Consider the following 115,343-nt stretch of genomic DNA (forward strand, 5'->3'; position numbering starts at 1 on the left):
AGGCCCGAGTCGTTGTACGAGGGCACGAACGCGATGTTCCGGTACCAGCCGCCGCTCTTGCCGGCGTGCACGCAGTGGCCCGCCGTCCACACCATGTTCGACTTGCCCGGGTTGGCCGGGTCCTGCACGACCGTCGCCGAGCAGACCATCGTGCCCTCGGGGGAGTCGAAGAAGACCTTGCCCGCCACCGGGACGGCGGAGTGGTACGGCGCCGATACGGCCTGCGCCTCCACCGGCTCCGGGGTCGGATCGGTCACGCCCTGGTCACCGGAGATGTCGTTCTCGTCGACACCCTTGTCCGGCTCCTCGGCGTCGCGCATCCGGTCCGGGTCCCACAGGTCCTCGATGATCGGGTTGATGAACTCGTCGGCCTCGCGCAGCCAGTCGTCCTTGTCCCAGTTCTTCCAGGCGCCGTTGCGCCACTTGTCGATGTCGATCCCGTGTTCCTTGAGACGCTCCTTGATGTCGTCCGGGATCTTGAGCTTGTTGTCGCCGGCCACCGAGGACGCCGAGGGGTCGCCCCCCGCCGTGTCGTCGCCCGACTCACAGGCGGTGGCGGTCAGGGCGAGCGCCGACACGAGGGCCACGGCGGCCAGGACGGGGGAGGTCCGGCGGCGAGCGCTTCCGCCTCCTCGGCGAGCGGTGGTCGACGGCCGTATGGATCGCATGTGCTGACTCCCCCTGATGTGGACGAACGTGGCGCTGCACGCCAAGAGCCGCGCGGAGCACGGCTTCCTGGAACGGCACCCCACACTATGCCGTCGCTGTGGGGGACTTCCGACGGAACGGCAACGGTTCGGATACAAGCCGCCTGACCTGGGCGGGCCTTCGAGTTGACGCCTTTTCAGGGGTGGGTGGGGCGCGCGGGTGCCCTTGCGCGCCCTGCGAGTTCATTCGCGCCATTTCGGGGCCGGGATCCGATGGGCGTCTGCGCCGGGTCGCCCGGGGCGGCGGGCCGGTGGTCCACGAGGCTCGGACGGCCACGGCCGCTTACCCGGCGGGAGTTTCGCGGCCACCGTCCCGACAGTGATCTTGAGTCAACCCGTAACCCCGTCGCCGATGCGCGGTTGGTAGCGATGGGCGGGCGATTCGAACGTCCATTGGGGGAGTCGACCCGTAGGGCATCGGGGGCGGATCGCCGCCTGGGTGGTCGAGGTGGGCCGGAAGGCCGGAACTCCGGCGAGCGGGCTCGAACTCGGCCGATCCACGGGGAGATCCGGGCCGGGGCCGGGGCCGGGGCCGGGACAGAGCCATGGGCGTCAGACCCGTGGCGGGTGGGGAGCGCGAGCGATGTCTCGCCTCCGGACAGCGGGAGGACGGAGAACCGTGACCGTGACCGAGGAGACTCCGCGCAGCCGCACGGCGCGCGAGTCGGCGGCGCGCACCTATGCGCAGGCCCTGCCGATCGTGCCCGTACGCGCGCGAGGGCTGACCATCGAGGGCGCCGACGGCCGCCGCTACCTCGACTGCCTCTCGGGCGCCGGCACGCTCGCCCTCGGACACAACCACCCGGTCGTCCTGGAAGCCATCCGCAAGGTCCTCGACTCGGGCGCCCCCCTTCATGTCCCCGATCTGGGCACCCCCGTCGAGGACGGCTTCGTCGCCGAACTCCTCCACACCCTCCCTCCCGGCCTGGCCGACCACGCACGCGTACGCTTCTGCGGCCCCTCCCGCGCGAGCGCCCTGGACGAGGCCCGCCGAGTGGTCCGCGCCGCGACGGGCCGCACGGAAGTCCCCGCCCTCGCCCCCACGGCAGCCGCGTTCGGCCCGCGCCTGCGCGAAGCCACCCGGCCCGACGGCACGCCGACTCCCGATCCGGGGTCCTTCCCGCCGCACGAGGCCGAACTCACCGCCCCCTGGCCCGAGTCTGCCCGCCCGGCCGGGGTGATCGTCGAGGCCGTCCGCGGTGACGACGAGGTCGGCCCCACTCCGGACGCGTGGACGCGCGCGGTCGGTCGACTCGCTTCCGCCCAGGCCGTCCCACTGATCGCCGACGAGACCGAGACCGGAGTCGGCCGCACCGGGGTGTTCTGGGCCGTCGAACACAGCGGCGTCACACCCGACCTGATGATCCTGTCCAAGGCCATCGGCGGCAGCCTGCCCCTGTCTCTGGTCGTCCACCACACGGACCTCGAACCGGGCGCCCCGGCCCCGACCGTCCGCGGCAACCAACTCGCCATGGCCGCCGGTACGGCCACCCTCGCGTACGTCCGCGAGCATCAGCTCGCCGAGCGGGCCGCTGTCCTGGGCCACCGGATGCTGACCCACCTCGGCGACCTCGCCCGACGCTTCCCCTGCATCGCCGGAGTGCGAGGAAGGGGCCTGATGACGGGCGTCGAGTTCCTGCCGGCCGGGGCAGGGGCATGGCCGGGGGCAGTGGCGGAGCATGCGCCGGGGCCGGCGACAGGACTGGGGGTGAGCGCGGCGGCCCTGCCGCCAGGGCCGGCGACAAGGCCGGGGCCGGGCCCGGATCCCCGGCGCGCTGCCGCCGCCGAACTGGCCGTCGCCGTCCAACGCGAGTGCCTCAGCCGAGGCCTGATCGTCGGCCTCACCGGCACCCACTCGAACGTCGTACGTCTGCTCCCGCCCCTGACCATCAGCGACGAACAGGCCGCGGCCGTGCTCGACCGACTCTCCGACGCGGTGGAGACGGTCGCCTGTCACCCCGTGACCGACCACCACCGAGGCACATCCTTCTGAGGAACCCCTTGAACACCATCTCCAACCCCAACGGCATTTCCTCCCGCCGCCCTTCGACGCCCCCACCCCCGGCCGGCCCTGCCGGCGACCACCTCACGCTCCCCCGCCAGTACGCCCCCGCTCCCGGACCCGCCGAGCCCCTCGACCACCCGGACCCGTACCTCGCCGCCCAGGCCGCGGCCACGGAGGGGCTCCTGCGGTGCTGGGTCCGTGAGACCGGGCTCGCCGCCCCGGAGGACGGTGTCCTGCGCGTTCCGCTCCCCGCGACGGGCACCACCCTGCTGGTCCCCGTGCACTACTGGTCCCAGACCGGCTGGCACCGCTTCGGCCCACCGTCCCTGGCCGAAGCACCCGCCCACGCCCCCACGGTCGACGCCGTCACGCTCGCCGCCCTGCTCGGTAGGGAGACGAACGGCGACGGGGCCGAGTCGGCCGCCGTCGGGTCCGGACGCGCCGGCTCTGCCGATGACCCGCCACCTGCCCCGTCGGTGTCGGCCGAATCGGCAACTGCCCCGTCGGTGTCGGCCGAATCGGGACCTGCCCCGTCGGTGTCGCCTGACTCGGCACCTGTCACGTCCGAGCCGGTCGCACCCGGACCTGTCGGGCCAGCCGCTGCGGCGTCGGCCTCGGCCGAGGCAGCTGACCTGGTTGCACGCGTCGCCGACTCGCTCCGTCGCACAGCCACGTTCATCAGCGACAGACGGGCACACCCCGCCGACGGACCGGACCGCTTCCTCTCCGCCGAGCAGGCCCTCGTGCTCGGCCACCCGCTGCACCCGACCCCCAAGAGCCGCGAGGGCCTCACGGAATCCGAAAGCCGGCTCTGCTCACCCGAGTTGCGCGGCTCCTTCCCTCTGCACTGGATCGCCGTCTCCCCTTCCGCCCTCGCCACGGACTCGGCCTGGACCGAGCGCGGCCGGTCCGTCGCGGCGACGCAGCTCACCGCCCGCCTCGCCGGCCCGGGACTGGACCTGCCCGACGGCTGTGCCGCGCTGCCGCTGCACCCCTGGCAGATGCGGGAGATCCGCAACCGCCCGGACATCGCGCCTCTGTTCGCCGCCGGACTGCTCGAAGACCTCGGCGTCCACGGCGCCCCATGGCATCCCACCTCCTCCTTACGAACCGTGCACCGCACCGGCGCACCAGCCATGCTCAAGCTGTCGCTGGGCCTGCGGATCACCAACTCCCGCCGTGAGAACCTCCGCAAGGAACTCCACCGAGGAGTCGAGGTCCACCGCCTGCTGCGCAGCGGCGTGGCCGGCCGCTGGCACGCCGCCCACCCCGGCTTCGACATCGTCCGGGACCCGGCCTGGCTCGCCGTGGACGGGCCGGACGGCAACCCCGTACCGGGACTCGACGTGGTGATCCGGCACAACCCCTTCCCGCCGTCGGAGGACGTCACCTGTATCGCAGGGCTCGTCGCTCCCCGCCCATGCGCTGTGCCGGACCCGCAGGGCGGTTCCCCGGGCCCCGGCGGCACGGTGATGCGGTCCCGGCTCGCCGAGTTGATCACCACGCTGGCCGGTCGCACCGGCCGCGCTCGGGGAGCGGTCGCCGCCGAGTGGTTCCTGCGCTACCTCGAACAGGTCGTGCGCCCCGTGCTGTGGCTGGACGCCGAGGTCGGCATCGCCCTGGAAGCCCACCAGCAGAACACGCTGCTCCTGCTCGACACCGACGGCTGGCCCGCAGGGGGCCGCTACCGCGACAACCAGGGCTACTACTTCCGCGAGTCCCGGCGCACCGGGCTCGACGCGCTGCTCCCCGGGATCGGCGAGCTCAGCGACACGTTCGTCTCCGACGAGGTCACCGACGAGCGGTTCGCCTACTACCTCGCGATCAACAACGTGCTCGGACTCGTCGGCGCGTTCGGCTCGCAGCGCCTCGCGGACGAGCGGCTGCTGCTCGCCGCGTTCCGCCGCTTCCTGGAGGCCGTGGCCGCCGGTCCCGCGCGGCTGCGTACCTCCCTGCCCGGCCGTCTGCTCGCCTCACCTGTCCTGCGCTGCAAGGCCAACCTGCTCACCCGGCTGCACGGCCTCGACGAACTGGTGGGCCCGGTGGACACCCAGTCGGTCTACGTCACCATCGCCAACCCTCTTTGTCCGTGACCGTCCCTCTGTCTTCGCAGCACCGTCCCCCGTCGCTGCTGAGGAACATGCCTCGTCCCGCCTCCTGAGAGGAGCGTCGTCGTGCCTCCCACCGACTCCGGCGTCGAACCCGGCCCCACCTCCGTCACCCGGCGCCCCGAGAGGTCCGGCCCGGCCCTGGGAACGGACGTCGAGGACACGCTCGACCTACGGCTGCCCGACGACTTCCTCGCGGGTGTGCCTCTGGGTGCCGGGGCGGCGGGCGTCCCTCCCGAGGCCGGGAGGGCGGGCGCGGCGGGGGAGACGGGCGTCGGTTCGGGGCGAGGCACCGCCGCGGAGACGCCGGCCAGGGACGACCTGCTGAACCGCGTCCACACATGGGGCTCGATCGTGACCGCGTCGGGCGTGTTCCAACTGGTCCCCGTACGCCTGGAACGGGACCTGCCGCTCATCGCCCGGTGGATGAACGACCCGGCCGTCGTGGCGTTCTGGGAACTGGCCGGTCCACCGCATGTGACCGCACGGCACCTGACAGAGCAGCTCGCGGGCGACGGACGCAGCGTCCCCTGTCTCGGCGTGCTGAACGGCAGCCCGATGAGCTACTGGGAGATCTACCGGGCCGACCTCGATCCGCTGGCCCGCCGCTATCCGGCCCGCCCGCACGACACCGGTGTCCACCTCCTCATCGGCGGCGTCGCCGATCGCGGGCGGGGACTCGGCGGCATGCTTCTCCGAGCCGTCGCCGACCTCGCGCTCGACCGCCGTTCCGCTTGTGCGCGCGTCATCGCGGAACCCGACCTTCGCAATACGCCCTCCATCGCCGCCTTCCTCACCGCGGGCTTCCGGTTCTCCGCCGAGGTCGAGCTTCCGGGGAAGCGGGCCGCCCTGATGGTTCGGGACCGGTCACTGCGTCATGTGCTGTAGCCCTGTGAGACAGCGGCGTCACTTCTGGTACACCACTCGACGTGATCCGGTTCCCGGTCGGAGGATTTCCGCCCGGTTCGCTCTGGCGGGCACGATGCCCGCCGGGTCGCCCTCACCCGCATCCGCCCCCTCACCCCACAAGAGACCCACAGCCTTGATCCCACCCCTCGCATCACCCGCGATCACCCGTTTGTCAGTGCCGAGCCGTAGGGTGGTCGGGCTATGACGAAGCCCTCTCTCCCCGAACTCCTGCATGCCGCCGTCGCCGCTGTCGGTGGTACGGAGCGCCCCGGCCAGGTGACCATGGCCGAAGCCGTCGCGGAGGCGATCGACGACGGCTCTCATCTGCTCGTCCAGGCCGGCACCGGCACCGGAAAGTCGCTGGGCTACCTCGTGCCCGCCCTCGCGCACGGGGAGCGGGTCGTCGTCGCGACGGCCACACTGGCGCTCCAGCGCCAGCTCGTGGAGAGGGACCTGCCCCGCACGGTGGACGCCCTGCATCCGCTGCTGCGCCGCCGCCCGGAATTCGCCATGCTCAAGGGCCGCTCGAACTACCTGTGCCTGCACCGCCTGCACGAGGGCATGCCGCAGGACGAGGAAGAGGGCCTCTTCGACCAGTTCGAGGCCGCGGCGCCCACCAGCAAGCTGGGCCAGGACCTGCTGCGGCTGCGCGACTGGTCGGACGAGACCGAGTCCGGTGACCGCGACGACCTGACCCCGGGTGTGTCCGACCGTGCCTGGGCCCAGGTGTCGGTGTCCTCGCGCGAATGCCTGGGCGCCACGAAGTGCGCTTACGGCGCCGAGTGCTTCGCGGAGATGGCGCGTGAGCGGGCCAAGCTGGCGGACGTCGTCGTCACCAACCACGCCCTGCTCGCGATCGACGCCATCGAGGGCGCCCCGGTGCTGCCCCAGCACGAGGTGCTGATCGTCGACGAGGCGCACGAACTGGTCTCCCGGGTCACCGGGGTCGCCACCGGCGAGCTCACCCCCGGCCAGGTCAACCGGGCAGTGCGCCGCGCCGCGAAGCTTGTCAACGAGAAGGCCGCCGACCAGCTCCAGACGGCCTCGGAGGGTTTCGAGCGGCTGATGGAGCTGGCCCTGCCCGGTCGCCTGGAGGAGATCCCCGAGGATCTGGCCTACGCGCTCATGGCACTGCGCGACGCCTGCCGTACGGTCATCTCCGCGATCGGCGCCACCCGCGACAAGTCCGTCCAGGACGAGGACGCGGTCCGCAAGCAGGCGCTGGCCTCCGTGGAGGCGGTGCACGACGTCGCCGAGCGGATCACGAACGGCTCGGAGTGGGACGTCGTCTGGTACGAGCGGCACGACCGCTTCGGCGCCTCCCTGCGGGTGGCCCCGATGTCCGTCTCGGGCCTGCTGCGGGAGAAGCTCTTCAGCGAGCGCTCGGTGACCCTCGCGTCCGCCACGCTGAAGCTGGGCGGCGACTTCAACGGCGTAGGGGCGTCCCTGGGGCTCGCCCCGGAGGGCACGACGGGTGACGACGCACCGCCGTGGAAGGGCGTCGACGTCGGCTCGCCCTTCGACTACCCCAGGCAGGGCATCCTGTACGTCGCCAAGCATCTGTCGCGCCCCGCGCGGGACGGCGAGCGCGGCGACATGCTGGACGAGTTGACGGAGCTGATCCAGGCGGCTGGCGGCCGCACGCTGGGTCTCTTCTCCTCCATGCGGGCCGCCCAACTGGCAGCCGAGGAGCTGCGCTCGCGCATCCCGGAGTACCCGATCCTGCTCCAGGGCGAGGAGACCCTGGGCGAGCTGATCAAGAACTTCTCGGCGGACCCGAGGACATGCCTGTTCGGCACGCTGTCCCTCTGGCAGGGCGTCGACGTCCCCGGTTCGAGCTGTCAGCTCGTCGTCATGGACAAGATTCCCTTCCCGCGTCCCGACGACCCGCTCATGAGCGCCCGCCAGAAGGCCGTGGAGGATGCCGGGGGGAACGGCTTCATGGCCGTCGCCGCGACGCACGCGGCGCTCCTCATGGCGCAGGGCGCGGGTCGCCTCGTACGCGCGATGGGGGACCGCGGTGTGGTCGCCGTACTGGATCAGCGGCTGGCCACGGCGCGCTACGGCAGCTATCTGAAGGCTTCGCTGCCCGACTTCTGGTACACGACCGACCGCAATCAGGTGCGGAAGTCGCTGGCGGCCATCGACGCGGCGGCGAAGCAGACGGAAGCCGGGTGACCCGGGGGGTTCGGCCTTTCCCTGTGGAGGGAGGCCGAACCCCGATCCGAACGCGCTGACCCCAAACCAGATCAGAAACCGGTTACCGGCCCCCGGACAGCACAGGGCCCGGACGGCACAGGGCTCAGACAGCACAGGGCCCCGGAACCGGCGCAGAGGTTCCGGGGCCCGGTCAGGGAGGCGGGTTGCCGTGGGGCCCGCCGGCCGGTGGGCTCAGACGCGACGCAGGACGGCAACCACCTTGCCGAGGATGGTCGCGTCGTCGCCGGGGATGGGCTCGTACGCGGAGTTGTGCGGGAGGAGCCAGACATGGCCGTCCTCGCGCTTGAAGCGCTTCACCGTGGCCTCGCCGTCGAGCATGGCGGCGACGATGTCGCCGTTCTCGGCGACGGGCTGGCGGCGGACCGTGACCCAGTCGCCGTCGCAGATCGCGGCCTCGATCATCGAGTCGCCGACGACCTTCAGGACGAACAGCTCGCCGTCACCGACCAACTGCCGCGGCAGGGGGAAGACGTCTTCGACGGACTCCTCGGCGAGGATCGGGCCACCGGCGGCGATCCGGCCGACGAGCGGGACGTACGACGCGGCCGGCTTGCCGGCGGTGTCGGTGGGCTGCACGGACGCCGCCTGGTCGGAGCCGCGTACCTCGTACGCGCGGGGGCGATGCGGGTCGCGGCGCAGGAAGCCCTTGCGCTCCAGGGCCATCAGCTGGTGCGCGACGGAGGACGTGCTGGACAGGCCGACCGCCTGGCCGATCTCCCGCATCGACGGCGGGTAGCCGCGGCGCTGCACGGAGTCCCTGATGACCTCGATCACCCGGCGCTGCCGGTCGGTGAGTCCGGAGCTGTCGGCCCGGATGCCTGGAGGTCGGCCCGGCAGGGAGCGCTTGTGCCCTTCGGGATTCACGGCTTCGTTCATCGCATGCACCGGCTCGACTCGGCCCTGGGAGCGGTCCTGGGCGGTCATGGTGGCACTGTCTGTGGTGGTGGTCACGTCGGCCCCTCTCGATTGTCTCCCTGCCCGGACAACGGTAGTAGCTTTCGAAAGGTTGCGCCAAACACACGTTCGAGTGAAAAAACGCGTTTCGCCTGACGTGATCATGTGTCCGGGTGTATCGGCTGACGCGCCACCTGGCGGGCAAAAGGGCCCATGGTTGTACTCTTCACCGCCGGGGCTCGCCCTCGTGGGGGCGCACCCCAGTCTGCCATCCGCCGCCCCGTCCATCGGGCACCGGCCCTCGCCTGCGCGGGAGTCTCACAGCTCCTCCCTGCGGCGCCCACGGTATCCCTGAAACCGCCCCGAGCGGTGCGACGACGGGCCGCGCCGTGTCCCGGCCGTTGCGTGATCCGGGCTCGGTCCTGCCGCGCTCCGGGCTCGGCGCCGGTCCGGGGCCGCGACACGCGGCTCGGGCTGCATGTATGCGCCGTTCCCTACATCTAGTGGTTGGATTGCAACAGCAGCCCACAAGTTGTGGTCCCCCGGGTCTCCAGGTCCTCCGGCATCGCCTATGCTTGTGGCTGCTTCGAGGGGCCCAAGGGGCTCCTGGGGCTATTGAGTCTGCTGTGAGGAGGGTTGGGAGTTCATGCACTGCCCCTTCTGCAGGCACCCCGACAGCCGGGTCGTCGACAGTCGTACGACCGACGACGGCACGTCGATCCGCAGGCGCCGCCAGTGTCCTGACTGCTCCCGTCGCTTCACGACCGTGGAGACGTGCTCGCTCATGGTGGTGAAGCGGTCCGGTGTCACGGAACCCTTCAGTCGTACGAAGGTCATCAACGGTGTGCGCAAGGCATGCCAGGGACGGCCTGTCACCGAGGACGCGCTCGCCCAGCTCGGCCAGCGGGTCGAGGAGGCGGTGCGGGCCACCGGAAGCGCCGAGCTGACCACCCACGACGTGGGACTGGCCATACTCGGTCCGCTCCAGGAACTCGATCTCGTCGCCTACCTGCGATTCGCGTCGGTCTACCGCGCGTTCGACTCGCTGGAGGACTTCGAGGCGGCCATCGCGGAGTTGAGGCAGGCGACCCGCCCGGGCGCGGACGACGAGGACCGCGGGAAAGCCGGCGCGGGGAGCCAGGAAGACGAGCGCGGGAGCGGGGAGACCGTCCAGGTCCCCGAGCCCGCGGGCGCCGCCGACTGACCGGCGGGCCGGACCGGACGGACAGTCCGGACCGGCCCGGTTGAGGCGGCAAGGGCCGGCCGGGTGACGGCGGCCAGGAGAAGACCTGTTGCGGGCGGTACGCGGGTGCCCGCAGCACCAGACAGAACACCGTGCCACGGGAACATACGGGGCACTTCAGGGCGTTTACGCCCGTACAGGGAGGCGGCATGACAGAGACGGCGAGTGGTCCGGCACGAGGTTCCCGAGCGAAGGGCACCAAGGCCACCAAGGGACTGCGTATCGAGCGCATCCACACCACCCCCGGCGTGCACCCGTACGACGAGGTCCAGTGGGAACGCCGTGACGTCGTCATGACCAACTGGCGCGACGGCTCGGTCAACTTCGAGCAGCGTGGCGTCGAGTTCCCCGACTTCTGGTCGGTGAACGCGGTCAACATCGTCACCAGCAAGTACTTCCGTGGTGCCGTCGGCACCCCGCAGCGCGAGACCGGCCTCAGGCAGCTGATCGACCGCATCGTGAAGACGTATCGCAAGGCCGGTGAGGACTACAGCTACTTCGCCTCGCCCGCAGACGCCGAAATCTTCGAGCACGAGCTGGCCTACGCCCTCCTGCACCAGATCTTCAGCTTCAACAGCCCCGTCTGGTTCAACGTCGGCACGCCCCAGCCGCAGCAGGTCTCCGCCTGCTTCATCCTGTCCGTCGACGACTCCATGGAGTCGATCCTCGACTGGTACAAGGAAGAGGGCATGATCTTCAAGGGCGGCTCCGGCGCCGGCCTGAACCTCTCCCGCATCCGTTCCTCCAAGGAACTGCTGTCCTCCGGCGGCAACGCTTCCGGCCCCGTCTCCTTCATGCGCGGCGCCGACGCCTCCGCGGGAACGATCAAGTCCGGTGGCGCCACCCGCCGCGCGGCCAAGATGGTCATCCTCGACGTCGACCACCCCGACATCGAGGACTTCATCGAGACCAAGGTCAAGGAAGAGGAGAAGATCCGCGCCCTGCGCGACGCGGGCTTCGACATGGACCTGGGCGGCGACGACATCACGTCCGTCCAGTACCAGAACGCCAACAACTCGGTCCGGGTGAACGACGAGTTCATGAAGGCGGTCGAGCAGGGCGGCAAGTTCGGCCTCCGCGCGCGGATGACCGGCGAGGTCATCGAGGAGGTCGACGCCAAGGCCCTGTTCCGCAAGATGGCCGAGGCCGCCTGGGCCTGCGCCGACCCGGGCATCCAGTACGACGACACGATCAACCACTGGCACACCTGCCCGGAGTCCGGCCGTATCAACGGCTCGAACCCCTGCAGCGAGTACATGCACCTGGACAACACGTCCTGCAACCTCGCCTCGCTGAACCTGATGAAGTTCCTGAAGGACGACGCCAAGGGCCACCAGTCCTTCGACGTCGAGCGCTTCGCCAAGGTCGTCGAACTCGTCATCACGGCGATGGACATCTCCATCTGCTTCGCGGACTTCCCGACGCAGAAGATCGGCGAGAACACGCGCGCGTTCCGTCAGCTCGGCATCGGCTACGCCAACCTCGGCGCCCTGCTGATGGCGACCGGCCACGCGTACGACTCGGACGGCGGCCGCGCCCTCGCCGGAGCCATCACCTCCCTGATGACCGGCACCTCGTACAAGCGCTCCGCCGAACTCGCCGCGGTCGTCGGCGCCTACGACGGCTACGCCCGCAACGCCCAGCCGCACCTGCGCGTCATGAAGCAGCATGCCGACGCCAACACCGCTGCCGTGCGCGTGGACGACCTGGACACGCCGATCTGGGCGGCCGCCACGGAGGCCTGGCAGGACGTTCAGCGCCTCGGCGAGAAGAACGGCTTCCGTAACTCCCAGGCGTCCGTCATCGCCCCGACCGGCACCATCGGTCTGGCGATGTCCTGCGACACCACCGGTCTTGAGCCCGACCTCGCGCTGGTCAAGTTCAAGAAGCTGGTCGGCGGCGGCTCGATGCAGATCGTCAACGGCACCGTGCCGCAGGCCCTGCGCCGCCTGGGCTACCAGGAGGAGCAGATCGAGGCGATCGTCGCCCACATCGCCGAGCACGGCAATGTCGTCGACGCCCCGAGCCTCAAGCACGAGCACTACGAGGTCTTCGACTGCGCCATGGGCGAGCGCTCCATCTCCGCGATGGGCCACGTCCGGATGATGGCCGCGATCCAGCCGTGGATCTCCGGCGCCCTGTCCAAGACGGTCAACATGCCGGAGTCGGCGACCGTCGAGGAGGTCGAGGAGATCTACTTCGAGGCCTGGAAGATGGGCGTCAAGGCGCTCGCCATCTACCGCGACAACTGCAAGGTCGGCCAGCCGCTGTCGGCCAAGAAGAAGGGCGACGACAAGAAGCCCGAGGCCAAGGCCGAGGCGGCCGTCGTCCCCACCAAGGTCGAGAAGGTCGTCGAGTACCGCCCGGTCCGCAAGCGCCTGCCGAAGGGCCGGCCCGGCATCACCACGTCCTTCACCGTCGGTGGCGCCGAGGGCTACATGACCGCCAACTCCTACCCGGACGACGGTCTCGGCGAGGTCTTCCTGAAGATGTCCAAGCAGGGCTCGACCCTCGCGGGCATGATGGACGCCTTCTCCATCGCCGTCTCGGTGGGCCTGCAGTACGGCGTACCGCTGGAGACGTACGTCTCGAAGTTCACCAACATGCGCTTCGAGCCGGCCGGCATGACGGACGACCCGGACGTGCGGATGGCCCAGTCGATCGTCGACTACATCTTCCGCCGCCTGGCGCTCGACTTCCTGCCCTTCGAGACCCGCTCCGCCCTCGGCATCCACTCCGCCGAGGAGCGCCAGCGTCATCTTGAGACGGGCTCCTACGAGCCGCTGGACGACGAGGACGTCGACGTGGAAGGCCTGGCCCAGTCGGCGCCGCGCGCCCAGGAGCTCAAGGCCGTCGCCGCTCCCAAGGTCGAGATCGAGGCGGTCGAGCCCGCCCCGAAGCAGGCGCACACCAGCGCCGAACTGGTGGAGATGCAGCTGGGCATCCAGGCCGACGCCCCGCTCTGCTTCTCCTGCGGCACCAAGATGCAGCGGGCCGGCTCCTGCTACATCTGCGAGGGCTGCGGCTCGACGAGCGGTTGCAGCTGATCCGCTGAGCAGTGAGTGAGAGGGGCGCCGGTCGTGTACCGGCGCCCCTCTTCGCTTTCGTCCTGTGCCGACGCGCGCGTGCACTTCCTGTGCTCACGCGCGCGTGCCGCCACCAACTGCTCCCGCGCGTGTGCCGGTGCCAGCTCCCTCCGCGCGTGTGCCGGTGCCGTGCCCGTGCTCTTGCCGCCCGCCCCAGGCGACGGGAGCGTCCCAGTAGGCTCCGCGCATGCATCTCTCACCTCGATACGACGGTGACATCCGCGCCCTGACGGGCGCGCCCCGCGCGGACGCACTCGACGCGCTCGTCGAGGACCTTCGCGCGGCGGACCCCGCTGTCCGGGACGACGGAGCCTATGTCACGGCCGCGCGCTGGATACCCATGCTGGAGCGGGCCGAGCGACATCGTCTCGGCGACCGGATAACCGTGCACTTCACCGACCCGGCCGTCCAGGCGCGGACGTTCGCCCCGCTGGTCCTGGCCCGGATCGTCGAAGCGGGGGACTGGCGTGAGGCATGGTGGAGCCCCTTCGCCGAGTGGTACCCGGCCGAGCGGGACCTGCGCGGTCATGACGCCGAGCTGGGCTGGCTGCACGCGGCCGCGCACGGAGCCGATCTGCTCGCGGCGCTGGCCCGGCACCCCGGTCAGGAGCCCTCACGGCTCACGGACCTCGCGGTCGCCCGCCTGCTGGCGCCCACCGCGCACCTCTTCGACGCTCAGGAGGACGACCGCCTGGCCTACGCGCTCGCGCAGATCCTCAGCCGGCCGGACCTCGGCGCGGAGAAGGCCACCGCGTGGCTCGTGCCGATCGAGAAGGCTTTCCGCACGGGCGAACCGGGGCCGGTCCCGGCCTGGGCCTCGAACACCATGCGCACCCTGCGGATGCTCTACCTGCTGGCCGACCGGGGTCTGCGAACCCGCAACACCGACGAACCGGCACACGGGGTCACCCACCGCGAGGCCGTCCTGGAGGGCCTCGCGGCGACGCTCGCCGTTGTGGCGCCGTACACCGGATGACGCCGGCCCGTGCGGGGTGACACCGGCCCCGAACCCCCAGTTGAGGCGTCAGCGGTGACTTGGGCCGCGGTGTCGGCGGCGATCAGGCCCGGGGTGTCAGCGGCGATCAGGCCCGGAGTGTCAGCGGCGATCCGGGCTGGGAGGCCCTCCAGTACGGCCTCGCGGTGACCGGGGCTTCAGGGACGCCCGATCGCGCCCATGGACGGGATGAAGGCCGCCGGGTCGTCCTCGAAGCCGCGCAGGCCCGGCTGGAAGTCCCAGTTGCCGGCCTCGTCGCGGATGAACTCGGCGACGGTCACGGCGGTCGCGCCCAGGACCGTCCCGAAGTCGTCCAGGGCGAGGTCGGTGTACCCCTCACGGATCCGCAGGCCCGGGTTGGCGACGGTAGCGAAGGTCCGTCCGGCGGAGCGCTGTTGGAGGATGACGCCGACGACCACGCGCGCGTAGCGCGGATCGAGCCGGTCGAGCTCCAGGATCATGACCTCGTCCCAGCCGAGGCCCTTGCCGTCCTTGCTGTCCCGGTTGAGATGGATCGTGCCGTCGGGGGAGCGGCTGTCGAAGTGGACCACGTAGGCGGGATCGCCGTACGGCGCGTCGCGCGGATAGGTGCCGGCCACCAGGTCCAGGTCCGTGGGCGGCTGTCCCGCTGGGCTCGGATCCCACTTCAGGGCCACCTCGGCCTTGTGGATGCCCTTGACGAGGTCGTTCACCGGACTCCCCTTCCCCGTTTCGTCTGCGGACCCAACTTCCGTGCGCTGGAAGCCGGTTGCCATCCTGTCACGCCCGCGCCGACCGTTGCCGAGGAGGTCTGCGGACGAGCGCGACCCTCGCCACGCTCCGTGGCCTTACGATGGCGCGGTGCTGGTCAAGTGGATTCGCTGCACCGTGGTGGACCGCCGCGGTTTCGAGCGGGGGCAGCGGAAGTGGGCGGGGCTTCCCGGCGAACCGGGTTTTCGCGGGCAGGGCGGCGGCTGGAGCCGGGGACGGCCGTCGGTGGCCCATGTCTTCGCCTTCTGGGAGAGCCGCGCCTTCTACGACTCGTTCATGGCGCGCTCCCACGACCGGCTCGCCGCGACCCAGGCCGGCACCTTCAAGGACGCCCAGGTCAGGCTGTTCGAGTACCGCTTCGACGTGAAGACCGGCTTCGAGCCGCGCTTCACCGACGCGGATCTGATCAGGGTCGCCCTCTGCCGTGTCCATGAGGAGCGCGTGGACAACTTCACCCTCATGCAGGAGAAGGTCTGGAACCCGGCGATGGCCGGTTCGCCGGGCATGATCCGCGGGCTGTTCGGCGAGGCGCCGGGCAATGAGTTCATGGTCCTTTCGATGTGGAGGTCGGCCGCCGAGCACGGAAAGTACCGGACCGAGCGGGTGGAACGGCTTGCGCTGCGTGCCCAGACCGAGGCCGACGTCGCCGCCCTCACGGGAGACATCGTGGAACTGGAGCCATCCTGGACGGTGTGACGGCTTCCCACGCCCCACGCGCGTGATCGCTTCGCGCACTGCGCGCGGAGCGATGGCTCCCCGCTCGTCGCGGCTCCGCAGCCACCACGCGCTCACGGAGGCCACGTGTGCACAGTGTGTCCATCGGTGTGCGAATGGTGTGATCTACGCCGTATGGAGCCCGTACACGTGCTCGGTCCGGCCTCGCTCGATCTAGGGTTTTGGCATGGCACGACCACGGCGCATCATCCTTGTCCGGCACGGCGAGTCAACCGGCAACGTCGATGACACCGTGTACGAGCGCGAGCCCGACCACGCGCTCGCCCTGACCGAACGCGGCTGGCAGCAGGCCGAGGAGAGGGGCAAGGACCTGCGCGAACTGTTCGGCCGCGAACGGGTGAGCGTGTACGTCTCCCCCTACCGCCGCACGCACGAGACCCTCCGGGCCTTCCACCTGGACCCCGAACGCATACGCGTGCGCGAGGAGCCCCGGCTGCGCGAGCAGGACTGGGGGAACTGGCAGGACCGCGACGACGTACGGCTGCAGAAGGCGTACCGGGACGCCTACGGCCACTTCTTCTACCGCTTCGCCCAGGGCGAGAGCGGAGCCGACGTCTACGACCGGGTGGGCGGCTTCCTGGAGAGCCTGTACCGCAGTTTCGAGGCCCCCGATCATCCGCCCAACGTTCTGCTGGTGACCCATGGCCTGGCCATGCGGCTGTTCTGCATGCGCTGGTTCCACTGGTCGGTCGCGGATTTCGAGTCGTTGTCCAATCCCGGGAACGGAGAGATGCGGATGCTCGTTCTCGGAGACGACGACAAGTACACGCTCGACCGGCCATTCGAACGTTGGCGGGATCCTGAGCCGTACGGGATCACCGGATAGGGTGGCAGGGCGATGATCGCTGATTCCTCTTCCCAAGGGTGCCTGGAGCGCGCCCTGGCCAGCCTGCGCGGACTGACGGTGGGTGACGCGCTGGGCTCGCAGTTCTTCGTGCCGGTGAACTATCCGCTGCTCAAGCGCCGCGAGCTGCCGGACGGTCCGTGGCAGTGGACGGACGACACGGAGATGGCCTGTTCCGTGGTGGCCGTGCTCGCCTCCCACCACCGCATCGACCAGGACGCCCTGGCACTGTCCTTCGCCGAGCACCACGACTTCGACCGGGGGTACGGCCCCGCCGTCAACCGGCTTCTGCGGCTGGTCCGCGAGGGCGGGGACTGGCGCGAACTGGCCGCCGCGCTCTTCAAGGGCCAGGGATCATGGGGCAACGGCGCCGCGATGCGCATCGCGCCGCTGGGTGCCTGGTACGCGGGCGACCCCGAGCAGGCAACCCATCAGGCGGAGATCTCCGCCTACCCCACGCACCAGCACCGCGAGGCCGTCGTCGGCGCCATGGCCGTGGCCGCCGCGGCAGCGTTGGTCGGTGCCCCCACCGGGCCGCCCGGCCCCGAGTCGCTTCTCGACGACGTGATCGCCCTCGTGCCCAAGAGCGCCGTGGGCGCAGGTCTGCGCCGCGCCCGGGACATGCTCGACTACGGCGACGCGGGCACGGTCGCCGCGGTGCTCGGCTGTGGACGGCGTACGTCGGCTCACGACACCGTGCCCTTCGCCCTCTGGTCCGCCGCCCGCAGCCTCGGCGACTACGAGAAGGCCTTCTGGACCACGGCCCAGGTCGGCGGCGACGTGGACACCACCTGCGCGATCGTCGGTGGCGTGCTCGCCGCCGGGAAGGCCGGCGCACCGCCCGCCGCCTGGGTGGACCGGACCGAGGCGGTACCGGACTGGGTTCCGTCCGGCGCCTAGCGCCCCGGCAGGCGGCGTTTGCCCGACGGGGCGCACGTTGCCTGTTGGGGCACCAGCGCGACCGGACGGTCGAGCTCGGGCCGGGCCTGCCTGGTCGAGCCCTGGCCGGGCCTGCCTGCTCACGGCTCGCTTCCGCGACTCGCAAACTCTCCGTGTTCGCCGGGAACTCTCCGTGATTGCGGGGCGTTGTCGGGGTGAGCGCTGCACGAGATAGTGCACGCGGTACCGGACGACGGTGACGGCGGTGGGGGTGATCGGGTCATGGAAACGCTCTGGGTGCTGACCGCGATCGTGTGCTGCGCGGCGGCTGGGGCGGTTGTTCTCCGTAACGAGGAGACGACTGTGCCGCCCGCAGTGGTGCGGGCGGCACAGCGCGCGATACGGCCCGGCGGCCCCGGGCGTCCCCCCGCGACGCCCGGCGATGTGCTGCCGGGACCGGACCGGTGCGCTTCCGCGTCAGCCGCCCATCGGCCCGGCGTTGCCCGCCAGGGCCTCCAGGTCGCTCTTGCGGACCCTGATCACCAACACGGCGGTGGCCAGGGCGAGTACGGCCATCGCGGCGGCCGGGACGAACGAGGCCGAGATGCCGTGCGAGAGCACCTCGTGTCCCCAGGGCGCCGGCAACTGCTGCGTCTGCGCGAACTGCGCCTTCTGCTCAGCCGTGCCGTGGGCCATGAAGTCGGACACCTGCTTCTCCGCCTCGTCCTTGCTGGCCGTGCCGAAGACGGTGGTCAGGATGGACAGACCGAGCGAACCACCGACCTGCTGCGTGGCGTTGAGCAGCCCGGACGCGGCACCGGCCTCGTGCTGGGCGACCCCGGAGACCGCGGTCACCGTCACCGTCACGAAGATGAGCCCCATGCCGAAGCCGAACACCAGCATCGGTCCGAGCACCCCGCCCGCGTACGAGCTGTCCGGGGTGACGAGGCTCTGCCAGGCGAGGCCGATCGTCACAAGAGCGGATCCCGTGATCATGAACGGCTTGGGGCCCAGGTTGGGCAGGAACCGCTGCGACAGCCCCGCGCCGACCGCGATCGCGACCGTGACGGGCAGGAAGGCCAGACCCGCCTTGATCGGGCTGTAGCCGAGCACGTTCTGCACGAACAGCACGATGTAGAAGAACATGCCGAACATCGCCGCGGCCAGGCCCAGCATGATCACGTATGTGCCGGAGCGGTTGCGGTCGCCGAACATCTTCAGCGGGGTGATCGGCTCCTTGGCCCTCGTCTCGATGAACACGAACGCGAGCAGCAGCACCACGGCGGCGGCGAAGGAGCCGAGCGCCAGACCGTCCCGCCAGCCGTCCTCGGCGGCGCGGATGAAGCCGTAGACCAGCGATGCCATGCCCACGGTCGAGGCCAGCGCGCCCGCGATGTCGAAGCGGCCGGGGTGCCGTTCGGACTCGCTGATGTACACCGGTGTGAGCGCGGCGATCAGTACGCCGATCGGCACGTTGACGAAGAGGACCCAGCGCCAGTCGAGCCACTCGGTGAGCATGCCGCCGGCGAGGAGACCGACAGCGCCACCGCCCGCGGAGACCGCGGCGAAGACACCGAACGCGCGGTTGCGTTCCGGGCCTTCGGGAAACGTGGTGGTGACCAGCGCCAGCGCGGTGGGCGAGGCGATAGCGCCACCCACACCCTGCAGGGCGCGTGCCGCCAGCAGCTGCCAGGGTTCCTGGGCGAGTCCGCCCAGCAGCGAGGCGAAGGTGAACAGCAGGATGCCGGCCAGGAAGACCCGGCGGCGGCCGAGGACGTCACCGGCGCGGGCGCCCAGGAGCAGCAGTCCGCCGAAGGTGAGCGTGTAGGCGCTGACGACCCATGTGAGATCGGTCGTGCTGAAGCTGAGAGCGCCTTGAATGTGCGGGAGTGCGATGTTCACAATCGTCGCGTCGAGGACCACCATGAGCTGGCAGGCCGCGATGACGGTGAGCGCGATGCCGGGATGCCCCGCCCGGCGTGCCTCACCTGGTTTCTGGTGCTGGGTCAACTGAGAGGTCGTCACCATGGGTCCCTCACAAGTGCCTTAGTGAACGATGGCGTTCACTGTCGCGTCCACGGTAGTGAGCTACTCGTAGTGAACGCAAGCGTTCACTGGCGCTGCCTCGGCGCGTCGTTTCCCCCGTCGCCGCCAGGTGACGCGTCCCCGTTGTCCCGGACCGCCTCCGGGATTCCCCGCTTCTGTTCGCTGGAGAGACTCGATGGTTACCTCGCGCTGGACGGCCGCCCCCGCTCGGTCGGCCTCGATCCGTCGGCGCGGCGTGGTGCTCGAACGCGCGATCCTCGACGCCGCCCTGGAGCAGCTCAGTACGGTCGGCTGGAACGGCCTGACGATGGAGGGCGTCGCGGCCGGCGCCCAGACCGGGAAAGCCGCCGTCTACCGGCGCTGGCCATCCAAGGAGGACCTCGTCGTCGACGCTCTCCAGGCCGGACTGCCCCGGCTGGAAGGAGCGCCGGACCTGGGCGGTGTGCGTGAGGACCTGCTGGCCCTGTGTCGACAGGCACGGGATGCGATGTTCTCCCGACCCGGTCACGCCTTGCGCGCGGTCATTCACGAATGCGACCCCACTCAGGCCGAGCGCTTCCAAGGAGTGATCTTCGACTCGGTCGTGGAGCCGACGATCAGGATGCTTCGGGAGGTCATCACCCGCGGAATCGAGAGAGGCGAGGTGCGGGGTGACGCGGCCAACGGCTATGTCTTCGACGTCATTCCGGCGATGATGATGTACCGCTCGAAGATGTGCGCGAGCGAATGGAAGGACATGGATCTCGAGGAACTCATCGACCGGCTGATGATGCCGCTGCTGCGGCCGGTCACTCTCTGACGGGCGCCTCAGGCCGCTCGGAGCCTCATGGGGAACCGGGGTGTCGCGGAGGCTTCCGGGCGTCGTAGGCTAAGGGCGTCATGGCGTACGAACCACCTACTCACACCGTCGAGCGCTCCCTCCGAGCCACGACCGGAGCGAAGATCGTCGCCGGTGTCGACGAGGTGGGGCGCGGTGCATGGGCCGGGCCCGTCACCGTCTGCGCGGCGGTCACCGGTCTTCGCCGGCCCCCCGAAGGCCTCACCGACTCCAAACTCCTCACCGTCAAGCGGCGGACCGTGCTCGCCGGGGAACTCCAGAAGTGGGTGACGTCCTACGCGCTGGGGCACGCCTCTCACGAGGAGATCGACCGGATGGGGATGACGGCCGCCCTGCGGCTGGCCGCGGGGCGCGCTCTGGACGCCCTGCCGGTGCGCCCCGACGCGGTCATCCTCGACGGCAAGCACGACTACCTCGGCGCCCCGTGGCAGGTCCGTACGGTGATCAAGGGCGACCGTTCCTGCGTCGCTGTCGCCGCGGCCTCGGTGATCGCCAAGGTCCAGCGCGACAAAATGATGGCCGAACTGGGCATCGAACATGCACACTTCGGTTTTGCGGACAACGCCGGGTATCCGTCGCCCGTGCACAAGGCCGCGCTGGAGGAATGGGGACCCACTCCCTTCCACCGACTGTCGTGGGCGTATCTTGATGCGCTGCCCCAGTGGCGGCACCTCAAGAAGGCCCGCAGCTGGGCGGACGGAAGTGTTCCGGAAATCGAGGGTCAGCTCGGCTTCGATTTCTGACGGTTCTGCTCGCACGTATGTGCCACCCGCCGACGCGAGCCGCACCAACGTTTGATAAATATCAGCTCATGCCTCTCATCCCCGAGGAGCCTCAGATTCACGAGAGTGCCCAGGGTCCCCGCGCCACCCCGGCCAGCGGCCGCACCGCGCCGACCCCCCGCCCCGTACCCGGCCCCCGCCCCGTGGCGCCGCCGCGCCCCGGTCGTCCGGGACCGCTTCGGCCTACGCCGCCGGCCCAGCGCGCCCCGCGCGACACGGCCGCCGGCAAGCCCGGTCCTTCGGGCCCCGCAACCCCCGCCGCTTCCGGCACGGCTTCGGCCTCGCCGCAGATCCAGGTGATCCCGGCCTCCGCCGAAGGCGCGCTCGACGCCGCCGAGGAAGCCGTGGACATGCTGCTGGACTCGGGCCGAGCCCCGGGTGACGTCCTGGTGATCACCACCGGCGAACAGCACCCCTGGGCCGCGCACGAGCTCTCCTTCGGAGAGACCGCCTACTGGGCCCAGCACGACGCCGGCGACGACGTCTTCTACGCCGACCCCGCGCACGCGGGCCGTGCGGCGACCAGGGCCGTCGTCGTGGTCGCGATCAACGGCGGCTCCGACGCCGTGGCCGCCCAGGTGCTGCCGCTGGCCCTCACCCGGGCCGGTGCTCTGCTGATCGTCTGCGGCGACCCGCAGCAGACGAACTCGGTTCTGGGCGCGGGAGTCTGACCCTGCCCTGAGACGTCCGGGGCGAGACGGGGCGACGAGCCGCCGTCTCGACCGACACCTCACAGAGGCCGAGGCACGGACGACCGGAGGCGCGCTGAGGCGTGCCTCCGTTTGACCTGCGCCCGCGTACGCCGCAGCGCGCCGAGAGGCGCGGAGCCTCGGGAGCGGGGTGGCTGGACCAGGGTGGCTGGGGGGAGGCCGGGTTCACCGGCCCGCCCGGTGCCGACGCGGCCGGGCCGCAGGGTGAGGTGTCGCCGCGCTCTCAGGCAGTGCCCGCCTGATCCGTGTACCGACGGTCCCGTCGCCATGCGTGAGGAAGCCGACGGGACCGCTCAGTGGGCCGCTACCCGTGAGGACCCGTCGGAACCGCAAGCTGCCATACGTGAGGACCCGTCGGAACCGCATGTCGTTCACACATGAGGCCTCCGGCGGACCAGCAAGCCGCCGCGCGTGAAGCGTCGGCGGAACCCTTCAGAGGGCCGCCACCCGGCGCAAGCCGTCGGATGCCGCGCCGCCAGTACGTGGCAGCGCCGGGAGACCCTGGACGGCGTCGAAGGGTTCGGGAGCCGAGTTTACGCTGGGACGTCGGCCGGCCCGGCCCTCGCCGAGCACCTGCCAGCCGTCGTGCGTGAGCGTGATGTACGCCCCGCAGCGTAGCCCGTGCAGCGTGCAGGCGTCGCGCAGACCCCACATCCAGGCGCCGTCCTCCTCCGTCCAGCGGGCGTCGCCGTCCCGGCAGTAGAGCAGGATCGCGGTGCGCGCCGGCGTACGCCGCCGCAGGTCGTGCGGGATGACCCGGCGGAGCTGGGCGAGCAGGGAGTTGCGGAACATCCAGCCGTCGGCGGGTGTCGACCGGCGCGTGAACGAGGCGCTGGCCCGCAGCCGTTCGTCCTGATCCAGCACGGCCACGATCGCCGTCGAGAGCCCGGGCCGATGCCGCGCGTGCAGCCCGCTGACGACCTCACGGGGATTGCGCAGCAGAGGGATACCGGCCGCGGCCCACTCCGCCGGCTCCAACACACGGGCGGCGGAAGCGGTGGACAGGTTGGCGGACGTCGACGTCGATGCGGTGGGAGACGGAGCGAATCCGAAGGTCACGATCCTCCCTTCGGCTACGCGCCCACACTGCGGGCGGGGTGGAATTCAGGGGAGCGCGCACCGCAGTGAAGCCCTTCCGGACCACGGGCCGGGCCGTGCGGGGAGCGGACTCCAATTCTTCCTGTCGAACTGGGATGCGGCAACGAGCAATTGGGGCCACCGCCCCATATCGAGCGTTGCGTGGCTTATATCACTACCCCATGAGGCGCCGGATGATGCCGAGAAGACTGTGACGTGCCGGGAGCCTCACGGGAAACGGCTGGTGTCGGACGGTGGACCGGCCGGCCCGTTCAGCCCTGGACGGCCAGGACCAGGGGCAGTACCCCGGCAGCGCCCGCCGTGCGGAGCATGCGCGCAGCCACCGCGAGGGTCCAGCCCGTCTCGGTGAAGTCGTCCACCAGGAGGACCGGTCCCTGTGCTTGGGAGAGGGCCAACTGCAGGTCGGGCGGTACGACCAGAGCCCCGTCGAGGGCCTTGAGGCGTTGCGCGCTGTTGCTGCGGGAGATGTGCGACGCGTCGTGCGCGTACTCCACGGCGCCCAGCAGGGGCAGTCGGCCGACCTCGGCGATCCGCGACCCGAGGGAGCCGATCAACTGGGGGCGGGTGCGGGAGGCGATGGTGACGACACCCACGGGACGTGGTGGCGCGTCCGCGTCGCCGGAGGCCCAGCCGCCCGGACCCCTGGCCCAGTCCGCGAGGACACCCACGACCGCGCGTGCCACGTCGTCCGGAACCGGACCGTCCCCGGCCTGCGGCGCGAGCATCGGACGCAGCCGGTTGCCCCAGCCGATGTCCGACATCCGCCCCAGGGCGCGCCCCGGGGCGGCCTGCTCGCCGATCGGGATGCGCCCCTTGAGATTCACGCCGATCGCCGGAAGCCCCGTCGGCCACATGCGCCGGGGCTCGACATCGACTCCGGCCCGCCCGAGGTCGACCCTCGCGGCGTCCACCGAGGCGTCGGAGGTGTCCGAGGTGAAGCGTGCTCCCGCGCAGTTGTCGCAGCGTCCGCAGCGGCGGGCGGCCTCGTCGTCCAGCTGGCGCTGGAGGAACTCCATCCGGCAGCCCGTCGTCGAGGCGTACTCCCGCATGGCCTGCTGCTCGGCGGCACGCTGCCGCGCGACCCACTCGTAGCGCTCGCCCTCGTACGTCCACGGCTGGCCGGTCGCGACCCAGCCGCCCTTGACCCGCCGGACCGCCCCGTCCACGTCGAGGACCTTGAGCATGGACTCCAGCCGGGATCGCCGCAGTTCCACCAGCGGTTCGAGGGCGGGCAGCGACATCGGGCCGTCCGTACGGGAGAGGACGTCGAGGGTGCGGCGCACCAGGTCCTCCGAAGGGAAGGCCAGGGAGGCGAAGTACTGCCAGATCGCCTCGTCCTCCTTGCCGGGCAGCAGCAGGACTTCGGCGTGTTCGACGCCGCGTCCGGCTCGGCCGACCTGTTGGTAGTAGGCGATGGGGGAGGACGGCGAGCCGAGGTGCACGACGAAACCGAGGTCGGGCTTGTCGAAGCCCATGCCGAGCGCGGAGGTGGCGACCAGCGCCTTGACCTTGTTGTTCAGCAGGTCGTCCTCGGCCTGCTGGCGGTCGGCGTTCTCCGTCTTGCCGGTGTACGAGGCGACGGTGTGTCCGCGTTGCCGCAGGAAGGCCGTGACCTCCTCGGCGGCGGCCACGGTGAGTGTGTAGATGATGCCCGAGCCCGGAAGATCGTCCAGATGATCGGCGAGCCAGGCGATGCGGTGCGCCGCGTCGGGGAGGGCGAGCACGTTGAGGCTCAGGCTCTCCCGGTCCAGCGGGCCCCGGAGCACGAGCGCGTCCGATGTCCCGCCCGTGCCCAGTTGTTCCGCCACGTCGGCCGTCACGCGCGCGTTGGCGGTGGCGGTGGTCGCGAGGACGGGCACGCCCGGTGGCAGGTCACCGAGCATGGTCCGCAGCCTGCGGTAGTCCGGACGGAAGTCGTGCCCCCAGTCGGAGATGCAGTGGGCCTCGTCCACGACGAGCAGGCCGGTGGCCGCGGCCAGCCTGGGCAGCACCTGGTCGCGGAAGTCGGGGTTGTTCAGCCGCTCGGGGCTGACCAGCAGGACGTCGACCTCGCCGGCCGCGATCTCGGTCTGGATCGCGTCCCAGTCCTCGGTGTTCGAGGAGTTGATCGTCCGGGCGTGGATGCCGGCCCGCGCGGCGGCCTCGACCTGGTTGCGCATGAGCGCGAGCAGCGGAGAGACGATCACGGTGGGCCCGCTGCCCCGCGAGCGCAGCAGCGACGTGGCGACGAAGTACACCGCGGACTTGCCCCAGCCCGTGCGCTGGACGACCAGGGCTCTGCGCTTGTCGGCGACCAGCGCCTCGATGGCCCGCCACTGGTCCTCGCGCAGCCGTGCCGTGCCGGTGATGTCTCCGACGAGGCGTGCGAGGACCGTGTCGGCCTCCGCCCGCAGATCCGCGTTGCTCACGTGCTCCATGGGTCCATACAACAGGACGCCACTGACATCGCGAGGTCGCATGGCGTGGGCGAACGGGCGGCCGAGGGCCTGTGGCATGTCCCCGACCGGAGTTATCCACAGGGGTAAGCGGAAGATTGGGATCCGCGAGATCGTCTGCGCATGACGAATCACAGCGAAACGCCCGAACCCTTCGGAAACGACGACATCACAGGGCGGGACCGACACATGCGGCCGGACTGCGGCGAGGTGCGAGATGAGCGCACACCGCCCGCGGATCGTGCGCATCCCCTCACCACGGGCGAGCTCGGCCCGGACCAGGTCACCCTGCGCAGCCCGGCCGAGCTGGCCGACGCGCTGCCGTATCTCCTCGGCTACCGGCCCGAGGACAGCATCGTGATGGTCGCCCTGCACGACACGGACGGCCGAGGCAGGTTCGGCGGCCGGGCCCGGCTCGGTATTCCCGCGAACAAGGAGGACTGGCTCCCGGCGGCCAAGCAACTCGCTCGCGGCCTCATCACAGGCAGTCTGCGGCGGGGTGCCCCGCCCGAGCAGATCGTCGTCTACCTCTGCCAGGAGCCCGAGAAGGGTGAGACGGGCCGACAGGTCATGGACCGACTGGAGCCCCTCGCCCACGACTTGCGCGTCGAGTGCGGCAACTACGACGTGCCGGTGATCGAGGCACTGTGCATCTCCGACGGCCGCTGCTGGTCGTACTGCTGCGACCGGGACGCCTGCTGTCCGCCCGAGGGCCGGCCGATGGGCCTGCCCGGCACATCGGTCCTGGCGGCGGCAGCCACCTACGCCGGCCTCCAGGTCCGCGGCACGCTGCGCGAACTGCGGGCCCGGCTCCAGCCCTGGGAGACCTCGGCCGCACTGCAACAGGAAATCGCCCTGGACACCGCGGGAATGGCCCTCGTGCCCAGGATTCTCGACGAGGCGAGCCGTACGGCCGTCGCCGAGGAGACGCTGGATCTGGCCCGTCGGGCGATGAGCCGTCTCGCGGAGGCTCCGCCGGTACCGGGTGCCTTCGCCGCGGACCTGCGCGACGACGAACTCCTCGGCCACGACGAGGCGGCCGCCCTGATCCTCGGCCTCCAGGACAGGGGGACCCGCGACCGTGCCGCCGAGTGGATGGAGGGCGACGAGGCCGGCCCCGCCCTGCGCCTCTGGCGGGCCCTGGCCCGGCGTTGCGTGGGACCCTACGGGGAACATGCCGCCGCCCCGCTGACCCTGGCGGGCTGGGTCGCCTGGTCGACCGGTGACGAGCTGGAATCCCGGGAAGCCCTGGCCATGGCCCTGGGAGCCGACCCCGACTACCTCTTCGCACGCCTCCTGCACCAGGCCTGCAACGAGGGCCTCGACCCGGAGTCCCTGCGCCGCTGCCTGCGCTCGGAGCGCGGGGAACGCGAGCGAGGGGGAGGGGAGAGCGCCGACTCCAGCCCGGTCGACGCGGCACCTGACGCCGACTCGGCGGCCTCCGAGGAAGGCCCCACGGAAGGCCGCCCCTGCGCGCCGTCGTCCCGGCCTTCGAGCCCGGCCACGCGACGCCTCCGCCGAGGACTGGCCCAATCCGCCGCCGTCGACCTGAGGTCCGACAGCACCCGGCATGCCTCATCGCCCGCTGCCCGCCGTTCGGGACCCGGAACCGCACGGCCGGACAGCTCCCGTCCCCCACGTGAGGGTTCCCGTGCCTCGCGAGACGGCTCCCGCACGCCGCGAGACGGCTCCCGTCCCCCGCGTGCGTCGGCGAAGGACGCTGCCCGACACAAGGGTTGCGACTCCTCCACGGCCGCGCGGCCCACGCGTGATCGTGCGGAGGGCGACGCGTGAGCCGCCGCGCCGTCGGAGTGGGCGGCCGGTGCCGGGCCGTCGTGGGGTGGGTGATGTGGGCGGCCGCGACCGTCCATACCCGTCGACGCCGCCATTCGGCTCGGTCACGGCGTCCAAGGCGTGACCCGAGGAACCCCGGTCCCGTTCAGCTGAGTGGCGGTTCTCCCTCCCGGCCCGGCCGTACCGCCACCCCGCTCACACCCGCCCGCACCCGTCGACCGCCGCCCGACCCGCCCGAGGCGACCCCACCGCAGAAAAGCCGCCGCATGCACCAGCCGCCCCCGCCCTCCGCCGGCGACGCCCGCACGACCCCCAGCGTGCCCGGCCCTTCGAGGAGGGCGGGATCCGCGGTGCCGCCGCCGCTGTTGGGCGGCACGAGCCGACGATCACCCGGACTCCGCGCCGACCCGGACCGCCCGCCCGGGGCGGCGATCCGAAAACCGCAGCAGCCCACCTACACGTTTCCTCCACCCCGCAACCCGGCCGAACTGCCGCCCGCCCACGCGGTCATGATCTGTGTCGCTCTCCCATGCCTCGCCATCTCCACCGATCAGGGGCAGCTCACCGGCCAGGGACTGGAGGGGGTCTACCACGCGGGCCGACGCGTACTGTCCCGGTGCCAGGTCCGGGTCGCCGGGCGTGAACCGCTCGCGATGCAGGCGCGGATGACCGGGGCCGACCGTGCCCGGTTCGTGGGCACGGTGCGCACGTCGCCGCACGCGGGTCCGGACCCGGACGTCGTGGTCGAGCGTGTCCGTCACGCCGACGGCAGAGAGCAGATCACTCTGCGCAGCTCGGCCCTCCGCCCCCTGCGGCTGCCCGTCGAGGTCGCACTCGGCGCGGATCTCGCCCCGCTCGGGGCCATCGCCGCAGGCGGCGCCGGACCCGAACTGCCCGCCAGCGTCCACGCCTGCGGCCTTCGGTGGTCCGGCCCCTGCGGTGGTTCCTCGGTCACCGCCGACCCGCCGCCCGCCGACGCCCTGGCCTCTGCGGGGCTGCTGCGCTGGGAGCTGGAGATCCCGCCGGGCGGCAGTACCACTGTGGAGCTGCGCGTCCGCCCGGACGCGGCGGGCTCCGGTGCCGCCCGACCGGTAGGGCGTACGGCGGCCAGCCCGCTCTCCGTCGCCGAGGTGAGTGGCGACGACGCCAGAGTCACGGCGCTGCTGAGAACCAGCATCGAAGATCTTCAGGCTCTCCTGATCCGGGACCCCGCACAGCCCACCGACACCCATCTGGCGGCCGGCGCTCCCTGGCGCTGCGGCCTCGCCCCGGCCGAGGCGCTGGCGGCCGCCCGGATGGCACTCCCCCTCGGCACCCGACTGGCGACCGGAACCCTGCGCAGCCTCGCGAAGACGCAACTCAAGGACTCCGGGCCGCAGTCGGGCCTGATCCCTGGGCCGCGCCGGGATGCGGGCGGGCTTCTGCCACCGGCCTGTACCGGCACCGAGGCGACGCTGCTGTTCCCCGCCCTCCTGGCCGAGGCCCGCCTGTGGGGCATGCCGGAACAGGAGACGGAAGAACTGCTGCCCGCGGCCGAGAGATGCCTGGGCTGGTTGCTCAGAGCGGTCGGCGACGGCATCTATCTGCCCGATCCGCAGCCCTGGGGCCCCGCACGTGCCGAGACACAGGCCCACGCTCACCGGGCGGCATGCCTCGGAGCCGACCTGCTCGACGCCTGCGGCAGACCGGGCGGGGCCGGACTGCGGGAATGGGCGCGGACGCTACGGACGGCGTTCCGGGACGAGTTCTGGCTCGACGACCGAAGCGGAGGCCGCCCGGCCGCTGCCCACACCCCCGGCGGGCGGCTGCTCCCGCATCTGGGCGTCGGCGCCGCGCACCTCCTCGACACCGGTCTCCTCGGCGGCGGCCGGCACGCAGACGGACTGCTCGGCAAAGTGCAGACCGAACAGCTGGCACGGCTGATGGGCAGCCCGCTGTGGGACTCGGGCTGGGGCCTGCGGAGCCTCGGTATGAAAGAGTCTGGGTACAACCCCTTCGGCCATCGCACGGGAGCGGTGCGTGTCCACGAGACGGCGGTGGCCGTGGCCGGACTCGCCGTCGCGGGTTACGAGAAGGAGGCGGCCGCGCTGCTGCGGGGGCTGCTGGCCGCCGCCGAGGCCTTCGGTCACCGGCTGCCGGAGATGTACGCGGGGGAGCAGCGCACCGATGCGAGCGCCCCGCTTCCCCACCCGGCGTCCTGTCGTCCCGCCGCCACGGCCGCGGCGGCGGGGGTACTGCTGCTGACCACACTCGCCGGCATCCGCCCGGACGTCCCGGCCAGGACGATCACGCTGCGCCCTCTCCGGAGCGCACCCCTCGGCGAGATCGGCCTGACCGGCCTACGGGTCGCGGCCGCCCCCTTCTCCGTACAGGTGAGCAGACTCGGCCTCGCGATGGTCGAGGAGGCGGCGGACGGCCTGCAACTGGAGGTGTGACAGCCGCCCCGCCGGTCGGCCCAAATCCCCGGCCGGACAGGCCTCGGGCCAGGCCTCCGGGAAGGCCCGACAGGGTGTGTGACCTCGGACAACAAGCCCCGACGCCGCGTACGGACGCCGGAACGATCACACGCGGCCTGGCCCACACACCGCCCGGGCCACCCCGGCACCCGCATACCGGCCAACGAGACGATCAGCCCCCGGTGCGGCCGAGCAAGGGAGTGTTTATCGTCAGGAAGACGACTATGATCACGGCATGCCCTACGACCCGTCAGCCTTTCCGCCCTTCGCCGTCACCGTGGATCTGGTCGTGCTGACCGTGCGCCGCCATGCCCTGTGCGCGCTGGCGGTGCGCAGGGGAGAGTCGCCGTTCCAGGGACGCTGGGCGCTTCCCGGAGGCTTCGTACGGGCCGACGAGGACCTGTCGCAGGCCGCGGCCCGCGAGCTGATGGAGGAGACGGGGCTGCACGCCCACGACCCGTCCGTGCCGGTGCAGGACAACGGCGCCCACCTGGAACAGCTCGCCACGTACGGCGACCCCAAGCGTGATCCGCGGATGCGCGTCGTCAGCGTCGCGCATCTCGCGCTCGCCCCGGACCTGCCCGCGCCGCGCGCCGGAGGGGACGCCAGCAACGCCCGCTGGGCCCCGGTCGAGGAACTGCTGGAACAGGGTGGCTACGGGAGGGACGGGGAGCCGCTGGCGCCGCTCGCCTTCGACCACGCGCAGATCCTGGCCGACGGGGTCGAGCGAGCACGGTCCAAGATCGAGTACTCGTCGCTGGCGACGGCGTTCTGCACGCCGGAGTTCACCGTCGGTGAGCTGCGCCGTGTGTATGAGGCGGTGTGGGGCGTCGCACTCGACCCGCGCAACTTCCACCGGAAGGTGACGGGCACGCCGGGCTTCCTGGTGCCCACGGGCGGCACGACCACGCGCCAGGGCGGCCGTCCCGCACAGCTCTTCCGGGCCGGCGGTGCCACACTGCTCAACCCGCCGATGCTGCGCCCCGAGGTGTGAGACGGGCGTAGGCGGAGCGCGGGCGGGCGCAAGGCCGAGAGGCGAACAGGGGGACGGGCCCAAGAGTCGTGCTCGGGCGTCTCGCCTCCTCCAGGAGGCCGTTCGGTGCCCGAAAAAAGGTACATAGCGCGCTATCTTGCTGCGGGTGATCCAGGCCCTCGGATTGACCAGCAACTCCCGCAAGGACCTTCCGCCCGCCGTCGACGACGTCTCGTTCGACGCCCGCGCGGGACATCTCACCGCGCTGCTCGGAGCGCCCGGCTCGGGCAGGACGACCGTGCTCAGGCTGATGCTCGAACTCCAACAGGGCCGCGGGATCACCTACTTCAGAGGCAGACCCCTGCATCGCATCGCCCACCCCTCGCGCGAGGTCGGCGTGCTGCTCGGCGATGTGCCCGGCCATCCGGCCCGCAGCGTCCGGGGACATCTGCGCATGCTGTGCGCCGCCGCGGGCGTACCGGTGCGGAGAGCTGACGAGGTCCTCGAAGTCGTGGGCCTCGTCAGCCTGCGGGACGAACGGCTCGGCACCCTCTCTCGTGCCATGGACCGCCGACTGGGCCTCGGCTGCGCGCTGCTGTCCGACCCGCACACGCTGGTGCTCGACGACCCGGCCGACGGGCTCTCCTCGCGGGAGAACCGTTGGCTGTACGGGGTTCTGCGGGCGCACGCCACCCAGGGCGGCACTGTGCTCTTCACGGTCGGCGACCCCAAGGAGGCGGCCCGCACGGCCGACCGGATCGTCACGCTCGAAAAGGGCAGGGTCGTCGCCGACCAGGACGCAGAGGACTTCGCCCGCACACGACTGCGCCCGCGCGTCGCCGTCCGGACTCCCCACGCCGCACGCCTCGCGACCCTGCTGGCCAAGGAGGCCCGCACCAAGCGGCGCTCCGTGGAGGTCGTGCGCGAGGACGGCAACCGCCTTTATGTGTACGGCAGCACCTGTGCCGACATCGGAGAGACGGCGTTCCGGCACGGCGTCCTCGTCCACCAACTCGCGGATGAGACGGGAGACATGGGCGCGAGCGCCGCCCAGCGCTTTGTGGACGCCGAGTCGGCTGCGGCCACCGGGCCGCTCGGCGCTCCTTCACCTATTGGATCGCACGCCTCGGGCACCACCCCCGCAGCCGAGCCCACGACCGGCGCTCCGGCGAATCAACCGACGGACACTGCCGCGCCGGACGCCCAGGAGACCGCGGCCACTCCCGAGCTGTCGGCTCCCGCCCGAGCCGAGTCGCCGCCCGGCCACTACACCCCTTCTGTCACACAGAACTCACCGACCACCCCGACTTCTGAAGACACACCAGTCGCTTCTGCCGCACGCGCCACCTCCCCGACTCCAGGTAGCGGCACCGAGGACGCGCGTTCCCTCCCCGAAGCCGCCAAACGCACACCGAACGCGCTGCCCTCGCTGCCGCCTCCCATCTCGGTCCGCTCCGCCCCCAGCCCGCTGCGCCCGCTCCGCTACGAGGTGCGCAGGGCGGCCGGAATCGGTACGGGCTTTCTCACCGGGGCCGCCGTGCTGGTCGTGTCCGCGCTCACCGCTGTGGTCCTGGCACGGATCGGACACACCCCGCAGGCGAGACTGCTGGCCGCCTGGCCCCGGGAACTGCCCCTGCCGCCCGCGGCGCTCGGCGCGGGACTGCTCGGGGCGCTCGCCTTCGGGGACGAGTTCCGCCACCCCGCCCTGGCCGCAGACCGGGGCACGGTGCCCCGTCGGCTGGGCCTGCTCGTCGCCAAGCTCCTCGTCGCCGCGGCCACCGCCCTGGCCCTGGCCGTCCTCACCGTGGGATGCGACGCCGAGGTGCTGTATCTCGTATACGGTCGGGAGCTCTCCCGAGTTCCCGCGGACTCGCTTTCCCTCGGCGCGAGTTGGATCGGCCTCGTGGTGGGCTGCGCCTGGGCGGGCGTACTGGCGGCGGGGACCTTCCGGTCCACGACGGCGGGGCTCGCGGCCGTCGTCGCGGTGCCGGTGGTGGTCGTACCCCTCGTACAGAAGGCCTGGGAGGGACCGTCCGTGCGAAACGCGGCGGGATTTCCGATGCGGCTGCGCGAGGTGCTGCTGTCGCAGTGGCCCTTCGGCGGAGAGCGCTATCTGACCGGTGCGGTGCGGGTGCTCGCCCAACCCGTCGGCGGCGCGCTGGCGTTGTCACTCAGCGCGCTGTTCTGCGCTTATCTGCTCACGGCCCTGCGCGGCAGGGTCCGATGACCGGTGTCCGGGCGGTTCCGGACCCGGGCTGCGCACAACTCCCCCGAGAAAGCCCATTTCTTTCCGATAAGGCGTCAATTGCGACGCGGTGAGCGATCACCCTTTCGTGTGCTTTTCACCAAAGCCCTCAAGGGAGTTGGAGACAGCGCCGACAAAGGATGCGTGAGTACCCTTGCGCACACGATGATGACCCCCGCCCGCACCGCCGACGCCGGTCTCTCCGGTCCGGGCGAACTCGACCGCTACCCCTACGCGGAGGCCCGCGCCGCCGACCGCGTCGGGCCCCCTGCCTGGGAGGGCGCGGACCCCGAGCTGGGCCGAGTGGGCCGGCGCGCCGCGGGCAGCCGCGGACGCGGACTCCACGGCCAACTCGTCCAGCAGCTGGGCCAGATGATCGTCTCCGGTGACCTGGGAGCCGACCGTCCGCTGGTGCCCGAGGAGATCGGCCAGCGCTTCGAGGTGTCCCGCACCGTCGTCCGCGAGTCGCTCCGCGTCCTGGAGGCCAAGGGCCTGGTCAGCGCCCGCCCGAACGTGGGCACGCGCGTGCGTCCCGTCAGCGACTGGAACCTGCTCGACCCGGACATCATCGAATGGCGCGCCTTCGGACCGCAGCGCGACGACCAGCGGCGCGAGCTCGCCGAGCTGCGCTGGACGATCGAGCCGCTCACCGCGCGCCTCGCGGCGGGACACGGTCGGGAGGAGGTCCAGCAGCGGCTGGCCGACATGGTCGAGATCATGGGGCACGCCATGGCGCAGGGCGACGCCCTGACCTTCTCGCGCGCGGACGCCGAGTTCCACTCGCTGCTCATCCAGGTCGGCGGCAACCGCATGCTGGAGCACCTGTCCGGCATCGTGACGGCCGCCCTCCAGGTCTCCGGCGGCCCGGTCACGGGCTGTGACCGCCCCAACGAGACCTCGCTGGCGCACCACGGCCGGATCGTCGACGCCCTCGCCGCGGGGGACGGCGCGGCGGCCGAGGTGGCCATGCGCCAGCTGCTCACTGTCCACCCTGAGGTGGAGCGAGTCGTGCCCGCCCCGCGCGAGCACTGATCGCGCGCCACGGGCGGTCCCGACCGGGGGTGCCTTCCCCTCCTGTGGCATCGCCGGCCGGCGGACCGCTCCCCGACGGACCCCGCAGGACTCCCTTCCTGCGGGGTCCGACGGCGCCGACGCGCGGCCCGCTCGCCCGGACGAGCCCGCATCGCGCACCCGCCTGGATTCCTTTATCCGTGCTTGACCGCTTTTGATCGCTTACGGGGTGTGACTCGGGCCACGCGGATTGGGCGTAACACTCGCGGAAACAGCGCGATGACCTAATAGGTGACAGCCGCGGAGGGAATACGGACGCCATAGAAGGCGCTGTGCATCTTCCCGGCCCCCGCCCGCACCGTCGGCCCATCCCCAAGCCGGTGGTCGGCTCCTGTCCGTCGTGGACGGGGCCGGAAGCCGTTTTCCAACGTTCCGAGAGGTTGTTCGTGTCGGCCAGCACATCCCGTACGCTCCCGCCTGAGATCGCCGAGTCCGTCTCTGTCATGGCGCTCATTGAGCGGGGAAAGGCTGAGGGGCAGATCGCCGGCGATGACGTGCGTCGGGCCTTCGAAGCTGACCAGATTCCGGCCACTCAGTGGAAGAACGTACTGCGCAGCCTCAACCAGATCCTCGAGGAAGAGGGTGTGACGCTGATGGTCAGTGCCGCAGAGCCCAAGCGCACCCGTAAGAGCGTCGCAGCGAAGAGCCCGGCCAAGCGCACCGCCACCAAGACGGTCGCGGCGAAGACGGTGACCACGCGCAAGGCCACCGCCACCACGGCCGCCGCACCGGCCGCGACCGCCGCCGACTCCGACGTCGACCCCGCCGAGGAAGCCGCCCCCGCCAAGAAGGCGGCTGCGAAGAAGACGACCGCCAAGAAGGCGGCCGCGAAGAAGACCGTCGCCAAGAAGGCCGTGGCCAAGAAGACCGCGGGCAAGAAGGACGACGCCGAGCTGGTCGAGGAAGAGGTCCTCGAGGACGCCAAGCCCGGCGACGAGCCGGAGGGCACCGAGAGCGCCGGTTTCGTGCTGTCCGACGAGGACGAGGACGACGCACCCGCGCAGCAGGTCGCGGCCGCGGGTGCCACCGCCGACCCGGTCAAGGACTACCTCAAGCAGATCGGCAAGGTCCCCCTGCTCAACGCCGAGCAGGAGGTCGAACTCGCCAAGCGCATCGAGGCGGGCCTCTTCGCCGAGGACAAGCTGTCCAACGCCGACAAGCTGGCCCCCAAGCTCAAGCGCGAGCTGGAGATCATCGCCGAGGACGGCCGCCGCGCCAAGAACCACCTTCTGGAGGCCAACCTCCGTCTGGTGGTCTCCCTGGCCAAGCGCTACACCGGCCGCGGCATGCTCTTCCTGGACCTCATCCAGGAGGGCAACCTCGGTCTGATCCGCGCGGTCGAGAAGTTCGACTACACCAAGGGCTACAAGTTCTCCACGTACGCCACCTGGTGGATCCGCCAGGCGATCACCCGCGCGATGGCCGACCAGGCCCGCACCATCCGTATCCCGGTGCACATGGTCGAGGTCATCAACAAGCTCGCGCGTGTGCAGCGCCAGATGCTCCAGGACCTGGGCCGCGAGCCCACCCCGGAGGAGCTGGCCAAGGAACTCGACATGACCCCGGAGAAGGTCATCGAGGTCCAGAAGTACGGCCGCGAGCCCATCTCGCTGCACACCCCGCTCGGTGAGGACGGCGACAGCGAGTTCGGTGACCTCATCGAGGACTCCGAGGCCGTCGTCCCGGCCGACGCGGTCAGCTTCACGCTCCTCCAGGAGCAGCTGCACTCGGTCCTCGACACCCTGTCCGAGCGCGAGGCGGGCGTCGTGTCCATGCGCTTCGGTCTCACCGACGGTCAGCCGAAGACCCTCGACGAGATCGGCAAGGTCTACGGCGTCACGCGTGAGCGCATCCGCCAGATCGAGTCCAAGACGATGTCGAAGCTGCGCCACCCGTCCCGTTCGCAGGTGCTGCGCGACTACCTCGACTGAGTCTCCGTACGGCCATGAGGGCCCGGCTTCCCGAAAGGGGACGCTGTTGGTTAATTCGGTCCCTGCTACTTCGCCCCGTCGAGCGTGAGCTCGGCGGGGCGAAGTGCTGCGAAGTGGCTGGTGCGGGTGCGGGCCCGTGGTGTGCCGGTGAGGTGGGCGTCGATGCGGGCGAGGTTGAGGGCCGCGCCGGTGAGCTGGTGCTGGAGGCTGGTCTTGGCCAGTCCCCGGTAGCGGGATCTGCGCAGGCCGCAGCGTCCGACGGCTTGGGAAATGGTGCCTTCGACGCCGGCCCGGATCTTGTAGCGGTCCTTCCAGGCATCGGTCTGCTGCCTGGTACGGGCGGCCTGGACGGCTTCGTGCTCGGCGCGGTGGCGCAGGGTGATCTCACGGCGTTCGGCCTTCGGCGAGCTGACGCAGTCGCGCAGGCTGGGGCAGGTGCGGCAGTCGGCCGGGCTGAAGCGGACCCGGATCACCGGCAGACCCTGCTGCGAGTGCCGGTGATGCCACTGGGTGCTGATCACGCCGTTCGGGCAGGTCACCCGCTCGTGCTCCCAGTCGATGGTGAAGGCGTCCTGCCCGAAGGGGCCGCCGTTCTGGGCGGTGGTGTTGCCGACCACCGGGCCCTGGAGATCGACGTCGTGCTCGGTGCGGGCGGCCACGACCTGGGCGGCTGTGGGATATCCGGCATCGACCCAGTGCTCGCCGGGCAGGCAGTCACGTGCGGCCAGACCGGCGTGGACGACAGCGGCCATCCGGTCGTCGGGAACGGTGGCGAGGGTGGTGGCCACGTTCGTGATCAGGTTCGGGGCGTCGGGCTCGCAGGTTTCGGTCAGGTGGACCTTGTAGCCGTCCCGGAAGGTGTCGCGTTTGACGCTGCCGCGTGCCTCGATGTCATAGGGGGTGACCAGGCGCATCGCGCCCGGCGGCCGGTCTTTTGGGTCCCGCCGCCTCACCTCGCCGTCGATCAGGTGGAAGTACTGCACCCACGCCCGCCGCAGGGTCTCCACTTCGTCCAGCGTGCGCAGGGCCGGTGGGGCGTCGGGGGCGAAGACCGCCGCAAGCAGCCGCATGCCGTCCCTGCCGATCCGCAGGCCCACCTCATCCCGTCTGGTGCGGGCCTGAGGGAACCGGGAGTCCTCGGCCTTCGTCGCGTAGTGCCTGAACCAGTCCGGCTCCGCAATACCGGCCAGCCAGTCAGGGGCCTGCTCGGCCAGCGCGTTCAAAGCCGAGCGCAGCGTTTCCGCGACCATCTCCAGCCAGCACAGCTGACGGGCCGCGGACAGCACGTGCGTGGAGTCGGTGCGGGCCCGGCCGGCCGTCTTGAGCAGGCCCTTCTCCCGGGCCGCGGCCAGGATGCCGTCCAGCACCCGCCGTCCGGCGTCCGCCTCGACCAGCCGGTCCCGAAACTCCGACAGGACCGAGAAGTCGAAGCCGGGATCGGCCAGTTCCAGAGCGAGGGCGTACTTGAAGTCGATCCTCGCGCGGACCGCCTCCGCGGCCTGCCGGTCGGTCAGCCCCTCGACGAACTGCAACACCAGAACCAGCGCCAGTCGGCCCGGTGACCAGGCCGGCTTCCCCCGCGCCGGAAACAAGTCAGCGAACTGATCATCGGTGAACAGCGGCCCCAGCTCGTCCCGAACCCGGATCGCCAGGCTCCCCTTCGGGAACGCGGCCCGAGCGACCCGCACCGTCTCCGCCGGGATCTCCCCAGACCCCTTCGGCTGCATCGACATCCGCACCCACCCCATACGACAACGTCGGCCTTCACGACCACAACCGGGTCTTGAAGGCCGACGTCACGCAGGGCCCGAATTAACCAACAGCGTCTCCCGAAAGGGAGCCGGGCCCTCGTCGTATGCGCGGGTGCGACGCACCTACCCCTGGAACACTCTGAGTGTCTGATCACCAACTCAGAGTGAGGAGCGCGCATGAGTCGTCCCTTTGTCCGGGCCCTGGCCAGGCCGCTGGTCCTGGCGGCCGCAGCCACCGCCATACCGCTGATGTCCACCGCCCCGGCAGTCGCCGACAGTGTGGTGGGCGGATTCCCCGTCGACATCTCCGAAAGTCCCTGGACGGTCGCGCTGTCCAGCCGTGACCGGTTCGGGGGTACGCGCGCGGGACAGTTCTGCGGCGGAGTGGCGGTCGGGCGGTCCACCGTGCTCACCGCCGCCCACTGTCTGGGCGAGGAGGTCCTCGGCGGCCCGCCGGGCCGGGCGCGCGACCTCAAGGTGATCACGGGCCGCACCGATCTGCGGTCGAGGGACGGGCGTGAGATCCAGGTGAGCGAGGTCTGGGTGAACCCGGACTACGACAGTGTCAGCAATGCCGGGGACTTCGCGGTGGTCTCTCTCGCCGAGCCCGTGGCGCCGGAAGCGGTCGTCCCGATGGCCGCCGCGGACGACCCCGCGTACCAACCGGGCACGCCGGCCACGGTCTACGGGTGGGGCGATGTCACGGGGGCCGGGGACTACGCCTACGGCCTGCGTGGGGCGCGCGTACACGTGCTGCCCGACGAGATGTGCGCCGAGGCCTATCCGGGCAGCGCAGAGGGGACCTATCACGCGGACAGCATGCTGTGCGCCGGTGAGGAGTCGGGGGGCCCGGACGCCTGCCAGGGGGACAGCGGTGGTCCGCTGGTCGCCGAGGGGCGGTTGATCGGGCTGGTGTCATGGGGCAGCGGCTGTGGCCTGGCCGGCGATCCGGGGGTCTACACGCGGGTGTCCGACGCCCTGCGGGTGCTGGGCTGGACCGCTGGCGTGAGCGCCACAGAAGGCCGCAGGAGCGCCTGAGGGGGCGTGCCGCGGTAAATGTGCGAGAGTCCGGGCCCGAGCCGCGTCGAGCGGCTCAGGAGCCCTGCCGTAGGGCCTGTGGGCCCTGTCGGACGGCCTGTGAGCCGACTGCCCGCCCACCGATCCGTCCACGAGCGCGGGCGGTGGCCCCTGAGGACCAGGGGCCACCGCCCGTCCACCGGTCGTCGCCGGTGCTGGCTCGTCGTAGACGCGGAAGGTCAGCGCTCTTCTTCTGAGGCGGATTCGGGAGCGGCGGTCAGCCGTTCCGTCTCGTCCTGTATCTCAGCGGCGATCTTCTTGAGTTCCGGCTCGAACTTGCGACCGTGGTGGGCGCAGAAGAGCAGTTCTCCGCCGCTCAGCAGGACGACGCGCAGGTAAGCCTGGGCGCCGCAGCGGTCGCAGCGATCAGCGGCCGTCAGCGGGCTCGCGGGGGTCAGAACAGTAGTCACGTCGCCTCTTCTCTAGCTCGACGAGCTGTCGTACCAGGGTCAACATCCAACCAGCCCGAATTCGTTCCCGCTCGGGGCTTTCTCTCGAAAAAAATCTTCCGAGTGGCTGTCTGCTGCCGGTTGGCGGCGAATGTGCCGTATCGCGTGTCTATGTGTCGTACGGGTTCGCGCTGTGTCGGTCTCGATCCTCCCGGCTGGGTTGCCGGTTGTTCATGAGGACGTGCCCGGAGCCTAAATGGTTCATGCGCCGAAGGGAACGTGATATCTGCTTCACTCCATCGAGGGATCGAACACCCATGCGACGCTGGACTAGTCTGTGTTCCGGACGAGGGTGGCGTTACAACGGCTCTACCAGGCCTCGGTACCCTCTGAGCGGCGACCGAAGCCGCGCCCTTACCCAGAAGGGCCCCAACTGAAATTCAGCGAGGAGCGAACCGCGTGACCGCCGAAACGTCCGTGCCGTCCACAGCGCTGCTGGCAGGAGCAGACCGGGACGGTTCCAACTACACCGCGCGGCACCTCCTCGTCCTCGAGGGCCTCGAGGCCGTGCGCAAACGTCCGGGTATGTACATCGGATCCACCGACAGTCGCGGTCTCATGCACTGTCTGTGGGAGATCATCGACAACTCCGTGGACGAGGCCCTCGGTGGCTACTGCGACCACATCGAGGTGATCCTTCACGACGACGGCTCGGTGGAGGTGCGCGACAACGGCCGAGGCATCCCGGTCGACGTCGAGCCCAAGACCGGTCTGTCCGGAGTCGAGGTCGTCATGACCAAACTTCATGCGGGCGGCAAGTTCGGCGGTGGTTCCTACGCCGCCTCCGGCGGTCTGCACGGCGTCGGCGCCTCGGTCGTCAACGCCCTGTCCGCCCGGCTGGACGTCGAGGTCGACCGCGATGGTCACACCCACGCCATCAGCTTCCGGCGCGGTGTCCCCGGCGCCTTCGCGGCGGTCGGCCCGGACGCCAGGTTCGAGGCCAAGGGGGGCCTGCGCAAGACCAAGAAGCTGCCGAGGACGCGCACCGGCACGCGCGTGCGCTACTGGGCCGACCGCCAGATCTTCCTCAAGGACGCCAAGCTCGCCCTGGAGACCCTCCACCAGCGCGCCCGGCAGACCGCCTTCCTGGTGCCCGGCCTGACCATCGTCGTCCGCGACGAGTTCGGCCTCGGCGAGGGCGGCAGCAAGGGCGAGGAGTCCTTCCGCTACGACGGCGGTATCAGCGAGTTCTGCGAGTACCTGGCCAGCGACAGGGCCCTGTGCGACATCCTCCGCTTCACCGGACAGGGCAGCTTCAAGGAGACCGTGCCGGTCCTCGACGAGCACGGCCAGATGACCCCCACCCAGGTCACTCGTGAGCTGGTCGTCGACGTCGCCATGCGATGGGGCACGGGGTACGACACGAACGTCAAGTCGTTCGTCAACATCATCGCCACCCCCAAGGGCGGCACGCACGTGGCCGGCTTCGAGTCGGCTGTGACCGGCACGCTCAACGAGGTCCTGCGCACCAAGAAGCTGCTGCGCGTGGCCGAGGACGACGTCGTCAAGGACGACGCCCTGGAGGGCCTGACCGCGGTCGTCACGGTCCGTCTCGCCGAGCCGCAGTTCGAGGGGCAGACCAAGGAGGTGCTCGGCACCTCGGCGGCCCGCCGCATCGTGAACGGTGTGGTGACGAAGGAGCTCAAGGCGTTCCTGACCGCCACCAAGCGGGATGCCGCGCAGCAGTCCCGCGTGGTCCTGGAGAAGGTCGTCGCCGCGGCCCGTACGCGTATCGCGGCCCGTCAGCACAAGGACGCCCAGCGCCGCAAGACGGCCCTGGAGTCCTCGTCGCTGCCCGCGAAGCTGGCCGACTGCCGCAGTGACGACGTCGACCGCAGCGAGCTGTTCATCGTCGAGGGAGACTCCGCGCTCGGCACCGCCAAGCTCGCCCGGAACTCCGAGTTCCAGGCACTGCTGCCGATCCGAGGCAAGATCCTCAACGTGCAGAAGTCGTCTGTCACGGACATGCTGAAGAACGTCGAGTGCGGCGCGATCATCCAGGTCATAGGGGCCGGCTCGGGCCGTACCTTCGACATCGACGCGGCCCGCTACGGCAAGATCATCATGATGACCGACGCCGATGTGGACGGCTCCCACATCCGCTGCCTGCTCCTGACGCTCTTCCAGCGCTACATGCGGCCCATGGTCGAGGCCGGCCGGGTCTTCGCCGCGGTGCCGCCGCTGCACCGGATCGAGCTTGTCCAGCCCAAGAGGGGTCAGGACAAGTACGTCTACACGTACTCGGACCGCGAACTGCGCGACACCCTCATGGAGCTGCAGAGCAAGGGCATCCGCTACAAGGACTCGATCCAGCGCTACAAGGGTCTGGGCGAGATGGACGCGGACCAGCTGGCCGAGACCACCATGGACCCGCGTCACCGCACCCTGCGCCGGATCAACCTGTCCGACCTGGACGCGGCCGAGCAGGTCTTCGACCTCCTCATGGGCAACGACGTGGCGCCCCGCAAGGAATTCATCTCCAGCTCCGCGGCGACGCTGGACCGGTCCCGTATCGACGCATGACCGCACCCTGCCTCGGGGGACTTCACCTGAAGGGGTGAACAGCCCGAGGAAGAAGAGTCGGGGATCTTCCCGTTCTGTCCATCCTTGGGCATGCACTCAAGCAATGGTCGCCCCCGCGCGCTCGGGGGCGGTCCGGGAAGACCGGCGGACAGCCGTGAAACCGCGACAGGTCCGTCCGCCGACGCGCCGGAGCCCGTGGGCTACGACGATCCCTGGTACGACGCGCTCGCCGCCGGCTGGGGAGAGTCGGCCTGGCCCGTCGGCGCCGTGCCCTCCGCACGCGCGGAGGGCGGCGGTGGCGCCCTCGCCGCCGCCGACGTCTACCTGGAGGTCCAGCGCAGCGCTGCCTTCCAGGAAGTGCGCAGCCGCTACCGCCGGTTCGTGGTGCCGGCCGTCACCGCCTTCCTCGCCTGGTACCTGGGCTACGTCGTCGCGGCCACGACCGCGCCCGACCTGATGGCGCGTCCGGTCGCGGGGGCCGTGAACGTGGCGATGCTCGCCGGACTCGGACAGTTCCTCACGACCTTCGCCCTCACCTGGGCCTACGCCCGCCACGCCCGGCTGTGCCGGGACCGCGCGGCCCTCGAACTGCGCTGGGACACCCAGGAACTGACGCGCGGCGCACGAGGCGGTGCGCGGTGACGGACGATCACCAGACTCTGGCCCTGCTGCTGTTCAGCGGGTTCGTCGCCGTCACTTTGGCGATCACCACCTGGGTGAGCCGCAACCGGCATGGATCCGCGGAGGAGTTCTACGCCGGCGGTCGGCTGTTCTCGCCGATGGAGAATGGTTTTGCCATCGCGGGTGACTACATGTCGGCCGCCTCCTTCCTCGGTATCTCCGGCCTGATCGCGCTGTTCGGCTACGACGGGCTGCTGTACTCGGTCGGCTTCCTGGTCGCCTGGCTCGTGGTCCTGTTCCTGGTCGCCGAACTGGTGCGCAACTGCGGGCGCTTCACGCTCGCCGATGTGGTGGCCGCCCGCATGCGCGAGCGCCCCGTGCGGATCGCGGCGGGAACTTCCTCGGTCGTGGTGTCCGTTCTCTATCTGGTGGCGCAGATGGTGGGTGCGGGCAGCCTGGTCGCGCTGCTGCTGGGCGGCACGGGCAAGGCGGCGCAGTCCTGGACTGTCGTCGTGGTCGGCGCGCTCATGGTCGTCTATGTCTCGATGGGAGGGATGCGAGCCACCACCTGGATCCAGATCGTCAAGGCGGTCCTGCTCATGGGCGGAGCGATCGCCCTGACCGTGCTCGTACTGCTGAGGTTCCACGGGGACTTCGACCAGCTGCTGCGCAGCGCGGCCGAACGCAGCGGGCACGGCGACAAGTTCCTCGCGCCCGGACTGAAGTACGGCGGGGACTGGACCGCCCGCTTCGACTTCATCAGCCTCGGCCTGGCTCTCGTGCTGGGCACGGCCGGGCTGCCGCATATCCTGTCCCGGTTCTACACCGTGCCCACCGCGCGGGCCGCCCGCCGGTCGGTGGTCTGGTCGATCGGGCTCATCGGCGGCTTCTACCTGATGACGATCGTGCTCGGCTTCGGCGCGGCCGCCATCGTGGGACCGGACGCCGTACGCGGCTCCAACGCGGCGGGGAACACGGCCGTACCCCTGCTCGCCCTCGACCTGGGCGGCGGCGCGGACTCCACGGGCGGCACGGTTCTCTTCGCGATCGTCGCCGCCATCGCCTTCGCCACCATCCTGGCGGTGGTCGCCGGGATCACCCTCGCCTCGTCGGCCTCCGTCGCCCACGACCTGTACGCGTCCCTGCGGCGCAGGCACGCCCAGCCGCGCAGCGAGGTGGCCGTGGCCAGGGTCGCCGCGGTCGGCGTCGGCGTGATCGCGATCGGGCTGGGTCTCCTGGCCCGGGACCTGAACGTCGCGTTCCTCGTCGGCCTGGCGTTCGCGGTCGCCGCGTCCGCGAACCTGCCCGTCCTGCTGTACTCGCTCTTCTGGCGCGGCTTCACCACGCGCGGAGCGGTGTGGGCGGTCTACGGCGGGCTGATCCCGGCCGTGGTGCTGGTACTGCTGTCACCCGTGGTGTCCGGCAGCCCGGACGCGCTCTTCCCGGATGTCGACTTCCAGTTCTTCCCGCTGCAGAACCCGGGTCTGTTCTCCATCCCGCTGGGCTTCCTCGCGGGCTGGATCGGCACGGTGACCTCCGCCGAGGAGGCGGACGAGGCGAAGCACGCCGAGACGGAGGTGCGGTCGCTCACGGGGGCGGGTGCGGTGTAGCGGCGGCTCGGGGCGGTGGGGCCGGCCCGGTGCGACTCGGGGCGGCCGGGGCGGCTCCGCGCGGTGCGGCCGCCCGGTCCGGGGCGTCAGGGCGGTCGCGTCAGGTGCGGGTCGCCCACTCGTAGCGGTGCTCGGGGCGGCCGGCGTCGCCGTACTTGAGGGTCAGTGTGGCGCGGCCGGTTCGCTCCAGGAGCTTCAGATAGCGCTGGGCGGTCTGGCGGCTCACCCCCGTGCGCTCGGCGATCTCCTGCGCCGACAGCGGGCCGTCGGCGTGCATGAGGGCCTGACGCACCAGTTCGGCGGTGGTGGGGGAGTGGCCCTTGGGCAGATCCGGCTCGGTCGCGGCGGACAGGGCGCCGAAGATCCGGTCGACCTCGGCCTCCTCGGCCTCGTCGCCGTCCAGGGTGCGTCGCAGCTGCGCGTACGCCTCCAGCTTGCTGCGCAGCCCGGCGAACGCGAACGGCTTCACCAGGTACTGCAACGCCCCCTGCCGCATGGCCTCCTGCACCGTCGAGACGTCCCGGGCCGCCGTGACCATGATCACGTCCGTACGGCGGCCACGGCGGCGCATCTCCCGGACGACGTCGAGCCCCGTCTCGTCAGGCAGGTAGTGGTCCATGAGGACGAGATCGAGGTGAGGCAGCTCCGCGAGCAGGCGCAGAGCCTCGGCTGCGCTGTGCGCCTCGCCCGCGACACGGAAGCCGGGCACCTTCTCGACGTAGGCGGCGTTCACCCGCGCCACCCTGACGTCGTCGTCCACGACCAGGACCTCGATCATCGGGACTCCTCCTCGCGGACCGTCGGCTCGGCGGGCGCCGCAGTCAGGGCCGGTTCCAGGGCGGACGCGTCCAGCGCCTCGGGCAGGACGACGGTTAACTGCGCGCCCCCGCCCGGTGCTTCGGCCACCGACGCGCTGCCGCCCTGGCGCTCGGCGAGCCTGCGGACCAGGGACAGTCCGATACCGCGTTCACGATGGGCGGGACGCTCCTTGGTCGACCACCCCTCGGTGAAGATCAGTTCGCGTTGCTCGGGCGGGATGCCGGGCCCGGTGTCCCGTACCTGGAGCACGATGGCGCGTCCCTCCGTGTGCAGTTCGACCTCCACGCGCGCGTGCGGCCTTCCGCCGGCGGCGTCGAGGGCGTTGTCCACCAGGTTGCCGACGACGGTGACCAGGCCCCGGGGGTCGACCAGCCGGTCCGGGAGCCGGGTGCTGTCGGACACCCACAGGGCCACCCCGCGCTCGGCCGCGACGGTCGCCTTCCCGACCAGTACGGCCGCCAGCAGCGGATCGCGGATCTTCTCGGTGATCTGCTCGGAGGTGGCCCGGTGGTCGCCGACGACCTCGCCGACGAACTCCGCGGCGTCGTCGTACATCTCCAGCTGTCGGCGTACATCTCCAGCTCCAGCAGCCCCAGCAGGGTGTGCATGCGGTTGGCGTGCTCGTGGTCCTGGGCGCGCAGCGCGTCGATCAGACCCCGGGTGGAGTCCAGCTCCCGGCCGAGCTGCTCCAGCTCGGTGCGGTCGCGCAGGGTGGCGACGGCGCCGCCGTCGTCGGTCGGCATCCGATTGGCGACCAGCACACGCGGGCCGCGGACCATCAGCAGATCGGTCCCGGCGACCCGGCCCGCCAGCACGTCGGCCGTACGTCCCTCGCCGAGCGCCTCGTCCGGCGAACGGCCCACCGCCTCCTCGCCGATGCCCAGCAGGGCTGTGCCTCGTCGTTCAGCAGGCGGACCCGGCCCTAGCGGTCCAGGGCGACGACGCCCTCGCGGATGTCGTGCAGCATCGCCTCGCGCTCGGCCAGCAGGGCGGAGATGTCCGAGAAGGCGAGGTCCCGTGTCTGCCGCTGCACCCGGCGGGCGATGAGCCACGCGGCCAGTGCCCCGACCGCCAGGGCACCTCCGGCGTACGCGAACAGCCCGGGCATCGCGTGGATGAGCCGGGCCCGCACGCTGTCGTAGGCGATACCGACCGACACCGCGCCGACGATCTCGCCCTCGCCGTCCCGCAACGGCACCTTGCCGCGGGCGGAGCGGCCCAGAGTGCCCTAGTCGATCTCCATCACCTCGTTGCCCGCCAGCGCCTGGCTGGGGTCGGTCGAGACCGTGCCGCCGATCGCCCCGGGTTCGGTGTGCGACCAGCGCACGCCGCGCCGGTCCATCACCACGATGTACTCGGCCCCGGTGGCCTCCCGGATGCGCTCCGCCTCCCGCTGCACGGGCCCGTCGGGCGCCGCGGGCGTGCGGACGAGGTCCTCGGCCAGCTGCGGCTGGGCGGCGGTCGTCTGCGCGATGGCCAGCGCGCGGCGCATCGCCTGGTCGTCCAGTTGCTCACCGAGCGGAGCGAGGAAGAGACCGGTCGCGAGCACCGCGACTCCCGCGGCGATCGCCACCTGTATGAGCAGCACCTGCGAGAACACCCGGCGCGGCAGGCCGAGCCGCACGCGGCGAGCGGGGGGAGTGGAGGGCATACCGACGACGGTACGTGGACGCACCCGGACTGCCGCAATGGTGTGGGCTTGATCTCTTGATCGGCCGAGGAGCGGATCAATATGGTGCAGATGGGTCAACCAGATGCACGAGTCGGCCGATCATGTTGATCGACCGGCGAAGGTTGATCAACATGGATGGGATGGCCAGGACGCCGCTCCAGTGTGGAGCGGGTCGTCAACTCGCCATCGCCGTCGCGACCAGTTCCCGTACGGCCACCACGTCCATCCGCGCGGGCGCTCCGAGGATCGACGTGCCGCAGCTCTCCGGGCGCGGCGGCTGGGACGCTCCCTGGGCCACTGTCACACGCCAGTGCCGCCCGTCGACGTGCCCGACGGTGACCTCCCAGCGGGGAGCCGCGCCGTCCGTCCGTACGACGGTGAGCGCCTCGGCGACGTACTCGCCGACCGTCTCGCGCACGGCCAGCTCGGCCGCCTGACCGGGACGCTCCCAGGCGGAGGCGCCGCGGCACCCGTCCAGGACCACCCGGCCCTCACGGACGCCGTGCAGGACCTCCCTGAGGGTGTGCGCCTCGGCGCGGCCGTACGCGTAGCCGTAGGGCAGGACGAGCACGGTGGGGGAGAAGCGATGACCACCCAGATGGGTGACCTCCCAGACTCCGCCGACTCCCGAGGTCGTGAGCTCGGCGGCGAGCGGGCGGCCGAGGAGGGCGCAGCAGCGGTCCCGCTTGCCGTTGGTGCACACGAGCGCGAGCGGGCCGTCCTTGTGCCGCCGGCCGTCCAGGACCGTGTCGAAGGAGCTGTGGTCGCCCCTGCCCAGCGCGGTGAAGTCCAGGTCCAGGAGCCGGCCGGGGTCGACGGTGGTGGCCTCGCGCAGCCACACGTTGCCCGGCACCGTGTGCGAGACGTACACCCGGCGCACCGAGGGGGAGTGGCTGTCGGCGTGACGGCCGGAGCGGCGGATGAGCGCGATGCGCACGCCCGTGCCCTTCGCGGCGGCCTCCAGGGCGCGCCCGAGGGCGGGGTCGAGGTGGCTGGAAGTGAGCGCTCGGGCACCCCACGGGCCGGGCTGTTCCAGCAGCAGCCAGGTCTTCGCGGGGGCCGCGGTCCCGGAAACGGGCTCGTCGAGGTCCCGCGAGACGCTTGCACACGTACTCACAGAGGTGAGCCTAACCTGAGTTGCCTCGGCGTGACTTCCTGCCGCGGTCGTGTTCCGTCCGAGGCGGCGGCTGAGTCGTCCGTTACGGGAGGGGCAGTGATGATTCGCGTCCGCTGTTCCGGACGTGGCTGAGGCGTTCCACCGGCCCGCGGCTCCGGAAGTGCTCCGTGCCGGATCAGGTTCGAGTTTCCGGAAGTCTCGCGGGGTCGCCTCGCCCGGGCTGCTCCGGCTGCCCGGGCAGCGGCTGCGGCGGCTTGGGACCGACGTAAAGACCGCTCGGCCGCATCCGCAGCGGGCTCTCGCCGTACTCCTCCATGGCATGCGCGATCCAGCCGGCGGTGCGCGCCACGGCGAAGATCGTCTCGCCCGCCGTCGACGGCATCCCGGAGGACGCCGTGAGCACGGCGAGGGCGAGGTCCACGTTGGCGTGCAGCGGGGCGTGGCGGGCGGTCGTCTCCACGACGTGGCGGGCGGCGGCGAGGGCGGGAGCGGCACTCGGGAGCTCCTCCAGGAGGCCGAACAGCACCCGCGCGCGCGGGTCCTCGCCGGAGTAGAGCCGGTGACCGAGTCCGGGGACGCGGCGTCCCGCCCGCAGTTCGTCGGCGACCACGGGCGCCGCGTCGCCCTGGTCGAGCACCTCCAGCAGCATGCGGTGGGCGAGCCCGCTGGCCGCCCCGTGCAGCGGACCCTCGATCACGCCCAGCCCCGCCGAGACCGCCGCGTAGGCGTGCGCCCGCGCCGAGGCGGCCACCCGCACCGCGAGCGTCGAGGCGGCCAGGTCGTGGTCGGCGAGGAGGCCGAGGGCCGTGTCCAGGATGCGCAGCGACGTCTCGTCGGGCTGTCTGCCGGACAGCCGGGTCCACAAACGGTGGGCGAGCGGACCGTCGTCCCCACGGGCGCCCAGTACGGGAGGCAGGGCGTCGACGATCGTCGGGATCAGTGTGCGGGCGGTGCCGAGCACGGCCTCCTCGGAAAGGTCGAAACGCAGCGGGTCCGCGGTGGCCGCGGCGATGGCGGCGACGCGCAGACGGTCGGTGGGCCCGGCGTGTTCGGGCAGCGCGTCGACGGCCCGGCGGGCCACGGCCACGGAGGCCTCGGGAGCGGTGAAGGTGACTCCGGCGCGCATCCGGCCGGTCCACAGCCACTCCGCGATCTCCTCGTAGGAGTGGCGTGCTGCGAGCTCGGCCGCGTCGACGCCCCGGAAGTAGTACCGGTCCTCCTCGATGAGCGTGATGCGGGTGCGTACGGACAGTTCGCCGCCGGCGGTCTGATTCGCAGTGCTCTCCCGCCTGTTGCGCCGGGCGAGCGACTCGACCTCCTCGGCGGCGAACGTGCTGCCCCGGCCGCTGGGCGAGCGTCGGCTGCTGAGCTGGCCGCGGCTGACGTAGGCGTACACGGTCTCGGGCTTCACGCCGAGCACCTCGGCGGCCTCCTTGGTGCTCAGGCGTCGCTCCGAGGGGCCGGCACCGGCTTGCTGATCGCGCATGACGGTCACCGTATCCACATCTGTGACATGTTGATTGCGTATTGATTCAATCAATATTGACAGACATTGAGTCAACCGTGGACAGTCGAATCAAGTCCAGGGAGGAAACATGTCCGTCAACCGATCCGCATCAACTCTTGTCGACGTACCGCGAGGGCTCTCGGGCGTAGTCGTCACCGACACCGAGATCGGCGACGTACGGGGACGCGAGGGCTTCTACCACTACCGCCAGTACTCGGCCGTCGAGCTCGCGCAGACCCGCGGTTTCGAGGACGTCTGGCATCTCCTGGTCCACGGCGAACTCCCCGATGCCGGGCGGAGCGCCGCCTTCGCCGCCGAGACGGCCGCGCTGCGGCGCCTGCCCGACGAGGTGGCCGCGGCGCTGCCCGCGATCGCGGTGGGCGGTGGCCGCTCCGGCCCGCTCGCGGGTCTGCGCACGGCGCTGTCGCTGCTGGGGGCGGCCAAGGGCTTCCGACCGGTGTACGACATTGACGCCACTCAGCGACGTATGGACGTCGTGACGGCGACCGCTGCCGTGCCGACACTGTTGACAACACTGCACCGCCTGGGCCTCGGACTTGATCCGGTCCAGCCTCGTGAGGATCTGTCGTATGCGGCCAACTACCTGTACATGTTGACCGGTTCGGAGCCCGACCCGCGGCATGCCCGTGCCGTCGAGCAATACTTGATCTCAACCATTGACCACGGATTCAATGCGTCAACCTTCACGGCGCGTGTGGTCGCCTCGACCGGCGCGGACGTCGCCGCCTGCCTTGTCGGCGCCGTCGGCGCGCTGTCCGGCCCCCTGCACGGCGGTGCCCCCAGCCGCGCGCTCGACACCCTGGACGCCATTGGCACCTCGGACCGCATCGACCCCTGGGTGCGCGAACGCGTCCTCGCGGGCGACCGGATCATGGGCTTCGGGCACGCGGTGTACCGCACCGAGGACCCCCGGTCGAGGATGCTGCGAGAGATCGCGCAGGGGTTCGGCGGTGAGCGGGTCGAGTTCGCCGTGCAGGTCGAGCGCGGTGTGGAGGCGGTGCTCGCCGAGCTGAAGCCGGGCCGTGAACTGCACACCAACGTCGAGTTCTACGCGGGCCTGGTCATGGAACTGTGCGGGCTGCCGCGGGACATGTTCACGCCGACCTTCGCGGCGGCGCGGGTGGTGGGCTGGAGCGCGAACATCCTGGAGCAGGCCGAGGACTCGAAGATCATCCGGCCGGTGGCGCGGTACGTGGGTCCGGTGCCGCCGGTGCCGGTTCCCGGCCGGGCCGCTTGAGGTCGAGCCGGGTGGCGCCTGAGACCGACCTGGGCCGCTTGAGAGCGGGCGGGTCGCCCGAGAACGGGCAAGGCCCCGGCGTCGCACGGGGGACGATGCCGGGGCCCGGTGGCGGGCGGGTGCTGCTCAGGCGTCGGGGATGTCGCGCTCTGATCGGCAGGGAGGCGGAGAGAGGAGGCGCATGAGGGATGCGAGGGTCGCACACGTCTCGCACTCCCCGGCGCCTTGCCAGACGTCTGCCCCGCAAATGCTGCTAACAATCGTTCACATCACCGGGTTTCCTGCGGCTCGTATCCTGGGGCGGCTGTCAATCCTCAAAGCGCGCACGGTTGCGAGCCGGTGTGCGCGTGGGCGTGAGAGAGGTCGCACATTGGGTCCGAGTCCGCGGCAGATCCCCGTCGTCGTGCTCGCCGGATTCCTGGGTTCCGGCAAGACCACGCTGCTCAACCACCTCCTGCACCACAGCGGAGGCAGCCGTATCGGCGCGATCGTCAACGACTTCGGCGCGATCGAGATCGACGCCCTGGCCGTGGCCGGCGCGCTGGGCGACTCGACCGTGTCCCTCGGCAACGGCTGTCTGTGCTGCGCCGTGGACGCGAGTGAACTCGACGTCTACCTGAAGCGGCTCGCCCACCCCGCGGCCGGTATCGACGTCATCGTCATCGAGGCCAGCGGACTCGCCGAGCCGGAGGAACTCGTGCGGATGGTGCTGGCGAGTGAGTTGCCCGACATCGTCTACGGCGGGCTCGTCGAGGTCGTGGACGCCGTCGAGTTCGACGACACGCGCGCGCGGCACCCCGAGATCGACCGCCATCTCGCGCTCGCCGACCTGGTGGTGGTCAACAAGACCGACCGGGCGGCGGACCCCGCGCGCGTCCTCGGTCTCGTCCGCTCCCTCACTGACCGCGCAGCCGTCGTCCCCGCAGCGTACGGCCGTATCGACCCGGAGTTCCTCTTCGACTGCCGACCCAGCGAGGAGCGCATCGGGCAGCTGTCCTTCGACGATCTGTACGAGCGGCCCGTACGGGACGACAACACGGTCGACGACGCCGAGGGCGGCCACTCGGCGGACCACCACGCGTCCGACGACGACTTGCCCGACGACGACTTGCCCGACGACCACGTGTCCGACAACCACCCGGCCGTCGGCCACGCGTCCGACAAGCATGCGACCGACGATCACCCGGTCGTCGGCCACGTCGGCCACGTCGGCCACGTCGGCCACGCGGGCCACCTCCACACCGCCTACGACAGCGTGTCCTTCGTCTCCGAACTCCCTCTCGACCCCCGCCGTTTGATGGGCTTCCTCGACAGCCGCCCGGAAGGGCTGTACCGGATCAAGGGGTACGTCGACTTCGGGCCGCACGACCCGCGCAACCGGTACGCCGTGCACGCCGTGGGGAGGTTCCTGCGTTTCCGACCGGAGCCCTGGGCGGCTGCCGCGGCGGCCGACGCCCGCCTGACCCAGCTCGTCCTCATCGGCTCCGGCATCGACGCGCCCGCCCTCGCCAAGGAACTCGACGCGTGCAGGAGCGACGCCCCGCACGCCGACGAGCACGGCATGTGGGGCGTCCTGCGCTACGTCCGCGCCCCGGAGGAGGACCTCGGCGAGGACCCCGCTGAGGAACCGGCCGAGGAACCGGCCGAGGAACCGGGCGGCAAACCCGGCCTCTGACCGACCGGCCTCCGCAGAGTCGGCGGCACAGGATCCACCCTCTAGAAGACCGGCCCCGCCACCACAGACACCGTCTTCGCCAGCGAGACCCCCGACCCGTCACGGCGCGGATCAGGCTCGGGCAGCTCGGCCGGCGTGCCGTTCTTCTGGGCGGCCCGCGCCGGAACGGGGCCCGCCCAGGCCAGGGACAGACAGTCCTCGCCCTTCAGGAACCGCTGGCAGCGCACGCCACCGGTGGCCCGCCCCTTGCGCGGATACTGGTCGAACGGGGTCAGCTTGGCCGTCGTCTGCACGGAGTCGTCCAGCGTGCCGCGTGAGCCCGCGATCGTGAACACCACCGCGTCGACCGCCGGGTCCACCGCCGTGAACGAGATGACCTTCGCGCCCTCGGTGAGCTTGACGCCCGCCATGCCACCGGCCGGACGGCCCTGCGGACGCACCTGCGAGGCCTGATAGCGCAGCAGTTGGGCGTCGTCCGTGATGAAGACCAGGTCCTCCTCGCCGGTGCGCAGCTCCACCCCGCCGACGATCCGGTCGCCGTCCTTGAGGGTGATGACCTCCAGCTCGTCCTTGTTCGACGGGTAGTCGGGCACCACGCGCTTGACCACGCCCTGTTCGGTGCCGAGCGCCAGACCGGGGGAGGACTCGTCGAGCGTGGTCAGACAGACGATCGTCTCGTCGTCCTCCAGCGAGACGAACTCCGCGAGCGGCGCCCCGCCCGACAGGTTCGGCGCGGTCGCCGTGTCCGGCAGCTGGGGCAGGTCGACCACGTTCAGCCGCAGCAGCCGGCCGGTCGAGGTGACCACACCCACCTCGCCCCGCGCGGTGGTCGGCACCGCGGAGACGATCACGTCGTGCTTGGCGCGCCGCCCGTCGGTGTCCTCTGGAAGGGGCTCACCCGTCGCCGTACGCGCCAGCAGGCCCGTCGAGGACAGCAGCACCCGGCAGGGGTCGTCGGCGACCTGGAGGGACACCGTGGGGGCCGGGGCGCCCGCGGACTCCAGCAGGACCGTACGGCGGTCGGTGCCGAACTTCTTGGCGACCGCGGCCAGCTCGTTCGAGACCAGCCTGCGCAGCTCCGTGTCCGACTCCAGGATCCGGGTCAGCTCCTCGATCTCGACGTTCAGCCGGTCCTTCTCCGCCTCCAGCTCGATCCGGTCGTACTTGGTCAGGCGGCGCAGCGGCGTGTCGAGGATGTACTGCGTCTGGACCGCGCTGAGCGAGAAGTGCTCCATCAGGCGCTCCTTGGCCTGCGCGGAGTTCTCGCTGGAGCGGATCAGGCGGATCACCTCGTCGATGTCCACCAGCGCGGTGAGCAGGCCCTCGACCAGGTGCAGCCGGTCGCGGCGCTTGCCGCGGCGGTACTCGCTGCGGCGCCGCACGACCTCGAAGCGGTGGTCGAGGTAGACCTCCAGCAACTCCTTGAGGCCGAGGGTGAGCGGCTGGCCGTCGACGAGCGCGACGTTGTTGATGCCGAAGGACTCCTCCATCGGCGTCAGCTTGTAGAGCTGCTCCAGGACCGCCTCGGGCACGAAGCCGTTCTTGATCTCGATGACCAGGCGCAGGCCGTGCTCGCGGTCGGTGAGGTCCTTGACGTCGGCGATGCCCTGGAGCTTCTTCGAGCCGACCAGGTCCTTGATCTTGGCGATGACCTTCTCCGGGCCGACCGTGAACGGCAGCTCGGTGACGACCAGGCCCTTGCGGCGCGCGGTGACCGTGTCCACGGAGACCGTCGCGCGGATCTTGAAGGTGCCGCGGCCGGTCTCGTAGGCGTCGCGGATGCCGGCCAGGCCCACGACCCGGCCGCCGGTGGGCAGGTCGGGGCCCGGCACGTGCCGCATCAGGGTGTCGAGGTCGGCGTTCGGGTACTTGATCAGGTGGCGGGCGGCCGCGATGACCTCGCGCAGGTTGTGCGGCGGCATGTTCGTCGCCATGCCGACCGCGATGCCCGAGGCGCCGTTGACCAGCAGGTTCGGGAAGGCGGCCGGCAGAGCCACCGGCTCCTGCTCCTGGCCGTCGTAGTTCGGTGCGAAGTCGACCGTGTCCTCGTCGATCGACTCGGTCATCAGGCTGGTGGCCTCGGCCATCCGGCACTCGGTGTACCGCATGGCGGCGGGTGGGTCGTCGTTGCCCAGGGAGCCGAAGTTGCCGTGACCGTCGACCAGCGGGACACGCATCGAGAACGGCTGCGCCATGCGCACCAGGGCGTCGTAGATCGACGCGTCACCGTGCGGGTGCAGCTTGCCCATGACCTCGCCGACGACACGGGCGCACTTCACGTAGCCGCGCTCGGGGCGCAGCCCCATCTCGTTCATCTGGTAGACGATGCGGCGGTGCACCGGCTTGAGGCCGTCGCGGGCGTCCGGCAGGGCGCGGGAGTAGATGACCGAGTACGCGTACTCGAGGAAGGAGCCCTGCATCTCGTCGACGACGTCGATGTCGAGGATCTTCTCCTCGTACGAGTCGTCGGGCGGCGGGGTCTTCGTGCTGCGGCGGGCCATCGCTGCCGGCTCCTTGATCTGAAGCGTGAACGGGATCTGACGCGGACCATTGTGGACCTGGGTACTGACAACACCGGACCAGGACCCGGCATCGCCAGTGGCACATGTGCCCGCAGGCTACGGGATCTCGCTCTCGGCGTACGGCGGCCGGGAACTTCACCAGCGGTCCGCACGCTTGCATACAGTGGCAGGACCGGCAGGAGAACAGCGGTTTTCAGTGACCGCGACAGCCATCGAAGGGACGTACATGCCCATGGGTCACACGGCCACAGACCAGGCAGGCTCCGGGGGCCTGACAGCGACCGAGCACCGCCTGGCCAATGGCCTGCGCGTGGTGCTGTCCGAGGACCACCTGACCCCGGTCGCGGCGGTGTGCCTCTGGTACGACGTCGGCTCCCGCCACGAGGTCAAGGGACGCACCGGGCTGGCTCACCTTTTCGAGCACCTGATGTTCCAGGGCTCGGGACAGGTCAAGGGCAACGGCCACTTCGAACTGGTGCAGGGCGCGGGCGGCTCGCTCAACGGCACCACCAGTTTCGAGCGCACCAACTATTTCGAGACCATGCCCACCCACCAGCTGGAACTCGCTCTCTGGCTGGAGGCCGACCGCATGGGCTCGCTGCTGGCGGCCCTGGACGACGAGTCCATGGAGAACCAGCGCGACGTCGTCAAGAACGAGCGCCGCCAGCGCTACGACAACGTGCCCTACGGCACCGCGTTCGAGAAGCTGACCGCCCTCGCCTACCCCGAGGGCCACCCGTACCACCACACGCCCATCGGTTCGATGGCCGACCTGGACGCGGCGACCCTGGAGGACGCGCGCGCGTTCTTCCGCACGTACTACGCGCCCAACAACGCGGTCCTGTCCGTGGTCGGCGACATCGATCCCGAGCAGACGCTCGCCTGGATCGAGAAGTACTTCGGCACCATCGCGGCCCACGACGGCAAGCCCGCCCCGCGCGACGGCACACTGCCCGACGTGATCGGCGAGCAGTTGCGCGAGGTCGTCGAGGAGGAGGTCCCCGCGCGGGCCCTGATGGCCGCCTACCGGCTGCCGCACGACGGCACGCGCGCGTGCGACGCCGTCGACCTGGCGCTCACCGTCCTCGGCGGCGGCGAGTCCTCACGCCTGTACAACCGGCTGGTACGCCGTGACCGTACGGCCGTCGCGGCCGGCTTCGGTCTGCTGCGCCTGGCCGGGGCGCCCTCGCTGGGCTGGCTGGACGTCAAGACCTCCGGGGACGTCGAGGTGCCGGTCATCGAGGCCGCCATCGACGAGGAGCTCGCCCGGTTCGCCAAGGAGGGGCCGACCGCCGAGGAGATGGAGCGCGCCCAGGCGCAGTTGGAGCGCGAGTGGCTGGACCGGCTCGGCACGGTCGCCGGCCGCGCCGACGAACTGTGCCGCTTCGCGGTGCTGTTCGGCGACCCGCAGCTCGCCCTGACCGCCGTGGAGCGCGTGCTGGAGGTGACGGCAGAGGAGGTCCGCGAGGTCGCCGCGGCACGGCTGCGGCCCGACAACCGCGCGGTGCTCGTCTACGAGCCGCTGTCCGCGGAGTCCGCGCAGCACACCGAGGACGAGGACTTCCCCGAGGACCCGGAGGCCGAGGCCACCGTCGAGGCCGGTGCCGACAAGAACGAGGAGACGGCCAAGTGAGCGAGCTCGCCACCATGGACTTCCACCCCCAGCCCCAGGCGGGCGAGGCCCGGCCCTGGGCGTTCCCGGCGCCCGCGCGCGGAACCCTCGACAACGGCCTGACGGTGCTGCGCTGCCACCGCCCCGGCCAGCAGGTGGTGGCCGTCGAGGTGCTCCTGGACGCGCCGCTCGACGCCGAGCCGGCCGCTCAGGAGGGCGTGGCGACGATCATGGCCCGCGCCTTCTCCGAGGGCACCGACAAGCACTCCGCCGAGGACTTCGCGGCCGAGCTGGAGCGCTGCGGCGCCACCCTCGACTCGCACGCCGACCACCCGGGCGTCCGCCTCAGCCTGGAGGTCCCCGTCTCCCGGCTGGCCAAGGCGCTCGGCCTGCTCGCCGACGCGCTGCGGGCGCCCGCCTTCGCCGACAGCGAGATCGAGCGGCTGGTGCGCAACCGCCTCGACGAGATCCCGCACGAGCTGGCCAACCCGGGCCGGCGCGCGGCCAAGGAGCTCTCCAAGGAGCTGTTCCCGACGGCCTCGCGCATGTCCCGCCCGCGCCAGGGCACCGAGGAGACGGTCACCGCGATCGACTCCGCGGCCGTGCGCGCCTTCTACGAGCGGCACGTGCGCCCCGCCACCGCCACCGCGGTGGTCGTCGGCGACCTGGAAGGCATCGACCTGGACGCCCTGCTCGGCGACACCCTGGGCGCCTGGACGGGCTCCAAGGCCGCGCCCCGGCCGGTCCCCGCGGTGACCGCCGACGACACCGGCCGGGTCGTCATCGTGGACCGGCCCGGTGCCGTGCAGACCCAGCTGCTCATCGGCCGCGCCGGGTCCGACCGGCACGACCGTGTGTGGCCCGCGCAGGTGCTCGGCACGTACTGCCTGGGCGGCACCCTCACCTCCCGCCTGGACCGCGTCCTGCGCGAGGAGAAGGGCTACACCTACGGCGTGCGGTCGTTCGGCCAGGTGCTGCGCTCCGCGCCCGACGGCTCGGGCGTGTCGCTACTGGCCATCAGTGGTTCCGTCGACACCCCGAACACCGGCCCCGCCCTGGCGGATCTGTGGACGGTGCTGCGCACGCTGGCGGCGGAGGGCCTGACCGACGCCGAGCGGGACGTCGCCGTACAGAACCTGGTCGGTGTGGCGCCGCTGAAGTACGAGACCGCCGCCGCCGTCGCGGGCACGCTGGCCGACCAGGTCGAGCAGCACCTGGCCGACGACTTCCAGGCGACGCTGTATCAGCAGCTCGCCGTCACCGGCACGGTGGAGGCCACGGCGGCCGTCGTGAACGCCTTCCCGGTGGACCGGCTGGTGACGGTCCTCGTCGGTGACGCGGCGCAGATCAAGGAGCCGGTCGAGGCCCTCGGGATCGGTGAAGTCACCGTCGTGACGGCCGAGTAGGGACGTGCGGGCACGCGCGCGTGGCGGTGAGATTCACGTCAAGCGCGCGTGGGGCCCTGGTGACCGGAGCGTCACCAGGGCCCGTTTTTGTCTGAATTGGTGAGGGATTGCGGGAGAGGGAGCCCTTCTGCCCTGTGGCGTGCGCTACAAAACCTCTGATCGGTTTGAGGATTGAAAGACCGGCCCCTTAGCGTCATGCGGGCTGTTCGTCAGGCAGTGCGCCGCATCCGCGGCACCGGACAGTCATCGCCGAGTCCCCCCACGGCGCGAGCCAGGGGAGCCGGGGACCCATCGCAGTCCCTGGGGTGAATCGGACGCCCGCGCTCAGGCGAGGGGGTCCGTAGGAGACCTTCCTGCTCCGAACCCGTCAGCTAACCCGGTAGGCGAGAGGGAAGGAAAGGACCAGCCACTACATGGCGTTCACCCGCGCCACCGGGAAGCATCGTCGTCCCAGCCGGATGCAGCGCGGCACCGTCCGCGCGGCGGGCGTCGCGGCGCTCACCACCACCGGCGTCATCGGCACCCTGGCCGCACCGGCTCTCGCGGCCGAGCCCGAGGCCGAGCAGACGGGCCTGCTGCCGGTCGTCACCATCGGCGACAGCGTCGCCGACCAGATCGACGCCCAGGCCGCCGCGCAGAAGCAGGCCGCCGAGGAGGCGCTCGCCGAGCAGCGAGCCGAGGCCGCCGCCAAGAAGCGCGCCGAGGCACGGGCCGAGGCGGCCCGTGAGGCCGAGGAGCGTGCCGCCCGCGAGGCCGAGCGCAAGCGACTGAACACCTTCGTGTCGCCGATCGCCGGCTCCTACGTCTCCACCGGCTACCGCACGGGCGGCGCCGTGTGGTCCTCCGGCAGTCACACCGGTGTCGACTTCCACGCCGCCAGCGGCACGGTCGTCCAGGCCGTCGGCATGGGCACCGTCGTCGAGGCGGGCTGGGGCGGCGCGTACGGCAACCAGGTGGTGATCCGGATGCACGACGGCACCTACACCCAGTACGGCCACCTGTCCTCCATCGCCGTCTCGGTGGGCCAGACGGTCGTCCCGGGCCAGCAGCTGGGCCTGTCCGGCGCAACCGGCAACGTCACCGGCCCGCACCTGCACTTCGAGGCGCGCACGACCTCGGAGTACGGCTCGGACATCGACCCGATCTCCTACCTGCGCTCGCACGGCGTGAACCTCTGATCCCCGCACCGGCACGTACGTCGCGACCCGTGTACGTCATGACCTGCGGACGCCGCGACCTGCGTACGTAGTGATCCGCATATGTAGTGATCCGCGCTAGTCGTCACTCGCGCATCTCGTCCCGAAAGCCCCGGCCGTCACGGCCGGGGCTTTCGGCGTTCCTGCCGCCCGGAGTCCCGATCCCGTCGAGGGAGCCTCGCTCCCGTCGTCAGCGTGTTCGCCGCCCGTCGCCGGAGCGTTCGATTCGGCTGTCCGGGACGGTCGTATGTCCAAAAAGTATTCATGGATTCCGGCCTGCCTTCGGAAATGCGGCGTGATTGCAATAGAGTCGCTGAACACACGTCAATCGTCGACGTTTCATGGGGATTAATGCGGAGGTCGGTCATGCGTGTTCCGGCGCACTCGGTGTGCACGGCGATCCGGGACGACATCATCGCGGGTGTCTACGAACGCGGCAGCCGGCTCACCGAGGACGTCCTGGCGCGGCGCTACGGCGTCTCGCGCGTCCCCGTCCGGGAGGCCCTGCGCACGCTGGAGGCGGAGGGGTTCGTGGTGACCCGGCGGCACGCGGGCGCCTGCGTCGCCGAACCCACCGAGCAGGAGGCGGCGGACCTCCTGGAGATGCGCATGCTGCTGGAGCCGCTCGGCGCCTCCCGGGCCGCCCAGCGGCGCACCGAGGCCCATCTGAAGGTGCTGCGCGGTCTCGTGCGACTGGGCCAGGAGCGAGCCAGGCGCGGCAGCAGCGACGATCTGCGGTCCCTGGGGAGCTGGTTCCACGAGACGCTCGCCCAGGCCTCCGGCAGCCCCGCCCTGATCTCCGTGCTGACCCAGCTGCGGCACAAGATCGCCTGGATGTACTCCGTGGAGCCGCCGGCCGGTCCGGTGGAGTCCTGGGCCGAGCACGGCGCGATCGTGGACGCCGTGGCGCGCGGCGACAGCGAACGCGCGCGGGCGATCACCGCGCTGCACGCCGAACGGGCGAGCGCGGCGCACCGGCTGCGTATTCCCGGATCGGCGGACCGCGGCGACCGGGTGAGGACTTCGCAACATTCCGTAAACATGTCGGGCCTGCGGCATTAACAAGCGCACCGTATACAAAGAGGAGATATTCGTGGTGGAGGTGTCTTTCCGCTGCCCTTCTTCGCGTGCGCCGATAATTCCGGCTGTGCGCTCAAAGGCATGCCCGGGGAATTCCCTCGCCTCTCTTCGATGAATTCTGGTGCCGTTCCGGGAAACGGTGAAGCCGCGTCGCCCGGACGGGTGACGCGGCTTCGGGGTGAGCTGCTCGGGCCGCTCAGACGGTCTCGGGAAGCTCCTCAAGACCCTCGGAGACCAGCTTCGCCAGACGGTCGAGAGCGGCGGCCGCGCCCTCGGCGTCGGAGGCGAGCACGATCTCCTCGCCACCCTGGGCGCCCAGGCCGAGGACGGCCAGCATGGAGGCCGCGTTGACGGGGTTGCCGTCGGCCTTGGCGATCGTCACCGGGACGCCTGCGGCCGTGGCGGCTCGGACGAAGATGGAGGCGGGGCGGGCGTGGAGACCCTCGGCCCAGCCGACGTTGACGCGGCGCTCAGCCATGTGATGCTGCCCTTCACTTTCTCAGGGTTGTCTAGACCAGTGTTCCACACTGTGCGGGGTGCCCGGAACGGTCCTCCGTCCCGTGGCCCTGGGGACGGGGAACGGCCCTCCGTCCCATACCGCCGCGGTCGCCGGACCGCGGCCTCGGCCCGGCGTGTTTCCTCCACAGACTGCCCCGCGCCGTTGTCGTACGCGAGCCGTACGCTGGGGCCCATGCAGAGCGCGCCGGACCGGCAGGAGTACCCCGACCACTGGGAGGCCGACGTGGTGCTGCGCGACGGCGGCACCGCGCGCGTGCGCCCCATCACCGTCGACGACGCCGAGCGACTGGTCAGCTTCTACGAGCAGGTCTCCGACGAGTCGAAGTACTACCGCTTCTTCGCGCCCTACCCACGTCTTTCCGCCAAGGACGTCCATCGCTTCACCCACCACGACTTCGTGGACCGGGTGGGCCTCGCGGCCACCGTCGGCGGCGAGTTCATCGCGACCGTGCGCTACGACCGCATCGGCGCCGACGGCCGACCCGCCTCGGCCCCCGCCGACGAGGCCGAGGTGGCGTTCCTGGTGCAGGACGCCCACCAGGGCCGCGGTGTCGCCTCCGCCCTGCTGGAGCATGTCGCGGCCGTCGCCCGCGAGCGCGGCATCCGCCGGTTCGCCGCCGAGGTGCTGCCCGCCAACAACAAGATGATCAAGGTGTTCACCGACGCCGGGTACACCCAGAAGCGCAGCTTCGAGGACGGTGTCGTACGCCTGGAGTTCGACCTCGAACCCACCGACCGCTCGCTCGCCGTGCAGCGCGCGCGGGAGCAGCGCGCCGAGGCGCGGTCCGTGCGGCGGCTGCTCGCCCCGGGTTCCGTCGCCGTCGTCGGCGTCGGCCGCACCCCCGGCGGCGTGGGCCGCGGCATCCTCGGCAACATCCGGGAAGCGGGCTTCACCGGACACCTGTACGCCGTCAACCGGGCCTTCCCCGAGGACCTGAATGAACTCGACGGGGTGCCGGCCCACCGCTCGGTGCGGGACATCCCCGGGCCGGTGGACCTCGCGGTCGTCGCCGTGCCCGTCGGACGCGTGCCCGACGTCGTCACCGAGTGCGGCGAACACGGGGTGCAGGGACTCGTGGTGATCTCCGCCGGGTACGCCGAGAGCGGGCCCGACGGCCGCGCGCGTCAGCGTGAACTCGTCCGCCACGCGCGCGCGTACGGCATGCGGATCATCGGGCCCAACGCCTTCGGGATCATCAACACCTCGCCCGAGGTCAGCCTGAACGCCTCCCTCGCGCCCGAACCGCCCCGGCCCGGCCGCATCGGGCTGTTCACCCAGTCCGGGGCCATCGGCGTCGCGCTGCTGTCCCGGCTGCACCGGCGCGGCGGCGGCGTCACCGGCGTCACCGGTGTGTCCACCTTCGTCTCGGCCGGCAACCGCGCGGACGTCTCCGGCAACGACGTCGTGCAGTACTGGTACGACGACCCGGACACCGACGTCGCCCTGATGTATCTGGAGTCCATCGGCAACCCGCGCAAGTTCACCCGCCTCGCGCGGCGGACGGCGGCGATGAAGCCACTGGTCGTCGTGCAGGGCGCCCGGCACGGCGGCGCCGCCCCGCAGGGCCACGCGGTACGGGCGACGCGGCTGCCGCACGACACGGTGTCCGCGCTGCTGCGGCAGGCCGGGGTGATCCGGGTCGACACGATCACCGAGCTGGTCGACGCGGGGCTGCTGCTCGCGCGCCAGCCGCTGCCGGGCGGCCCCCGGGTGGCGATCCTCGGGAACTCCGAGTCCCTCGGGCTGCTGACCTACGACGCGTGCCTGTCCCAGGACCTGCGGCCGCTGCCGCCGCTGGACCTGACGACCGGGGCGTCTGCGGAGGACTTCCGGCGCGCGCTGTCCCGGGCGCTGGCCGACGAGACGTGCGACGCGGTCGTCGTGACGGCCATCCCGGCGATCGGGGAGGGCTCGCCCGACGACGCGGAGCTGGCGGAGGCCCTGCGGTCGGCGGCGGCACAGACGCCGGGCAAGCCGGTGCTCGTCGTGCACGTCGAGCTCGGTGGACTCGCCGCCGCGCTGTCGGCCGCGACGAGCACCGCGCCCCAGGCCGGTGACAGGGCGGGCGGCGCCCACCCGTTCCGCCCCGCGGACCGCGAGCCCCACGCCACGGCCGGGCGGCCCGCCGAGACACCGGGCACCGCCCCCGCCGGCCCACCCGCACCCGGCGCGGCCCCCCGCCTCATTCCCGCCTACCCCGCCGCCGAACGAGCCGTGCGCGCCCTCGCCGAAGCCGTGAAGTACGCCCAGTGGCGGCGGGAGGCCACCGACCCGGGCAAGGTCCCCGAGTACGAGGACATCGACGAGAAGGGCGCCGCCGCGCTGATCGGCGGGCTGCTCGCCCGGGGCCAGGGGCTCACCCTCGGCACCGACGAGACCGGTGATCTGCTCGGGACGTACGGGATACGGGTGCTGCGCGCCCTGCCGGCACCCACCCCCGAGGTTGCCGCGCAGTCCGCGCGGGTCCTCGGATACCCCGTCGCCCTCAAGGCCACCGCACCGCATCTGCGGCACCGCGCGGACCTGGGCGGTGTCCGGCTCGACCTGGCCGACGAGGAGCAACTGAGGCGGGCATACACCGAATTGACCGAGCTGTTCGGTTCCCCCGAGGAGCTGCGGCCGGTCGTGCAGCCGATGGCCCCGCGCGGGGTCGACACCGTCGTACGGGCCGTGATCGACCCGGCGGCGGGTGCCGTGCTGTCGTTCGGGCTGGCCGGAGCCGCGTCCCAGCTGCTCGGGGACACCGCGCACCGGCTGATCCCGGTCACCGACCGGGAGGCGACCTCGCTGGTCAGGTCGATCCGGACGGCGCCGCTGCTGTTCGGCTGGCGCGGTTCGACCCCGGTCGACACCCCGGCCCTGGAGGAACTGCTGCTGCGCGTGTCCCGGCTGGTCGACGACCACCCCGAGGTGGTCGCCGTCACCCTGGAACCGGTCGTCGTCTCCCCGCATGGCCTGAGCGTGCTGGGCGCCTCCGTCCGCCTGGCCCCGCCGCCTGCGCGCGACGACCTCGGTCCGCGCACCCTGCCCGTGTACTGACGACCTCCGCCCGCGCACCCTGCCCGTGTACTGACGACCTCCGCCCGCGCGTCCTGCCCGAGTGCCGACGATCTCGGTCCGCGCACCCGGCCCGCGTACCGAGCACCCCCGGCCCGTCCCTGGGTATACCGAGGAGTGCGTGACCGGTCCCTCGCAGTCAGTGCGCCACCGTAGGATGGACATCATGGCCAAGACCAGTACGACGACCCAGGGGCTGCGTGCGGCGATCGAGCGCAGCGGCTACTACCCGGCCCTCGTGGCCGAGGCGGTGGAGGCCGCCGTGGGCGGCGAGCCCATCCGGTCGTACCTGGTCCACCAGGAGACCACGTTCGACCAGAACGAGGTCCGTCGGCATGTGACCGTGCTGGTCCTCACCGGCAACCGGTTCATCGTCAGCCACACCGACGAGCAGGCCGCCGACACCACCTCCCCGACGCCGTACGCCACCACCTCCACGGAGTCGGTGAAGCTCGACCGGATCTCCTCGGTCGTGGTGAGCCGGGTCGTGGCCAACCCCGAGCAGTACGCGCCGGGCACCCTGCCCCGTGAGGTCGTGCTGACCATCGGCTGGGGCGCGGTCTCCCGCATCGACCTGGAGCCCGCCGCCTGCGGCGACCCCAACTGCGACGCCGACCACGGCTACACCGGCAGCTCCACGGCCGACGACCTCAGCCTGCGGGTGAGCGAGGCCGGGGACGGGCCGGAGACGGTGCGCCAGGCGCTCGCCTTCGCCCAGGCCGTCTCCGAGGCCACCGCGGACACCGCCCGCTGATGGTGCACGCCGCCTCCTGGGACCACCCGGAACCTCTCGCCGTCGAGTCCGCGCCCGTACCCGAGTACGGCAGCGGCTCGCTCGCCGACCTGCTGCCCACGATCGCCGCGGGCATGGGCGTGCCCGGCACGACGGCGACGATCACCGAGCTCGCCGCGTCCGACCGCGCCTGCGTGTTCCTGATCGACGGCCTCGGCTGGGAGCAGTTGCGGGCGCACCCGGACGAGGCCCCGTTCATGGCCTCGCTGCTCGCCAGTTCGCGCGGCGGTACCGGCCGCCCGATCACCGCGGGCTACCCGGCGACCACCGCGACCTCCCTCGCCTCCGTCGGCACCGGCCTGCCGCCGGGCGCCCACGGCCTGCCCGGCTACACGGTGCGCAACCCCGACACCGGCGAGCTGATGAACCAGCTGCGCTGGCAACCGTGGACCCCGCCGGGCCCCTGGCAGCCGTACCCCACGGTCTTCCAGCTCGCCCACGACGCCGGCGTGCACGCCGCGCAGGTGTCCTCCCCGGCCTTCCAGAACACGCCGCTCACCAAGGTCGCGCTCAGCGGTGGCACCTTCCACGGGCGGCTCACGGGCGAGGAACGCATGGACTTCGCGGCCGAGCAGCTGGCCGCCGCCGACCGCGCCCTGGTCTACACGTACTACGCCGAACTGGACGGCGCCGGGCACCGCTACGGCGTCGCCTCCGACACCTGGCGCGGCCAGCTGATGTACGTCGACCGGCTCGTGCAGCGGCTGGCCGAGCGGCTCCCGCCGCGCACCGCGCTCTACGTCACGGCCGACCACGGCATGATCGACGTACCGTTCGACGAGCAGCACCGCATCGACTTCGACGAGGACTGGGAGCTCCAGGCCGGCGTCACCCTGCTCGGCGGCGAGGGCCGCGCGCGGCACGTCTACGCGCTGCCGGGCGCCGAGAACGACGTCCTGGCCTGCTGGCGCGAGGTGCTCGGCGAACAGTTCTGGGTGGCCTCGCGGGACGAGGCGATCGCGGCGGGCTGGTTCGGCCCGCACATCGACGAACGGGTGTACGCCCGGATCGGCGATGTGGTCGCCGCCGCCCGGGACGACGTCCTGATCATCGCCTCCGAGCGGGAGCCCAAGGAGTCGGCGATGGTCGGCAACCACGGCTCGATGACCCCGGTCGAGCAGCTCGTCCCGCTGCTCGAAGTACGCTCCTGACCCCTGGTCCCGTTTGTTCCCCCCGCCGAAAGGTGCTCACTTTCCCATGCCCGAGCTGGTGTTCTTCTCCGGAACGATGGACTGCGGGAAGTCGACGCTGGCTCTGCAGATAGAGCACAACCGGTCCGCCCGCGGCCTCCAGGGCGTGATCCTCACCCGCAACGACCGCGCGGGCGAGGGCAAGCTCTCCTCGCGCCTCGGCCTTGTGACGGACGCGGTCGAGGTCGAGGACGGCACCGACCTGTACGCCTACCTCGTCGACCTGCTCTCGCAGGGCGGCCGCGCGGACTATGTGATCGCCGACGAGGCGCAGTTCCTCGCGGAGGAGCAGATCGACCAGCTCGCGCGCGTCGTCGACGACCTGGGCCTGGACGTCTACGCCTTCGGTATCACCACCGACTTCCGCTCCAAGCTCTTCCCCGGTTCCCAGCGGCTCGTCGAACTCGCCGACCGCGTCGAGGTCCTCCAGGTCGAGGCCCTGTGCTGGTGCGGCGCCCGCGCCACGCACAACGCCCGTACCGTCGGCGGCGAGATGGTCGTCGAGGGCGCCCAGGTGGTCGTCGGCGACGTCACCCAGTCCGCCGACGAGATCGTCGGCTACGAGGTCCTCTGCCGCCACCACCACCGCCGCCGCATGACCGCCGCCTCGGCCCGGGCCGCGGCCCTCTCCCCGGACGTCCTGCCGGTGCAGCCGGCCTGACGGCACCGGCTGCACCCGTTCGTCTCCCGCCGCGGACCGAAGCCCGTACGTCTCCCGCCACGGGCCGAAGTCCGTACGTCCCCGCCCGCGCGGACGGAGTCCGTACGTCCCCGCCGCGGACCGAAGGTCAGGTGTGGCTTCGGATCAGGGCGAAGCGGGCGCCCTCCGGGTCGGTGACGGTGGCTGTGCGGCCCCAGGGGCCGTCGTGGGCCGGGGTGAGGACGTGGCCGCCGAGGGCGGTGAGGCGGGGGAGGGTCTCGTCGACGTCGGCGACCTCGAAGTACGTCAACCAGTGTGAGCCCCGGTCCCTCGGAAGGGCGTTGCCGACGCCGTGGATGTTGACGACGGGGCGGCCATGCAGAAGGAGGGTGATGTCGTCCGAGCCGGTGGAGTCGGCCGGGCGGCGTTCGAAGCCGAAGACGGTCTCGTAGAACTTCAGGACGGTGGCGGACTCGAAGGTGAGCAGTTCGTTCCAGGCGGTCGCGCCGGGTACGCCGGTGACGGCGATGCCGAGGTGCGCGGCGGCCTGCCAGATGCCGAACACCGCGCCCGAGGGGTCCGAGCCGATCGCGAGGCGCCCGGCCTCGTCGGCGTCCAGCGGTCCCACCCCGATCGTGCCGCCGCACGACCGGACGGCCTCGGCGGTCTGGTCCACGTCGTCCGAGGCCAGATAGGGCGTCCAGGCGATCGGCAGTTGCCGGTCCGGGGGCAGCTGACCGATGCCGGCCACCTCCCGGCCGTCCAGCACGGCCCGTACGTACGGCCCGAGTTGCTGCGGGCCCGGCCGGAACTCCCAGCCGAACAGCGCTCCGTAGAACTCCTGGGTCGAGGTCAGCCCGTGCGCCATCAGGCTCACCCAGCAGGGCGTGCCGGGCGCGCGCCGGGCGTGTGCTGCGCCGTTCTGGCCGGCCGAACCCCGTGCATCGGTCATCGTCACTCTCTCCTCGGCCCCTTCGCGGTGGCCGTGTCGCCTTCGCTCTGCGGATTCCGGTGCCGATGCTCGCACCACCCGTGGTCCGGTGCGCTCCGGGCGCGCCGCCGTGCCGCGGCCGGTGAGCCGCTCCACGCCGGAGGATGCCCGGCGCGCGGCTTCCCGGCCGTTTCCGTGTGATTGCCGACGGGTGGAGATCGGCTGTACAGCATGTGCCCGACTCCGTACGTCCGGTGACCGGGCAGGTCCGGCAGAGTAGCCGGACCCGGACGTTGCGGCCACCCCGTGCGCAAGGATGGGGGCCATGAACGCCATCATCTCCACATCCGAACTCGCGAGCGAACTGACCGGCGAGAACCCGCCCGTGGTACTCGACGTCCGCTGGCAGCTCAGCGTCGCCAAGGCGGCGGGCGAACCGCCGTTCGACGGCCGTGCGGAGTACGCCGCCGGGCACATCCCCGGCGCGGTCTTCGTCGACCTGGACAGGGAGTTGGCCTCCGAGCCGGGCAAGAACGGCCGGCACCCGCTGCCGGATGTGACCGAATTCGGCGCCGCGATGCGCCGCGCCGGTGTCTCCGCCGCGCGACCGGTGGTCGTGTACGACGGTGGGCAGGGCTGGGCGGCGGCGCGGGCCTGGTGGCTGCTGGGGTGGACCGGTCACCCGGACGTGCGGGTCCTGGACGGCGGGTTGCCGGCCTGGGACGGCTCGCTGTCGACCGCGCTGCCGACGCCCGACGAGGGCGATTTCCAGCCGAACCCGGGCGCCCTCGGGCTGCTCGACGCCGACGCGGCCGCGGAACTGGCCCGTTCCGGTGTGCTGTTCGACGCTCGCGCGGGTGAGCGCTACCGGGGTGAGGTCGAGCCGATCGACCCCGTCGGCGGCCACATCCCCGGCGCAGTGTCCGCCCCCACCAACGACAACGTGGCCGAGGACGGCCGCTTCCTGCCCTCGGAGGCCCTGCGGGAGCGCTTCACGGGCCTCGGCGCCGTGGACGGCACCCAGGTCGGCGTCTACTGCGGTTCCGGCGTCTCCGGGGCCCACGAGGTCCTCGCGCTCGCGGTCGCGGGCATCCCGGCGGCGCTGTACGTCGGTTCGTGGTCGGAGTGGTCCTCCGACCCGTCCCGGCCGGTGGCGGTGGGCCCGGCCCCGCAGTGACGCGGGCGGCGGCCGCGGCGGGAGCTTCGACGCGAGCGGGACGCGTCCGCCGCGCCGACGAGTGACGCGCCCTCGCTGTCGCGGCCGCCGAGGCAAACGCCTTCGGCCGAACGGCCGTTGGGCGCGGCTCTCCCGAATCGGCGCCGTCGTTGCGGCAGTCCGGCCGGGCCTGTCGCGGGCCCGCGCCGGCGCCGGGCCGCGGTCGGCAGTTCGACGGCAGGGTTCACTCCCGGCGGCCGCGCGCGGCGGGCAGCAGCGGCCGGCAGAGCGGCAGCACACGGCACCCGACGCCCGCGCACGGCATCGACCCGTGTCGACACGGGCCCGGGTCCTGTCACTCGGCGGAGCGCTACTCCTGCTTCTTGCGGCGCGTGCCGAAGACGATCTCGTCCCAGCTGGGGACGGCCGCGCGACGGCCGGGCCGGACGCCGTCGGCCTCGGCCTGGCGGTCGGTGGCGCCGACGAGACGGTCGCGATGGCTGCCGACGGAGCGCGGCATGAGGACGTCCGCGTAGGCCGAACCGGCCGAGGCGGCGGGAGCCGGGGGCTCCTCCGCCACCGGCTCGTCGACGGGCTCCTCCGCAGGCTCCGCGGCGGGCCGCTCCGGCACCACCAGGTCGCCCCGGAAGCTCGGCACCGCCTCCAGCAGGCTGGTCAGCGAGTCCCGCTCGCTCGTGGTCTCCTCCACGGGCTCCGGCGCGGGCGGACTCGGCCGCTCGCGGTCGGCGGTACGGTCCAGCGGGCGGTCGCGCGGCAGCCGGGCGATCCGCGGTACGAACGGAAAGCTGGGCTCCGGCGCACCGAGGTCGTCGGACTCGCCGATCAGCGAGCGCGCCTCGGAGTCGACGGCCTGGACGAGCCGCCGGGGCGGGTCGTACGTCCAGCTCGCGGAGTGCGGCTCCCCGGCGACGCGGTAGACCAGCAGGACCTCCCACGTGCCGTCGTCGCGGCGCCAGGAGTCCCACTGCACGGTGTCCTTCTCGGCGCCGCGCAGCAGCAGTCGCTCCTGGACGGCCTCGCCCAGCAGCGGGCCGGAGTTCTCGCCGGGGCGTCGTACGGGTGTCTTACGGGCACGCTCGGCCATGAAGGCGCGTTCGGCCAGCACGGGACCCTCGAAACGCCGTACGCGATCGACGGGGATGCCGGCCATCTGGGCGACCTCTTCCGCGGTCGCGCCGGCGCGTATCCGCGCCTGGATGTCGCGCGGGCGGAGATGACTCTCCACCTCGATCTCGATCTGGCCGAGGCGGGGACGGTCGCCGCGCACGGCGGCGCGCAGCCGCTCGTCGATCGGAAGGGTGTACTCCGTTGAGTCGGCAGCCTTGAGCACCAGCCGTGTGCCGTCATTGGAGACGGCCACGACACGCAGTTCGGGCATGGGGACCTCCCGGGTGGTGCCTGCCGACGTCACGTGCGTCGCTGCTTCCGCTAGTCGAGTGTGACCTGCCCGGGTGCAGCCTGCCACAACCTTGCCGAGTTGCCCGGCGTGTCGGGCAAGAGCCCTGGACCGCCGTTATGGCACGGTTACCTATTCGCAACGCTAAGTGACCAACTCCGTCACCCTGTGCAACAAGCCCCCTCCCGGCGGTCCTTGAGGTCGTGGACGCCCTGGCGGGAGGCTGGACCCAGGGCTCGCAACAGTACTCCATTCGAGCCATGTGCGGTGATGTGCACGCCGCTCAACTTCCCCCGGAACGCGACTGCGGGGCGCCTTGAGCCGGTTTCCCGATCTTGAGCGTGGCGTACTTCACGCAATCGACAGAAACGGAACGAACTGTTTCGTCCGCGCCTCCCCCTCTCGTACGGTCTGTCGACCGAATGCCGGAAAGCGCGCGGAATTCCGGAATGCGTGAAAGGCCTGACAAGAACGGCGAGTTGTGAGGGGCTTCCGGCATTTCTTCCAGCGTGCGGGGAAGAGGATCCGTGACACTCCCGGCGAGTGTGCGGCACGGGGAGAGTCAAGCGCCGGGCGGTCCGGGTGAGTTCGGCGTCGGCCGCCCGACGCGCCCGCCCCGCCGCCTCCGTCACGCTCCCAGAATCCGCCGCAAGTAGTCGTTCTGGAACAGTCGTTGCGGATCCAGCCGGTCCCGCAGGGCCGTGAACTCCCCGAAGCGCGGGTAGACACCCGCGAAGTACTCCGCGTCGCGTGTGTGCACCTTGCCCCAGTGCGGCCGCCCCTCGTGGGCGGTGAAGATGCGCTCGGCGGCGGTGAAGTACGCCTGGTAGGGCGTGCCCCGGAACATGTGGACGGCGATGTACGCGCTGTCCCGGCCCGACGCGGTGGACAGGGCGATGTCGTCGGCGGGGGCGGTGCGCACCTCGACGGGGAAGCTGATGCGCAGTCGGGAGCGGTCCACCATGCCCTTGAGTTCGCGCAGGGTGTCGACCAGCGCCTCGCGCGGGACGGCGTACTCCATCTCCACGAACCGCACGCGGCGGGGCGAGGTGAAGACCTTGTAGGGGATGTCGGTGTAGCCGCGGGCGGACAGCGCGGTGCTGGCGATCCTGGCGATGGAGGGGATCGCGCCGGGTGCCGCCCGGCCCGCCCACTGGGCGGCCTGGAAGACGCCGTTGGACAGGAACTCGTCCTCGAACCACCCCGCCAGCCGGCTCACCGGCTGTTCCGGGCCCGCGCTGCGGTTGTTGCGCTTGGTGTTGGTGTTCCCGGTGTGCGGGAACCAGTAGAACTCGAAGTGCTCGTTCTCGGCCCACAGCCGGTCGAACTCGGAGAGCACGCGGTCCAGCGGCATCGGCTCCTCGCGCGCGGTGAGCAGGAAGACCGGCTCCACGGCGAAGGTGATCGCGGTGACGATGCCGAGGGCACCCAGGCCGATCCGGGCGGCGGCGAAGACGTCCGGGTTCTCCTTCTCGGAACAGGTGAGCACCGAGCCGTCGGCCAGGACCAGCTCCAGGCCCCTGATCTGCGCGGCGATGGAGGCCGACTCCCGGCCGGTGCCGTGGGTGCCGGTGCTCGTGGCGCCGGAGACGGTCTGCTCCATGATGTCGCCCATGTTGGTGAGCGACAGTCCCTCGCGCGCGAGAGCCATGTTGAGTCTCTTGAGCGGGGTGCCCGCCTCGACCGTGACCGTCATGGAGTCCCGGTCGAGGGTGCGGATGCCCGTCAACAGTTGAGGGCGGATCAACACACCGTCGGTGGCCGCGACGGACGTGAAGGAGTGGCCGCTGCCTATGGGCTTGACGGTCAGCCCGTCCTGCGCCGCCGAGCGCACCACGGCGGCGAGTTCCTCCACGGAGGCGGGCGTGGCCTCCCGCGCGGGACGGGCGCTGACGTTGCCACCCCAGTTACGCCACGTGCCGTTCTTCCCGATCGTTGTGCTGCTCAACGGTGCCTCCCCGACCCGGAGCCGGCCTGCCGAGCCGGCGGTAGCCAAGGAAACCCACCGCGACCGCGACGGCCCCGGCGGCCGCCGGAACCACGTACCCGTCACGCGCGCCCGAGGCGTCGATCACCCAGCCCGCGGCCGAGGAGCCCAGCGCGATCCCGACCGCGAGCCCGGTGCTCACCCAGGTCATGCCCTCGGTCAGCCGTGCGCGAGGTACGTGCTGCTCGATGAGGGACATGGTGGTGATCATCGTGGGAGCGATGGCCAGACCGGCAACGAACAGCGCCACGGCCAGAAACGGCAAGTTCCCGACCAGTAGGAGGGGGATCATACTCACGGCCATCGCACATACGCCCAGCAGCCAGCGACGTTCGGGCGCCCCCTTGAAGTGCAGCAGCCCGAACACCACCCCCGCGGCACAGGAGCCCGCCGCGTACAGCGCGAGCACGACGCTCGCCGCGGCCTTGTGGCCCTGCTCCTCGGCGAAGGCCACGGTGACCACGTCGACCGCGCCGAAGATCGTGCCGGTGGCCACGAAGGTGCCGACCAGTACCTGGAGCCCGGGGGCGCGCAGGGCGGTGCCGCCGCCGTGGTGCTCCCGCGGGTGCGGCGCGGGCTCGGTGGCGCGCTGCGCGGTCAGCCAGAAGACGCCGGCCGCCAGGAAGCACCCGGCGAGCAGCGGTCCGGCCTCGGGGAACCAGACGGTGGACAGGCCGATGGAGATGATCGGCCCGAAGATGAAGCAGACCTCGTCCACCACGGACTCGAAGGAGTACGCGGTGTGCAGTTGCGGAGTGCCCCGGTACAGGGCGGCCCAGCGGGCCCGGATCATCGCGCCGACACTCGGCACGCAGCCGATGCCCACGCAGGACACGAACAGCACCCAGTCCGGCCACCCGTAGTGCGCGGCCGGCAGCAGCACCGCCGCCGCGGCGAGTGACACCAGCGTCGCCGGACGCAGCACCCGGCGCTGCCCGTACAGGTCGACCAGACGGGAGACCTGGGGCCCGTTCACCGCCGCGGACAGCGCGATGGTCGCCGACAGCGCGCCGGCCAGGCCGTAGCGGCCGGTCAGCTGCGACACCATGGTCACCACGCCGATGCCCATCATCGACAGCGGCATGCGACCGAGGAAGCCCGCCGTGGAGAAGGCCTTGGTGCCGGGAGCGGCGAACAGGGCGAGATAGGGGCTTGGCACAGGGCACTCCGAGGGAACGGGACGCCGCGTCCGGGACACGGACGGGGCGCGGGGCGGCGGCTCAGTAAGGCGCGAAGTAAATCCACACAGCTTACGAGTTAGGTAACCCTAACGCACCCCCTCGGCAGGGTGGCCGTTTCCCGGCTGTCAGTGGCTGATGGCAGGATCGAGGCATGCCAGACGCGCTCGATGCCAGCCCCTACGACGCCCTGCTCCTGCTCTCCTTCGGCGGCCCCGAGGGCCCGGACGACGTGGTCCCGTTCCTGCGGAACGTGACGCGGGGACGGGGCATCCCCGAGGAACGCCTCAAGGAAGTCGGGCAGCACTACTTCCTCTTCGGCGGGGTCAGCCCCATCAACGACCAGAACCGCGCCCTGCTGGACGCCCTACGCAAGGACTTCGCCGGGCACGGCCTGGACCTGCCGGTGTACTGGGGCAACCGCAACTGGGCGCCGTATCTGACCGACACCCTGCGCGAGATGGCCGCCGACGGGCGGCGCCGCGTCCTCGTCCTGGCCACCAGTGCCTACGCCTCGTACTCCGGCTGCCGCCAGTACCGGGAGAACCTCGCCGACGCGCTGGCGACGCTCCGGGACGAGGGCGTGCAGGTGCCCCGGATCGACAAGCTGCGGCACTACTTCAACCACCCCGGCTTCGTCGAGCCGATGACCGAGGGCGTCCTCGCGTCCCTGGCCGACCTGCCCGAAGACGTGCGCGCGGGCGCCCACATCGCGTTCACCACCCACTCGATCCCCGACTCCGCGGCGGACAGCTCCGGCCCCGTCGAGGACCACGGCGACGGCGGCGCGTACGTGGCGCAGCACCTGGACGTGGCCCGGCTGATCGCGGACGCGGTCCGCGAGCGCACCGGCGCCGAGCACCCCTGGAAGCTGGTGTACCAGTCCCGCTCCGGCGCCCCGCACATCCCCTGGCTGGAGCCGGACATCTGCGACCACCTCCAGGAGCGGCACGCGGCCGGGGTGCCGGCCGTCGTCATGGCCCCCATCGGCTTCGTCTCCGACCACATGGAGGTCCTGTACGACCTCGACACCGAGGCCACCGCCAAGGCCGCCGAGCTCGGCCTGCCCGTGCGCCGCTCGGCCACCGTCGGCGCCGACCCGCGCTTCGCGGCCGCAGTCCGCGAGCTGGTCCTGGAGCGCGCCGCAGTCGAGCGCGGCCAGGAGGTCGCGCCCTGCGCGCTGGGCACGCTGGGCGCGAGCCACCACCTCTGTCCCGTCGGCTGCTGCCCGGCCCGGGCCGCCCGCCCGGCCGCCGCGGGCGCCGACAGCCCCTTCGCCTGAGGAGCGACGTGACCGACCCCCTGCATACGGAACTGCTCCGGCTCGCCCAGGAGGCCGCCCGCCGCGCGGGAGCCCTGCTGCGCGACGGCCGTCCCGCCGACCTCGCGGTGGCCGCCACCAAGTCGAGCCCCATCGACGTCGTCACCGAGATGGACATCGCGGCGGAGAAGCTGATCACCGGCTACCTCTCCGAGCACCGCCCGCAGGACGGCTTCCTCGGCGAGGAGGGCGCCTCCAGCGACGGCAGTTCGGGCGTCCGCTGGGTGATCGACCCCCTCGACGGCACGGTCAACTACCTCTACGGCCTGCCCACCTGGGCCGTGTCCATCGCCGCCGAGCAGGACGGCGAGACCGTGGTCGGCGTGGTCGCGATCCCGATGCGCGGCGAGACCCACAGCGCGGTGCTCGGGCGCGGCGCCTGGGCCACCGGGGCCTGGGAGGGCGAGCGCGCTCTCGCCTGCCGCCCGGCCCCGCCGCTGGACCAGGCCCTCGTGTCCACCGGCTTCAACTACGTCTCCGAGGTCCGCGCCCACCAGGCCGAGGTCGCCCACCGGCTGATCCCGCTGCTGCGCGACATCCGGCGCGGGGGTTCGGCCGCGGTCGACCTGTGCGACGTGGCCGCCGGCCGCCTCGACGGCTACTACGAGCGCGGCCTGAACGCCTGGGACTACGCCGCCGGTGACCTGATCGCGCGGGAGGCGGGCGCGCTGACCGGTGGACGCCCCTCGGAGCGCCCCTCGCGCGCTCTCACGGTCGCCGGCACCCCGGGCGTCTTCGAGCCCCTCCAGCGCCTTCTGGAGGAGTTCGGCGCCTGGCACGACTGAGGACGTCCCGCCGAGGCTCCGGAGGGACGACAGGCCCCCAGGGCGGGCCTGAGGGCCCCTGGACGGACGTCCGGCCCCCGGCACAGCCGCGGGGTCCCCAAAGAAAGGGCGTCCGGCCCCGACACGGCAGCAGGCCCCCGGTGCTGGATTCACCGGGGGCCTGCTGCCGTACGGATGAGCCCGTCAGACGCGGTACGCGCCGACTTCCACACCGTGTTCGGCCGCGAGACGGCGCAGGTCGTCGAGCTCGCCCTGCTCCACCTCGACGAGGAAGTCGTCGCCGTCGTTCCGGGCCCGCGTCAGGTCGGACTCGGTCGCCTTTATGCGCTGCAGAAGTCCTGCGGTGAATGCGTCCATGCTGCGCCCCCTCGTCCTGGGTCGTGGGTCGATGGCACGGGGGTGTGCCGGATGGGAAGGGGCGATCACCTCTCCCGTGGCTGCCCGGACGTACCGTGCCGGGCGGCTACGGTGCCAGGACCTCCACGCCCGCTCTGCGGCAAGCGGAACACGACGTACCGCATGGTGCTGCGGTACAAGCAGAGTGTGATCGCGGGGTGTAAACCGTCCTCCCCTGGCTCCCTTCCGCGGAAACCTCAACAGCCCGAGAAAATCTGGCATTCCCGGCCCGGCCGACCGCCGTCCCAGCCCCCGCCATCTCCCGCTCACCTCGCCTTACCCCCGACTTATGGCCGAAAAGGGCAGGATGGACGCCAACACACCCACCCAGCCCCTGCCCGCGCGCGCTCCGCTACGCGGGTGGACACAGGAAGGACAGCGACGTGCGCGTACTCGTCGTCGAGGACGAGCAGCTGCTCGCCGATGCGGTGGCCACCGGACTGCGCCGGGAGGCCATGGCCGTCGACGTCGTGTACGACGGCGCGGCGGCCCTGGAGCGCATCGGCGTCAACGACTACGACGTGGTCGTCCTCGACCGCGACCTGCCCCTGGTCCACGGCGACGACGTCTGCCGCAAGATCGTCGAGCTCGGGATGCCCACGCGCGTGCTGATGCTCACCGCGTCCGGCGACGTCAGCGACCGCGTCGAGGGCCTGGAGATCGGCGCCGACGACTACCTCCCCAAGCCCTTCGCCTTCAGCGAGCTGATCGCGCGCGTGCGCGCCCTCGGGCGGCGCACCAGCGTGCCGCTGCCGCCCGTCCTGGAGCGGGCAGGCATCAAGCTCGACCCCAACCGCCGCGAGGTCTTCCGCGACGGCAAGGAGGTCCAGCTCGCGCCGAAGGAGTTCGCCGTCCTGGAGGTGCTCATGCGCAGCGAGGGCGCGGTGGTCTCCGCCGAGCAACTGCTGGAGAAGGCGTGGGACGAGAACACCGATCCGTTCACCAACGTGGTCCGGGTGACCGTGATGACGCTGCGCCGCAAGCTGGGCGAGCCGCCCGTCATCGTCACCGTTCCCGGTTCCGGCTACCGGATCTGATCCCCCGTGGCCGCGACCCCCGCGCCGCCTCAGGCGCCCCCGAAACCCACCTGGGACCCCCGACGGCAGGAAGCCCCCTTCCCCTGGCTTCGCCCGACCATCCGGATACGGCTCACGCTGCTGTACGGCGGGATGTTCCTGATCGCCGGGATCATGCTCCTGTCGATCATCTACCTTCTGGCGGCCCAGGCCCTGAACTCGGGCAACGAGCCGCTGTTCAAGATCGTCGGCGGCAAGGCCATCGAGGTCACCAGTGACAGCTGTCCCGCGATCAACACCGACAACCTCCCGCTGAGCGCCTTCAACGAGGCGATCAGCGAGTGCACCGACCACCAGCGCCGGGTCGCCCTGGACAACCTGCTCAGCCGCTCGCTGCTGGCCCTCCTCGGGCTCGCCGTGATCGCCTTCGCGTTCGGTTACGCGATGGCGGGCCGGGTGCTGTCGCCGCTGGGCCGGATCACCCGCACCGCCCGCCAGGTGGCCGGTTCGGACCTGTCCCGCCGTATCGAGCTGGACGGCCCGGACGACGAGCTGAAGGAACTGGCCGACACCTTCGACGACATGCTGGAGCGCCTCCAGCGGGCCTTCACGGCGCAGCAGCGCTTCGTCGGCAACGCCTCGCACGAACTGCGCACCCCGCTGGCGATCAACCGCACGCTGCTGGAGGTGCATCTGTCGGACCCGAACGCGCCGGTGGAGCTCCAGCAGCTCGGCAAGACGCTGCTGGCCACCAACGAGCGCAGCGAGCTGCTCGTGGAGGGTCTGCTGCTGCTCGCCCGCAGCGACAACCAGATCGTGGAGCGCAAGCCGGTCGACCTCGCCGAGGTCGCCTCGCAGGCCGTCGACCAGGTGCACGCCGAGGCGGACGCCAAGGGCGTGGAGATCCGCGGCACACGCGAGCCCGCGGTGGTCCAGGGCAACGGCGTGCTGCTGGAGCGGATCGCCCTGAACCTCGTCCAGAACGCGGTGCGCTACAACATCGCCGAGGGAGGATGGGTCGAGGTCACCACCGAGGCGCAGCACGGCCAGGCGGTGCTGGTGGTGTCGAACACGGGGCCGGTCGTCCCGGCGTACGAGGTCGACAACCTCTTCGAGCCGTTCCGCCGGCTGCGTACCGAGCGCACCGGCAGCGACAAGGGGGTCGGGCTGGGTCTGTCCATCGTGAGGTCCGTGGCACGGGCGCACGGCGGGCACATCGCGGCCCAGCCGAGGGAAGGAGGAGGGCTCGTGATGCGAGTCACCTTCCCTGTCTGAGATCATGTCGCCGACACACGCGAGGATGTTCGCTTTGCGCGGAATTTTCCGGGCACTCGGCGAGGTTTCAGGTGTGTGATCGATCACAAGGGCGAATTTCCGGCCATCTACTCTCCGTGATCATGTGAGCCGTCGGAAAGTCGGGAAAATCCGTGTTTTCCAGGGTCTTGATCACGGGAAGTACACGGGGAGGCGCCTTTGAAGTGCAGAGATGGGGCCGTGTACGGTCCCGATCGCCACCCAAACCGATCACTCGTGAGGAGTCCGGTTGGGTGTCGATTGAGTAACAGACCTTGATGTGAGGCAAAATCTCCGCCTCAGGTCGGGCACAAGTCCGGCCTCTCACGCGTTACGTGCGCTGGAGACACCGCAGACACCCGGAGGGGGAGAGCGACATGGCAACCGACTACGACACCCCACGCAAGACCGACGACGACGTCGACTCGGACAGCCTGGAAGAGCTGAAGGCTCGGCGGAACGACAAGTCCGCGTCGTCCGTCGACGTAGACGAGTTCGAGGCCGCCGAGGGCCTGGAACTGCCCGGCGCAGACCTCTCCAATGAGGAGTTGGCTGTCCGGGTGCTTCCGAAGCAGCAGGACGAGTTCACCTGCATGAGCTGCTTCCTGGTCCACCACCGCAGCCAGCTGGCCCGCGAGAAGAACGGCCAGCCGATCTGCCGCGACTGCGACTGAGGAAGGGTCGGGCGTGACTGGCTCGACCCCGCCTCGGAAGCGCCGCTTCTCCCTCGGGAGGACGGACCTGGGGCCGCACGACGGCCCGTACGGCGCGCATGACGACGAGCGGGGCTCATCCATGACGGGACCGGTTCCCGAGGAACCGGATCCCACGGGCACGGCTGCCCCGGAACCACCTCCCACGGGAACGGTTCTTCCGGTGCAGTTCACCCCGGGATCGGCCTCGCTCGGACCGGCCGGAGACCCCGGCCGTCCGTCGGCTCCCGCGCCCGTGGCCCGTCGGCGGGCCGCGGTGATCCGCGACCGGGCCATGGACCTGGCCAGGGAAGGCGCCCGCAGGGGCGGCGACCGGGCCCGGGCCGGGCTCGGCTACATCGCCGACCGGATCATCGACATCGCGCCCAGAATTCCTGTGCGCGACCTGGCCGCGCTGCGTCGGCAGTTCCCGGGCCTCGGGCCCGAGCAGATCGCCGACAAGCTCGTGGCGGGCGCGGCGACCGCGTCAGCGACGGTCGGCGCGGGAGTCGGCGCGGCGGCCATGCTGCCCGTGCCGCCCGCGATGCCGGCGGAGCTGGCCGCGGAGATCACCGGCGTCGCGGCGATCGAGCTCAAGCTCATCGCCGAACTCCACGAGGTGTACGGCGTACGGCCGTCCGGCACGCTCATGGAGCGCAGCACCGCGTATCTGCGCTCGTGGTCGGGCGAGCGGGGCATCGACGTCATGAAGCCGACGTCGATCAACTCCGCCCTCGGCGGCCAGATGAAGCGCGAGCTGCGCCAGCAGATCATGAAGCGCGTGGTGCGCGACCTGCCGAACCTGATGCCGTTCATGGTGGGTGCCGCCGTGGGAGCGGTCATGAACCGCCGTGACACCAAGAAACTCGCCGCCCGGATCCGGGCGGACCTGCGCAGGATCCAGGTGCCCTGGGACGCCCTGCCCGAGCTGCCGCCCCTGGAGCAGCCACAGCGGCCGCTGGAGGTCGGCGACATCACCAAGGAGCTCGGCGGCCACTAGGGGGCCGCGAGGCCCCCGGCGGGCCCTTCAGGGGCGTTACGCGGCCGTCGTGCGCGCGGCCCGGATGGCCTCCGCGAGCCGCTCCGGCTCCCGCGTGGACAGGTACAGGTACGGCGTCGGGTCGGCCGGGTCGGTGACCTCGACCTTGAGGGCCGTGGGGATGTAGGCGCGCAGCAGCAGGAAGGCACGGGTGTCGGCCTTGTACGTGCGCCAAGCGCGCGCCTCCTCGGCGTCCAGGATCTCCGCCTCGCCCAGCGCCGTCACCGGGATCTTCGCCTCGCCCGCGATCAGCGAGCCGTTCACGACGCGGATGCGCACGGAGCCGTAGGAACTGGCCACGACCGCCGAGGCGGCGGTGCCGCCGGCCAGACCGCCCAGCATCAGCAGGGTGCCGAACGGCAGCAGGATCAGGGCCATCGAGACGCCGGCCAGGAAGCACACCAGCCACCACGAGCGGGGGGCCGTCAGGCGTTCTTCGTAGGGGGTGGTGGAGAGCTGCATGGGGCCAAGCTTGGCACGGTGTCCTGGTATCACCGACGCGCGGGTAAGGTCTGCGCCTGTGAGTGGTACTTCCGCAAGTCTTCAGCCGCCGGCCGACGCCGTGAAGCCGGTCCGGCACCCCGACGCCCCCGCTCCGGGGGAGCTCCTCGGCGCCCACTACGACCTGTGTTTCGGCTGCGGCGGCGGACAGTCGCACGGCCTGCACCTGGAGGCGCGGGCCGGTGACGGCGTCAGCATCACGGCCGAGTTCACCGTGCAGCCCGCCCATCAGGGCGCTCCGGGGCTCGCGCACGGCGGTGTCCTCGCCACGGCGCTGGACGAGACGCTGGGCTCGCTGAACTGGCTGCTGCGCACGATCGCGGTGACCGGGCGGCTGGAGACGGACTTCCGGCGGCCGGTGCCGGTGGGCACCACACTGCATCTGGAGGCCGAGGTCACCGCGGTGGCCGGGCGGAAGATCTACTCCACGGCCACCGGCCGGATCGGCGGCCCCGACGGGCCCGTCGCGGTCCGTGCCGACGCCCTGTTCATCGAGGTGAAGGTCGACCACTTCATCGACAACGGGCGCCCGGAGGAGATCAAGTTGGCCATGAGCGACCCGGACCAGGTCCGGCGGGCCCGCGCCTTCGAGGTGAACCCGTGAGCCGTGAGCCGTTGGACGTGCTCATCCGGCGCGTCGATCCGGACGTACCGCTTCCGGTGTATGAGCACCCCGGCGACGCGGGGGCGGATCTGCGGACCACCGAGGCGTACGAGCTGAAGCCCGGGGAGCGGGCGGTGCTTCCCACCGGGGTGGCGGTCGCGCTCCCGGAGGGGTACGCGGCCTTCGTGCACCCGCGCTCGGGGCTGGCCGCCCGCTGCGGTGTCGCCCTCGTGAATGCCCCGGGGACGGTTGATGCCGGGTACCGTGGGGAGATCAAGGTGATCGTGGTGAATCTCGACCCGCGCGAGTCCGTGCGGTTCGAGCGCTTCGACCGGATTGCCCAACTGGTTGTCCAGCAGGTCGACAGGGTCCGCTTCCGTCAGGTGGCGGAGCTTCCCGACTCGGCGCGGGCCGAGGGGGGCTTCGGGTCCACCGGTGGCCATGCCGCCGTGGGCGGCGGGAGCGGCGCAACCACGACAAGAGGTCAGGCCGCCGACGGCGGCACGACGGGTGGGAATCGATACGCTTCGGTCGTATCCGACCGGGAAGGACAGTGACGTGTTCGGACGTCGCAAGAAGAAGGATGCCGCCGAGGGCGCGGCCGGCGAGGCCGAGCAGGTCGTCGACAGCGTCGACAGTGAGGCGGACGAGGACGCGGGCGGCGCCGGTCGCCGACGCGTGAGGCTCGAACCGGAGCCGCGCCCCGACGGGCCGTGGGACAGCAGCGAGGTGCGCGAGCCCGGCGAGGGCCGCGTGGATCTGGGCGGGATCTTCGTCCCCGGGGTCGACGGCATGGAGTTGCGCGTCGAGGTCGCGGGTGACGCCATCGTCGCGGCCACGGTCGTGCTGCGCGACAGCGCGGTACAGCTGCAGGCCTTCGCGGCGCCCAAGCGCGAGGGCATCTGGGGCGAGGTGCGCGAGGAGATCGCCACCGGCATCACCCAGCAGGGCGGCATCGTCGACGAGGTCGAGGGTCCCCTCGGCTGGGAGCTGCGGGCGCAGGTGCCGGTGCAGCTGCCGGACGGCACGGGCGGCTTCCAGGTCGTGCGGTTCGTGGGCGTGGACGGCCCGCGCTGGTTCCTGCGCGGTGTGATCTCCGGCCAGGGCGCGGTCCAGCCGCAGGCCGCCGGGCTCCTGGAGCAGATCTTCCGCGACACGGTCGTGGTCCGCGGCGAGGGCCCGATGGCGCCCCGCGACCCGATCGTCCTGAAGCTGCCGAACGACGCGCAGATGGTGCCCGAGGGCGTCCAGCAGGAGGAGGGCTCGCGCTTCTCCGGTGGCATGGGCCAGCTCCAGCGCGGCCCGGAGATCACCGAGGTCCGCTGAGTCACGAGGTCCCGAAGGGCCGCACCCCCGACCAGGGGTGCGGCCCTTCGGCGTGTGCGGACCCTTGACGCGCGATTGGTCTGGACCTACGGTCACCGGTCAACGTTTGATGCATGAGAGCGGCCATCGTTCGCATATGAGAACGGAGCTGTCGTGCGTCGTACCCCCCTCCTCGCCCTCGCCACCGCCCTCCTGCTCAGCGGTGCCCTCGCGCAGCAGCCCGCGACGGCGACCCCCACCACCTTCGCCCACCCCGGAGTCACCGTCTCCCGGGGCCAGCTGGACTTCGCCCGCGGCCAGGTACTGGCCGGCGCCCAGCCCTGGAAGGGCGCCTACGACCAGATGATGGCGAGCAGGTACGCCGACCCGAACCGCACCCCGAAAGCCCGCGCGAATGCGGCTCGTACTCCAACCCCGACTACGGCTGCACGGACGAGCGCGAGGACGCGATCGCCGCGTACACCAACGCCCTCGCCTGGTACATCACCAAGGACGCCCGCCACGCCCGGAAGGCCATCCAGCTCGCCATGACCAACACCGAGGCCCTCACCCGGCGCAACCGCCCGGCCGGCAGCAACAACCTCTTCGTGGCCTGGGAGACCCTCACCCACGGGGACAACCCGAACTGAACCGTTGATCGGCCGGGCGCCGCCCGCGATACTGGCGCCCGGCCCACGGGGGAGGCGGAACATGAGCCAGGTGGTCACCGAGACCATGGTGCGCGTCCAGGACGTCCACAAGACGTACGGAACCGGCGCCGCCGCCGTACACGCCCTGCGGGGCGTCTCCTTCGAGCTGTGCCCCGGCGAACTCGTCGCCCTCAAGGGCCGCTCCGGATCAGGCAAGACCACCCTGCTGAACATCGTCGGCGGGCTCGACGCACCCGACCGGGGCAGCCTCACCGTCGACGGGCGCGAACTGTCCGGCCTCGGCGAGCAGGGCCTGCTCGAACTGCGCCGGGACCGCATCGGCTTCGTCTTCCAGTCCTTCGGGCTCATCCCCATCCTCACCGCCGCCGAGAACGTCGGCGTCCCCCTGCGGCTGCGCCGGGCCGAGGTCCGCGAGCGCGAGGAACGGGTTGAGCTGCTCCTCGCCCTCGTCGGCCTCGCCGACCACGCCGACCAGCGGCCCGGCGAGCTGTCCGGCGGCCAGCAGCAGCGCGTGGCCATCGCCCGCGCCCTCGCCAACAGCCCCGCCCTGCTGATCGCCGACGAACCCACCGCACAGCTCGACGCGGAGACCGGGCACGCCGTGATGGAGCTGCTGCGGGCCGTCGTGCTGAGCGAGAACGTCGCCGCCCTCGTCGCCACCCACGACACGACCCTGCTGGACCTGGCCGACCGGGTGCTGGAGCTCGGCGACGGGGAACTCCGCGAGAGCTGAGCCCGAGGGGCTGCGGGCCGCCGCCCGCACCCGGCGCCCGCCCCGGCCGGTGATGTCCGGCGCGCGCCGTCCGCACCGTCAGGGTTGCGTCAAAGACGCCCCGCACCCCGCCGCACGTCCCTTTTGCCGAGATCTCCGGCCGTACTGTCGACACTGCGTGAACAGCGGTGAAGAGAAGACAATGAGGGCCATGGGACGCGGGCGGCTTCGGATCTATCTCGGTGCGGCACCGGGCGTCGGCAAGACGTACGCCATGCTCTCCGAGGCGCATCGGCGCATCGAGCGTGGCACCGACTGCGTGGTCGGCTACGTCGAGCACCACGCGCGGCCGCGCACCGAGGTGATGCTGCACGGCCTGGAGCAGATCCCGCGCAGGGAGCTGGCGTACCGGGGCGGCGACTTCACGGAGATGGACGTGGACGCCGTCCTGGCCCGCCGCCCCCAGGTCGCCCTGGTGGACGAGCTGGCGCACACGAACGTGCCGGGCTCGCGCAACACCAAGCGCTGGCAGGACGTGGCGGAGCTGCTCGCCGCGGGCATCGATGTGGTCTCCACCGTCAACATCCAGCACCTGGAGTCGCTCGGCGATGTCGTGGAGTCCATCACGGGCGTACGGCAGCAGGAGACGGTTCCCGACGAGGTGGTCCGGCGTGCCGACCAGATCGAGCTGGTCGACATGTCGCCGCAGGCGCTGCGGCGCCGTATGGCGCACGGCAACATCTACCGGCCGGACAAGGTCGACGCGGCGCTGTCGAACTACTTCCGCCCCGGCAATCTGACCGCGCTGCGCGAGCTGGCGCTGCTGTGGGTGGCGGACCGGGTGGACGAGTACCTCACCGAGTACCGCAGCGAGCACAAGGTCTCCCGGATCTGGGGCTCGCGCGAGCGGATCGTGGCCGGTCTGACGGGCGGCCCGGAGGGGCGGACACTGATCCGGCGCGCGGCACGACTCGCGGAGAAGGGCGCGGGCGGTGAGGTGCTCGCGGTCTACATCTCACGCAGCGACGGTCTGACCGCGGCCTCGCCCAAGGAGCTGGCCGTCCAGCGGACCCTGGTGGAGGACCTGGGCGGCACCTTCCACCACGTGGTCGGCGACGACATACCCGCCGCCCTGCTGGACTTCGCGCGCGGCGTCAACGCCACCCAGATCGTCCTCGGCTCCTCACGCCGCAAGAGCTGGCAGTACGTCTTCGGACCCGGCGTCGGCGCCACCGTCGCCCGGGAGTCGGGGCCCGACCTCGACGTGCACATCGTCACGCACGGGCAGGTCGCCAAGGGACGGGGACTTCCGGTGGCCAGGGGCGCCCGGCTCGGGCGGGCACGGATCATCTGGGGCTGGCTCGTCGGGCTGCTCGGCCCGGTCGTGGCGGCGGTGCTGCTGAACACCGTCGACCTCGGCCTCGCCAACGACATGCTGCTGTTCCTCTCCATCGTCGTGGCGGCGGCCCTGCTCGGCGGACTGTTCCCGGCGCTGGCCTCGGCGGCCTTCGGCTCACTGCTGCTGAACTACTTCTACACACCGCCGCTGCACCGGTTCACCATCGCCGACCCGAAGAACATCGTCGCCATCGCGATCTTCATAGGGGTCGGGCTGTCGGTGGCCTCCGTGGTCGACCTGGCGGCGCGCAGGACCCATCAGGCGGCCCGGCTGCGGGCCGAGTCGGAGATCCTGTCCTTCCTCGCGGGCAACGTGCTGCGCGGCGAGACCTCGCTGGAGGAGCTGCTGGAGCGGGTCCGGGAGACCTTCGGCATGGACTCCGCGGCATTGCTGGAGCGGGACAGCGACGTCGAGCCGTGGTCCGTCGTCGGCCGGGCCGGCCACGGGCCGGTCATGGAGCGCCCCGAGGACGCCGACGTCGACGTCCCGGTCGGCGACCACCTCGCCCTCGCCCTGACCGGCCGGGTGCTGCCCGCCGAGGACCGCCGCGTGTTGGCCGCGTTCGCCGCGCAGGCCGCCGTGGTGCTGGACCGCAGGCGCCTGAAGGAGGAGGCCGACCAGGCCCGCGCCCTCGCCGAGGGCAACCGCATCCGCACCGCGCTCCTCGCCGCCGTCAGCCACGACCTGCGCACCCCCCTCGCGAGCATCAAGGCCTCTGTGTCGTCGCTGCGCTCGGACGACGTGGAGTGGTCCGAGGAGGACCGGGCCGAGCTGCTCGCGGGGATCGAGGAGGGCGCCGACCGGCTCGACCACCTCGTGGGCAACCTCCTCGACATGAGCCGCCTCCAGACCGGCACCGTCACGCCCATCGTCCGCGAGATCGACCTCGACGAGGTCGTGCCGATGGCCCTCGGCGGCGTCCCGGAGGGCAGCGTCGAGCTGGACGTCCCCGAGACCCTGCCCATGGTCGCCGTGGACGCGGGACTGCTGGAGCGGGCCGTGGCCAACCTCGTCGAGAACGCCGTCAAGTACAGCCCGCACGGCACGCCGGTGCTGGTGTCGGCCAGTGCCCTCGCCGACCGCGTCGAGGTGCGGATCGTGGACCGCGGACCCGGCGTTCCCGACGAGGCCAAGGAGCGCATCTTCGCGCCCTTCCAGCGCTACGGCGACGCCCCGCGCGGCGCCGGTGTCGGGCTCGGTCTCGCCGTCGCCCGCGGCTTCGCCGAGGCCATGGCCGGCACCCTGAGCGCCGAGGACACCCCGGGCGGCGGCCTGACCATGGTGCTCACCGTCCCGGCCGCGACACCTGCGAGCGGGGCACGGCCCTCCCCCGTACGACCCGAAAGGCGGGCTTCATGACCCGGGTGCTGGTGATCGACGACGAGCCGCAGATCGTGCGCGCCCTCGTGATCAACCTCAAGGCGCGCAAGTACGAGGTCGACGCCGCCCACGACGGCGCCGGCGCGCTGCGGCTGGCCGCCGACCGCCACCCGGACGTCGTCGTCCTCGACCTGGGCCTGCCCGACATGGACGGCGTCGAGGTCATCCGCGGGCTGCGCGGCTGGACCCGCGTGCCGATCATCGTGCTGTCCGCCCGCCATACCTCCGACGAGAAGGTCGAGGCGCTGGACGCGGGCGCCGACGACTACGTCACCAAGCCGTTCGGCATGGACGAGCTGCTTGCCCGGCTGCGCGCCGCGGTGCGCCGGGCCGAGCCGACCGGGGTCGGCGCGGAGGACGTCCTCGTGGAGACCGCGTCCTTCACCGTCGACCTGGCAGCGAAGAAGGTCACCCGCGACGGCAAGGACGTCCGGCTCACCCCCACGGAGTGGCATCTGCTGGAGGTGCTGGTGCGCAACGCCGGCCGCCTGGTCGGGCAGAAACAGCTCCTCCAGGAGGTGTGGGGGCCCTCGTACGGCACGGAGACGAACTATCTGCGCGTGTACATGGCCCAGCTCCGCCGGAAGCTGGAGGCGGACCCGTCGCATCCGAAGCACTTCATCACCGAGCCGGGGATGGGGTACCGGTTCGAGATGTGAGGGTTTCCAGAAGTGGGGTTCTCGAGAAGTGACGGGGTTGGTGAGGGATCTCCCGCCGGGCAGGGCTACTGGCCTGTCGGTCACCCCCGGTACCCTTCAGACATGAGTGCTGTTCCTCGATCCGACAAGCCGGTGGGCCGGTTCCGGCGCATGCTCGACCGGCTCTCCTCGTCGCAGGAGGACCTGGAGTCCGAGGAGCTGCGAGAGGACGCCGAGACCGCGGGCTGCACCCGCATCGGCGACTGTCACGACCGCGAGGTCGTCACCGTTACTGGTACCTTGCGCACGGTCACCCTCCGTCCGCGCGCGGGCGTGCCCGCCCTGGAGGCCGAGCTGTTCGACGGCTCCGCCGCCCTGGACGTGGTGTGGCTGGGCCGGCGTTCCATCAACGGGATCGAACCGGGACGCAGACTGATCGCGTCCGGCCGGATCTCGATGAGCCGGGGCCGCCGGGTGCTGTTCAACCCGAAGTACGAACTGAGACCCCTCGGTAGGGAGTAGCCGGTGACGTCGCTCGACAAGCCGACCCAGGACACTCAAGCGGACGATGCCCGGGCGGTGACGGAAGCCGCGCTGTTCGAGGCGTTCGGCGGGGTCCGGGGCATGGTCGAGACGGTGGTGCCCGGCCTTCTCTTCGTCACCATCTACACGATCAACAAGGACCTCCACATGTCCGCGATCGCCGCACTCGCGGTGTCGCTGGTCCTCGTGGTGGTCCGCCTGGTGATGAAGGACACCGTCAAGCACGCCTTCAGCGGTGTCTTCGGCGTGGCCTTCGGTGTCGTCTTCGCGATGATGACCGGCAACGCCAAGGACTTCTATCTGCCCGGCATGCTCTACACGCTGGGTCTCGCCCTGGCCTACATCATCACGACCCTGTGCGGTGTGCCGCTGATCGGCCTGATCCTCGGCCCGGTCTTCAAGGAGAACCTCTCCTGGCGCACCCGCAACCCCGGCCGCAAGAAGGCTTACGCCAAGGCCAGCTACGCCTGGGGCCTGATCCTGCTCGCCAAGTGCGCGATCCTCTTCCCGCTGTACTGGTGGGCCGACACCACCCAGCTCGGCTGGGTCCTGGTCGCGCTGAAGATCCCGCCGTTCCTGCTCGCCGTATGGCTGACCTGGGTCTTCCTGGCGAAGGCGCCGGCGCCGATCGATGTGTTCGCCGAGATGGAGGCGGCCGAGGAGGCGGAGAAGGAGCGCGAGGCCGCGGCCCGCGCGGGCGAGTAGACACCGCCCCTCCCGTACCACGAAAGGGCGCCCCGGCCATGCGGCCGGGGCGCCCTTCATCGTCGTAGGGGGACGTCAGTCGGTGTCGTCGCGCCGCACCGACAGCAGGTCCTCCAGCTGCTCCTCGCGCGCCTGCGCGGCCACGAACAGCAGCTCGTCACCCGCCTCCAGAGAGTCGTCCTTGGACGGGGTCAGCACCCGCGTGCCACGGATGATGGTGACCAGGGAGGTGTCCTCGGGCCACTCCACGGCACCGACCTGGGTGCCGGCCAGGGCCGACTCCTCCGGCAGCGTCAGCTCCACGAGGTTGGCGTCGCCGTGGCTGAAGCGCAGCAGCCGGACCAGGTCGCCGACGCTCACCGCCTCCTCCACCAGGGCCGACATCAGGCGCGGGGTGGAGACGGCCACGTCCACACCCCAGGACTCGTTGAACAGCCACTCGTTCTTGGGGTTGTTGACACGGGCGACGACGCGCGGGACGCCGTACTCCGTCTTGGCCAGCAGGGAGACGACCAGATTCACCTTGTCGTCGCCCGTCGCGGCGATCACGACGTTGCAGCGCTGGAGCGCGGCCTCGTCCAGGGACGTGATCTCGCAGGCGTCGGCGAGCAGCCACTCGGCCTGCGGGACGCGCTCGACCGAGATGGCGGTGGGCGCCTTGTCGATCAGCAGGACCTCGTGGCCGTTCTCCAGCAGCTCACCGGCGATCGACCGGCCGACCGCGCCGGCACCGGCAATGGCGACCCTCATCAGTGACCGCCCTCCTTCGGACCCTCGGCGAACGACGCCTCGACCTTCTCGACCTCGTCGGCACGCATCATCACGTGGACCAGGTCCCCCTCCTGGAGCACCGTCTGCGACGTGGGCAGCATCGCCTCGCCGAGCCGGGTCAGAAACGCCACGCGCACGCCCGTCTCCTCCTGGAGGCGGCTGATCTTGTGACCGACCCAGGCGGCCGACGCGTGCACCTCGGCGAGCTGGACGCCGCCGGTGGGGTCGCGCCACAGGGGCTCGGACCCGGAGGGCAGCAGCCGGCGCAGCATCTGGTCCGCGGTCCACCGGACGGTGGCCACGGTCGGGATGCCCAGACGCTGGTAGACCTCGGCGCGGCGGGGGTCGTAGATCCGGGCCGCGACGTTCTCGATGCCGAACATCTCGCGGGCGACGCGCGCGGCGATGATGTTGGAGTTGTCACCGCTGGAGACGGCGGCGAAGGCGCCGGCCTCCTCGATGCCCGCCTCGCGCAGGGTGTCCTGGTCGAAGCCGACGCCGGTGACCCGGCGACCGCCGAAAGAGGAGCCGAGGCGACGGAAGGCCGTGGGGTCCTGGTCGATCACCGCGACCGTGTGCCCCTGTTGCTCCAGGGTCTGCGCGAGAGCGGAACCCACTCTGCCGCAGCCCATGATGACGATGTGCACGACCGTCCTTCCGGTGTCACGAGTTGTTGACTTGGCTTGAACAGGGTCTCAGACCGCCGCCCAAGCTACACACGCACGGTGCTCGGGCGGCACCCCCGTGCACGGGGGTGCCGCCCGAGCTCAGCGACGGCTGATGCTGCGCAGGCTCGCGAGGGTCAGGACGGCGAGGGCGACGAGCGCGGCGGTCGCGCCGATCAGTTCTGCGGCGGAGGACATGGGGGCTCCTGGGCTGCGGGGAGGGGCGGGTTTGTCATATAGGCATAGGGGTGGGCGCGGCGGGGGAACGCCCTGCGGGACGGGGGGCGGATTTCACCCGTGAGGCAGAGGGCGGGGGCGGCCCCGGGCGGAGGGGTGGTCCGACGGCGGCGTCGCCCGGACGGACGGGCGCTTCGGCCGAGGCGTCGCCCGGACGGAGGGGCTTTCGGCGCGGTGTTGCCCGGGGTGTTGCCTGGGGTTGGGCGGGCGGTTCGGGACGGGTGATGAACAGGCGCCGCGGCCGGTTCGGGACGGGTGATGAAACGGGCGCCGCGGGCCGTTCGGGTGGGCCGGTGGGCGGGCGGCTGTTCGAACCCTTACGATGTTCTGTTGTGTCCAAACTGACCGACGTGCCCAAGCGAATTCTGATCGGGCGCGCACTGCGCAGTGACCGGCTCGGAGAAACGCTCCTGCCGAAGCGCATCGCCCTTCCCGTCTTCGCATCCGACCCGCTGTCCTCCGTGGCGTACGCACCAGGAGAGGTACTGCTGGTCCTGTCCATCGCGGGTGTGTCGGCCTACCACTACAGCCCGTGGATCGCCCTCGCGGTCGTCGTGCTGATGTTCACGGTGGTCGCCTCCTACCGGCAGAACGTCCACGCCTACCCCAGCGGCGGCGGCGACTACGAGGTCGCCACCACCAACCTCGGCCCCAAGGCCGGCCTCACCGTCGCCAGCGCCCTGCTCGTCGACTACGTCCTCACCGTCGCCGTCTCCATCTCCTCCGGCATCGAGAACCTCGGCTCCGCCGTCCCGTTCGTCGTCGAGCACAAGGTGTTCTGCGCGATCGCCGTGATCGTGCTCCTGACCCTGATGAACCTGCGCGGGGTGAAGGAGTCCGGCTCGTTCTTCGCGATCCCGACCTACGTGTTCGTCGCCGGTGTCTTCATCATGATCGCCTGGGGCGCGTTCCGCGGCCTGGTGCTGGACGACACCCTCCGGGCGCCGACCGCCGACTACGAGATCAAGCCCGAGCACCAGGGCCTGGCCGGCTTCGCCCTCGTCTTCCTGCTGCTGCGCGCCTTCTCCTCCGGCTGTGCCGCGCTCACCGGCGTGGAGGCCATCTCCAACGGCGTCCCCGCCTTCCGCAAGCCCAAGTCGAAGAACGCCGCGAGCACGCTGGCCGCGATGGGGCTGCTGGCCGTCACCATGTTCTGCGGCATCATCGGCCTCGCCATGGCCTCCAACGTCCGTATGGCCGAGAACCCGGCCGTGGACCTGATCCACAACGGTGTCGCGGTCGGCGCCGACTACGTCCAGAACCCGGTGATCACCCAGGTCGCCGAGGCCGTCTTCGGCAAGGGCAGCTTCTTCTTCATCGTGCTCGCGGCCGCCACCGCCCTGGTGCTGTTCCTGGCGGCCAACACCGCCTACAACGGTTTCCCGGTGCTCGGCTCGATCCTCGCCCAGGACCGCTATCTGCCCCGCCAGCTGCACACCCGCGGCGACCGGCTCGCCTTCTCCAACGGCATCGTGCTGCTCGCCGGCGCGGCCGTGCTGCTGGTGTGGATCTACGGCGCGGACTCCACGCGACTGATCCAGCTCTACATCGTCGGCGTGTTCGTCTCCTTCACGCTCAGCCAGATCGGCATGGTCCGGCACTGGAACCGACACCTGGCCACCGAGCAGGACCTCGCCAAGCGCCGCCACATGATCCGCTCCCGCGCGATCAACACCTTCGGCGCCTTCTTCACCGGCCTGGTGCTGATCGTCGTCCTGCTCACCAAATTCAGCCACGGCGCCTGGGTCGCCCTGCTCGGCATGGTGATCTTCTACGTCACGATGACGGCGATCCGCCGTCACTACGACCACGTCTCCCGGGAGCTCGCGGCCCCCGAGGGCCCGAGCGACGACAGCGTCCGGCCCTCCCGCGTCCACTCCGTGGTCCTGATCTCCAAGATCCACCGCCCCGCCCTGCGCGCCCTCGCCTACGCCAAGCTGATGCGCTCCGACACCCTGGAGGCGCTCACCGTCAACGTCGACTCCAACGAGACCAAGGCGTTGCGCGAGGAGTGGGAGCGGCGCGGCATCGACGTACCGCTGAAGGTCCTCGACTCGCCGTACCGCGAGATCACCCGGCCGGTCATCGAGTACGTCAAGAGCCTGCGCCGGGAGTCGCCGCGGGACGCCGTGTCCGTGATCATCCCGGAGTACGTCGTCGGCCACTGGTACGAGCACCTGCTGCACAACCAGAGCGCCCTGCGTCTGAAGGGCCGGCTGCTCTTCACACCCGGCATCATGGTCACCTCCGTCCCCTACCAGCTCGAGTCCTCCGAGGCGGCCAAGCAGCGCGCCCGCAAGCGGTCGGAGTGGAGCGCGCCGGGCTCGGTGCGCAGGGGTCCCGCGCAGGAGCGGCCCAAGGAGCCGACCGGCAAGGAATGAGGGGTTCCGGGGCGGCTCGGACGCCGCTCCGGACGACGTAAACTGGTGGGCTGTTGTCCCGGGTCAGCGGGCTGCCGCCGTCCCGCCGTACCTTTCCCGATCTGGAGTCACCCGCCATGCAGGCAGAACCGAAGAAGTCGCTGGTGGGCGAGGCGTACGAAGTCGAGGTGGGACCCGTCGCGCACGGCGGGCACTGCATCGCCCGTACGTCCGAGGGACAGGTGCTGTTCGTACGGCACGCGCTGCCCGGCGAGCGGGTCGTCGCCCGGGTGACCGAGGGCGAGGAGGGCGACCGCTTCCTGCGCGCGGACGCGGTCGAGGTGCTGTCGGCGTCCAAGGACCGGGTCGAGGCGCCCTGCCCCTACGCCGGTCCCGGCCGCTGCGGAGGCTGCGACTGGCAGCACGCCAAGCCGGGCGCTCAGCGCCGCTTCAAGGGCGAGGTGATCGCCGAGCAGCTCCAGCGGCTCGCGGGCCTCACCCCGGAGGAGGTCGGCTGGGACGGCACGGTGATGCCGGCCGAGGGCGACAAGCTGCCCGCCGGGCAGGTGCCGCAGTGGCGCACGCGGGTGCAGTACGCCGTGGACGCCGATGGCAACGCGGGTCTGCGCCGCCACCGTTCGCACGAGGTCGAGCCCATCGACCACTGCATGATCGCCGCCGAGGGAGTCAGCGAGCTGGGCGTGGAGCAGCGCGACTGGATCGGCATGGAGACGGTGGAGGCCATCGCGGCCACGGGCTCCCAGGACCGCCAGGTGATCCTCACGCCACGGCCGGGCGGCCGTCTGCCCCTGGTCGAGCTGGACAAGCCGGTCTCCGTGATGCGGGTCGACGAGAAGGACGGCGGCATCCACCGCGTCCACGGGCGCCCCTTCGTCCGCGAGCGCGCGGACGGCCGCACCCACCGGGTCGGCAGCGGCGGCTTCTGGCAGGTCCACCCGAAGGCCGCCGACACCCTGGTGACGGCGGTCATGCAGGGCCTGCTGCCGCGCAAGGGCGACATGTGCCTCGACCTGTACTGCGGCGTGGGCCTCTTCGCCGGCGCCCTCGCCGACCGCGTCGGCGAGAAGGGCGCGGTCCTCGGCATCGAGTCCGGCAAGCGCGCGGTGGAGGACGCCCGCCACAACCTGGCCGACTTCCCGCGCGTCCGCGTCGAGCAGGGCAAGGTCGACGCGATCCTGCCCCGCACCGGGATCACCGACGTCGACCTCATCGTCCTGGACCCGCCCCGCGCGGGAGCCGGCCGCAAGACGGTCGCCCAGCTCGCGGAACTCGGCGCCCGCCGCATCGCGTACGTGGCATGCGACCCGGCCGCGCTGGCGCGTGACATCGCGTATTTCCGGGAGGGCGGGTACCGGGTGCGGATGCTTCGGGCGTTCGATCTGTTTCCGATGACGCATCACGTGGAGTGTGTCGCCATCCTCGAACCGGCCGTAAAGGGCTCCTGACCTGCGGTTTTGCCCGTGCGCATTATGTGCGGTGTGGAGCCCGGTTGCCGGCCAACTCCCAGACTCGTCGGCGGACTTCGGAACGTGCGACGCGGACGGCGGTCAGCGCCTTCTCGCCCGAGGCGGCAAGGGTGTCGATCAGAGGGGAGACCGTTGGGTCGGAGGCGACTGGCCCGAACACGGCCGGCTCGGACCGCAGCAGTGCACGGTCGGCGAGGCAGTCCCCGCCGAGTGCGACCGCCAGTGCGAGGTCCGCGAGTATCTTGCCGGGGTCGTGGACGGCCCGCGGCTTCCGCCACGGGGTCAGGACACGAGGCCGTCGACCGCGTCCTGTCTGACCGGCGCATCCTCGTCGCGTACTCCATGGGCACCGGCAAGACCGTGCTCACCATCGCAGCACTCGAAGAACTCTTCGGCCAGGGAGACATCCGCCGGTGCGTGATCATGGTGCCCTCCAGCGATCGTTCAGGCCGGCGGGGCGACAGACGTCTCTGCTGGTCAAACACAGAAAGCAGGTGCGGCATGAACAGGTTCCACAACGGTGCGGCGGCCAACGAGATGACGGGAGTTCGGTGGGTGAAGGCGAGCGCGAGCGATGCATTGAACGACTGCGTCGAACTTGCCCGGCTCGGTGAAGATGAGATCGCGATGCGCAATTCCCGGTTCCCCAGCGGACAGGCTCTCATGTTCACACGTTCGGAGATCGCGGCGTTCCTCGACGGAGCGACCAGGGGAGAGTTCAACGCGATGCCTGTCTGAAAAGGACCGGCCAACACTTGCCCCAACCTCAGTCGCGTACGACACCGTTAGCGCCCACCAGAAAGACGATTTTGGCCGACCAGCCGACTGTGACAGCGCTGCCCCAGCCGGGAGGGATCCTGGCGTGGCCTCAGACGACGTCGATCGGGGAACCCCGCCTGAGAGGCGGCCGAGTTACTCTGGTTTCCAGGATTTCCGCATTCGCTGCGTCGACACAATACGTCACTCACAGCGACGGGACACACGAGACGACCCGAGTGAAGACCTGTTCCTTAATGATACCGATTATCAATTCATTCCCGCCCCTCGCTCCCCCCTGGAGCGCCCGTGACCGCAATGCATGCCCGAGCAATCGCTCTCTTCGCCTGCCTTGCCCTCTCGGCACTGGCCCTGACTTCCTGTGACCCGAGCCCCACCGGCACGCCCAAGAAGCCATCGGTAGCCACATCCGCTGCGGACGTAGGCGGCATGGACGCACTGATCGCCGCCGCTAAACAGGAGGGCAAGCTCAATCTGATGGGGCTCCCACGCGACTGGGCCGGCTACGGAGCTCTGGTCGATCGCTTCGAGAAGAAATACGGGATCAATGTGAGGGTCGAGAACCCGTGGTGGGCTACAGTCTCGGACCAGATTAACGGTGTGAAGAGCCGGAAAGGGCAGGCCAACGCCCTCGACGTGATCGGAGCCGATGACGCGTCCATGCGGGCGGCAGCTCGTCAGCAGCTACTAGCTCCGTACAGGGTCGCCGCGTACAACGTGATCCCGAATAACCAGAAGGACCCGAATGCCCGCTGGTCTAACAGCTATGGCGGCTACATCTCCATCGGCTGCGACGCCACCCGCGTCGAGGAGTGTCCCCAGACTTTCGCCGATCTGCTGAAGCCTCGGTACAAAGGTAAAGTCTCGGTCACCGACCCCACCAGATGGGTTCCCGGGTTCGCCACTGTTTACGCAGCGGCCCTCGCGAACAACGGCTCGTTCGACGACATCAACCCCGGTCTTGACTTCTTCGCCAAGCTCAAGAAAGTGGGTAACGTTAATTCTATCCCGCAATCCGTAGCCACGATCGAAAACGGTCAGACACCCATCTCAATCGGCTTCGATTTCGCAAATCTGACCTACACCGACGAGCTGCGCAGTAAGGGCGTGAAATGGCAGGTCTCCATCCCCTTCGACGGCAGCTTCGCCCAGTACTATGCGCAGGGAATCAATAAGGACGCCCCGCACCCAGCGGCCGCGCGCCTGTGGCTGGAGTGGCTCCTCAGTCCCGAGGGCCAGAACCTCCGGCTCGACGGTTACGCTCGCCCGGTGCTGATGGACGTTATGGAGAAGAACGGCACCCTCGATAAGGTCGCCGCATCAAAGCTGCCGACTGTTGAGGGCACGCCCGAGTTTCCCACAGACGCGCAGATCAAAAAGGCCAAAGCAGCGATCATTCAAGACTGGGTGAAGACCCAGAGCTGATGCGTTCTCAGCCAGCGAGATGAGCTGATCGCCTGCGTACGCAGGGCAATGCGTTCTCGCTGTGAATCGGAGCATGGCGGTTACGTGCACGGTGCAGACCTTCAAGACGGCGGACCTCGCGGCGGCCGTGTCCGGCCCCGGAGGTGCGTGCCTGCAGCGGAATCTGCTTCCAGGGCAGGCGCCGCAGCTGCTTGCGCAGCTTCCGTCATGTTCGACGTCACCCATGGCCAGAAGGACCCCCGACGCCGGGAACATCATCCGCGGTTGACGTCCCCCGCTGGCGACTCGTGGGAGGGGGCCGGGCAGCTGCCCGGCCCCCTCCCACGTTGCTCTGCCGTCAAGAGCTGTCCGGCCCGCCTTGCCGAGGGGTGGGGCTCCCCGCAACTCACACGCCGGTCCCGCTCCTGATCCGCGCCTTCTCGAACTCGGACACCGGGTCGCCTCCGACGCTCCAGGGCCAGGCCGCGACCGTACCGTTGATCGCCTCGAAGACCGGACGGGCCTCGCCGCGCCGCTCGGCGGCCGTCAGCGCGTAAGCCAGCAGGTTCAGGTCCGCGAGGGCCGCCGCGTGGTGGAAGAAGCCGGGCTGGGCCCAGGTGTGCGCCGCACGGTCGAGGGCCTGGGCGGCCGATGCGTGGGACCAGTGGTTGCGTGCCATCAGCGCCTCGACTCCGCCCAGGGTGAGGACGGAGTGGTACTGCAGAACCTGGGCGGTGAGTTCGGTGGCCGCGCAGGGCGCGTCAGTGGGTGTGCGGGCGCGGACCGCGTCGACGAAGTCGAGAACCTGCATGCGCGAGCCCATCTCCTCCGGCCCCAGATAGCGCAGCATGCTCAGGTACGCCTCGCGGTTCCAGCGGTCGCGGGTCAGTACCTCGTTCCACAGACCGAACACCTCCGGCTGACTGCGGCGCTCCAGCCGTGACAGATCCAGCAGGACCACCCAGGGAGTGGGGTCCTCCGGCGCCAGTTCGGCGGCGCGCAGACAGCTGTCGGCGATGTCGGCCGCGTCCTCCAGGCGCCCGCGGGAGCGTCCGCGTTCGAGCTGCGCCCATGCGGAGAGGACGAGCGCCCTCGCGTTGCGCGGCTCACGAGCGGCCCAGGCACGGGGCCCGTGCGATTCGGACAGGTGGTACGCCAGCACGGAGAGCCGGTGGGCGCGGCGGTCCCAGTCGGCCCGGCTCTGGTCCAGGAAGCGGGATACCTGGGCCATGTACAGGTCCGTCGTCCCGATCGCGCCCCCACCTGCCGTCGCCTGGAGGGACTTCAGCAGCCGACTGAGGGCAGCGTCGTCGAGCTCCGGGGCGAGACGTGCCCGTCTGCGGCGACTTGAAAGAAATGCCATGCACGGAGGCTAGGGGTTACGAGTCGTGACGCAAGGTGTGCGCCGAGATCGTTACCGATTACACCCTGAAATCTAGTCGTTACCTGCCGATACGGTGAGGCGAATGCATTCGGCGCCCAGATGGCCAGGAACGGCGTGGTCGCGTGGGTGAGGGTGGTGTGCGGCGCCGCCACGGTGATCCGCTTGGCGCACGACCGGCAAGCAGCGCACCGGCCGCGGCCTCGGCGGTGTCCGCGCGGGCGGCCGGGTCGGGCCGGGGGAAGGAAGCGCCGGTCGGCCGCCGTCAGGACCATCTGCCTGCCGCCGCGGTCGAAGAGCGTCATCCCCAAGGACCTTTCCAGGCTGCGCAGTTGGCGTGGCAGCGAGGGCTGGGCGGCGCGGACCGCCCCCGGCAGCCCTGGTGACGGGACCGGTCTCCACGATGGTCGGGAAGCAGCGCGCCAGTCGGACTTCCATGGTGGTGGTCCCTCGGGAGGCGAAGGGGGCGAGGGCCTGCATGCCTCAAAGGCATGATAATCAACCCTTCCAAGTATTTGAGGCTATGGCTGACTGGGCGCATTCTTGTTTCACCGGAATTCTTGGTTATCGGCGCCCCAATCTCCGTCGACTTCTCCGGGTGAAAAGCTCCCTTCGATTGGCTGGTGTTTCCGCATGGCCCGCCCCCTGCCCTTGATCCTCGCCCAGGCGCCCGGCCGCCCGGCCGACGACCTCGCAGGCTTTGCCAGCGACGTGGAGCGGCGCGTGAAACTGCACGCACGCGGCGCCCTCGTCGTCTACCCCGAACTGCACCTCGGCGAGAGCGCCCCCGGCGTCCCGGCCGACCCGGAGGAGGGGGCTGAGCCGCTCGACGGCAAACGCGATGTGGCCTTCGCCGAGCTCGCGGGGGATCTGGGCATCTGGCTGGTACCCGGCAGCGTCTACGAGCGAGGCACCGGCGACCGCGTCCACAACACGACACCGGTCTATTCACCACAGGGTGAGCGCCTCGCCGCGTACCGCAAGATCTGCCCGTGGCGTCCGTACGAGACGACCGCGCCCGGCAACCGGTTCGAGGTCGTCGACCTCGCCGGGGTCGGCCGCATCGGACTGTCCATCTGCTACGACGCCTGGTTCCCGGAGATCTCCCGCCATCTGGCCTGGATGGGCGCGGAGCTGATCGTCAACGTCGTCCGCACGTCGACGAGCGACCGCGCGCAGGAACTCGTCCTCAACCGCGCCAACGCCATCACCAATCAGGTCTTCGTCGCCAGCGTCAATTCCGCTGCCCCCTCCGGGATCGGCCGCAGCCTCGTCATCGATCCACAGGGCACGGTGCGCGCCGAAACCGTCGATGCCGGCGACTCCACCCTCACCGACGTCATCGACCTCGACGAGGTCAGCAACGTCCGCCGCTACGGCACCGCCGGTCTCAACCGGATCTGGGGCCAATTCCGCCCCGGCGACCCAGCCCTCGAGCTCCCGCTGTACGGGGGCCGCATCGACCCCGCCATCTGGAACGCCGCCCACATCGCCGAGGAGCCACCACGATGAACAGCGCGACAACTGGGAACAGCATGAGACTGAAGGGCGACCTGAGCCTCTTCTCCGTCGTCCTGTTCGGCCTGGCCTACATCTCCCCTGGCATCGTCGTCACGGTCTTCGGCGTGGTCGCCGCCTCCAGCGGCGGCGTGGCCCCGACCGCGTTCGCCGTCGCCACCCTCGCGATGCTGCTCACCGGGCTGAGTTACGCGAAGATGGCGCGCGCCGTGCCCGGCTCGGGGTCGGTCTACACCTACGCCCGCAAGATGCTCGACAGCCGCATCGGTTTCCTGTCCGGCTGGGCGATGCTGCTCGACTACTTCTTCATCCCGATGGTCGGCTGGCTGATCACGGCGATCTACTTCCACGCCCAGTTCCCTCAGATACCCAAGTGGGTCTGGCTGATCGTCTCGGTGGGCATCACCACCGGCATCAACGTCTTCGGTATGAAGCTCGCGGACCGCGTCAACAAGGTCCTGATGTTCATTGCTCTGGGGTCGCTGGCCCTCTTCGCCACCCTGTGTGTCGTCTTCCTCGGCGAGCACGGCTCGTCCGCCCCCGCCTCGGACGCTCTGTGGAACTCCGGCACATCCATCGGCGCGGTCACTGCGGCCGCTGCTATCGCCGCTTACTCCTTCCTCGGCTTCGACGCCGTCTCCACGCTGGGCGAGGAGGCCAGGGGCGGGGCGAGGACGATCGGCCGCGGCATCATCGGCTGCGTCATCGCCGCCGGAGCGATCTTCATCGTGCTGTCCTTTGTTATGCAACTGGTTCATCCCGGCGCGGAGTTCGCCGACGTCGACGCGGCCGCCTACCACCTGAAGGTCCAGGTCGGCGGCGAGACGTACGCCGAGATCATCAACTTCGTCACCATCGCCGGATCCATCGCCTCCTGTATCGCCCTGCAAGCCTCCGCCGCCCGCCTCATGTACGTGATGGGACGCGACGGTGTACTGCCCAAGGCCGTCTTCGGCAACCTGTCGGGAAAGACCTGCACGCCCGTCCTGAACCTGCTGCTGACCGCGGCCGCCGGTGTCATCGCCGTGAGACTCGACCTGACCACAGCCGCCTCATTCATCAACTTCGGCGCCTTCCTCGGCTTCGCCGTGGTGAACGTCTGCGTGATCGCCCACCTGGTCCGAGAGCGCCGGCACGGCCGCACCCCCAACCTCTTCTCGTACCTGGTGATGCCGGCCATCGGCGTCGGCGTCTCCCTCTACCTGCTCACGAGGCTCGATGACGCCGCACTCAAGATCGGCGGCGTCTGGCTGGCGATCGGCGTCGTCTACCTGGCCGTCCTGACCAAGGGCTTCCGCCGACCCGCACCGGAGATGACCTTCGACGACGACACCGCGGCCACGGACGGAGTCACCGCGTAGCTCCGGTCCCGACGCGAGGAGACGAAGATGCCCACGACAACTGCTGAACTGGTGGATGACCGGAGCCTCGGAGACCTGTTGATCCACCGTGATGTGGTGCTCGACGGACTCGACACTCCGCAGCGCGCCGCCCGTACCGTCCTGGCCGACGTCCTGGACGGCAAGACGGAGGATCAGCTCTTCGACGCCATGCTGGTGGCCAGCGAGCTCATCGCCAACGCCATCCAGCACAGCAGCGGTGCGGTCCTCATAAGGGTTGAGGTCTACGAGTTCGGTGCGGCATTGGGCGTCGTCGACCGCGGGTCCGACATCGCTGCCGTCCCTGTCCGACCTTCGAACTCATCTGTCGAAGAAGGGACGGTGGCTGCAAGCGGGCGCGGCCTGTTCATCGTGGACAGCCTCGCCAGTGCCTGGTCGGTCGAGGAGACCGAGGACGGAAAGATCGTCATCGCCGTACTCACCCTTCCGGCAGGCCCTCGTCGATGACCGCTCGCGACCTCACGCGACGCCGTCTCGGCCGACGGCTCCTCGCCCACCCGCTCGGCGTCAACTGCGGAGCCGTCGGACTGTCACAGGGCACTGAGTCAGAGACGGACTACGGGCGCTTCCTCGATGGCCTGCGCCGCGCCGTCGGACTCGGTGTCAACCTCCTGGTCGCCGCTGACTCCTACGGCGCATGCCGAGCTGAAAGCATGCCGGGCCGACTCTTGCGCGAGTACCCGAACAGCGGCCTTCTCGTCAGCGGCGAGGCCGGGCGAATCCGCGGCTCGGCACAGCATGCGTACGCCTGCCGGCACATTCACCATCAGTTCCAGCAGACGCAGGAGAACCCCTGCGTGGAGGAGCTGGACCTCTACGTCCTGGATTCCGGGACATAGGTCCGCAGGACCGATACCCGGGCACCGCGATCGACCAGATGCCGACGGTACCGGCAGCCCGCCACGGGTCGAGGCGCCGCCGTCTGCGGTGAGTCGGCGACCAGGCGGGTGCGCATGTGACCGGCGAGGGACCAGCCGACGACGACCCTGCGGCTGAGGCACTCCAGAACGGTCGCCAGACGGAGGAACTCCCCGCCCGCGAGCGGGAGATACGGGATGTCGTCCATGTATGTCGCCCCGGCTCGGTGACGGTGAGGTCCCGCTGGAACAGGTCCGGAACCTGTGAGGCTGCCGGGTCCGCGCCGGTGGTGCGGAGGCATCTACGCGGGCGGATGCCGGTGACGGAGAACGTCCGCATGACGCGGCGACCCGCTTCTCGTTGACCCGCAGGCCCTTCTCGCCGAGCTCGGCGGTCACCCGTGGGGAGCCGTGGGCGCCGCGGACTCGCCGTGGACTTCGCGGATCCGCTCGGCCAGGAGCCGGTCCTCGCTCTGCCGGGACGCCCTCGCGCTGCCGGAGAGCCACTTGTAGGAGCGGGACCGGTTCAGGTCCAGGACTCGCGAAGCCGCTGCACACCGCAGGCGTCCCGGTGGCCGGCGACGAACTGGAAGCGACTCAACCACTTGGTCTCCCCGGCGGAAGAACTTGGCCGCCCTGCGGAGTATGTCCCGCTCGGTCGCCGGCTTTTGCTCACTCGCCTGGAGCGCGGCCACCCGAGCCTCCAACTGCCGGATCCGCTCGTCCGGATCGGTGGACGATGCCGTCTGCCCGGCCCGGCCCGGCCGGCGTCCCGGCCGCGGACGGGGCAACGGCGGCGGCCCCGCGGCGTTCCCGGTGACGAGCACGAGGAACGGATCGGCGTCATCCATCGGTCAGCTGCTGGATGGCCTTGAGTTCCTGACCCGCTGCGTCCTCGGTCACCAGATGTCGCGCCGCTCTTGCGGCGGCTCGACTGTGTGCCCACGTAGAGGCGCCCCAGCCTCGGGGGAGAGACTGGGGCGCTGCTCGGACTGCCAGGTCGCACTCACCGAGCCGGCGTTCCTCGGTCTACAGGTCGTCGTAGTGGCACAGGCGCCCCGCTCGCCGCCCCCTATGCGGGTCTTCGCGGCCAGGACCGGAGTTCAGGCCGCGCAGCGCGACCAGCTCGGTGACGCACCGGCGCCGTACGCATCCGGCGACAGCGCCGCAAGAAGGCACCCGCGGCCAGGTCCCTGGTTCTGACTCCCCGGCGCTGTCGTCGCCGCTGGTCCGAGCCCGGCGTCCGCCCCTTGACCGGATGTGTTCAGTCAGTACACGCGGACAGTGGCGTCGTCGATCAGGAAGGAACTCTGCAGACGGTTGTCCTCCGCGCCAGTGAATCGCAGCGTGACCGATGTGCCGCGATACGGCGTGAGGTCGAACGTGTGTGACTGGTAGTCCCCGGTCTCGTCGAGGTTGCTCCAGTTCGCGAGGCGAGTGGCGGTGCCGTCCTTGACGGCGTCGAGCCGAAGCGTGTCAGAGGCGGTCGGCTGGGTCTCGGCGGTGTCGATGCGCAGGTGGAAGGTCAGGGTCGCGGTCGTACAGTTGGCGGGGATGGTCACGGTCTGGGCCAGCGTCTCGGTCCTGGCGCGGCCGAAGCCGTTGAGCCATGCCTTCCAGCTGTCGGCGTGAGCCGGGTAGGAGGAGGTGCGGTTGTCCACGACTCCCGGCGAGGCGGTCCACGGTGTCGGGGTGCCGGTTTCGAAGCCCGGGTTGCCGAGCAGTTGTGCCGGTGTGCCGACGCCTCCGCCGCCGTCGGAGGCCATGGGGGCGAGCTTGTTGGACTCGGACACTGCCGCGTTCCAGGAGAATTCGTGGTTGTCGCTGAAGTAGTAGTACGTGGAGCCGTTGGGCATCATCGCGATGGTGATGCCTCCGTATCCGGACATGAACGGTACGTGGAACGGCTGGGTGAAGGCGGGGTTGTCCGCGGCCGTGAACTCCTGGCCCCAGAAGCCGTTCTGGTAGCGCATCGGTGCGCTGCCCGTGGTGGTGGCGCCGCGTTCTGACGGGTTCTGCTGCATGGAGTCGGCCAGCAGGCCCGGGTGCAGCACCTGGGTGCCGGCCACCGCGCCGGCATCGTTGTTCAGGAACTTGGCGAACTTGGCGACATCGTCCTTGGTCCAGAACATCCCGTACCCGCCGAAGGGGACGCCGTCCGCGCTGTTGTCCGTACGGGAGGAGACGCGGGCGTCCGGGCTGATGCCGATCGGGGTGAGGACCTCGTCGCGGAGCATGTGGAACAGGTCCGCGCCGGAACCGGCACGGTTCTGCAGGTAGTTGTTCATGGCGCGGGCTGCCAGGAAGGTGTCGGAGGTGTGGTAGACCCACTTGCTGCCCGGGGTGACCTTGCGACGGAAGGACAGCGCCTTGTCCATCTTGGTGGCGTAGGGCTCGGCGAGGAAGAAGTCGGTCATGGTGCCGCCCGCCTCGTCGACCTCGAAGCCCGCCGAGGTGTAGTTGCCGGTGGTCATGTCCAGGGCGTGGTCGACGGTGACATTCGACCAGGCGCTCTTCCCGGCGGCTTCCGGTATCAGGTCGGTCAGGCGCTGGTCCGCGACACCGGTGCCGTAGCGCTGGGCGAGCCGGAGCAGGGCGGTGCCGGCGAAGGCGGACTTGGCGGTGGAGTAGGAGGGCAGCAGCATCTGCCCGCAGAACGGGTACTGGCCCTGCCTGGTCTGGCAGCCGCCGACGTAGTTCACACCGTCGAAGTAGAAGCCGTAGGTGCTCAGCGCGGTGGGGGTGATCCCCGCGCCGAACTTCGAGGTGTCCACGCCAGCGCCGGGGTGGTCGGTGGCGAGCTGCGCGATGGGCTTGGTGGGCAGCCGGCCGGCGACCTCGGCCGCGTAGGCGTCGCGGGCGGCTTCGCCGCCGGTGACGGTGCCCGGCTGGTAGGTGGCGCCCACCTGGCCCCACATGTCGAACTGGAGGTAGGCGCAGGTTTCCGCGGTGACCTGGTAGCGGACCTGGGAGATGGAGGATGCGTCGAAGAGGAAGGAGAGCACCCCGTTGTGCACGCAGTTGGCGTTCCGTTCGACCAGTGCGAAGGGCAGCGCGGCGCGCGTGCGGCCGCCGTCGCCGTCCTCCTGCCAGGCCCGGCCCGCTCCCACGGCGAGGTTCCAGGCGGTGTTCCCGGTGTAGCGCAGCCCGCGCACGGTGGGGATGAGGTGGCTGCCGTTCTGTACGAGGGTGGCGCTGAACGGGGGGAGGTGTTTGGTGGCCTCGGTGCTGGAGTAGAAGTAGGGGTCCTTCAGCTTGCGGTAGCCGCCGGCCGTGGCGGTGCCGTTGAGGGTCAGAGTGCCTTCGAAGGTGTGTGCGGGCGGGGCCGCCTCGGCGGGCAGGGCGAAGGCGCTGTCCACGACGGTGTCGGTGGGGGTGGCGCTGGAGAGCTGAGCCGCGGTGAGGACCGTACGGGGCACGGCGCCGCTGCCGGTCAGCGGGTCGCCCGGCACGGGGGCCGCGCTTTCGGCGAGCGCGGGGGATGGAGCCGTGAACACGCCGGCGAGCAGCACAGTGAGCAGTGCCGTGGCCGTCGCAAGACATCGCATACCGCGTGGGCGGCGGGTGGGCGGTCTGGAGGTCATGGATGTCCCTCTTCCGGGCGGGGTCTGTTGTTGCGGCATGGTGGGTGCGCCCAGCGAGAGCTGTCCAATGCCTGTCAGGACTGGCCACGGTGTCTCAAAAGCATCGGGGCAGGTTCTCCGGCGGAGTGCACCGCATCGCTGGGGTCGATAGACGAGAAGCCAGGTCTGCGTGAACGTGCCGAGAACGCCACAGCTGACCTGCCCCCCAGGTCCGATGCTGCTCGAGTCGCCGGGTCCAGCTGTCCGGGCAAGAGCACGCTCGCCCACGGCGGCGGCGAGCGGCTGGGGCGGCTCGCCGTGCATGTCTTCGACGAGCCCGGTGTACCGGAAGGCGCCGGTCGCCGGTGGCGCAACCGCATGACCGAGAGGCGGGTGCGTCGTGTGCTGGAGTACCAGGACCGGGGAGTCGACCGCCTGAGCAGGCTCACCGTGCGAGGGTCGCGGGGGACGTTCCGGTGGTTGATGCCCTCCTCTGCTGGGCCGCCTGGCAGGGCAAGCAGGCGGAGGATTCCCGATGCGGACCGACGCCGTCATCGACGAGGCCGGCCCCGTACGGCCCGGCACCGCTGGACGGGATGGAGCGCCGACGACCGGCGATGACGCACCTACCTGCTCGACACCGCGAACGAGCGCGTGCCGGAATCAGTGGATCAGGTCGAGCGATGGGTCTGCGAACAGTGCGCCGCGTTCCGGCCCGGCTGTGTCTCCTGTCGCGGGGCCGGCCGGACCAGACACCGTTCCGAGTCGGCTACGACCCCTGAACGGCTTTCGCACCAGACCGGCCCGGTTCCAGCAGGTTCAGCTCTCCGCTGCCTGCGGCCCGTACTGCTCGACGCAGAAGCGGGCCAGGCCGACGGCGAAGGACTCGATCGTGCGCAGCGCGTAGTGGCCGGCGTCCCAGGCCGCGTGCAGCCGGATCTGCAGGGGCTCCCCGTGCTGGTCGAGGATCAGCAGCGGGTGCAGCCCGAAGCGGGGGTCGTCGGAGACGACGGCGATGCCGTGACCGGAGGCGGTCATCGCCTGGGCGACCTGCGGAGTGTCGCACTCCAGGACGATGTCGAGGGAACTGCCCGCGTCCTGTACCGCCTGGTCCAGGATGCGGCGGGTGCCGTGCGCGAGGGTGAGGACGATCAGCGGCTCACCGGTCAACTCCTGGATGGTGATCCGGTCCCGGCCTGCCCAGGGGTGTGAGGGCGGGACGTAGGCCCACAGCGGCAGCCGGGCTACGGGCAGCCCGGCGTAGCGGCTGCGTGGCGGGGCTGAGGAGATCGCCACGTCGGCACCCCGGGTGAGGGCCTGGTAGGCGCGTACCGGGTTCTCCGCCTGCACCGTGACCAGGGGGTCCTCTGGACCCCAGGTGGCCAGGAACGGGGCGATCACATCGGTGATGGTGGTGGCGGGGGCCGCCACGGTGATCCGCATCGCCCGCCCGGACGCCAGCGAGCTGGCGGCGGCGAGGGCGGTGTCGGCGCGGGTTACCAAGTCCCGGGCGAGAGGCAGGAATCGCCGGCCGGCCGCCGTGAGTTCCATCCGTTTGCCCGTGCGGTCGAACAGTGTCACTCCCAAGGACGCCTCAAGTCCGCGCAGTTGGCGGGAGAGCGAGGGCTGGGCGACATGGACTTCCGCTGCCGCCCTGGTCGCCGAGCCGCTCTCGACGACCGCCAGGAAGTAGCGCAGCACTCTCAGCTCCACAGCGAACCTCCTAACCATGCCTCACAGGCATGAAAGTCAACCCCATCAAGTATTTGAGGTTATAACTCACCGGGCCCATTGTTGTCTCACTTCGAACAGCCGGCGAATGTGCCTTCCCCGAGGAGCGAACTCATGGCCACGTCCCGAAGAACACAGGCCGCCGCTCTGGTGACCTGCTGTCTGCTCGCGTCCGCCTGTAGCGGTACCGACAGCGACACCGACAGCGGCACCGGGCAGATCCTCAATGTGGCAACCACCGCCGAGGTGACGACCTGGAATCCGGTGAAGTCCTTCTCCACCGAGGTCTACTACCTCAGCAACGTCTACGAGCCGCTGCTGTGGATGAACCCGCCCGGCTCGAAGGAACGCTTCCGTCCCGCCCTCGCCGAGCGCTGGGCGTCCTCCGCCGACGCCAGGACGTGGACTTTCCATCTGCGCGAGGGGGTCACCTTTCACGACGGCGAGCCGATGAACGCCGCGGCGGTCAAGGCGTCCCTGGAAGCCTCCGCCAAGGACGGCGGCGCAGCCTTCATCTGGTCGGCGCTGGACACCATCGAGACACCGGACGAGCACACGGTCGTGCTCAAGCTGAAGAGCGCCGCCCCGGTCGACATGATCGCCTCGTCCATGTACGGGGCGTGGATCGTCAGCCCCAAGGCCCTGGCCAGGGGCGAGGACTACTTCGCCAAGGGCGTTGACGCAGGCACCGGCCCGTACCGGGTCTCGGAGTACCAGGCCAAGAAGAGGGTCGTCCTCAAGGCGTACGACAAGTACTGGGGCGGCTGGAAGGGCGAGCGCTACCGCACGGTCGTCGCCAGGATCACCGCCGAGCCGACCGCGCAGCAGCAGATGCTCCAGTCCGGCCAGGTCGACTACGCCGCCTCGCTGCCACTGGAGAACGTCGCCCAGTTCAAGACGGACAAGCGCTACACCGTCACCGAGTGTCCCACCTTCCAGAACCACCTGGCCTTCTTCAACACCACCAAGGGCCCGCTGAAGAACGTGAAGCTACGCCGGGCGCTGGCGCAGGCCATCCCGTACGACGACATCGTCAAGGTGGGCACCGAAGGCTTCGGCGCCCGCGCTCGCGGCCCCGTACCGGCCGGCGCCTTCCCTCACGACGAGCAGCTGCCGCAGACGCCGTACGACCTGGAGGCCGCCCGTCGGCTGCTCACAGAGGCCGGCTACGAGGGCGGCAAGGGCCTGAAGCTGACCCTCAGCTATGCGGCGGAGAACCCACAGCAGGCCAAGTACGCCCCGCTGATCAAGGACTCCTTCGCCAAGGTCGGTGTGTCGGTCGAGCTGCAGCCGATCCTGTTCAACCAGCAGTGGGAGAAGGCCAAGGCGGACCCGGCCAAGGCGCAGGACATCTTCCTGCTGATGTACTGGCCGACCTATTCCGACGCGGGCTCGGACAACCTGGTCTCGCTCTTCCGCAGCAGCGACGAGCCGTTCTTCAACCTCAGTTACTGGAAGGACGCCACGTACGACAAGCTCGTCGACGAGGCCGGCACCCACACCGCCACCGACCAGGACAAGGCCGCCGAGCTGTACGGCAAGGCGCAGCGTCGGCTGCTGGAGCAGGCCCCCGGCGCGTTCCTCTACGACATGCGCACCCCCGTCGTGATGAACAGCGAGGTCAAGGGCTTCGCCTGCAACCCGAACTACTCCTTCTCCATCCCCTTCCACCAGCTGCGCCGCGGAGCCAGCTGATGCCGCGCTTCCTGCTGCGCCGGCTGCGCGGCTCCCTGCTCGTCCTGCTCGGGGTCAGCGCGATCACCTTCGTCCTTGCCCGGGTGATCCCCTCCAACCCCGCCCTCACCTACGTCGGTGCCAAGGCGACGCCCGAGGAGGTCGAACGGGTGACACACGTCCTCGGCCTCGACCAGCCGCTGCCGGTGCAGTACCTGTCGTATCTGCGCAATGTGCTGACCGGGGACTGGGGCACCTCCATCGCCACCAAGCAGCCGGTCCTCGGCGAGCTCGGCGACCGGCTGCCCGCCACCCTCGAACTCGTCGGCGCCGCCATGGCGGTGGCGCTGGTGCTGGGCATCACGCTCGGCTGCATAGCCGCGGTGCGGCCCGGCAGGCTGATCGACCAGGCGGTGCGGCTGCTGTCCATCGCGGGCGTATCGGTGCCCGCCTTCTGGCTCGGGCTGCTGCTCCAGCTGCTGGTCTTCGGCCGCCTGGGACTGCTGCCGCCCACCGGACGCATTGACAGCGACCTGGAGTTCACCGCGCCGATCCACTCGATCACCGGACTGAACACGGTGGACGCGCTCCTCACCGGCAACGGTGCGGCGCTGGCCAGCGCCTCGGCGCACCTGATCCTGCCGGCCCTCACACTGGCCGCCTACCCGCTCGGCGTCGTGGCCCGTATGACCCGCACCAGCATGCTGGAGGCGCTCCAGCAGGACCACATCCGCGTCGGCCGCGCCTACGGCGTCCCCGAACGCACCCTCGTCTGGCGCGTCGCCCTGCGCAACGCCCTCCCACCCACCGTCACCGTGCTCGGCCTGACCGCCGCCTACGCCCTGACCGGCGCGTTCTTCGTCGAAGTGGTCTTCGACTGGCCGGGCCTCGGCCAGTACGCCGCCTCCGGCCTGCTGAGCCTGGACTACCCGGCGGTCATGGGCGTCACACTCATCGGCGCCATCGCCTACGTCCTCGTCAACCTCGCGGTGGACCTCGTCCACGCGCGCCTCGACCCGCGAGTGAGGCCGGCATGAGCCACAGCCAGACCATCCCGCGGCGCAGCGCCCGCTTCACCGCCCTGCTGCGCGACCCACTCGCCGTGTTCGGCCTGGTGCTGCTCGCGGCCCTGGTGGCCGCCGCCCTGCTCAGCCCCTGGCTGGCCCCGCATCCCGAGCAGGGCGCCGGAGCGGCCGAGGTCGCCGCCCGCCACCTGCCTCCCGGTGCCGACCACCTGCTCGGCACCGACAACCTGGGCCGCGACGTGCTCAGCCGCATCATCTACGGGGCCCGGCCGGCGCTGACCGTACCGCTCCTTGTGGTCGGGCTCGCCGTGCTGGTGGGCGTCCCGCTGGGGCTGATCGCAGGCTTCCGCGGCGGGCGCGTAAGCGAGGCGATCATGCGGCTGTGCGACATGTTCCTGGCCTTCCCGCCACTGCTGCTCGCCATGGCCATCGTCGCCACCCTCGGCCCCGGCCTGGAGCACGCCGCCCTCGCGCTGGCGATCGCCTGGTGGCCCTGGTACACCCGGCTGGTCCAGGGCCTCACCGCATCCATGCGTGAGCGGCCGTTCGTCGAGGGAGCGCGCGCCCTGGGGCTCAAGGACCGAGTCGTCATGGTCCGGCATATTCTGCGCAACACCGTCTCACCGATCCTGGTCCAGGCCACCGTCGACATCGGCACGGTGATCCTGGCCGCCGGATCACTGGCCTTCCTCGGCCTGGGCACCCGCCCGCCGCAGGCGGACTGGGGCCTGATGGTGGCCGAGGCCCGCGCCGACCTCCAGACCCACTGGTGGGCGGCGCTCTTCCCGGGCCTGGCGATCCTCCTCACCGTGCTGGCCTTCAACCTCCTCGGCGACGCTCTGCGTGACGTGTTCGACCCGCGCACGGAATCCCGCTCCGCCGCCGCACGACGCGGCCTGCGCACACTGGCCGGGCAGGCCGCCGCTCTGTTGCGGCGCCGGCAGGAGGGGAAGGCCACCGACGCGGCGAGCCCCCTGCCCACCACTCAGGACGAGACCACGCCAGGCCTGGGCGAGCAGCGCGCAGCCGGCCAGGCGGCCCCCCTGCTGGAGATCTCCCGGCTGCGCGTCACCCTCGGCGACGCCGCCGTCGTACGCGAGGTCTCCCTCCACGTGCGCGCGGGCGAGGTCGTGGGGGTGGTCGGCGAGAGCGGCTGCGGCAAGTCCCTGACCGCCCTCAGCGTCCTTGGCATGCTCCCCGCCGGAGCCAAGACCTCCGGCGCCATCCGGCTCCAGGGCCAGGACCTGCGGGCCGCGGGCTTCCACGAGGTCCGCGGCCGGAGAGTGGCCATGGTCTTCCAGAACCCCGCCACATCCTTCGATCCCGTCACCCCGCTCGGCCGCCAACTCGCCCGGCTGGTACGCCTGCACCAGGGCGGCACCCGGACCGAAGCGGCCGAGCAGGTGAGCATCGCACTGACGGAAGTGGGCCTGGACGCCGAGCGCGTCACGCGCTCCTACCCCCATCAGCTCTCCGGCGGCATGCTGCAGCGCGTCATGATCGCCGCCGCTCTGCTGTGCCGGCCCGATCTGCTCATCGCCGACGAACCGACCACCGCCCTGGACGTCACCGTGGCCAAGGAGATCCGCTCCCTGCTGCGCCGTCTGCAGGCCGAGCACGGCTTCGGAGTCCTCTACATCACCCACAATCTGGGCGAGGTCCGCGAACTGTGCACCCGGATGTACGTGCTCTACGCCGGTCAGGTCGTCGAATCAGGCCCGGTGGCCGACGTACTGGACACCCCGGACCACCCCTACACCCGCGCCCTGCTCGCCGCCCTCCCCGACCGGGCCACCCCCGGCAAAGCACTGCCCGCCATCCCCGGCAGCGTGCCGGACCGCCCCGACCTGCTCACCGGCTGCCCCTTCGCCGACCGCTGTGCCCACACCACCGAGGCATGCGCCACCCCGCCGCCTCTGCACGCCGCCGGAGCGCGGGCCAGCGCCTGCCACCTCACCCAGCCGAAGGGAGTCCCCGCGTGATCCTCGACGTACAGCAACTCGTCAAGACCTTCGGCTCGCACACCGCCGTCGCCGGCGTCGACCTCACCATCACCGCAGGCGAAGTACACGCGCTGGTAGGCGAGTCAGGCTCGGGCAAGACCACCCTCGCCCGCTGCGTGCTCGGTCTGATCCAGCCCACCTCCGGCACCGTCCACATCGCGGGCCGCCCGCTCACCGGGCTGCGCCGCAAGGAGCTGCGGCGGCTGCGCCACCAGGTACAGATCGTCTTCCAGAACCCCTACGCCGCCCTCAACCCCCGGATGACCGTCCGGCAACTCATCGCCGAACCACTGCGCGAAGCCGACCGGCCCGTGACCGACGCCATCGTGGAACTCGCCCGCGTCGGCCTTCCCGCGACCGTCCTCACCCGCTACCCCCACCAGCTCTCCGGCGGTCAGTGCCAGCGCGTCGCCATCGCACGCGCCCTCGCCGTCGGGCCCTCGCTGCTGGTGCTCGACGAACCCACCTCCGCCCTCGACGTCTCCGTCCAGGCCCAGATCCTCAACCTGCTGCTCGACCTGCGCGAGCACAGCGACCTCGCCTTCCTTCTCATCACCCACGACCTGGGCGTGGTCCGGCACATCGCCGACCGGGTCAGCGTCATGCTGCACGGCGAACTCGTCGAGACCGGGCCCACCGCCCAGGTCCTGGACTCCCCCCAGCACACCTACACCCGCAGGCTGCTCGACGCCGTCCCCGGGCTCCACCCACCGGACTCCCCGTCCGGCACACCCGTCACCGCCGCCACCGCACAAGGAGCCGCCCAGTGAGCCGAATCCTCGGCGTCGCCCTCGCCCAGGTCGCACCCGTAACCGGCGACCCCCAGGCGACATTCGCGAAGTTCAGCCGCGAGGTGCGCTCCCTCAAAGCCCTCTCCCCGTCCATCGACCTGGTGGTCTTCCCCGAGCTGTACCTGAGCGCCTTCGGCAGCTTCGACGCCCGCCACCCGGCCGGCTACCTCGACCGCCTCGCCGAACCGATCCCGGGCCCCACCACCGACGCGGTGTGCCGACTCGCGGCCGACACCGGGCTGTGGATCGTCCCCGGCAGCATCTCGGAGCGGTCGGCCAAGGGCGTCCACAACACGGCCGTCGCCATCTCCCCGCAGGGTGAAGTGGTGGCCTCGTACCGCAAGATCTTCCCCTGGATGCCGTACGAGACCTCCGTGCCCGGCGACACCTATGTCACCTTCGACATCCCCCAGGTAGGCCGCTTCGGCCTGGCGATCTGCTACGACGGCTGGGTGCCGGAGATCTCCCGCACCCTCGCCTGGATGGGCGCCGAGGTCATCATCCAGCCCACCTACACCCGCACCTCCGACCGCGAACAGGAACTCATTCTCGCTCGCGCCAACGCGATCACCAACCAGGTGTACGTTCTCAACCCGAACATCGGCGGCCTCTTCGGCACCGGGCGCAGCATCGCCACCGACCCCGAAGGTCGCGTGCTGGCCCAGGGCGGCGCAGGCGAGGAGTTCCTCACCTTCCACCTCGACCTCAACCTCGTGGCCACCACCCGTGAACAGGGCACCCTCGGCCTGAACCCCCTGTGGAAGCAACTGCGCGACGCCCCGCCCCCCTTCCCTCCCGCCACCGAGGGCTACGACAAGGGCCAGATCATGACCGGCCTCGGCCCGCTGCATCCCGCCCGGGCCGGATCGCCAGGAGCCTGAGACACCCAGCGGTCCCGCGGTCGTGACCGGCTGCCCGGCGCCTGACGCCCTGGCTCCGCGGTGGGCGCCGGGTTTTTGCCGCCGAGCCCTCCCGGAGCCGCGGTCAGACACCGCTCCAGCGGTCGGCAGCTGCTCATGATGTGGCCGCGCATTGCGCCTGGGTCCGCCCACTCGCCCAGCCGGACCTCCCGTCTGCCCCTCATGTGCCTGCCGACCTCGCCGGAGAACGCCATGCCCGACCACCCCGCCACCACACACCAGGCCGACCGGCTGCGCGAAGCAGCCGGCAAACACCTGCTCCTGCACTTCGGCCAACACGCGAGCCTGCGCAGCGGTCAGGGAATGTTCCTGCCCGACCGGGCCGAAGGCGTCTACGTCTACGACACGACCGGAAACCGCTATATCGACGGCCTGTCCGCCCTGTTCTGCGCACAGCTCGGCTACTCCTACGGCCCCGAGTTCGCCAAGACGGCCGAACAGCAACTCAACCGCCTGCCGTTCAGCACCCTGTGGAACACCGCGCACCCCGCCGCCATCGAACTGGCCGAGCGACTTGCCGCTCTGGCACCCGACGGCATCAACCGCGTGTTCTTCACCTCCGGCGGCTCGGAGTCCGTGGAGTCCGCGTGGAAACTCGCCCGCATGTACCACGTCGCCCAAGGCCAGCCTCAGCGCACCAAAGCCATCGCCCGCCGCACCGCCTACCACGGCCTGACCATGGGCGCCCTCGCACTCACGGGAATCCCGGCGCTCAAGGAACCCTTCGGCGCACCAGCCTTCGAGGTCACCCACGCACCCAACACCAACCGCTACCGCACCACCGACGCGGACGAGGATGCCTTCACCCGGCGGCTGCTGGCCGAAACCGAAGCGGCGGTGCTGGAGGCCGGCCCGGAGAACGTGGCCATGCTCATCGCCGAACCCGTGCAGAACTCCGGAGGCTGCCTCACGCCTCCTGCAGGCTACTGGGCGGGGCTACGGAGGATGGCGGACCAGTACGGCTTCCTCCTGGTCGCCGACGAGGTCATCACCGGTTTCGGCCGCATCGGCGAATACTTCGCCGTGACCAAGTACGGTGCGATCCCCGACATGATCACCACAGCCAAGGGCCTCACCTCGTCCTACGCCACGCTCGGCGCCGTCCTGGTGTCCGACAACGTCTCCGCGCCCTTCTTCAACGACGGCGTGACCCTCCTGCACGGGCTGACCTTCGCCGGGCATCCGGTCGCCGCCGCCACCGCCCTGACCAACCTCGACATCTTCGAACGAGACGGCGTCCTGGACAACGTCCGCGGCCTGACCGGTCACCTCCACAAGCGGCTCGCCGAACTGACCGAGCTGAGCATCGTGGGCGACGTACGCGGCGACGGCTTCTTCTGGGCGCTCGAGCTCGTCGCCGGAGCGGACGGCCGACGCTTCACCACTGACCGCCAGAACGAACTCGTCAAGCAGTTCCTTCCCGCACGCATGCGTGCCCTCGGACTCCTGGCCCGCGCGGACGACCGCGGCGACCCGGTCGTGCAGATCGCACCACCCCTGATCGCCACCCGCGACGAACTCGACCACATCGTCGATCTGCTGGGGCAGGCCCTGACTGATGCGGACCGCTATTTCCTCCACGCCCGCTGACCATCCGAGCCACCCGGCATCGATGACCGCGTGCAGCCCGGTGGACTTCAGGTCGGACAGCTCCTCGGAGAACGGCTGCCAACGATCCCGCAGCACAGCAGCTGGGTGTGCTGGGGTTGGCCGGCCGCGAAGGAGACGTCTGTGCTGTCGATGTGCTCGGAGAGCGCGCCAGCCCCTCGGGACAGAGCATGGCGCGGAGCTGTACATGGGGCGCCGCGGACGCGGCGCGAAAGGGGGCAGGGGCCGCCGCACCGGTCCCCTGCCCCTTCGCCAGGTGGCTGATGTCAGTCGACGGGGTCGACCTCGGGGATGCCGCTCTGCGGCGGGGCGTCGGAGGCGTGGCTGTCGTCCTCGGCGATCTCGGCGTCACCGGTGTCGGTGACGAGCACATCGGTCTTCTCCTGGCCGACACCGCCCTTGAGCTCCACGATCTTCATGCCGGAGGTGCCCAAGTGGCTGTCCTTGGAGTAGCGGAACTTGGCGTACGCCGGGCCCTCGAAGTCTCCGCCGGCCTTCTCGAGCGCCTCCACGATGCCCTCACGGGTGAGGTTGCCGCCGGCGGCCTGGAGCGCCTGCACGAAGGTGTATGCCTGGGCCATGCCGAAGATCCGGTAGTTGGTCAGCGGCTTGCCGTCACCGTGCTCGGCCCAGACCTTCTGCCACAGCTTGACCCACGGGTCGTCGGGAGTGTCGATGCCCGGTATGTACTGGGTGGTGAGGACACCGTCGAGCAGGGTGTTGCCGTCTTTTACCGCGCCCTCGGAGAAGCGGGCCAGCAAGCCGCCCACCAGGGCCGGATCGGAGCCGACGTTGCTGTAGAACCAGGTCGGCTTGTAGTTGAGCCGCTTTGCCGCCAGCTGGGTCAGCGCGGTGTAGGACGGGGTGTTGAAGCCGACCACGAAGTCGGCGCCCGAGGACTGCAGGGCGGCCATCTGCGGGCCGACGTCGGTGTTGCCGGAGGTGTAGCGCTGGACCTCGACGATCTGATCGTCGAGGTAGCGGCGCAGCCCCCTCTCACCGTCGGTGCCGAAGTCGTCGTCCTGGAGGAAGAGGCCGACCTTGGCGTCGGGGTGGTTCTCGGCGAGGTACTGGCCGATGACCTTGCCCTCTGACTCGTAGTCGGGCTGCCAGCCGAACGTCCAGGGCTTCGACTGTGGGTCGTCGCCCCACTGCAGCGACCCGGAGGAGACGAAGAAGTCGGGGACCTTCTCGCTGTTGAGGAAGTCCACCACGGCGCTGTGGGTGGGCGTGCCGAGGCCGGCCACCATGCCGAAGATCTCCTCCTGCAGGACCAGCTCCTTGGTGGCGTTGCTGGTGTTGGTGGGGTTGTAGCCGTCGTCCTTCACGACGTACTCGATCTTGCGTCCGTTGACGCCGCCGGCAGCGTTGACGAAGTCGTAGTACGCCTTGTGGCCGCTGGGGATCTCGCTGTAGCCGGGCGCCGCCACCCCCGTCAGGGGGAAGTGGGCACCGATCTTGATGGTGGTTGCGGTGACGCCTACGGACGAGCCGGCGTCGGAGGCGCCGCTGTCCTCGCGGCCACCGGCACCGCAGGCAGCGACCAGCGCGGCCGCAGCCATTACGCAGGCGACCTGGGTCGCTCGACCCGGGCCCGGCCCAGCTTGACGCCTGCCAGCTCGGCGGCCACGTCGTCGTCGCGCACGGCCCGCCA

The 115,343-nt window shown here is 70.9% G+C and carries 89 protein-coding genes, 3 pseudogenes and 1 riboswitch (1 of these 93 only partly in view); of the genes and pseudogenes, 63 read left to right on the top strand and 29 right to left on the bottom strand.

Translation table 11 applies throughout. The annotated features are described in order from the left end of the window. Positions 1–668 carry the 5' portion of a hypothetical protein gene (locus ABZZ79_RS19170; protein WP_356690175.1) on the bottom strand. Its footprint begins 556 nt before the window's first position, so only the first 668 of its 1,224 coding nucleotides appear in the window; the start codon lies at positions 666–668; its stop codon lies off the left edge, out of view. 622 nt (positions 669–1,290) lie between these two features. Between ABZZ79_RS19170 and ABZZ79_RS19175 the strand changes: the two genes are divergently transcribed. The 4 genes from ABZZ79_RS19175 (at position 1,291) to ABZZ79_RS19190 (ending at position 7,907) form a co-directional block, all read left to right on the top strand. Next, positions 1,291–2,700, top strand: a complete 1,410-nt coding sequence (locus ABZZ79_RS19175; RefSeq protein WP_356690177.1) for an aminotransferase class III-fold pyridoxal phosphate-dependent enzyme — start codon at positions 1,291–1,293, stop codon at positions 2,698–2,700. 8 nt (positions 2,701–2,708) lie between these two features. Continuing rightward, the gene (locus ABZZ79_RS19180; RefSeq protein ID WP_356690179.1) at positions 2,709–4,805 is read left to right on the top strand and encodes an IucA/IucC family protein; all 2,097 of its coding nucleotides are present in this window, start codon (positions 2,709–2,711) and stop codon (positions 4,803–4,805) included. Positions 4,806–4,886: 81 nt separating this feature from the next. Then, a complete protein-coding gene (locus ABZZ79_RS19185) occupies positions 4,887–5,708 on the top strand; it encodes a GNAT family N-acetyltransferase (protein WP_356690181.1) in 822 nt (273 codons plus the stop codon). Between the two features lie 222 nt (positions 5,709–5,930). After that, positions 5,931–7,907: an ATP-dependent DNA helicase gene (locus tag ABZZ79_RS19190; protein WP_356690183.1), complete on the top strand. Its 1,977-nt coding sequence runs from the start codon at positions 5,931–5,933 to the stop codon at positions 7,905–7,907. A gap of 213 nt (positions 7,908–8,120) precedes the next feature. Here the strand turns inward: ABZZ79_RS19190 and lexA are convergent, their stop codons facing one another. Further along, positions 8,121–8,900, bottom strand: coding sequence for a transcriptional repressor LexA (gene lexA, locus ABZZ79_RS19195; protein ID WP_356690185.1), 780 nt, complete (start codon positions 8,898–8,900; stop codon positions 8,121–8,123). A gap of 589 nt (positions 8,901–9,489) precedes the next feature. On the opposite strand from lexA, the gene nrdR reads away from it, so the two are divergent. The 3 genes from nrdR to ABZZ79_RS19210 all read left to right on the top strand — a co-directional run bounded on the left by nrdR (position 9,490) and on the right by ABZZ79_RS19210 (position 14,148). Further along, complete coding sequence (gene nrdR / locus ABZZ79_RS19200) at positions 9,490–10,047, top strand: transcriptional regulator NrdR (protein WP_356690187.1); 558 nt, start codon at positions 9,490–9,492, stop codon at positions 10,045–10,047. 188 nt (positions 10,048–10,235) lie between these two features. Next, a complete protein-coding gene (locus ABZZ79_RS19205) occupies positions 10,236–13,133 on the top strand; it encodes a vitamin B12-dependent ribonucleotide reductase (protein WP_356690189.1) in 2,898 nt (965 codons plus the stop codon). A 226-nt stretch (positions 13,134–13,359) separates the two neighbouring features. After that, on the top strand, positions 13,360–14,148 hold the full coding sequence (locus tag ABZZ79_RS19210; RefSeq protein WP_356690191.1) for a DUF2785 domain-containing protein: 789 nt from the start codon (positions 13,360–13,362) through the stop codon (positions 14,146–14,148). Positions 14,149–14,324: 176 nt separating this feature from the next. Here the strand turns inward: ABZZ79_RS19210 and ABZZ79_RS19215 are convergent, their stop codons facing one another. Then, positions 14,325–14,858, bottom strand: coding sequence for a TerD family protein (locus ABZZ79_RS19215; RefSeq protein WP_356690193.1), 534 nt, complete (start codon positions 14,856–14,858; stop codon positions 14,325–14,327). A 148-nt stretch (positions 14,859–15,006) separates the two neighbouring features. Here ABZZ79_RS19215 and ABZZ79_RS19220 point away from each other — a divergent pair, with 148 nt between their 5' ends. From ABZZ79_RS19220 to ABZZ79_RS19230, 3 genes are all read left to right on the top strand, one after another. Further along, positions 15,007–15,612, top strand: a complete 606-nt coding sequence (locus ABZZ79_RS19220; protein WP_356690195.1) for a YdbC family protein — start codon at positions 15,007–15,009, stop codon at positions 15,610–15,612. Between the two features lie 205 nt (positions 15,613–15,817). Continuing rightward, a complete protein-coding gene (locus tag ABZZ79_RS19225) occupies positions 15,818–16,477 on the top strand; it encodes a histidine phosphatase family protein (protein WP_356690197.1) in 660 nt (219 codons plus the stop codon). Positions 16,478–16,489: 12 nt separating this feature from the next. Further along, positions 16,490–17,395: an ADP-ribosylglycohydrolase family protein gene (locus ABZZ79_RS19230; protein ID WP_356690199.1), complete on the top strand. Its 906-nt coding sequence runs from the start codon at positions 16,490–16,492 to the stop codon at positions 17,393–17,395. A 456-nt stretch (positions 17,396–17,851) separates the two neighbouring features. On the opposite strand, the gene ABZZ79_RS19235 is transcribed toward ABZZ79_RS19230, so the two are convergent. Further along, a complete protein-coding gene (locus ABZZ79_RS19235; protein WP_356690441.1) occupies positions 17,852–19,399 on the bottom strand; it encodes an MFS transporter in 1,548 nt (515 codons plus the stop codon). A 196-nt stretch (positions 19,400–19,595) separates the two neighbouring features. Here ABZZ79_RS19235 and ABZZ79_RS19240 point away from each other — a divergent pair, with 196 nt between their 5' ends. The 3 genes from ABZZ79_RS19240 (at position 19,596) to ABZZ79_RS19250 (ending at position 21,711) form a co-directional block, all read left to right on the top strand. Beyond that, positions 19,596–20,219, top strand: a complete 624-nt coding sequence (locus ABZZ79_RS19240; protein ID WP_356690201.1) for a TetR/AcrR family transcriptional regulator — start codon at positions 19,596–19,598, stop codon at positions 20,217–20,219. 80 nt (positions 20,220–20,299) lie between these two features. After that, positions 20,300–21,001 (top strand): ribonuclease HII, encoded by a 702-nt coding sequence (locus ABZZ79_RS19245; protein ID WP_356690203.1) that lies wholly within the window; start codon positions 20,300–20,302, stop codon positions 20,999–21,001. Between the two features lie 68 nt (positions 21,002–21,069). Beyond that, complete coding sequence (locus ABZZ79_RS19250; RefSeq protein ID WP_356690205.1) at positions 21,070–21,711, top strand: hypothetical protein; 642 nt, start codon at positions 21,070–21,072, stop codon at positions 21,709–21,711. 471 nt (positions 21,712–22,182) lie between these two features. Here the strand turns inward: ABZZ79_RS19250 and ABZZ79_RS19255 are convergent, their stop codons facing one another. Continuing rightward, a complete protein-coding gene (locus tag ABZZ79_RS19255) occupies positions 22,183–22,809 on the bottom strand; it encodes a hypothetical protein (protein WP_356690207.1) in 627 nt (208 codons plus the stop codon). A 290-nt stretch (positions 22,810–23,099) separates the two neighbouring features. Further along, positions 23,100–25,265 carry a RecQ family ATP-dependent DNA helicase gene (locus ABZZ79_RS19260; protein WP_356690209.1) on the bottom strand — a complete coding sequence of 722 codons (2,166 nt, stop codon included), beginning with the start codon at positions 25,263–25,265 and terminating at the stop codon, positions 23,100–23,102. A 141-nt stretch (positions 25,266–25,406) separates the two neighbouring features. Between ABZZ79_RS19260 and ABZZ79_RS19265 the strand changes: the two genes are divergently transcribed. The 6 genes from ABZZ79_RS19265 to ABZZ79_RS19290 all read left to right on the top strand — a co-directional run bounded on the left by ABZZ79_RS19265 (position 25,407) and on the right by ABZZ79_RS19290 (position 35,753). Beyond that, positions 25,407–27,077, top strand: a complete 1,671-nt coding sequence (locus ABZZ79_RS19265; RefSeq protein WP_356690211.1) for a DUF4192 family protein — start codon at positions 25,407–25,409, stop codon at positions 27,075–27,077. Between the two features lie 509 nt (positions 27,078–27,586). Continuing rightward, on the top strand, positions 27,587–29,512 hold the full coding sequence (locus ABZZ79_RS19270; RefSeq protein WP_356690443.1) for a glycogen debranching N-terminal domain-containing protein: 1,926 nt from the start codon (positions 27,587–27,589) through the stop codon (positions 29,510–29,512). A 256-nt stretch (positions 29,513–29,768) separates the two neighbouring features. Then, positions 29,769–30,527 carry an NUDIX hydrolase gene (locus tag ABZZ79_RS19275; RefSeq protein ID WP_356690213.1) on the top strand — a complete coding sequence of 253 codons (759 nt, stop codon included), beginning with the start codon at positions 29,769–29,771 and terminating at the stop codon, positions 30,525–30,527. 145 nt (positions 30,528–30,672) lie between these two features. Beyond that, positions 30,673–32,733: an ATP-binding cassette domain-containing protein gene (locus tag ABZZ79_RS19280; RefSeq protein WP_356690215.1), complete on the top strand. Its 2,061-nt coding sequence runs from the start codon at positions 30,673–30,675 to the stop codon at positions 32,731–32,733. A 162-nt stretch (positions 32,734–32,895) separates the two neighbouring features. Further along, positions 32,896–33,783 (top strand): FCD domain-containing protein, encoded by an 888-nt coding sequence (locus ABZZ79_RS19285; protein WP_356690217.1) that lies wholly within the window; start codon positions 32,896–32,898, stop codon positions 33,781–33,783. A 425-nt stretch (positions 33,784–34,208) separates the two neighbouring features. After that, complete coding sequence (locus tag ABZZ79_RS19290; protein WP_356690219.1) at positions 34,209–35,753, top strand: RNA polymerase sigma factor; 1,545 nt, start codon at positions 34,209–34,211, stop codon at positions 35,751–35,753. 65 nt (positions 35,754–35,818) lie between these two features. On the opposite strand, the gene ABZZ79_RS19295 is transcribed toward ABZZ79_RS19290, so the two are convergent. Then, positions 35,819–37,486, bottom strand: coding sequence for an IS1182 family transposase (locus ABZZ79_RS19295; protein WP_356690221.1), 1,668 nt, complete (start codon positions 37,484–37,486; stop codon positions 35,819–35,821). 195 nt (positions 37,487–37,681) lie between these two features. Here ABZZ79_RS19295 and ABZZ79_RS19300 point away from each other — a divergent pair, with 195 nt between their 5' ends. Then, on the top strand, positions 37,682–38,542 hold the full coding sequence (locus ABZZ79_RS19300) for a serine protease (protein WP_356690223.1): 861 nt from the start codon (positions 37,682–37,684) through the stop codon (positions 38,540–38,542). 218 nt (positions 38,543–38,760) lie between these two features. On the opposite strand, the gene ABZZ79_RS19305 is transcribed toward ABZZ79_RS19300, so the two are convergent. Beyond that, positions 38,761–38,991, bottom strand: coding sequence for a hypothetical protein (locus tag ABZZ79_RS19305; protein ID WP_280891045.1), 231 nt, complete (start codon positions 38,989–38,991; stop codon positions 38,761–38,763). 438 nt (positions 38,992–39,429) lie between these two features. Between ABZZ79_RS19305 and ABZZ79_RS19310 the strand changes: the two genes are divergently transcribed. From ABZZ79_RS19310 to ABZZ79_RS19320, 3 genes are all read left to right on the top strand, one after another. Next, complete coding sequence (locus tag ABZZ79_RS19310) at positions 39,430–41,553, top strand: DNA topoisomerase IV subunit B (protein WP_356690226.1); 2,124 nt, start codon at positions 39,430–39,432, stop codon at positions 41,551–41,553. 90 nt (positions 41,554–41,643) lie between these two features. Beyond that, entirely contained in the window at positions 41,644–42,195 is a 552-nt protein-coding gene (locus ABZZ79_RS19315) for a DUF485 domain-containing protein (protein WP_356690228.1), read from the top strand. Continuing rightward, complete coding sequence (locus tag ABZZ79_RS19320; protein WP_356690230.1) at positions 42,192–43,784, top strand: cation acetate symporter; 1,593 nt, start codon at positions 42,192–42,194, stop codon at positions 43,782–43,784. The genes ABZZ79_RS19315 and ABZZ79_RS19320 overlap by 4 nt, the downstream gene beginning before the upstream one ends. Positions 43,785–43,884: 100 nt before the next feature. Here the strand turns inward: ABZZ79_RS19320 and ABZZ79_RS19325 are convergent, their stop codons facing one another. The 4 genes and pseudogenes from ABZZ79_RS19325 to ABZZ79_RS19340 form a co-directional block, all read right to left on the bottom strand. Then, positions 43,885–44,562 (bottom strand): response regulator, encoded by a 678-nt coding sequence (locus ABZZ79_RS19325; RefSeq protein ID WP_356690232.1) that lies wholly within the window; start codon positions 44,560–44,562, stop codon positions 43,885–43,887. Continuing rightward, a pseudogene (locus ABZZ79_RS19330) lies at positions 44,559–46,254 on the bottom strand (sensor histidine kinase). The gene ABZZ79_RS19325 and the pseudogene ABZZ79_RS19330 overlap by 4 nt, the downstream one beginning before the upstream one ends. Positions 46,255–46,450: 196 nt before the next feature. After that, complete coding sequence (locus ABZZ79_RS19335) at positions 46,451–47,392, bottom strand: sucrase ferredoxin (RefSeq protein ID WP_356690234.1); 942 nt, start codon at positions 47,390–47,392, stop codon at positions 46,451–46,453. 175 nt (positions 47,393–47,567) lie between these two features. Next, positions 47,568–48,878, bottom strand: a complete 1,311-nt coding sequence (locus ABZZ79_RS19340) for a citrate synthase (RefSeq protein WP_356690236.1) — start codon at positions 48,876–48,878, stop codon at positions 47,568–47,570. Positions 48,879–48,987: 109 nt separating this feature from the next. On the opposite strand from ABZZ79_RS19340, the gene ABZZ79_RS19345 reads away from it, so the two are divergent. Continuing rightward, positions 48,988–50,157, top strand: a complete 1,170-nt coding sequence (locus ABZZ79_RS19345; RefSeq protein ID WP_356690238.1) for a citrate synthase/methylcitrate synthase — start codon at positions 48,988–48,990, stop codon at positions 50,155–50,157. Between the two features lie 370 nt (positions 50,158–50,527). After that, positions 50,528–51,832 carry a CobW family GTP-binding protein gene (locus tag ABZZ79_RS19350; RefSeq protein ID WP_356690240.1) on the top strand — a complete coding sequence of 435 codons (1,305 nt, stop codon included), beginning with the start codon at positions 50,528–50,530 and terminating at the stop codon, positions 51,830–51,832. 41 nt (positions 51,833–51,873) lie between these two features. Here the strand turns inward: ABZZ79_RS19350 and ABZZ79_RS19355 are convergent, their stop codons facing one another. Then, positions 51,874–54,333: a DNA topoisomerase IV subunit A gene (locus tag ABZZ79_RS19355; protein WP_356690242.1), complete on the bottom strand. Its 2,460-nt coding sequence runs from the start codon at positions 54,331–54,333 to the stop codon at positions 51,874–51,876. Positions 54,334–54,580: 247 nt separating this feature from the next. On the opposite strand from ABZZ79_RS19355, the gene ABZZ79_RS19360 reads away from it, so the two are divergent. The 4 genes from ABZZ79_RS19360 (at position 54,581) to ABZZ79_RS19375 (ending at position 59,630) form a co-directional block, all read left to right on the top strand. Then, positions 54,581–55,987 carry a pitrilysin family protein gene (locus tag ABZZ79_RS19360; RefSeq protein WP_356690244.1) on the top strand — a complete coding sequence of 469 codons (1,407 nt, stop codon included), beginning with the start codon at positions 54,581–54,583 and terminating at the stop codon, positions 55,985–55,987. Further along, a complete protein-coding gene (locus ABZZ79_RS19365; RefSeq protein ID WP_356690246.1) occupies positions 55,984–57,372 on the top strand; it encodes a pitrilysin family protein in 1,389 nt (462 codons plus the stop codon). The genes ABZZ79_RS19360 and ABZZ79_RS19365 overlap by 4 nt, the downstream gene beginning before the upstream one ends. Before the next feature lie 237 nt (positions 57,373–57,609). Then, positions 57,610–57,773: riboswitch (cyclic di-AMP (ydaO/yuaA leader) on the top strand. Between the two features lie 12 nt (positions 57,774–57,785). Further along, the gene (locus ABZZ79_RS19370; RefSeq protein WP_356690248.1) at positions 57,786–58,550 is read left to right on the top strand and encodes a M23 family metallopeptidase; all 765 of its coding nucleotides are present in this window, start codon (positions 57,786–57,788) and stop codon (positions 58,548–58,550) included. 384 nt (positions 58,551–58,934) lie between these two features. Continuing rightward, positions 58,935–59,630, top strand: a complete 696-nt coding sequence (locus ABZZ79_RS19375) for a GntR family transcriptional regulator (protein ID WP_356690250.1) — start codon at positions 58,935–58,937, stop codon at positions 59,628–59,630. Positions 59,631–59,844: 214 nt separating this feature from the next. Here ABZZ79_RS19375 and ABZZ79_RS19380 read toward each other — a convergent pair whose 3' ends face one another. After that, positions 59,845–60,126 carry an HPr family phosphocarrier protein gene (locus tag ABZZ79_RS19380; RefSeq protein ID WP_356690252.1) on the bottom strand — a complete coding sequence of 94 codons (282 nt, stop codon included), beginning with the start codon at positions 60,124–60,126 and terminating at the stop codon, positions 59,845–59,847. A 213-nt stretch (positions 60,127–60,339) separates the two neighbouring features. Here ABZZ79_RS19380 and ABZZ79_RS19385 point away from each other — a divergent pair, with 213 nt between their 5' ends. The 4 genes from ABZZ79_RS19385 to ABZZ79_RS19400 all read left to right on the top strand — a co-directional run bounded on the left by ABZZ79_RS19385 (position 60,340) and on the right by ABZZ79_RS19400 (position 65,869). Beyond that, positions 60,340–63,207 (top strand): GNAT family N-acetyltransferase, encoded by a 2,868-nt coding sequence (locus ABZZ79_RS19385; protein WP_356690254.1) that lies wholly within the window; start codon positions 60,340–60,342, stop codon positions 63,205–63,207. A gap of 175 nt (positions 63,208–63,382) precedes the next feature. After that, positions 63,383–63,979, top strand: coding sequence for a DUF5998 family protein (locus ABZZ79_RS19390; protein ID WP_356690445.1), 597 nt, complete (start codon positions 63,383–63,385; stop codon positions 63,977–63,979). Then, positions 63,979–65,169, top strand: a complete 1,191-nt coding sequence (locus tag ABZZ79_RS19395; RefSeq protein ID WP_356690256.1) for a nucleotide pyrophosphatase/phosphodiesterase family protein — start codon at positions 63,979–63,981, stop codon at positions 65,167–65,169. Before ABZZ79_RS19390 ends, ABZZ79_RS19395 begins: the two co-directional genes overlap by 1 nt. A 46-nt stretch (positions 65,170–65,215) precedes the next feature. Next, the gene (locus tag ABZZ79_RS19400) at positions 65,216–65,869 is read left to right on the top strand and encodes a thymidine kinase (RefSeq protein ID WP_356690258.1); all 654 of its coding nucleotides are present in this window, start codon (positions 65,216–65,218) and stop codon (positions 65,867–65,869) included. A 127-nt stretch (positions 65,870–65,996) separates the two neighbouring features. Here ABZZ79_RS19400 and ABZZ79_RS19405 read toward each other — a convergent pair whose 3' ends face one another. Next, complete coding sequence (locus ABZZ79_RS19405) at positions 65,997–66,800, bottom strand: VOC family protein (RefSeq protein WP_356690260.1); 804 nt, start codon at positions 66,798–66,800, stop codon at positions 65,997–65,999. A gap of 304 nt (positions 66,801–67,104) precedes the next feature. Between ABZZ79_RS19405 and ABZZ79_RS19410 the strand changes: the two genes are divergently transcribed. Then, positions 67,105–67,956 (top strand): sulfurtransferase, encoded by an 852-nt coding sequence (locus ABZZ79_RS19410; protein ID WP_356690262.1) that lies wholly within the window; start codon positions 67,105–67,107, stop codon positions 67,954–67,956. A 349-nt stretch (positions 67,957–68,305) separates the two neighbouring features. On the opposite strand, the gene sepH is transcribed toward ABZZ79_RS19410, so the two are convergent. The 3 genes from sepH to ABZZ79_RS19425 all read right to left on the bottom strand — a co-directional run bounded on the left by sepH (position 68,306) and on the right by ABZZ79_RS19425 (position 72,498). After that, the gene (gene sepH / locus ABZZ79_RS19415; RefSeq protein WP_356690264.1) at positions 68,306–69,334 is read right to left on the bottom strand and encodes a septation protein SepH; all 1,029 of its coding nucleotides are present in this window, start codon (positions 69,332–69,334) and stop codon (positions 68,306–68,308) included. A gap of 646 nt (positions 69,335–69,980) precedes the next feature. Then, a complete protein-coding gene (locus ABZZ79_RS19420; protein ID WP_356690266.1) occupies positions 69,981–71,300 on the bottom strand; it encodes a D-arabinono-1,4-lactone oxidase in 1,320 nt (439 codons plus the stop codon). After that, complete coding sequence (locus tag ABZZ79_RS19425) at positions 71,260–72,498, bottom strand: MFS transporter (protein WP_356690268.1); 1,239 nt, start codon at positions 72,496–72,498, stop codon at positions 71,260–71,262. Before ABZZ79_RS19425 ends, ABZZ79_RS19420 begins: the two co-directional genes overlap by 41 nt. 173 nt (positions 72,499–72,671) lie before the next feature. On the opposite strand from ABZZ79_RS19425, the gene ABZZ79_RS19430 reads away from it, so the two are divergent. Both ABZZ79_RS19430 and ABZZ79_RS19435 read left to right on the top strand, forming a co-directional pair. Next, positions 72,672–73,799 (top strand): ferrochelatase, encoded by a 1,128-nt coding sequence (locus ABZZ79_RS19430; protein WP_356690270.1) that lies wholly within the window; start codon positions 72,672–72,674, stop codon positions 73,797–73,799. A gap of 8 nt (positions 73,800–73,807) precedes the next feature. Beyond that, on the top strand, positions 73,808–74,623 hold the full coding sequence (locus tag ABZZ79_RS19435) for an inositol monophosphatase family protein (protein ID WP_356690272.1): 816 nt from the start codon (positions 73,808–73,810) through the stop codon (positions 74,621–74,623). 183 nt (positions 74,624–74,806) lie between these two features. On the opposite strand, the gene ABZZ79_RS19440 is transcribed toward ABZZ79_RS19435, so the two are convergent. Continuing rightward, positions 74,807–74,980, bottom strand: a complete 174-nt coding sequence (locus ABZZ79_RS19440) for a hypothetical protein (RefSeq protein WP_356690274.1) — start codon at positions 74,978–74,980, stop codon at positions 74,807–74,809. A gap of 422 nt (positions 74,981–75,402) precedes the next feature. Between ABZZ79_RS19440 and ABZZ79_RS19445 the strand changes: the two genes are divergently transcribed. The 4 genes from ABZZ79_RS19445 to ABZZ79_RS19460 all read left to right on the top strand — a co-directional run bounded on the left by ABZZ79_RS19445 (position 75,403) and on the right by ABZZ79_RS19460 (position 79,020). Beyond that, positions 75,403–76,056 carry a response regulator transcription factor gene (locus tag ABZZ79_RS19445; protein ID WP_003993508.1) on the top strand — a complete coding sequence of 218 codons (654 nt, stop codon included), beginning with the start codon at positions 75,403–75,405 and terminating at the stop codon, positions 76,054–76,056. A 6-nt stretch (positions 76,057–76,062) separates the two neighbouring features. After that, positions 76,063–77,310, top strand: coding sequence for a HAMP domain-containing sensor histidine kinase (locus ABZZ79_RS19450; protein ID WP_356690276.1), 1,248 nt, complete (start codon positions 76,063–76,065; stop codon positions 77,308–77,310). Between the two features lie 395 nt (positions 77,311–77,705). Then, positions 77,706–78,002 (top strand): DUF4193 domain-containing protein, encoded by a 297-nt coding sequence (locus ABZZ79_RS19455; RefSeq protein ID WP_043504706.1) that lies wholly within the window; start codon positions 77,706–77,708, stop codon positions 78,000–78,002. 13 nt (positions 78,003–78,015) lie between these two features. Next, on the top strand, positions 78,016–79,020 hold the full coding sequence (locus ABZZ79_RS19460) for a hypothetical protein (protein ID WP_356690279.1): 1,005 nt from the start codon (positions 78,016–78,018) through the stop codon (positions 79,018–79,020). A 36-nt stretch (positions 79,021–79,056) separates the two neighbouring features. On the opposite strand, the gene ABZZ79_RS19465 is transcribed toward ABZZ79_RS19460, so the two are convergent. Beyond that, positions 79,057–79,521 (bottom strand): DUF3093 domain-containing protein, encoded by a 465-nt coding sequence (locus ABZZ79_RS19465; protein ID WP_356690281.1) that lies wholly within the window; start codon positions 79,519–79,521, stop codon positions 79,057–79,059. Between the two features lie 58 nt (positions 79,522–79,579). Here ABZZ79_RS19465 and ABZZ79_RS19470 point away from each other — a divergent pair, with 58 nt between their 5' ends. The 9 genes and pseudogenes from ABZZ79_RS19470 to ABZZ79_RS19510 all read left to right on the top strand — a co-directional run bounded on the left by ABZZ79_RS19470 (position 79,580) and on the right by ABZZ79_RS19510 (position 87,517). Continuing rightward, the gene (locus tag ABZZ79_RS19470; RefSeq protein WP_356690283.1) at positions 79,580–80,164 is read left to right on the top strand and encodes a PaaI family thioesterase; all 585 of its coding nucleotides are present in this window, start codon (positions 79,580–79,582) and stop codon (positions 80,162–80,164) included. Beyond that, on the top strand, positions 80,161–80,721 hold the full coding sequence (gene dut / locus ABZZ79_RS19475) for a dUTP diphosphatase (protein ID WP_356690285.1): 561 nt from the start codon (positions 80,161–80,163) through the stop codon (positions 80,719–80,721). The genes ABZZ79_RS19470 and dut overlap by 4 nt, the downstream gene beginning before the upstream one ends. 1 nt (position 80,722) lies before the next feature. Continuing rightward, positions 80,723–81,490, top strand: a complete 768-nt coding sequence (locus tag ABZZ79_RS19480) for a DUF3710 domain-containing protein (protein ID WP_356690287.1) — start codon at positions 80,723–80,725, stop codon at positions 81,488–81,490. Positions 81,491–81,643: 153 nt separating this feature from the next. Then, positions 81,644–82,014 (top strand): annotated as a pseudogene (locus ABZZ79_RS19485) (hypothetical protein); the annotation flags it as partial. 166 nt (positions 82,015–82,180) lie between these two features. Beyond that, positions 82,181–82,873, top strand: coding sequence for an ABC transporter ATP-binding protein (locus tag ABZZ79_RS19490; protein WP_356690289.1), 693 nt, complete (start codon positions 82,181–82,183; stop codon positions 82,871–82,873). 190 nt (positions 82,874–83,063) lie between these two features. Further along, positions 83,064–85,610, top strand: coding sequence for a sensor histidine kinase KdpD (locus ABZZ79_RS19495; protein ID WP_356690291.1), 2,547 nt, complete (start codon positions 83,064–83,066; stop codon positions 85,608–85,610). Beyond that, positions 85,607–86,290: a response regulator gene (locus tag ABZZ79_RS19500; protein WP_356690293.1), complete on the top strand. Its 684-nt coding sequence runs from the start codon at positions 85,607–85,609 to the stop codon at positions 86,288–86,290. The genes ABZZ79_RS19495 and ABZZ79_RS19500 overlap by 4 nt, the downstream gene beginning before the upstream one ends. Positions 86,291–86,392: 102 nt before the next feature. Then, positions 86,393–86,791: an OB-fold nucleic acid binding domain-containing protein gene (locus ABZZ79_RS19505; RefSeq protein WP_356690295.1), complete on the top strand. Its 399-nt coding sequence runs from the start codon at positions 86,393–86,395 to the stop codon at positions 86,789–86,791. 3 nt (positions 86,792–86,794) lie between these two features. Continuing rightward, on the top strand, positions 86,795–87,517 hold the full coding sequence (locus ABZZ79_RS19510; protein WP_356690297.1) for a DUF3159 domain-containing protein: 723 nt from the start codon (positions 86,795–86,797) through the stop codon (positions 87,515–87,517). A gap of 75 nt (positions 87,518–87,592) precedes the next feature. Here ABZZ79_RS19510 and ABZZ79_RS19515 read toward each other — a convergent pair whose 3' ends face one another. Then, a complete protein-coding gene (locus ABZZ79_RS19515) occupies positions 87,593–88,267 on the bottom strand; it encodes a TrkA family potassium uptake protein (protein WP_356690299.1) in 675 nt (224 codons plus the stop codon). Continuing rightward, entirely contained in the window at positions 88,267–88,935 is a 669-nt protein-coding gene (locus tag ABZZ79_RS19520) for a TrkA family potassium uptake protein (protein WP_356690301.1), read from the bottom strand. The genes ABZZ79_RS19515 and ABZZ79_RS19520 overlap by 1 nt, the downstream gene beginning before the upstream one ends. Before the next feature lie 587 nt (positions 88,936–89,522). Between ABZZ79_RS19520 and ABZZ79_RS19525 the strand changes: the two genes are divergently transcribed. Together ABZZ79_RS19525 and ABZZ79_RS19530 are read left to right on the top strand one after the other, a co-directional pair. Next, the gene (locus ABZZ79_RS19525; RefSeq protein WP_356690303.1) at positions 89,523–91,571 is read left to right on the top strand and encodes an APC family permease; all 2,049 of its coding nucleotides are present in this window, start codon (positions 89,523–89,525) and stop codon (positions 91,569–91,571) included. Positions 91,572–91,687: 116 nt separating this feature from the next. After that, entirely contained in the window at positions 91,688–93,016 is a 1,329-nt protein-coding gene (locus ABZZ79_RS19530; RefSeq protein ID WP_356690305.1) for a TRAM domain-containing protein, read from the top strand. Positions 93,017–93,050: 34 nt separating this feature from the next. On the opposite strand, the pseudogene ABZZ79_RS19535 reads toward ABZZ79_RS19530, so the two are convergent. After that, positions 93,051–93,317 (bottom strand): annotated as a pseudogene (locus tag ABZZ79_RS19535) (transposase); the annotation flags it as partial. Positions 93,318–93,538: 221 nt separating this feature from the next. Between ABZZ79_RS19535 and ABZZ79_RS19540 the strand changes: the two are divergent. Both ABZZ79_RS19540 and ABZZ79_RS19545 read left to right on the top strand, forming a co-directional pair. Then, positions 93,539–93,775, top strand: coding sequence for a DUF397 domain-containing protein (locus tag ABZZ79_RS19540; protein WP_356690447.1), 237 nt, complete (start codon positions 93,539–93,541; stop codon positions 93,773–93,775). A gap of 336 nt (positions 93,776–94,111) precedes the next feature. Continuing rightward, positions 94,112–95,239, top strand: a complete 1,128-nt coding sequence (locus ABZZ79_RS19545) for an extracellular solute-binding protein (protein WP_356690449.1) — start codon at positions 94,112–94,114, stop codon at positions 95,237–95,239. Between the two features lie 385 nt (positions 95,240–95,624). On the opposite strand, the gene ABZZ79_RS19550 is transcribed toward ABZZ79_RS19545, so the two are convergent. Both ABZZ79_RS19550 and ABZZ79_RS19555 read right to left on the bottom strand, forming a co-directional pair. Next, positions 95,625–96,581 carry a hypothetical protein gene (locus ABZZ79_RS19550; RefSeq protein ID WP_356690307.1) on the bottom strand — a complete coding sequence of 319 codons (957 nt, stop codon included), beginning with the start codon at positions 96,579–96,581 and terminating at the stop codon, positions 95,625–95,627. Beyond that, positions 96,503–96,910, bottom strand: a complete 408-nt coding sequence (locus tag ABZZ79_RS19555; protein ID WP_356690309.1) for a hypothetical protein — start codon at positions 96,908–96,910, stop codon at positions 96,503–96,505. Before ABZZ79_RS19555 ends, ABZZ79_RS19550 begins: the two co-directional genes overlap by 79 nt. Before the next feature lie 322 nt (positions 96,911–97,232). Between ABZZ79_RS19555 and ABZZ79_RS19560 the strand changes: the two genes are divergently transcribed. The 4 genes from ABZZ79_RS19560 to ABZZ79_RS19575 are packed head-to-tail and all read left to right on the top strand — an operon-like array spanning position 97,233 to position 100,356. After that, the gene (locus ABZZ79_RS19560) at positions 97,233–98,111 is read left to right on the top strand and encodes a carbon-nitrogen hydrolase family protein (RefSeq protein ID WP_356690311.1); all 879 of its coding nucleotides are present in this window, start codon (positions 97,233–97,235) and stop codon (positions 98,109–98,111) included. A 23-nt stretch (positions 98,112–98,134) separates the two neighbouring features. Further along, complete coding sequence (locus tag ABZZ79_RS19565) at positions 98,135–99,478, top strand: APC family permease (protein ID WP_356690313.1); 1,344 nt, start codon at positions 98,135–98,137, stop codon at positions 99,476–99,478. A gap of 27 nt (positions 99,479–99,505) precedes the next feature. Then, positions 99,506–99,964 carry an ATP-binding protein gene (locus ABZZ79_RS19570; RefSeq protein ID WP_356690315.1) on the top strand — a complete coding sequence of 153 codons (459 nt, stop codon included), beginning with the start codon at positions 99,506–99,508 and terminating at the stop codon, positions 99,962–99,964. Next, a complete protein-coding gene (locus tag ABZZ79_RS19575) occupies positions 99,961–100,356 on the top strand; it encodes an aldo/keto reductase (protein WP_356690317.1) in 396 nt (131 codons plus the stop codon). The genes ABZZ79_RS19570 and ABZZ79_RS19575 overlap by 4 nt, the downstream gene beginning before the upstream one ends. On the opposite strand, the gene ABZZ79_RS19580 is transcribed toward ABZZ79_RS19575, so the two are convergent. The 3 genes from ABZZ79_RS19580 to ABZZ79_RS19590 form a co-directional block, all read right to left on the bottom strand. Continuing rightward, positions 100,332–100,583 carry a hypothetical protein gene (locus tag ABZZ79_RS19580; RefSeq protein WP_356690319.1) on the bottom strand — a complete coding sequence of 84 codons (252 nt, stop codon included), beginning with the start codon at positions 100,581–100,583 and terminating at the stop codon, positions 100,332–100,334. The genes ABZZ79_RS19575 and ABZZ79_RS19580 overlap by 25 nt on opposite strands. A 1,059-nt stretch (positions 100,584–101,642) precedes the next feature. Next, positions 101,643–103,958: a serine hydrolase domain-containing protein gene (locus ABZZ79_RS19585; protein ID WP_356690321.1), complete on the bottom strand. Its 2,316-nt coding sequence runs from the start codon at positions 103,956–103,958 to the stop codon at positions 101,643–101,645. A 798-nt stretch (positions 103,959–104,756) separates the two neighbouring features. Further along, positions 104,757–105,650, bottom strand: a complete 894-nt coding sequence (locus ABZZ79_RS19590) for a LysR family transcriptional regulator (protein ID WP_356690323.1) — start codon at positions 105,648–105,650, stop codon at positions 104,757–104,759. A gap of 132 nt (positions 105,651–105,782) precedes the next feature. On the opposite strand from ABZZ79_RS19590, the gene ABZZ79_RS19595 reads away from it, so the two are divergent. The 6 genes from ABZZ79_RS19595 (at position 105,783) to ABZZ79_RS19620 (ending at position 113,671) form a co-directional block, all read left to right on the top strand. After that, positions 105,783–107,363: an ABC transporter substrate-binding protein gene (locus ABZZ79_RS19595; protein WP_356690325.1), complete on the top strand. Its 1,581-nt coding sequence runs from the start codon at positions 105,783–105,785 to the stop codon at positions 107,361–107,363. After that, positions 107,363–108,379 carry an ABC transporter permease gene (locus ABZZ79_RS19600; protein WP_356690327.1) on the top strand — a complete coding sequence of 339 codons (1,017 nt, stop codon included), beginning with the start codon at positions 107,363–107,365 and terminating at the stop codon, positions 108,377–108,379. The genes ABZZ79_RS19595 and ABZZ79_RS19600 overlap by 1 nt, the downstream gene beginning before the upstream one ends. Further along, the gene (locus ABZZ79_RS19605) at positions 108,376–110,349 is read left to right on the top strand and encodes a dipeptide/oligopeptide/nickel ABC transporter permease/ATP-binding protein (protein WP_356690329.1); all 1,974 of its coding nucleotides are present in this window, start codon (positions 108,376–108,378) and stop codon (positions 110,347–110,349) included. Before ABZZ79_RS19600 ends, ABZZ79_RS19605 begins: the two co-directional genes overlap by 4 nt. Further along, positions 110,346–111,140 carry an ABC transporter ATP-binding protein gene (locus ABZZ79_RS19610; RefSeq protein ID WP_356690331.1) on the top strand — a complete coding sequence of 265 codons (795 nt, stop codon included), beginning with the start codon at positions 110,346–110,348 and terminating at the stop codon, positions 111,138–111,140. The genes ABZZ79_RS19605 and ABZZ79_RS19610 overlap by 4 nt, the downstream gene beginning before the upstream one ends. Next, on the top strand, positions 111,137–112,042 hold the full coding sequence (locus ABZZ79_RS19615) for a carbon-nitrogen hydrolase family protein (RefSeq protein ID WP_356690333.1): 906 nt from the start codon (positions 111,137–111,139) through the stop codon (positions 112,040–112,042). The genes ABZZ79_RS19610 and ABZZ79_RS19615 overlap by 4 nt, the downstream gene beginning before the upstream one ends. A gap of 231 nt (positions 112,043–112,273) precedes the next feature. Continuing rightward, positions 112,274–113,671, top strand: coding sequence for an aspartate aminotransferase family protein (locus ABZZ79_RS19620; RefSeq protein WP_356690335.1), 1,398 nt, complete (start codon positions 112,274–112,276; stop codon positions 113,669–113,671). Positions 113,672–113,955: 284 nt separating this feature from the next. Here the strand turns inward: ABZZ79_RS19620 and ABZZ79_RS19625 are convergent, their stop codons facing one another. Then, a complete protein-coding gene (locus ABZZ79_RS19625; protein ID WP_356690337.1) occupies positions 113,956–115,251 on the bottom strand; it encodes an ABC transporter substrate-binding protein in 1,296 nt (431 codons plus the stop codon). Between the last annotated feature and the right edge of the window lie 92 nt (positions 115,252–115,343).

Source organism: Streptomyces sp. NPDC006458 (genome assembly GCF_040612135.1).
In the GTDB taxonomy this organism is placed as follows: domain Bacteria; phylum Actinomycetota; class Actinomycetes; order Streptomycetales; family Streptomycetaceae; genus Streptomyces.

Excerpts from the sequence above, each read along its gene's own strand:
- ABZZ79_RS19175 (WP_356690177.1), top strand. The coding sequence starts at position 1,291 with ATGTCTCGCCTCCGGACAGCGGGAGGACGGAGAACCGTGACCGTGACC.
- ABZZ79_RS19190 (WP_356690183.1), top strand. The coding sequence starts at position 5,931 with ATGACGAAGCCCTCTCTCCCCGAACTCCTGCATGCCGCCGTCGCCGCT.
- nrdR (WP_356690187.1), top strand. The coding sequence starts at position 9,490 with ATGCACTGCCCCTTCTGCAGGCACCCCGACAGCCGGGTCGTCGACAGT.
- ABZZ79_RS19205 (WP_356690189.1), top strand. The coding sequence starts at position 10,236 with ATGACAGAGACGGCGAGTGGTCCGGCACGAGGTTCCCGAGCGAAGGGC.
- ABZZ79_RS19210 (WP_356690191.1), top strand. The coding sequence starts at position 13,360 with ATGCATCTCTCACCTCGATACGACGGTGACATCCGCGCCCTGACGGGC.
- ABZZ79_RS19225 (WP_356690197.1), top strand. The coding sequence starts at position 15,818 with ATGGCACGACCACGGCGCATCATCCTTGTCCGGCACGGCGAGTCAACC.
- ABZZ79_RS19230 (WP_356690199.1), top strand. The coding sequence starts at position 16,490 with ATGATCGCTGATTCCTCTTCCCAAGGGTGCCTGGAGCGCGCCCTGGCC.
- ABZZ79_RS19240 (WP_356690201.1), top strand. The coding sequence starts at position 19,596 with ATGGTTACCTCGCGCTGGACGGCCGCCCCCGCTCGGTCGGCCTCGATC.
- ABZZ79_RS19245 (WP_356690203.1), top strand. The coding sequence starts at position 20,300 with ATGGCGTACGAACCACCTACTCACACCGTCGAGCGCTCCCTCCGAGCC.
- ABZZ79_RS19250 (WP_356690205.1), top strand. The coding sequence starts at position 21,070 with ATGCCTCTCATCCCCGAGGAGCCTCAGATTCACGAGAGTGCCCAGGGT.
- ABZZ79_RS19260 (WP_356690209.1), bottom strand. The coding sequence starts at position 25,265 with ATGGAGCACGTGAGCAACGCGGATCTGCGGGCGGAGGCCGACACGGTC.
- ABZZ79_RS19265 (WP_356690211.1), top strand. The coding sequence starts at position 25,407 with ATGACGAATCACAGCGAAACGCCCGAACCCTTCGGAAACGACGACATC.
- ABZZ79_RS19270 (WP_356690443.1), top strand. The coding sequence starts at position 27,587 with ATGATCTGTGTCGCTCTCCCATGCCTCGCCATCTCCACCGATCAGGGG.
- ABZZ79_RS19275 (WP_356690213.1), top strand. The coding sequence starts at position 29,769 with ATGCCCTACGACCCGTCAGCCTTTCCGCCCTTCGCCGTCACCGTGGAT.
- ABZZ79_RS19295 (WP_356690221.1), bottom strand. The coding sequence starts at position 37,486 with ATGTCGATGCAGCCGAAGGGGTCTGGGGAGATCCCGGCGGAGACGGTG.
- ABZZ79_RS19300 (WP_356690223.1), top strand. The coding sequence starts at position 37,682 with ATGAGTCGTCCCTTTGTCCGGGCCCTGGCCAGGCCGCTGGTCCTGGCG.
- ABZZ79_RS19315 (WP_356690228.1), top strand. The coding sequence starts at position 41,644 with ATGCACTCAAGCAATGGTCGCCCCCGCGCGCTCGGGGGCGGTCCGGGA.
- ABZZ79_RS19325 (WP_356690232.1), bottom strand. The coding sequence starts at position 44,562 with ATGATCGAGGTCCTGGTCGTGGACGACGACGTCAGGGTGGCGCGGGTG.
- ABZZ79_RS19340 (WP_356690236.1), bottom strand. The coding sequence starts at position 48,878 with ATGCGCGATCAGCAAGCCGGTGCCGGCCCCTCGGAGCGACGCCTGAGC.
- ABZZ79_RS19345 (WP_356690238.1), top strand. The coding sequence starts at position 48,988 with ATGTCCGTCAACCGATCCGCATCAACTCTTGTCGACGTACCGCGAGGG.
- ABZZ79_RS19355 (WP_356690242.1), bottom strand. The coding sequence starts at position 54,333 with ATGGCCCGCCGCAGCACGAAGACCCCGCCGCCCGACGACTCGTACGAG.
- ABZZ79_RS19360 (WP_356690244.1), top strand. The coding sequence starts at position 54,581 with ATGCCCATGGGTCACACGGCCACAGACCAGGCAGGCTCCGGGGGCCTG.
- ABZZ79_RS19370 (WP_356690248.1), top strand. The coding sequence starts at position 57,786 with ATGGCGTTCACCCGCGCCACCGGGAAGCATCGTCGTCCCAGCCGGATG.
- ABZZ79_RS19375 (WP_356690250.1), top strand. The coding sequence starts at position 58,935 with ATGCGTGTTCCGGCGCACTCGGTGTGCACGGCGATCCGGGACGACATC.
- ABZZ79_RS19380 (WP_356690252.1), bottom strand. The coding sequence starts at position 60,126 with ATGGCTGAGCGCCGCGTCAACGTCGGCTGGGCCGAGGGTCTCCACGCC.
- ABZZ79_RS19385 (WP_356690254.1), top strand. The coding sequence starts at position 60,340 with ATGCAGAGCGCGCCGGACCGGCAGGAGTACCCCGACCACTGGGAGGCC.
- ABZZ79_RS19390 (WP_356690445.1), top strand. The coding sequence starts at position 63,383 with ATGGACATCATGGCCAAGACCAGTACGACGACCCAGGGGCTGCGTGCG.
- ABZZ79_RS19395 (WP_356690256.1), top strand. The coding sequence starts at position 63,979 with ATGGTGCACGCCGCCTCCTGGGACCACCCGGAACCTCTCGCCGTCGAG.
- ABZZ79_RS19400 (WP_356690258.1), top strand. The coding sequence starts at position 65,216 with ATGCCCGAGCTGGTGTTCTTCTCCGGAACGATGGACTGCGGGAAGTCG.
- ABZZ79_RS19405 (WP_356690260.1), bottom strand. The coding sequence starts at position 66,800 with ATGACCGATGCACGGGGTTCGGCCGGCCAGAACGGCGCAGCACACGCC.
- ABZZ79_RS19410 (WP_356690262.1), top strand. The coding sequence starts at position 67,105 with ATGAACGCCATCATCTCCACATCCGAACTCGCGAGCGAACTGACCGGC.
- sepH (WP_356690264.1), bottom strand. The coding sequence starts at position 69,334 with ATGCCCGAACTGCGTGTCGTGGCCGTCTCCAATGACGGCACACGGCTG.
- ABZZ79_RS19430 (WP_356690270.1), top strand. The coding sequence starts at position 72,672 with ATGCCAGACGCGCTCGATGCCAGCCCCTACGACGCCCTGCTCCTGCTC.
- ABZZ79_RS19440 (WP_356690274.1), bottom strand. The coding sequence starts at position 74,980 with ATGGACGCATTCACCGCAGGACTTCTGCAGCGCATAAAGGCGACCGAG.
- ABZZ79_RS19455 (WP_043504706.1), top strand. The coding sequence starts at position 77,706 with ATGGCAACCGACTACGACACCCCACGCAAGACCGACGACGACGTCGAC.
- ABZZ79_RS19465 (WP_356690281.1), bottom strand. The coding sequence starts at position 79,521 with ATGCAGCTCTCCACCACCCCCTACGAAGAACGCCTGACGGCCCCCCGC.
- ABZZ79_RS19490 (WP_356690289.1), top strand. The coding sequence starts at position 82,181 with ATGAGCCAGGTGGTCACCGAGACCATGGTGCGCGTCCAGGACGTCCAC.
- ABZZ79_RS19495 (WP_356690291.1), top strand. The coding sequence starts at position 83,064 with ATGGGACGCGGGCGGCTTCGGATCTATCTCGGTGCGGCACCGGGCGTC.
- ABZZ79_RS19500 (WP_356690293.1), top strand. The coding sequence starts at position 85,607 with ATGACCCGGGTGCTGGTGATCGACGACGAGCCGCAGATCGTGCGCGCC.
- ABZZ79_RS19505 (WP_356690295.1), top strand. The coding sequence starts at position 86,393 with ATGAGTGCTGTTCCTCGATCCGACAAGCCGGTGGGCCGGTTCCGGCGC.
- ABZZ79_RS19515 (WP_356690299.1), bottom strand. The coding sequence starts at position 88,267 with ATGAGGGTCGCCATTGCCGGTGCCGGCGCGGTCGGCCGGTCGATCGCC.
- ABZZ79_RS19530 (WP_356690305.1), top strand. The coding sequence starts at position 91,688 with ATGCAGGCAGAACCGAAGAAGTCGCTGGTGGGCGAGGCGTACGAAGTC.
- ABZZ79_RS19540 (WP_356690447.1), top strand. The coding sequence starts at position 93,539 with ATGAACAGGTTCCACAACGGTGCGGCGGCCAACGAGATGACGGGAGTT.
- ABZZ79_RS19545 (WP_356690449.1), top strand. The coding sequence starts at position 94,112 with ATGCATGCCCGAGCAATCGCTCTCTTCGCCTGCCTTGCCCTCTCGGCA.
- ABZZ79_RS19550 (WP_356690307.1), bottom strand. The coding sequence starts at position 96,581 with ATGGCATTTCTTTCAAGTCGCCGCAGACGGGCACGTCTCGCCCCGGAG.
- ABZZ79_RS19560 (WP_356690311.1), top strand. The coding sequence starts at position 97,233 with ATGGCCCGCCCCCTGCCCTTGATCCTCGCCCAGGCGCCCGGCCGCCCG.
- ABZZ79_RS19565 (WP_356690313.1), top strand. The coding sequence starts at position 98,135 with ATGAGACTGAAGGGCGACCTGAGCCTCTTCTCCGTCGTCCTGTTCGGC.
- ABZZ79_RS19570 (WP_356690315.1), top strand. The coding sequence starts at position 99,506 with ATGCCCACGACAACTGCTGAACTGGTGGATGACCGGAGCCTCGGAGAC.
- ABZZ79_RS19575 (WP_356690317.1), top strand. The coding sequence starts at position 99,961 with ATGACCGCTCGCGACCTCACGCGACGCCGTCTCGGCCGACGGCTCCTC.
- ABZZ79_RS19580 (WP_356690319.1), bottom strand. The coding sequence starts at position 100,583 with ATGGACGACATCCCGTATCTCCCGCTCGCGGGCGGGGAGTTCCTCCGT.
- ABZZ79_RS19585 (WP_356690321.1), bottom strand. The coding sequence starts at position 103,958 with ATGACCTCCAGACCGCCCACCCGCCGCCCACGCGGTATGCGATGTCTT.
- ABZZ79_RS19595 (WP_356690325.1), top strand. The coding sequence starts at position 105,783 with ATGGCCACGTCCCGAAGAACACAGGCCGCCGCTCTGGTGACCTGCTGT.
- ABZZ79_RS19600 (WP_356690327.1), top strand. The coding sequence starts at position 107,363 with ATGCCGCGCTTCCTGCTGCGCCGGCTGCGCGGCTCCCTGCTCGTCCTG.
- ABZZ79_RS19605 (WP_356690329.1), top strand. The coding sequence starts at position 108,376 with ATGAGCCACAGCCAGACCATCCCGCGGCGCAGCGCCCGCTTCACCGCC.
- ABZZ79_RS19620 (WP_356690335.1), top strand. The coding sequence starts at position 112,274 with ATGCCCGACCACCCCGCCACCACACACCAGGCCGACCGGCTGCGCGAA.
- ABZZ79_RS19625 (WP_356690337.1), bottom strand. The coding sequence starts at position 115,251 with ATGGCTGCGGCCGCGCTGGTCGCTGCCTGCGGTGCCGGTGGCCGCGAG.